At 71.3% G+C, this 102,019-nt stretch carries 87 protein-coding genes, 1 tRNA gene and 1 pseudogene; 51 read left to right on the top strand and 38 right to left on the bottom strand.

Going from position 1 to position 102,019, the window contains the following annotated elements:
• Positions 1-145 precede the first annotated feature (145 nt).
• Positions 146-364 (bottom strand): hypothetical protein, encoded by a 219-nt coding sequence (locus Vgi01_RS31270; protein WP_102656782.1) that lies wholly within the window; start codon positions 362-364, stop codon positions 146-148.
• A 392-nt stretch (positions 365-756) separates the two neighbouring features.
• Between Vgi01_RS31270 and Vgi01_RS24510 the strand changes: the two genes are divergently transcribed.
• The 6 genes from Vgi01_RS24510 (at position 757) to Vgi01_RS24485 (ending at position 5,558) form a co-directional block, all read left to right on the top strand.
• The gene (locus tag Vgi01_RS24510; protein WP_233196651.1) at positions 757-1,590 is read left to right on the top strand and encodes a helix-turn-helix domain-containing protein; all 834 of its coding nucleotides are present in this window, start codon (positions 757-759) and stop codon (positions 1,588-1,590) included.
• A gap of 11 nt (positions 1,591-1,601) precedes the next feature.
• Positions 1,602-1,796 (top strand): DUF397 domain-containing protein, encoded by a 195-nt coding sequence (locus Vgi01_RS24505; protein ID WP_102656785.1) that lies wholly within the window; start codon positions 1,602-1,604, stop codon positions 1,794-1,796.
• Positions 1,797-2,104: 308 nt separating this feature from the next.
• Positions 2,105-2,830: a molybdate ABC transporter substrate-binding protein gene (gene modA, locus Vgi01_RS24500; RefSeq protein ID WP_239089136.1), complete on the top strand. Its 726-nt coding sequence runs from the start codon at positions 2,105-2,107 to the stop codon at positions 2,828-2,830.
• 3 nt (positions 2,831-2,833) lie between these two features.
• Positions 2,834-3,661 (top strand): ABC transporter permease, encoded by an 828-nt coding sequence (locus tag Vgi01_RS24495; RefSeq protein ID WP_204292620.1) that lies wholly within the window; start codon positions 2,834-2,836, stop codon positions 3,659-3,661.
• Entirely contained in the window at positions 3,658-4,743 is a 1,086-nt protein-coding gene (locus Vgi01_RS24490) for an ABC transporter ATP-binding protein (RefSeq protein WP_204292613.1), read from the top strand. The genes Vgi01_RS24495 and Vgi01_RS24490 overlap by 4 nt, the downstream gene beginning before the upstream one ends.
• Positions 4,743-5,558, top strand: a complete 816-nt coding sequence (locus tag Vgi01_RS24485) for a helix-turn-helix transcriptional regulator (protein WP_204292611.1) — start codon at positions 4,743-4,745, stop codon at positions 5,556-5,558. The genes Vgi01_RS24490 and Vgi01_RS24485 overlap by 1 nt, the downstream gene beginning before the upstream one ends.
• On the opposite strand, the gene Vgi01_RS24480 is transcribed toward Vgi01_RS24485, so the two are convergent.
• The 4 genes from Vgi01_RS24480 to Vgi01_RS24465 all read right to left on the bottom strand — a co-directional run bounded on the left by Vgi01_RS24480 (position 5,533) and on the right by Vgi01_RS24465 (position 9,637).
• Positions 5,533-5,964, bottom strand: a complete 432-nt coding sequence (locus Vgi01_RS24480; protein ID WP_204292609.1) for a DUF2000 domain-containing protein — start codon at positions 5,962-5,964, stop codon at positions 5,533-5,535. The genes Vgi01_RS24485 and Vgi01_RS24480 overlap by 26 nt on opposite strands.
• 86 nt (positions 5,965-6,050) lie before the next feature.
• A complete protein-coding gene (locus Vgi01_RS24475) occupies positions 6,051-8,204 on the bottom strand; it encodes a heavy metal translocating P-type ATPase (RefSeq protein ID WP_204292606.1) in 2,154 nt (717 codons plus the stop codon).
• A gap of 123 nt (positions 8,205-8,327) precedes the next feature.
• On the bottom strand, positions 8,328-9,131 hold the full coding sequence (locus Vgi01_RS24470) for a hypothetical protein (RefSeq protein ID WP_204292604.1): 804 nt from the start codon (positions 9,129-9,131) through the stop codon (positions 8,328-8,330).
• Positions 9,132-9,133: 2 nt separating this feature from the next.
• Entirely contained in the window at positions 9,134-9,637 is a 504-nt protein-coding gene (locus tag Vgi01_RS24465) for a SigE family RNA polymerase sigma factor (protein ID WP_102656791.1), read from the bottom strand.
• A 118-nt stretch (positions 9,638-9,755) separates the two neighbouring features.
• Between Vgi01_RS24465 and Vgi01_RS24460 the strand changes: the two genes are divergently transcribed.
• Complete coding sequence (locus tag Vgi01_RS24460; protein ID WP_204292602.1) at positions 9,756-10,103, top strand: RNA polymerase sigma factor; 348 nt, start codon at positions 9,756-9,758, stop codon at positions 10,101-10,103.
• Complete coding sequence (locus Vgi01_RS24455; RefSeq protein ID WP_204292600.1) at positions 10,100-10,687, top strand: DUF6596 domain-containing protein; 588 nt, start codon at positions 10,100-10,102, stop codon at positions 10,685-10,687. Before Vgi01_RS24460 ends, Vgi01_RS24455 begins: the two co-directional genes overlap by 4 nt.
• Here the strand turns inward: Vgi01_RS24455 and Vgi01_RS24450 are convergent.
• Positions 10,621-11,403 carry a DUF427 domain-containing protein gene (locus Vgi01_RS24450; protein WP_204292598.1) on the bottom strand — a complete coding sequence of 261 codons (783 nt, stop codon included), beginning with the start codon at positions 11,401-11,403 and terminating at the stop codon, positions 10,621-10,623. The genes Vgi01_RS24455 and Vgi01_RS24450 overlap by 67 nt on opposite strands.
• A gap of 165 nt (positions 11,404-11,568) precedes the next feature.
• Between Vgi01_RS24450 and Vgi01_RS24445 the strand changes: the two genes are divergently transcribed.
• The gene (locus tag Vgi01_RS24445; RefSeq protein WP_204292596.1) at positions 11,569-12,102 is read left to right on the top strand and encodes a DUF4188 domain-containing protein; all 534 of its coding nucleotides are present in this window, start codon (positions 11,569-11,571) and stop codon (positions 12,100-12,102) included.
• Between the two features lie 123 nt (positions 12,103-12,225).
• On the opposite strand, the gene Vgi01_RS24440 is transcribed toward Vgi01_RS24445, so the two are convergent.
• Positions 12,226-13,920 carry an MFS transporter gene (locus Vgi01_RS24440; RefSeq protein WP_204292594.1) on the bottom strand — a complete coding sequence of 565 codons (1,695 nt, stop codon included), beginning with the start codon at positions 13,918-13,920 and terminating at the stop codon, positions 12,226-12,228.
• 216 nt (positions 13,921-14,136) lie between these two features.
• Between Vgi01_RS24440 and Vgi01_RS24435 the strand changes: the two genes are divergently transcribed.
• Together Vgi01_RS24435 and Vgi01_RS24430 are read left to right on the top strand one after the other, a co-directional pair.
• A complete protein-coding gene (locus tag Vgi01_RS24435; protein WP_204292592.1) occupies positions 14,137-15,600 on the top strand; it encodes an aldehyde dehydrogenase family protein in 1,464 nt (487 codons plus the stop codon).
• A 296-nt stretch (positions 15,601-15,896) separates the two neighbouring features.
• The gene (locus tag Vgi01_RS24430) at positions 15,897-16,328 is read left to right on the top strand and encodes a hypothetical protein (protein ID WP_233196654.1); all 432 of its coding nucleotides are present in this window, start codon (positions 15,897-15,899) and stop codon (positions 16,326-16,328) included.
• A gap of 16 nt (positions 16,329-16,344) precedes the next feature.
• Here Vgi01_RS24430 and Vgi01_RS24425 read toward each other — a convergent pair whose 3' ends face one another.
• The gene (locus tag Vgi01_RS24425; RefSeq protein WP_204292590.1) at positions 16,345-17,481 is read right to left on the bottom strand and encodes an acyl-CoA dehydrogenase family protein; all 1,137 of its coding nucleotides are present in this window, start codon (positions 17,479-17,481) and stop codon (positions 16,345-16,347) included.
• A 221-nt stretch (positions 17,482-17,702) separates the two neighbouring features.
• Between Vgi01_RS24425 and Vgi01_RS24420 the strand changes: the two genes are divergently transcribed.
• Entirely contained in the window at positions 17,703-18,755 is a 1,053-nt protein-coding gene (locus tag Vgi01_RS24420; protein WP_239089134.1) for a class I SAM-dependent methyltransferase, read from the top strand.
• Between the two features lie 86 nt (positions 18,756-18,841).
• On the opposite strand, the gene Vgi01_RS24415 is transcribed toward Vgi01_RS24420, so the two are convergent.
• The 4 genes from Vgi01_RS24415 to Vgi01_RS24400 form a co-directional block, all read right to left on the bottom strand.
• A complete protein-coding gene (locus Vgi01_RS24415; RefSeq protein ID WP_102656799.1) occupies positions 18,842-19,129 on the bottom strand; it encodes a phosphopantetheine-binding protein in 288 nt (95 codons plus the stop codon).
• A 45-nt stretch (positions 19,130-19,174) separates the two neighbouring features.
• Positions 19,175-19,789 (bottom strand): NADPH-dependent FMN reductase, encoded by a 615-nt coding sequence (locus Vgi01_RS24410; RefSeq protein WP_013731191.1) that lies wholly within the window; start codon positions 19,787-19,789, stop codon positions 19,175-19,177.
• On the bottom strand, positions 19,786-20,886 hold the full coding sequence (locus tag Vgi01_RS24405; protein WP_204292586.1) for an LLM class flavin-dependent oxidoreductase: 1,101 nt from the start codon (positions 20,884-20,886) through the stop codon (positions 19,786-19,788). The genes Vgi01_RS24410 and Vgi01_RS24405 overlap by 4 nt, the downstream gene beginning before the upstream one ends.
• A gap of 157 nt (positions 20,887-21,043) precedes the next feature.
• Positions 21,044-22,387, bottom strand: coding sequence for a condensation domain-containing protein (locus Vgi01_RS24400; RefSeq protein ID WP_275412577.1), 1,344 nt, complete (start codon positions 22,385-22,387; stop codon positions 21,044-21,046).
• Between the two features lie 60 nt (positions 22,388-22,447).
• Between Vgi01_RS24400 and Vgi01_RS24395 the strand changes: the two genes are divergently transcribed.
• Entirely contained in the window at positions 22,448-23,404 is a 957-nt protein-coding gene (locus Vgi01_RS24395) for a ferritin-like domain-containing protein (protein ID WP_102656803.1), read from the top strand.
• 28 nt (positions 23,405-23,432) lie between these two features.
• Positions 23,433-24,428 carry a methyltransferase gene (locus Vgi01_RS24390; protein ID WP_102656804.1) on the top strand — a complete coding sequence of 332 codons (996 nt, stop codon included), beginning with the start codon at positions 23,433-23,435 and terminating at the stop codon, positions 24,426-24,428.
• Positions 24,429-24,503: 75 nt separating this feature from the next.
• On the opposite strand, the gene Vgi01_RS24385 is transcribed toward Vgi01_RS24390, so the two are convergent.
• From Vgi01_RS24385 to Vgi01_RS24375, 3 genes are all read right to left on the bottom strand, one after another.
• Entirely contained in the window at positions 24,504-25,709 is a 1,206-nt protein-coding gene (locus tag Vgi01_RS24385; protein WP_204292584.1) for a cytochrome P450, read from the bottom strand.
• 63 nt (positions 25,710-25,772) lie between these two features.
• A complete protein-coding gene (locus Vgi01_RS24380; RefSeq protein ID WP_102656806.1) occupies positions 25,773-26,198 on the bottom strand; it encodes a VOC family protein in 426 nt (141 codons plus the stop codon).
• Between the two features lie 45 nt (positions 26,199-26,243).
• On the bottom strand, positions 26,244-26,972 hold the full coding sequence (locus Vgi01_RS24375) for a 4'-phosphopantetheinyl transferase family protein (protein ID WP_102656807.1): 729 nt from the start codon (positions 26,970-26,972) through the stop codon (positions 26,244-26,246).
• 153 nt (positions 26,973-27,125) lie between these two features.
• Between Vgi01_RS24375 and Vgi01_RS24370 the strand changes: the two genes are divergently transcribed.
• The 5 genes from Vgi01_RS24370 (at position 27,126) to Vgi01_RS24350 (ending at position 41,829) form a co-directional block, all read left to right on the top strand.
• Positions 27,126-33,620 (top strand): non-ribosomal peptide synthetase, encoded by a 6,495-nt coding sequence (locus Vgi01_RS24370; RefSeq protein ID WP_373307026.1) that lies wholly within the window; start codon positions 27,126-27,128, stop codon positions 33,618-33,620.
• Positions 33,617-38,722, top strand: a complete 5,106-nt coding sequence (locus tag Vgi01_RS24365; RefSeq protein ID WP_204292582.1) for a non-ribosomal peptide synthetase — start codon at positions 33,617-33,619, stop codon at positions 38,720-38,722. The genes Vgi01_RS24370 and Vgi01_RS24365 overlap by 4 nt, the downstream gene beginning before the upstream one ends.
• A 103-nt stretch (positions 38,723-38,825) precedes the next feature.
• Complete coding sequence (locus Vgi01_RS24360; RefSeq protein WP_204292579.1) at positions 38,826-39,935, top strand: saccharopine dehydrogenase NADP-binding domain-containing protein; 1,110 nt, start codon at positions 38,826-38,828, stop codon at positions 39,933-39,935.
• On the top strand, positions 39,932-41,065 hold the full coding sequence (locus tag Vgi01_RS24355; RefSeq protein WP_204292577.1) for a Gfo/Idh/MocA family oxidoreductase: 1,134 nt from the start codon (positions 39,932-39,934) through the stop codon (positions 41,063-41,065). Before Vgi01_RS24360 ends, Vgi01_RS24355 begins: the two co-directional genes overlap by 4 nt.
• Positions 41,062-41,829 carry a thioesterase II family protein gene (locus tag Vgi01_RS24350; RefSeq protein WP_204292576.1) on the top strand — a complete coding sequence of 256 codons (768 nt, stop codon included), beginning with the start codon at positions 41,062-41,064 and terminating at the stop codon, positions 41,827-41,829. The genes Vgi01_RS24355 and Vgi01_RS24350 overlap by 4 nt, the downstream gene beginning before the upstream one ends.
• Positions 41,830-41,887: 58 nt before the next feature.
• On the opposite strand, the gene Vgi01_RS24345 is transcribed toward Vgi01_RS24350, so the two are convergent.
• From Vgi01_RS24345 to Vgi01_RS24320, 6 genes are all read right to left on the bottom strand, one after another.
• The gene (locus Vgi01_RS24345; RefSeq protein ID WP_204292574.1) at positions 41,888-43,501 is read right to left on the bottom strand and encodes an AMP-binding protein; all 1,614 of its coding nucleotides are present in this window, start codon (positions 43,499-43,501) and stop codon (positions 41,888-41,890) included.
• The gene (locus Vgi01_RS24340) at positions 43,498-44,514 is read right to left on the bottom strand and encodes a methyltransferase (RefSeq protein WP_013731205.1); all 1,017 of its coding nucleotides are present in this window, start codon (positions 44,512-44,514) and stop codon (positions 43,498-43,500) included. The genes Vgi01_RS24345 and Vgi01_RS24340 overlap by 4 nt, the downstream gene beginning before the upstream one ends.
• A gap of 66 nt (positions 44,515-44,580) precedes the next feature.
• The gene (locus Vgi01_RS24335) at positions 44,581-44,925 is read right to left on the bottom strand and encodes an MmcQ/YjbR family DNA-binding protein (RefSeq protein WP_013731206.1); all 345 of its coding nucleotides are present in this window, start codon (positions 44,923-44,925) and stop codon (positions 44,581-44,583) included.
• Positions 44,926-44,960: 35 nt separating this feature from the next.
• A complete protein-coding gene (locus Vgi01_RS24330; protein WP_204292572.1) occupies positions 44,961-46,028 on the bottom strand; it encodes an acyl-CoA dehydrogenase family protein in 1,068 nt (355 codons plus the stop codon).
• A 30-nt stretch (positions 46,029-46,058) separates the two neighbouring features.
• On the bottom strand, positions 46,059-47,216 hold the full coding sequence (locus Vgi01_RS24325; protein ID WP_204292570.1) for an acyl-CoA dehydrogenase family protein: 1,158 nt from the start codon (positions 47,214-47,216) through the stop codon (positions 46,059-46,061).
• A 52-nt stretch (positions 47,217-47,268) separates the two neighbouring features.
• A complete protein-coding gene (locus Vgi01_RS24320) occupies positions 47,269-48,468 on the bottom strand; it encodes a cytochrome P450 (RefSeq protein WP_204292568.1) in 1,200 nt (399 codons plus the stop codon).
• A gap of 156 nt (positions 48,469-48,624) precedes the next feature.
• On the opposite strand from Vgi01_RS24320, the gene Vgi01_RS24315 reads away from it, so the two are divergent.
• On the top strand, positions 48,625-49,899 hold the full coding sequence (locus Vgi01_RS24315; protein WP_204292566.1) for a condensation domain-containing protein: 1,275 nt from the start codon (positions 48,625-48,627) through the stop codon (positions 49,897-49,899).
• 233 nt (positions 49,900-50,132) lie between these two features.
• Here the strand turns inward: Vgi01_RS24315 and Vgi01_RS24310 are convergent, their stop codons facing one another.
• Positions 50,133-50,486: a VOC family protein gene (locus Vgi01_RS24310; RefSeq protein WP_013731211.1), complete on the bottom strand. Its 354-nt coding sequence runs from the start codon at positions 50,484-50,486 to the stop codon at positions 50,133-50,135.
• Positions 50,487-50,692: 206 nt separating this feature from the next.
• Between Vgi01_RS24310 and Vgi01_RS24305 the strand changes: the two genes are divergently transcribed.
• Positions 50,693-51,718, top strand: coding sequence for an acyl-CoA dehydrogenase family protein (locus Vgi01_RS24305; protein WP_204292564.1), 1,026 nt, complete (start codon positions 50,693-50,695; stop codon positions 51,716-51,718).
• 129 nt (positions 51,719-51,847) lie between these two features.
• Here Vgi01_RS24305 and Vgi01_RS24300 read toward each other — a convergent pair whose 3' ends face one another.
• The 3 genes from Vgi01_RS24300 to Vgi01_RS24290 form a co-directional block, all read right to left on the bottom strand.
• Complete coding sequence (locus tag Vgi01_RS24300) at positions 51,848-55,765, bottom strand: non-ribosomal peptide synthetase (RefSeq protein ID WP_204292562.1); 3,918 nt, start codon at positions 55,763-55,765, stop codon at positions 51,848-51,850.
• A gap of 245 nt (positions 55,766-56,010) precedes the next feature.
• The gene (locus Vgi01_RS24295) at positions 56,011-56,244 is read right to left on the bottom strand and encodes an acyl carrier protein (RefSeq protein ID WP_126711769.1); all 234 of its coding nucleotides are present in this window, start codon (positions 56,242-56,244) and stop codon (positions 56,011-56,013) included.
• 44 nt (positions 56,245-56,288) lie between these two features.
• Positions 56,289-57,815 carry an aldehyde dehydrogenase family protein gene (locus Vgi01_RS24290; protein ID WP_050814522.1) on the bottom strand — a complete coding sequence of 509 codons (1,527 nt, stop codon included), beginning with the start codon at positions 57,813-57,815 and terminating at the stop codon, positions 56,289-56,291.
• 150 nt (positions 57,816-57,965) lie between these two features.
• Between Vgi01_RS24290 and Vgi01_RS24285 the strand changes: the two genes are divergently transcribed.
• On the top strand, positions 57,966-58,964 hold the full coding sequence (locus Vgi01_RS24285) for an MBL fold metallo-hydrolase (RefSeq protein ID WP_232510651.1): 999 nt from the start codon (positions 57,966-57,968) through the stop codon (positions 58,962-58,964).
• Between the two features lie 85 nt (positions 58,965-59,049).
• Here Vgi01_RS24285 and Vgi01_RS24280 read toward each other — a convergent pair whose 3' ends face one another.
• From Vgi01_RS24280 to Vgi01_RS24260, 5 genes are read right to left on the bottom strand one after another with little or no spacing between them, the layout of a single operon-like run.
• Positions 59,050-60,459, bottom strand: a complete 1,410-nt coding sequence (locus tag Vgi01_RS24280; protein ID WP_204292560.1) for an NAD(P)/FAD-dependent oxidoreductase — start codon at positions 60,457-60,459, stop codon at positions 59,050-59,052.
• Positions 60,460-60,497: 38 nt separating this feature from the next.
• Complete coding sequence (locus tag Vgi01_RS24275) at positions 60,498-61,706, bottom strand: cytochrome P450 (RefSeq protein ID WP_204292558.1); 1,209 nt, start codon at positions 61,704-61,706, stop codon at positions 60,498-60,500.
• Positions 61,703-62,194, bottom strand: coding sequence for a VOC family protein (locus tag Vgi01_RS24270; RefSeq protein WP_102656822.1), 492 nt, complete (start codon positions 62,192-62,194; stop codon positions 61,703-61,705). The genes Vgi01_RS24275 and Vgi01_RS24270 overlap by 4 nt, the downstream gene beginning before the upstream one ends.
• 22 nt (positions 62,195-62,216) lie before the next feature.
• Positions 62,217-63,602, bottom strand: a complete 1,386-nt coding sequence (locus tag Vgi01_RS24265; protein ID WP_204292556.1) for an NAD(P)/FAD-dependent oxidoreductase — start codon at positions 63,600-63,602, stop codon at positions 62,217-62,219.
• A gap of 12 nt (positions 63,603-63,614) precedes the next feature.
• Positions 63,615-65,291: a (2,3-dihydroxybenzoyl)adenylate synthase gene (locus Vgi01_RS24260; protein WP_239089133.1), complete on the bottom strand. Its 1,677-nt coding sequence runs from the start codon at positions 65,289-65,291 to the stop codon at positions 63,615-63,617.
• A 134-nt stretch (positions 65,292-65,425) separates the two neighbouring features.
• Between Vgi01_RS24260 and Vgi01_RS24255 the strand changes: the two genes are divergently transcribed.
• From Vgi01_RS24255 to Vgi01_RS24160, 20 genes are all read left to right on the top strand, one after another.
• Positions 65,426-65,620, top strand: coding sequence for a ferredoxin (locus Vgi01_RS24255; RefSeq protein ID WP_013731222.1), 195 nt, complete (start codon positions 65,426-65,428; stop codon positions 65,618-65,620).
• Positions 65,617-66,786, top strand: coding sequence for a steroid 3-ketoacyl-CoA thiolase (locus Vgi01_RS24250; RefSeq protein ID WP_204292554.1), 1,170 nt, complete (start codon positions 65,617-65,619; stop codon positions 66,784-66,786). Before Vgi01_RS24255 ends, Vgi01_RS24250 begins: the two co-directional genes overlap by 4 nt.
• A 1-nt stretch (position 66,787) precedes the next feature.
• Entirely contained in the window at positions 66,788-67,981 is a 1,194-nt protein-coding gene (locus Vgi01_RS24245) for a CaiB/BaiF CoA transferase family protein (RefSeq protein WP_204292553.1), read from the top strand.
• 150 nt (positions 67,982-68,131) lie between these two features.
• Positions 68,132-68,872: a 3-oxoacyl-ACP reductase FabG gene (gene fabG / locus Vgi01_RS24240; RefSeq protein ID WP_204292552.1), complete on the top strand. Its 741-nt coding sequence runs from the start codon at positions 68,132-68,134 to the stop codon at positions 68,870-68,872.
• Complete coding sequence (locus tag Vgi01_RS24235; RefSeq protein ID WP_102656827.1) at positions 68,869-69,303, top strand: ApeI family dehydratase; 435 nt, start codon at positions 68,869-68,871, stop codon at positions 69,301-69,303. Before fabG ends, Vgi01_RS24235 begins: the two co-directional genes overlap by 4 nt.
• Positions 69,300-69,851, top strand: a complete 552-nt coding sequence (locus tag Vgi01_RS24230; RefSeq protein ID WP_102656828.1) for a 3-hydroxyacyl-ACP dehydratase FabZ family protein — start codon at positions 69,300-69,302, stop codon at positions 69,849-69,851. The genes Vgi01_RS24235 and Vgi01_RS24230 overlap by 4 nt, the downstream gene beginning before the upstream one ends.
• On the top strand, positions 69,841-70,095 hold the full coding sequence (locus Vgi01_RS24225; protein WP_013731228.1) for an acyl carrier protein: 255 nt from the start codon (positions 69,841-69,843) through the stop codon (positions 70,093-70,095). The genes Vgi01_RS24230 and Vgi01_RS24225 overlap by 11 nt, the downstream gene beginning before the upstream one ends.
• A gap of 4 nt (positions 70,096-70,099) precedes the next feature.
• The gene (locus Vgi01_RS24220; RefSeq protein WP_013731229.1) at positions 70,100-71,305 is read left to right on the top strand and encodes a beta-ketoacyl-[acyl-carrier-protein] synthase family protein; all 1,206 of its coding nucleotides are present in this window, start codon (positions 70,100-70,102) and stop codon (positions 71,303-71,305) included.
• On the top strand, positions 71,302-72,369 hold the full coding sequence (locus tag Vgi01_RS24215) for a beta-ketoacyl synthase N-terminal-like domain-containing protein (protein WP_204292551.1): 1,068 nt from the start codon (positions 71,302-71,304) through the stop codon (positions 72,367-72,369). Before Vgi01_RS24220 ends, Vgi01_RS24215 begins: the two co-directional genes overlap by 4 nt.
• A 3-nt stretch (positions 72,370-72,372) precedes the next feature.
• The gene (locus Vgi01_RS24210; RefSeq protein WP_204292549.1) at positions 72,373-73,491 is read left to right on the top strand and encodes a beta-ketoacyl synthase N-terminal-like domain-containing protein; all 1,119 of its coding nucleotides are present in this window, start codon (positions 72,373-72,375) and stop codon (positions 73,489-73,491) included.
• Positions 73,492-73,496: 5 nt separating this feature from the next.
• Positions 73,497-74,393, top strand: coding sequence for a beta-ketoacyl synthase N-terminal-like domain-containing protein (locus tag Vgi01_RS24205; RefSeq protein WP_239089135.1), 897 nt, complete (start codon positions 73,497-73,499; stop codon positions 74,391-74,393).
• Positions 74,390-75,199, top strand: coding sequence for an alpha/beta fold hydrolase (locus Vgi01_RS24200; protein ID WP_204292547.1), 810 nt, complete (start codon positions 74,390-74,392; stop codon positions 75,197-75,199). Before Vgi01_RS24205 ends, Vgi01_RS24200 begins: the two co-directional genes overlap by 4 nt.
• A complete protein-coding gene (locus tag Vgi01_RS24195) occupies positions 75,196-76,134 on the top strand; it encodes a thioesterase family protein (protein ID WP_102656833.1) in 939 nt (312 codons plus the stop codon). The genes Vgi01_RS24200 and Vgi01_RS24195 overlap by 4 nt, the downstream gene beginning before the upstream one ends.
• Positions 76,131-76,874, top strand: a complete 744-nt coding sequence (locus tag Vgi01_RS24190) for a 2-hydroxychromene-2-carboxylate isomerase (RefSeq protein ID WP_204292546.1) — start codon at positions 76,131-76,133, stop codon at positions 76,872-76,874. The genes Vgi01_RS24195 and Vgi01_RS24190 overlap by 4 nt, the downstream gene beginning before the upstream one ends.
• The gene (locus Vgi01_RS24185; protein ID WP_102656866.1) at positions 76,871-77,608 is read left to right on the top strand and encodes a class II aldolase/adducin family protein; all 738 of its coding nucleotides are present in this window, start codon (positions 76,871-76,873) and stop codon (positions 77,606-77,608) included. The genes Vgi01_RS24190 and Vgi01_RS24185 overlap by 4 nt, the downstream gene beginning before the upstream one ends.
• Positions 77,609-77,610: 2 nt before the next feature.
• The gene (locus Vgi01_RS24180; RefSeq protein ID WP_204292545.1) at positions 77,611-79,173 is read left to right on the top strand and encodes an AMP-binding protein; all 1,563 of its coding nucleotides are present in this window, start codon (positions 77,611-77,613) and stop codon (positions 79,171-79,173) included.
• Entirely contained in the window at positions 79,170-80,435 is a 1,266-nt protein-coding gene (locus Vgi01_RS24175) for a cytochrome P450 (RefSeq protein WP_102656835.1), read from the top strand. Before Vgi01_RS24180 ends, Vgi01_RS24175 begins: the two co-directional genes overlap by 4 nt.
• 34 nt (positions 80,436-80,469) lie before the next feature.
• Positions 80,470-81,150, top strand: coding sequence for a peroxiredoxin-like family protein (locus Vgi01_RS24170; RefSeq protein ID WP_102656836.1), 681 nt, complete (start codon positions 80,470-80,472; stop codon positions 81,148-81,150).
• A 66-nt stretch (positions 81,151-81,216) separates the two neighbouring features.
• Positions 81,217-82,545, top strand: a complete 1,329-nt coding sequence (locus Vgi01_RS24165; RefSeq protein ID WP_204292544.1) for an LLM class flavin-dependent oxidoreductase — start codon at positions 81,217-81,219, stop codon at positions 82,543-82,545.
• A 120-nt stretch (positions 82,546-82,665) separates the two neighbouring features.
• Positions 82,666-83,262, top strand: a complete 597-nt coding sequence (locus tag Vgi01_RS24160) for a monooxygenase family protein (protein ID WP_233196661.1) — start codon at positions 82,666-82,668, stop codon at positions 83,260-83,262.
• 46 nt (positions 83,263-83,308) lie between these two features.
• Here Vgi01_RS24160 and Vgi01_RS24155 read toward each other — a convergent pair whose 3' ends face one another.
• Positions 83,309-84,349, bottom strand: coding sequence for an LLM class F420-dependent oxidoreductase (locus tag Vgi01_RS24155; RefSeq protein WP_204292543.1), 1,041 nt, complete (start codon positions 84,347-84,349; stop codon positions 83,309-83,311).
• 247 nt (positions 84,350-84,596) lie between these two features.
• Between Vgi01_RS24155 and Vgi01_RS24150 the strand changes: the two genes are divergently transcribed.
• A complete protein-coding gene (locus tag Vgi01_RS24150) occupies positions 84,597-85,274 on the top strand; it encodes a Crp/Fnr family transcriptional regulator (protein ID WP_102656840.1) in 678 nt (225 codons plus the stop codon).
• A 253-nt stretch (positions 85,275-85,527) separates the two neighbouring features.
• Positions 85,528-86,814: a hypothetical protein gene (locus Vgi01_RS24145; RefSeq protein ID WP_102656841.1), complete on the top strand. Its 1,287-nt coding sequence runs from the start codon at positions 85,528-85,530 to the stop codon at positions 86,812-86,814.
• A gap of 96 nt (positions 86,815-86,910) precedes the next feature.
• On the opposite strand, the gene Vgi01_RS24140 is transcribed toward Vgi01_RS24145, so the two are convergent.
• The 6 genes from Vgi01_RS24140 to Vgi01_RS24115 all read right to left on the bottom strand — a co-directional run bounded on the left by Vgi01_RS24140 (position 86,911) and on the right by Vgi01_RS24115 (position 93,222).
• Complete coding sequence (locus Vgi01_RS24140; RefSeq protein WP_102656842.1) at positions 86,911-87,717, bottom strand: ATP-binding cassette domain-containing protein; 807 nt, start codon at positions 87,715-87,717, stop codon at positions 86,911-86,913.
• The gene (locus Vgi01_RS24135) at positions 87,714-88,961 is read right to left on the bottom strand and encodes an alanine racemase (RefSeq protein ID WP_204292542.1); all 1,248 of its coding nucleotides are present in this window, start codon (positions 88,959-88,961) and stop codon (positions 87,714-87,716) included. Before Vgi01_RS24135 ends, Vgi01_RS24140 begins: the two co-directional genes overlap by 4 nt.
• Positions 88,962-88,980: 19 nt before the next feature.
• Positions 88,981-89,961, bottom strand: coding sequence for an ABC transporter permease (locus Vgi01_RS24130; RefSeq protein WP_102656844.1), 981 nt, complete (start codon positions 89,959-89,961; stop codon positions 88,981-88,983).
• Complete coding sequence (locus Vgi01_RS24125) at positions 89,962-90,990, bottom strand: ROK family protein (RefSeq protein ID WP_102656845.1); 1,029 nt, start codon at positions 90,988-90,990, stop codon at positions 89,962-89,964.
• Positions 90,990-91,982: a phosphotriesterase family protein gene (locus Vgi01_RS24120; protein WP_102656846.1), complete on the bottom strand. Its 993-nt coding sequence runs from the start codon at positions 91,980-91,982 to the stop codon at positions 90,990-90,992. Before Vgi01_RS24120 ends, Vgi01_RS24125 begins: the two co-directional genes overlap by 1 nt.
• Positions 91,983-92,103: 121 nt before the next feature.
• The gene (locus Vgi01_RS24115; RefSeq protein ID WP_013731250.1) at positions 92,104-93,222 is read right to left on the bottom strand and encodes a substrate-binding domain-containing protein; all 1,119 of its coding nucleotides are present in this window, start codon (positions 93,220-93,222) and stop codon (positions 92,104-92,106) included.
• 401 nt (positions 93,223-93,623) lie between these two features.
• On the opposite strand from Vgi01_RS24115, the gene Vgi01_RS24110 reads away from it, so the two are divergent.
• From Vgi01_RS24110 to Vgi01_RS24085, 6 genes are all read left to right on the top strand, one after another.
• Entirely contained in the window at positions 93,624-94,817 is a 1,194-nt protein-coding gene (locus tag Vgi01_RS24110) for an ROK family transcriptional regulator (protein ID WP_102656868.1), read from the top strand.
• A 316-nt stretch (positions 94,818-95,133) separates the two neighbouring features.
• The gene (locus Vgi01_RS24105; RefSeq protein WP_204292540.1) at positions 95,134-96,957 is read left to right on the top strand and encodes an alpha/beta hydrolase-fold protein; all 1,824 of its coding nucleotides are present in this window, start codon (positions 95,134-95,136) and stop codon (positions 96,955-96,957) included.
• A gap of 134 nt (positions 96,958-97,091) precedes the next feature.
• Positions 97,092-97,499 (top strand): DUF4260 family protein, encoded by a 408-nt coding sequence (locus Vgi01_RS24100; RefSeq protein ID WP_204292538.1) that lies wholly within the window; start codon positions 97,092-97,094, stop codon positions 97,497-97,499.
• 135 nt (positions 97,500-97,634) lie between these two features.
• A complete protein-coding gene (locus Vgi01_RS24095) occupies positions 97,635-98,006 on the top strand; it encodes a YciI family protein (protein ID WP_102656849.1) in 372 nt (123 codons plus the stop codon).
• Positions 98,003-99,256: an RNA polymerase sigma factor gene (locus Vgi01_RS24090; RefSeq protein WP_204292536.1), complete on the top strand. Its 1,254-nt coding sequence runs from the start codon at positions 98,003-98,005 to the stop codon at positions 99,254-99,256. Before Vgi01_RS24095 ends, Vgi01_RS24090 begins: the two co-directional genes overlap by 4 nt.
• Positions 99,257-99,472: 216 nt before the next feature.
• Complete coding sequence (locus Vgi01_RS24085) at positions 99,473-99,937, top strand: hypothetical protein (protein WP_146017457.1); 465 nt, start codon at positions 99,473-99,475, stop codon at positions 99,935-99,937.
• A gap of 21 nt (positions 99,938-99,958) precedes the next feature.
• Here Vgi01_RS24085 and Vgi01_RS24080 read toward each other — a convergent pair.
• Positions 99,959-100,034 (bottom strand) — tRNA-Arg (locus tag Vgi01_RS24080).
• Positions 100,035-100,666: 632 nt separating this feature from the next.
• Here Vgi01_RS24080 and Vgi01_RS24075 point away from each other — a divergent pair.
• Positions 100,667-102,019 (top strand): annotated as a pseudogene (locus Vgi01_RS24075) (hypothetical protein); the annotation flags it as partial.

The following is a 102,019-nucleotide window of genomic DNA, read 5'->3' as shown; positions in this document are numbered from 1 at the left end:
TGCCTTACCTTGCGCCAGGCCAAGACCCGGGCACGCGAGACCGCGACGCGCGGGCACCAGCCGTCCGGGTAGCACCGGTCGCAGCGTTTGACGGTGTGGTCATCGAGAACAACCCAGGCCACCTGGACGAAGTACGGAACCTCGGTCATGGCAGCCACCCGAGAAACCTGCGATGAAGAACGCCAGCGGGAGCCCAGCCCATGTCCTGTGCGGCGGACACCAGGTGCGTCCCCATGTAGAGGGCGAGGGACACCGGAGCGTTTTCGTACTCGATCAGCAGCTCGCGGCGTCGGGTGCGACAGGGCCAGGGCAATTCACATCCCGCGCACGTCCAGAACGGAAGGACAGGCCCATGTGTGGTCATCGAACCCCACCCGGCCAGTGGCCCCGGTTGATCGGCACGCGATGCTTGGCCCGGCAGGGTAATTCGCCCCCGCACCGGCAGACCCGCCGCCACTTCTCCCACGACCACACGGGCCGATGTCGTCGGGCCAGCGTGAGAGCTGCGGCGACCACGTACTGGTCGTAGCTGACATGCCTGCCCATCCAGCCTCCTCTCGTAAGCGGCATGGCGGCCAGGCCACTCACGGTCATCTGACCGCCACACCCGGCAACACCGTCCCACGCACAAAGGCAATCCGCAATATGCGGATAACAAGTTTGCGGAACGCGTGTCTGCGAAAGGAATTTTGGTTTTCCGCATGGCAGGATGACGACATGCCTCAACGTCAGAGCCCTACGGTCAGGCGCCGGCGCTTGGCGCTGACCCTCCGGCAACTCCGCGAGACGGCGGGAATCACGTCAGCCGACGCAGCAAGGCGCGTCGACCACGATGCGAGCTGGCTCAGTCGGATCGAGACGGCAGAGGTCCGGCCGCACCCAAACGACGTGCGAGCGCTTTTGGCGTTGTACGGCGTGGCTGGAGACCAGGCCGAGGCCGTGATTGCGGTGGCTCGCCAGGCGAAGCAGCGCGGATGGTGGCAGCGGTACAGCGACGTCCTGCCGGACTGGTTCGCAGCGTATGTCGGGATGGAGTCCGAGGCGTCTGTCATCCGCACCTACGAGTGCCAGATGGTTCCCGGCCTGTTGCAAACCGAGGAGTACGCGAGAGCGGCGTTCGAAGGCGCGCCCGTCCCGATGCAAGGTGACGAGGTAGACCGACAGGTAGCGCTGCGGATGGAGCGGCAAGCCATTCTGACCGGGGACGACCCGCCGATGCTGCGTGTGGTCATCGACGAGGGCGCGGCTCGCCGGATGGTCGGCGGTCCCGAGGTGCTGCAACGGCAGCTCGCGCGGCTTATCGAAGAATCGACACGGAGCAACGTCCAGATTCAGTTGCTGCCGTACTCGGCTGGAGTCGGGTTCGATGGCAGCTTCGTGATCCTCGACTTCCCGCCGATGCCCGACCCGTATCCGCACGCAGCCGAAGAGCGCATGGTGTACGTCGACACCCTGACCGGAGCGCTATACCTGGAGCGGCCCGGCGAGGTTGCCGCGTACGCGGCGGCACACGAGCAACTGCAAGCCCTTGCGCTGGCACCCAAGCCCACGCGAGATACGCTGCGTGCGATTGCGGCAGACCTCACCTAGGAGGGCACGGGATGGACCTGACTCGCGTCACCTGGCGCAAGAGCAGCAGGTCCGGATCGAGCGGCAACTGCGTCGAGGTCGCCACACCACCCCAGGCCGTTATGGTCCGCGACAGCAAGGACCGACAGGGGCCGGTGCTGTCCTTCAACGCCGACCGGTGGGCCGGCTTCGTGCAGGGCATCAAGGCGGGCAACTTCGACGCCTGAGCAACGGGCCAGAATGCAGAGCGCCCTCGGCGCGAGCGGACCTCAATCGCACGTTTGCTGTCCATACCGCCGGTCACGCTCCGTGTTGAGGGCCGTCAGGCCACTGGAGACGGCTCGCGAGGTCGGGTGGGGCGGGTAGCCCCCCGGACAGGGCCCGTCAAGATAGCAAGGTGACCGCGCTCGTGGACTGGCTCACCCGCCGACCAACCCTTCGGCTCACGGGTAGCGTGAACGTCGTCAGCACAGCAAAGTCCTGCACCCGGCTGCGTACGACCCTGGCCGCCGTCGGGGTGCTTGCGGTACTGCTCGTGACCGGCTGCGCCGACGATCGAGCCGAACCACCTGGAGCCGACGACGGGACCGGCGGCGAGTTGACCGTGTTCGCCGCTGCTTCGCTGACGGAGTCGTTCACCCGGATCGGTCAGGACTTCCAGGCCGCCCACGGGGTGCGGGTGACGTTCAGCTTCGCCGGTAGTTCCACGCTGGCCGCCCAGATCAACCAGGGTGCTCCCGCCGACGTCTTCGCCGCCGCCGCGCCGGCCCCCATGGCCACCGTCGTTGACGCCGGCAACGCCGCCGACGAGCCGGTCACCTTCGTACGCAATCAGCTTGTCATCGCCGTACCCAAGGGCAACCCGGACGGGGTGACCAGCCTGCGCGATCTCACCGGGCCGGACCGGAAGGTGGCGCTCTGCGCCGAGCAGGTGCCCTGCGGGGCGGCGGCGCGCGCCGCGCTGGACGCGGCCGGGGTCGCCCTCACCCCGGTCACCCTGGAGCAGGACGTGAGGGCCGCGCTGGCCAAGGTACGGCTGGGCGAGGTCGACGCCGCTCTGGTCTACCGCACCGACGCCCGGGCCGCTGCCGCCGAGATCGACGGCGTCGAGTTCCCCGAGTCGGTCGAGGCGATCAACGACTATCCGATCGTGGTGCTTACCGACGCCACCAACCCGGCCGCTGCCCGTGCCTTCGTCGAGTACGTCCGCTCCGATCCCGGTCGCGCGGTGCTCACCTCCGCCGGGTTCCAGGTGCCGTAGCCGGTGCGTCGAGTCGACAGCGGGACGGTGCCGGCCCGGCGCATCGGTCGCGCCCGCCGGGTTCCGGTCGCACTGCTGCTGCCCGCCGCGATCGGTCTGCTGTTCCTGCTGCTGCCGCTGGTCGGGCTGCTCGCCCGTACGCCCTGGGCCACGCTGCCGCAGCGGCTCACCGAGCCGGGCGTACTCACCGCGTTGCGGCTGTCGGTGCAGACCGCGACCCTCGCCACCCTGCTCTGCCTGGTCCTCGGCGTGCCCCTGGCCTGGCTGCTGGCTCGGGTGCCGTTCCCTGGCCGCCGGTTGGTGCGCGCCCTGGTCACCGTCCCGCTGGTGCTGCCACCCGTGGTCGGCGGCGTGGCGCTGCTGCTGGTCTTCGGCCGCCGTGGACTCGTCGGCTCCTGGCTGGACGAGACGTTCGGGATCACCGTGCCGTTCAGCACCACCGCGGTCGTGCTGGCCCAGACATTCGTCGCCATGCCGTTCCTGATCATCGCGGTGGAGGGTGCGCTGCGCGGTGCCGACACCCGGTACGAGGAGGCCGCCGCCACCCTCGGTGCCGGGCGCTGGGTCACCTTCACCCACGTCACGCTGCCGATGGTCGCGCCGGGGGTGGCCGCCGGGGCGGTGCTGGGCTGGGCCCGCGCGCTCGGTGAGTTCGGCGCGACCATCACCTTCGCCGGCAACTATCCCGGCCGTACCCAGACCATGCCGGTGGCCGTCTACCTCGCCCTGGAGACCGACCTGGAGGCCGCCATCGTGCTCAGCCTCGTCCTGCTCGCCGTCTCCGTGGTGATCCTGGCCAGCCTGCGGGACCGCTGGGTGAGCGCACCATGACCCGGCTGCTCGACGCGCATCTGGTGGTCGACCGGGGCGGCTTCCGGCTCGACCTGCCGCTGACCGTCGCCCCCGGCGAGGTCGTGGCCCTGCTCGGGCCCAACGGCGCCGGCAAGACCACCGCCCTGCGGGCCCTCGCCGGTCTGCACCCGCTCTGCGCCGGGCACCTCACCCTCGCCGGCCGCGACCTGGACCGCCCCGGACACCGGATCTGGGTCCCCACCGAGCGGCGACCGATCGGCGTGGTCTTCCAGGACTACCTGCTCTTTCCCCACCTCAGCGCGCTGGACAACGTCGCCTTCGGGCCGCGCCGGCACGGCCTGGACCGGCAGCAGGCCCGGCAGCGGGCGGCCGGTTGGCTGGCCCGGATGGGTCTGACCGAGCAGGCTCGACGCAAACCCCGCGAACTCTCCGGTGGTCAGGCCCAACGGGTCGCGTTGGCCCGTGCTCTGGCCGTCGAGCCGGCGCTGCTGCTGCTCGACGAGCCGTTGGCCGCCCTCGACGCCCGCACCCGACTCGACACCCGAGCCCAGCTGCACAAGCACCTCGCCGCCCATCCGGGAGCCACCCTGCTGGTCACCCACGATCCGCTGGACGCCCTGGTGCTCGCCGACCGGCTGGTGATCATCGAGGACGGTCGGGTGGTCCAGGAAGGCGACGCGACCACCATCACCGCCGAACCCCGTACCGAGTACGTGGCCCGCCTGGTGGGGCTCAACCTCTACCGGGGACACGCCACCGGCCACCGGGTCCGGCTCGCCGACGGGCATGTGCTGACCATCGGCGACCGGCATGACGGGGAGGTCTTCGTGGCCTTCGCACCCGCGGCCGTGGCGCTGCATCCGCACCGACCGGACGGCAGCCCTCGCAACACCTGGCCGGCGACCATCACCGGCATCCAGCGGCACGGCGACAACCTGCGGATCCAACTCACCGGCCCGATCGAGGTCGCCGCCGACGTCACCCCGGCCGCCGCCGCCCACCTCGAACTGGTTCCGGGCCAACCGGTCTGGGTCGCCGTCAAGGCCACCGAGACCCGCGCCTACCCCGCCGCGACCGCAACGGACGCTACCGTCGACTGATGTCCACCGGGCAGCAGGTACGGGTCTGGTCGCCGCCGGTCAGCGGGATAACCGAGGTGCTGCACGCCCGGTTCACCGAGCACGCGTACCCCATGCACACCCACGGCAGCTGGACGTTGCTGGTGGTCGACGACGGGATCGTCCGCTACGACCTCGACCGTCACGAACACGGCGCGTTCCGTCAGGTGGTCACCCTGCTGCCGCCGGGGGTCGCGCACAACGGCAGCCCGGCCACCCCGGGCGGATTCCGCAAACGGGTCCTCTACCTCGACGCCGAGCAGCTCGGCGACCGGCTGGTGGGCCGCGCCGTGGACCAGCCGTCGTTCGACGACACGGCGCTGCGGCGGCGGATCGACCTGCTGCATGCGCTGGTGGCGGCACCCGGTGACGAGTTCGCCGCCGAGGTGCAACTCGCCGTCGTCCGCGACCGGCTCCGGGCCCACCTCACCCGACGTACGCCGGAGGCACCGGCGGTGCGCGACACCCGGATCGCGCGTCGCCTACGCGAACTGCTCGACGAACACGTCGTCGCCGGGCTGAGCCTGCGGAACGCCGCCGAAGCCCTGCACGTCCACCCCACCTATCTGGTGCGCGCCTTCTCCACCGCGTACGGACTCGGGCCGCACCAGTACGTGATCTCACGTCGGGTGGACCTGGCCCGACAGTTGCTCCGGGAGGGTCGGCCCGCCGTAGAGGTCGCGGTCGCGGCCGGCTTCTACGACCAGGCACACCTGAGTCGACACTTCAAACGGGTCCTCGGCTTCACGCCCGGCCGGTACCGCTCCTGTGCTACGGGTGCATCCGGGCACCCTTGATGACCTTGTCCACCCCGTTGCGGGGGCCGTACACCGCCAGGCCGGTCAGGTCCAGGTCGGCGCGGCCGACCGCGCGTACCGCTGCCCGGTTGTCCCGGTCGTTCCCGGTGCTGAACAGGTCCAAGGTGAAGACCGCCAGCGGCAGGCTCCGCCCGACGGCACACTGGTGGGCGGCGGTCAGCACCTCCTTCGACCCGGCGAAGACCAGCACCGGCTGCCGGAACATCGGCAGGTAGGGCGTGTCGTCGGCGTCGGCGTACGGCTCGCCGATCACCTCGGGCGCTGCCCGGGAGATGCCGCTGACCAGGAACGCCGTCATGTTCAGCCGCTGCCAGACCGGCAGGTCGTCGCGGAGCAGCACCGCGATCTTGGTGTCGAAGCGTACGGGCTCGGTGCCGGTTTCCATGGCGTCGAGTGTGATCGCCGTATTCGGGCCGGGTCTTGTACGAATCTTCCCTCTGCGGCGTCACCACCGGGCTCCGCGACGCGGCGTCAGTCCGGTGTGCGTAGCCGGACCCGGCGCAGCAACTGGGCGTTGAGCGCCACCACGATCGTCGAGGCGGACATCAACACCGCCGCGACCGCCGGGCTCAGCGCCACCCCGGCCCAGGCCAGGACCCCGGCGGCCAGCGGCAGCGCGACCACGTTGTAGCCCGCCGCCCAGGCCAGATTCTGGACCATCTTCCGGTACGCGGCCTGCGACAGTCGGATCACTCCGGTCACGCCGCGCGGGTCGGAGGAGGCGAGCACCACCCCGGCGGACTCGATCGCCACGTCGGTGCCGGCCCCGATCGCGATGCCGACGTTCGCGCGGGCCAGCGCCGGGGCGTCGTTGACCCCGTCGCCCACCATCGCCACCCGCAGACCCCGGCGTTGCAGGTCGACCACCGCGTCGTCCTTCTCCGCCGGCAGCACCTCCGCGAACACCTCGTCCGCACCGGCCCGGAACCCCAGGTCGGCGGCGACGGCCTCGGCAACCGGACGGGCGTCCCCGGTGATCATGACGACCTTCCGGATTCCCTGCCGGCGTAGGTCGGCGATGGCCTGCCGCGCCTCCGGCCGTACCTCGTCCTCCAACGCGAGCGCACCGAGCACCTCCGCCCGGCCGTCGGATGCCCGGCCGTCCGATCCCCGGCCCTCGGATGTCTGGCTGGCGGACAGGCGCAGCAGGTGCAGCACGGCCGCACCCCGGCGGGACCACTCCTCCTGCCGTCGGGCCAGTGCATCGGGGACGGTGACGCCGAACTCCCGCAGCAGCGCCGGTCCGCCCACGGCGTAGCTCACCCCGTCGACCTCGGCGCGTACGCCCCGACCGGCCAGCGCCTGGAAACCCGTCGCCGTCCCTCGGAGCCCCTGCGCCTCGGCAGCGGTTACGATCGCCCGGGCCAGCGGATGCTCGCTGTCGGCCTCCACCGCCGCCGCGATCGCCAGCACCTCCCGCTGCCCGGCCGTCTCCTGCCCGTTGCTGTGCTGGGCTAGGGGGTCGGCGGTGGCGGCGATGCCGGTCACGGTGTGTGCGCCTCGGGTCAGCGTTCCGGTCTTGTCGAACAGCACCGTGTCGACAGTGCGCATCCGCTCCAGCGCCAGCCGGTCCTTGACCAGGATTCCGCCCTTGGCGGCGACCGCCGTGGACAGGGCGATCACCAGGGGGATGGCCAGGCCGAGCGCGTGCGGGCAGGCGATGACCAGCACGGTGACCGTACGGACCACCGCCTCGCCCAGGTTGCCGAGCACGGTCCACACCAGCAGGGTGACCAGGGCGGTGGCGGTGGCGATGTAGAACAACCAGGCGGCGAAGCGGTCGGCCAGCACCTGTGCCCGGCCACTGGACTGCTGCGCCTGTGCCACCAGCCGCTGAATGCCGGCGAGTGCGGTGTCGTCGCCGACCGCGTCGACGCGTACCCGAAGGGATGCGTCGGTGGCGACGGTGCCGGCCACCACCCGATCACCTGTCGCCCGCGCCACCGGCCGGGACTCGCCGGTGATCATCGACTCGTCCATCTCGGCCTGGCCGTCGACGACCTGACCGTCCGCCGGTACCCGTGCACCGGGCCGTACCAGCACGGTGTCGCCCACGCGCAGGTCTGCCACCGGCACCCGCTCGGTCCGACCGTCGTGGGCCAGCCGTTCCGCGTCGTCGGGCAGCAACGCGGCCAGCGCCGACAGGGCACCCTGGGCCTGGCCGATCGCCTTCATCTCCTGCCAGTGCCCGAGCAGCATGATGGTGACCAGCGCCGCCAGTTCCCACCAGAAGTCCAGGTCGAACGCGCCGAGCGCGGTGGCCAGCGACGCCAGGTAGGCGACGGAGATCGCCATCGCGATCAGCAGCATCATGCCGGGAGCCCGGTCGCGGATCTCCCGCACCGCCCCCTGGAGGAAGGGCCAGCCGCCGTACGCGAAAACCACAGTGCCCAGCACCGGCCCCACCAGGTCGATCCCGGGGAAGTCCAGTTCGTAGCCGAACCAGTCCATCACCATGTGGCTGGTGACCACGATCGGCACGGTCAGCGCCAGACTCAGCCAGAACGTACGCCGAAACGCCTCCGGATCATGCCCCCCATGCCCCCCATGCCCCCCATGCCCCCCATGCCCGCCATGCCCGCCGTGCTGCCCCCCATGCCCCCCGTGCCCGCTGTCCCGCGCCATCCCATCCCTCCCTCCCCGCTCACGATATACCCCCGAGGGGTATATCAGCCCTAGATCTTGGTACGAAATCGCCCTTACGGGGGCGCGTTCGTACCAAGATCTAAGCCGGGATCGGGGATCGGCTTACTGGAAGTGGAAGCGTTTGTTGGTGGCCAGGGACGCCAGTTGCGGGACGGAGAAGGGCATGCGGCTCTGGAGGGTGCCGTCGCGGTCGGTGGACTGCGCGACGAAGACCACCACGCCGTCCGGGTGCCGGTAGGCGGCCCACTGGTCGAACCGGTCGTCGTCGCCGGGGCTGACCACCACGCCCACCTGCGCCGCTGACACGGTGACCAGTTCGCAGGTGCCCTGCATGCCCCAGAACTGGCGGGCCAGCGCGCACGGCTCGGTCGGCAGTTGATTGCCTGCGGTGTGGACCTCGACCATCAGGCGGCCCGTCCACTCACCCTTGGCGAGGGTGACCGAGGACGAGTAGCTCCACACGTCGAGTCCGTCGACCGTCTGCTCGTACTGCGCCTGGTGTGACGGGGCCTCCGGGGACTCCGGCACGGTGTAGCTGGCCGGCACGACGGCGCGGAGCTGGTCGAGAAGCTCGGCTCCCCGGTCGTACCTGGTGCCGGCACGCGCGGTGCGGTCCTCCTGCGGGAGGCCGTCCGGCCCGGTCGGCCATGGTGAGGCGGTGTCGTCCTCGGACGAGGGCGCCCCGATCATCGCGGGGCTCCAGCCGCCGGCACCCGGGACGGCGAAGGTGCCGAAGAATGCCACGGCCACGACAGCCGCCGCCGATCCGACGCAGGCGCGGACGGTACGACGCCGGGTGCGGGCCCGGCGGGCGCTGCCCAGCATGGTCTGCGTGTCCAGCGGCGGTGGCGAGGAGACGCTCGCCATCTCGTCGCGCAATGCCTCGCGCAACTGCTGTCCGTCCATCGTTACCCTCTCTCGGTGCCGCTGTACGTGGGTGACAGGAGGCCGCGCAGCGTGTCCAGGCCGCGGGCGGCCTGACTCTTCACCGTCCCCGGTGAGCAGCGCAGCAGGTGGGCGACCTCGTCGACGGGCAGGTCCTCCCAGTAGCGCAGGACCAGCACGGCCCGTTGGCGGGGCGGTACGGCGGCCAGGGCCTGGAGCATCACCAGCCGGTTCTCCGGTGCGTCGGTGGGTGCCGGCTGCTCAGGGTCGGCATCGTCCAACTGCTCCCGCCGCCACCAGCCGCGCCGTCGCTCGTCGAGGAAGGTGCGGACGATGATCTGGCGCAGGTAGGCGTCGAGCACCTCGTGCCGGGAGACCCGGTGCCAGGCCAGGTACAGCTTGGTGAAGGCGGTCTGGACCAGGTCCTCCGCCCGGTGCCAGTCACCGCAGAGCAGGTACGCCGTGCCGCGCATCGCGCTGGACCTCGCCGCGAAGTACTCCGCGAACGCCGTGTCGCGATCGCCCATCCAGGCCTCCGATCCCCGATTCGAGTTAGTCACGCCAGGTGTGGCTCGCGGGGTTGCATCACATGGTGAGCCGAGCCGGGTCGACGACGACGCACTCCGGGTGTTGCACCCTGGTCGGGTGGGTGACGTGGCAGAACTTGTGGAGCGGATCTGGCGGACGGACGCGGCCGGCATGCTCGGGGTGCTCAGCCGTCGGCTCGGCGATTTCGACCGGGCCGAGGAGGCGTTGTCCGGCGCGCTGGCCGAGGCGCTCGCCCGCTGGCCGGGTGAGGGGGTGCCGGAGCGCCCCGCCGGTTGGCTGGTCACCACGGGTTGGCGAAGGGCGCTGGACCGGCTGCGCCGCGACGCGGTCGGCCGCGAGAAGCTGGCCCGACTGGCCACCGAGCCGCCGCCGGAACCGGGCGTGGACGACCGGCTCGCCAGCCGCACGAGTATCCCGACCGGCTGCCGGCCGTACTCTCGGTGATCTACCTCGTCTTCAACGAGGGGTACCTGTCCAGCAGCCGGTCCGCCCAGCGGCGCGAGCTGGCCCGCGAGGGGGTCGAGTTGGCGCGCCAACTGGCCGAGTTGCTGCCGGGCGAGCCGGAGGCGGACGGTCTGGCGGCGTTGTTGGAGTTGCACCAGGCCCGCGCTGCCGCGCGGTTCGACTCGTGGGGACGCATCGTGCTGCTCGACAAGCAGGACCGACGGCGGTGGGACAGGCCGGCGATCGAACGGGCGGCGCTGCGGCTACGCGCGGCGGTGCGCCCGGGCCGGACCGGGCCGTACCAGTTGCAGGCCGGCATCGCCGCACTCCAGCCGGACGATGCCGCCGATGACCTCCTTGAGTTCCAGGTACGGCCCGTCGGTGACGACCGGCTGGCCGTCCGCGCCGGCGCGGACGGTCCGCGCCGTGTCGCGGGTATCCAACTCGGCACCGCCGGTGACGACCTTGCCGGTCGGCTGCCACCGGATTTCTGCCGAGGCAGGTTGGCGGAGCGGTCCTACCGGGGTGGCGTGGGCGGGCTGACCGACTCGCCGTCCACCAGGATCGTCACGCGCTCCGGGTAGAACGCGGTAAACCCGGCGATGTTGGCGACGCTGGGCAGCGGGTCGGGGTAGTACCAGGCGATGTTCCGCCCGGCGGCTCCGGGCACCTGACTCAGCGACCAGTACGAGGCGACCCCCTTGTACGGGCAGCGGGTGTGGTGCTCGGACGGCAGCAGCAACTCCTGGACCAGGTCGTCGGCGGGAATGTAGTAGCGGGTGGGCAGCCCGGTCTCGAAGAGCAGTACCGGACGTCGGGTGTCGGCGAGCACGACTCCCTCGTGGGTCACCACCACATGCCGGGTGCTGGGCAGCGAGTCGACACGGGAGAACGGGTCACGTGGGTGTACGAATACTTCCTCGTCTTCCTCGTACCATCGCTCGATGCCCTGGCCGAACCACTCCCGCCAGGCGAGGCACACGGTCTGCGCGAAGACGTCGCCGGGGTAGGTCCAGGCGGCGTTGGGCAGGGTGACTCCGTCGACGGTCAGGTCGTGGAAGCTGCTGCCGGCCCGGCTGCCGGGCTCCGGTGGCTGTTCGGCGGGCCGCAGGGTCCCGCCGACCAGGTCGGCCAGCGGGAAGGCGTAGAACGGCACGGGCATCCCGGGTTCCCAGACCAGCAGCGGTCGCCGACTGTCCACGACGACGGTGGCACCGATGCGGCCGCGGACCCACCGTTCGCTGTGGTGGTAGGTGAGCCGATCCTCCGGCGGGGCGAAACGTGGTGCGGGTGCAAGCATGGGCAATCCCCTCGGCAACACGTGTCTGTCGCATGTGTTGCACAGTCAATGCTTGTATTTCAAAGTATCTACTGCTCTCTTGGAATCCTACATACGTGTGCTGTGCGATGGCACCCGACGAGGGAGTGACCCGCTATGGGCAATGAGCCGAAGCAGCGGCCTCGGATGACCGCTGAGATCGAAGGTGACTTCGCTGTCTTCATCACGGGCATGCGGATCAACCGGTACTGGAAGATCCACAAGTGGTACCCGAACTTCCGCGACATGCGCAAGATCCTGATGGCGCTGTTCAGCGACCCGGAGAACGGCGCACTCTGCGCCCACCACGCCTGGACTCCCCGGGGGCCGATCCTGATCGGCTACTTCCGTAGCGTCGAGCAGTTGGAGCGGTTCGCCAACGACCCGCAGCAGCCGCACGCGGAGGTCTGGGCGCGCTACTTCAAGCGGATGAAGAACAACGGCGACGTCGGGGTCTGGCACGAGACCTTCGTGGTCCGGTCCGGCGAGTACGAGGCCGTCTACGACTACATGCCGTCGCCCACCGGCCTGGCGATGGGTACGTCCCACGTACCGGTCGAGCGCCGTGGCGATCTCGCTGTGGACCGTCGCGCCACGGGCGCCCGACTGGCGAAGGAGCGGACGGCCGCGCCGGCGGCCGGGGACGGGAAGGCCGCCGCCGGTCGTACGGCCTCGGAGTGAGGCCGTACGACCGACGACGGCGTTCTGGTTCGGCCCTCGTTGAGGGTCGCCACCGGGCCACCTGACACCCGTCGGGTCCGCCGGCTGGCGGCGGACCCGACTCGGGCATCCGACGAGCGTGGCTCAGCCCTGATGCTCGACGCGGCGGGGGAGCAGGAAGCTGGCGGCGATGGCCAGCGCGAACACGACGATCTGGTAGACGAGTGCCCGTACGGTGGTCTGCTGGTAGGCGGTGCGGTTCGCGATGAACTGCAACTCGTCGTGCCGGTCCGCGACGTCCGCGCCGGACTGCGACGCCACTGCGCGGCAGGCAGCCACGTCGGCTTCCGGGTTGGCGGCCTTGATCCGCTCGTCGAAGCAGGCGCGGGCGCTGTCGGCCGCGGCGTCGACGGCCGCCACCGGTACGCCACGGGCGGTCAGTTCCTCCCGGACCGTGTTCCGGAGGTCGTCGCCGACAGCGGGGGACTGCACGGCCAGGGCGATGAAGAAGACCATGCTGCTCAGCGCGATGCCGATGGCGGCGCCCATCTGCTGCACGGTGTTGAACACCCCGGAGGCGGCACCCGCGCTGTCCAGTGGCACGTCGTTGAGCGTGTAGGTGAGCAACGGCGCGAAGGTCATGCCCATGCCCGCGCCACCGAGGATCAGCCCGGGGGCGAGCGCCCAGGGGGTGATCGTGTCGAACTGGTTGATCACGGTGATCAGGATGGCCATCGCCGCGATCAGCATGACCAACCCGAGTTGCAGGCCGAGCCGCCCGAGCTTCGGCGTGATGTGTCGAGCGGAGATGGCGGTGAACAGCGGAACCGCGAAGCCCCACAGGACGCCGATCAGGCCGGCCTTGATCACCGAGAAGCCCTGCCCGAACTGCAGGTAGAGGGTGTTGACCAGGAAGAACGGCATGACACCGCTCATGAACAGCAGGGAGACGGCGAGACCACCCCGGAAGGAGCGGTGGGAGAACAGCGATATCGGGATCAGCGGCGACTCCGTCTGGCGGCGCTGTACCGCGACGAGTGCGGCGAAGGCCAGCAACGAGGCGACGAGGCTGATGAGGGTCCACGCCGGCCAACCCTGCTCCGGTCCCTGGATGAGCGGGAACACCAGCAGCAGCATGCCGAGACCCACCAGGATGGCGCCCTTGACGTCCAGTCGTTGGGCCGACTCGCCCTTCGACTCGGGAACCAGCTTCGCGGTGATGAAGAGACACACCGCAGCGATGGGCAGGTTCACCAGGAAGATCGTGCGCCAGGTGAGGCCGGCGATGTCGACGGCGGTGAGCAGGGCGCCCACGATGGGACCGGCCACCGTACCGACGGCGAAGACGACGCTCAGCGCGGAGAAGGCGCGGCCCCGCTCCTGAGGCGGGTACATGACCTGGAGGATCGACAGCACCTGCGGGACCATGAGCGCGCCCATGCCGCCCTGCACGAAGCGGGCCACGATCAGCTGTTCCGGGTTCGCTGCGATCCCGGCGACGAGCGAGGCGGCGGCGAAGCCGACCATGCCGATGATGAAGATCTTCTTGCGGCCGTAGATGTCGCCGAGCCGGCCACCGGTCACCAGCATGGTGGCGAAGGCGAGGGTGTACCCACCCACCATCCACTGCATGTCCGAGCTGGTGGCGCCGATCTCCTCCTGGATGGTCGGCAGCGCGACATTGACGATCACGATGTCGAGCAGGTCGAGCAGCAGGCCGACCAGAACGGCGACGAGGGCGATGGTGCGCGCCCGGCCGGCGATCGGCGCCGGCTTGGCGGGCGGCTCTGCAGGCGTCTCCGCGGGGCTGGGGGACGGTCGCGTCCTCGATGGTGTCATTCGCGTACCTTCCATGATCGTTTTTACGCGTCTCTGCCGGCTGGGAAGGCGGTACGACCAGCGCGGACACCGCTGCTGCCTCGTATGCTGCAAGACAGGCTATCTACGGTGTGTGAGAGTGTCTATCAAAGATGCCTCTGGTTTCCTACGAGGCTTTGATGGGATTCTGAAAAGACGCGTACGACCGGTTACCCGCCCCGACGTGAGGAGCGCGCGATGGGAATGAGCCAGCCACCCACGCACCTGTTGCCCGAGCCTGCGCTGTGGATCGGCGAGGAGCGGGTGGTGGAGTCCTCCGGCGGGCGGACGGAGCACGTCTACGCCGCGACCGGGCAGCCGACGACACAGGTCGTGCTCGCCGGAGCGGCCGAGATCGACCGGGCCGTGACACTGGCGCGGGAGAGTCTGCCCCGGTGGCGGGACAGCTCGGTCGAGGTCCGGCGCGACGCGTTGCTGCGGCTGGCCGACCTGTTGGTGGTGCATGCCGAATCGCTCTCCGCGCTGCAGAGCCTGGAGATCGGTCTGCCGATCCAGCTCGCGCGGCGGCTGCCGGTGTTGGCGGCCGACCACCTGCGGTACTACGCCGGGTGGTGCGACAAGATCGGCGGCGAGGTGCTGCCCACCTGGCCCGGGCGCAGCCTGGACTACACCCTCGACGAGCCGTACGGCGTGGTGGCCGGGATCATCCCGTGGAACGGCTCGCTGATGTCGATGGCGCAACTGCTCGGTCCGGCGCTCGCGGCCGGCAACGCCGTCGTGGTCAAGCCGTCGGAGCTGGCACCCTTCGTCGGCCCGCGCTTCGCCGAGCTGACGGTGGAGGCGGGGGTGCCGCAGGGTGTGGTCGTGGTCGTGCCCGGCGGGCCGGCCGCCGGGGCGGCCCTGGCGGGGCACCCCGGCGTCGACAAGGTCCACTTCACCGGCAGCGGGGCGACCGGCCGGCAGGTGCTCGCCGAGGCGGCCCGGAACCTGACACCTGTGGCGTTGGAACTGGGTGGCAAGTCCCCGCACCTCATCTTCGACGACGCCGACCTGCGATCGGCGGCCCGGTTCGCGATGAGCGGAGTGGTGGCCCTGTCGGGGCAGGGCTGCGCGAACGGCACCCGCCTGCTGGTGCACTCCGCGGTCCGGGACCAGGTGCTCCAGACGTTGACCGCACGACTGCGCCGGGTGCGGGTGGGTGACCCGGCCGACGAGACCACCGTGATGGGTCCCGTGGTCTCCGGGCAGGCGTGCGACCGGATCATCGGGGTGATCGACCGGGCCCGCGCAGCCGGCGCGCAGCTGCTGGTGGGCGGCGGGCGTTGCGGCGGCGACCTCGCCGACGGCTTCTTCGTGGAACCCACCGTCTTCGTCGACGCCGACCGCGACACCGAACTCGTGCAGGAGGAGATCTTCGGCCCGGTGCTGGCGGTGTCGACCTTCGACACCGAGGAGGAGGCTGTGGAGTTGGCAAACGCCACCCGGTACGGCCTGGGGGCGTACGTGCACACCAACGACCTGCGCCGGGCTCACCGGGTCAGCCGGGCGGTGGCTGCCGGCAGCGTGTGGGTCAACGGCGCACCGGGTCTGATGCCGTCGGCACCGTTCGGCGGGGTGAAGCAGAGTGGTTCCGCGCGGATCGGCGGTCTCGCCGGTCTGCGCGAGTTCCTCCGGCCGAAGAACGTGTGGATACCGGTCTGAGCGCCCACCGACCTCAGGTGATCTTGCTAACACCAGGAGGCTTCGAGATGCTCTTCTCGCGTTTGTTTAATACGCGAAGTGGTCTTTCGGCAACCATGGGCATCGATGTTGTACCGGAGAGTGGCTTTCCGTTATGCTGGCGTTACTCAGGGTGTCGAGGGTCTGCTGGATGCGTCCGGAAGGGCCAACCAAATCTACGCAACGTATGAGATTGTGTCCTAGCGTCTCGCGGGCACCGGCTGTCGGTAGGAAGAAGGGCAGAGACAATGGCTCAATACATCGTCACGATCACACCGGTGCTCGGTGAGAAAGACGCGGGAGAAGACTCCTCGCGCACCACCATGCGCGTGTTCGCCGAGGACGGCCAGGTCTACATCAAGGAGTTGACCGTCCGCGTCGCGGATGACGTCAAGCTCGGTGCCGCCGACCTGCTCCAGGTCGACCTGGACCTGCTCATGCAGGCATTCGCGGCGAAGCGTCCCGCGGTCGCCGCCGCAACCGCCGAAGGCTCGGACGCGGTCCGGCCCTACCGCGCCGTGACGCCGAGCCGGGTGGCGAAGTCAGACCGCGCCTATCGGCGTATGCCGGACCCGAGCGAGCTCAAGGACATCTACCTCAAGAACCGCACCGTCACCGGTGTCGCCAAACACTACGGCGTGCCCACCCACACCGCTCAGGGGTGGATCACCCGCCTGCGACGCAAGGGTGTCATCCCCAGCGTGAAGTGACATCGGGGCCCGCCGGTCACAGTGGGCCGCCGTCACCGCCCTCGCCGACCAGGTGCGCACCGAAGGCCGTGTACGAGTTGCGACTGGCCACGAAGTGCTGACGCGCGGTGTTGGCGTCGCGGAGCCGCCGGGACAGGGGAGACGAGTCGTACACCGCCGTCCCGCCGGCCAGTTCGAAGGCCGCGTCGGTCGCCCGGACCGCCAGCGCGGTCGCCTGCGCGGACGCGGCGCGGACCTGCGCTCGCCGCAACGCCGCATCCGGACCCGAGTACCCGCCCCACTCGTCGCCGGCCTGGTCGTAGAGCAGCGCCCGACCTGCCTGCACCACCATCCGAGCCTCGCCCAGCCGCTCCTGGAAGGCGGTCGAGGAGGCCAGCCGGGTTGCGCTCAGCGCCGGCCGCTTGCCGCCCGCCGCGAGCTCGACGACGTCCCGCAGGGCCGCCTCGGCGATGCCCAGCGCCGCCGCCGCGATGATGAGGCTGGACTGCGCGATGCTCATCGCCGCCCTGGCCGCCTCCGCCGACCCGGGCACCAGCTCGACGGCCCGCTCGGCGGGGCAGTAGCGGCCGGAGACGGCCAGGTCGTGGCTGCCCGTGCCACGCAGGCCCAGGGTGTGCCAGGTGTCGACAACTGTGACGTCGGCAGCGGGCAGCAGCATGATCCGGGTGGCGGGCCGGCCCTCGTCCATGGCGACCGTGCGGCCGCGTACCAGGACGCAGTTGAGGTAGACCCAGGCGGCGCGTTCGCAGCCGGTGACGAACGGCCACTGGCCGGAGATCCGCCATCCCCCGTCCACCTCGGTGGCCCGCCCCTTGGGCGCCACCGCGCCGGCGGCGTAGACGTCCGGACCGTCGACGAAGATCTCCGCGACGGTCTCCTTCGGCGCGCAGCCGATGATGAGCTGGGAGAGCGCGACCTGGCCCACCAGCCAGGCCACCGAGGCGTCCGCCGTGCCCAACGTCTCGATGACCCGCAGCGTGTCCGGCACGTTCAGGCCGGTGCCGCCGTACGCCTCGGGGGCGAGCATGCGCAGGCAGCCTGCCGCTCGCAACCCGTCGAGCAGATGGTCCGGGAGGCCCCGGACCCGCTCGACCTCGTCAGCGTGTGCGGCGATCTCCGGAAGGAGATCACGGACCAGTTGCAGAGTCGTCATGCCGATCCTCGCCCTCCGGTCTGGCGTGCCGGTCCGAGTGCCGGGCCGCGCCTGCTGCAACACCGCAGGCGGCTCGGAAACGACCGATGACCATTCTACTGTCTACATGTATCGTGCAACAGGCAAGGGAGTGTTGTGTGTAAACACTTCGTAAGCACAGTTGGGCTGCCCCGGGGAGGTGTCTCATGACGGCGTCTGACGCGCAGACACACGTGTTTGCGATGAGGATGTGGAAGTCGCTTCTCGCCACGCAGGAGCTGCTGTCGGCGTACCTGGGGGTCAAGCTCGGGTTGTACGAGGCGCTGGCTGCCGCACCGGGACCGATGCGCCCGGACGAGCTTGCCCAGGCCGCCGGCGTCGCCCCCCGGTACGCGCGGGAATGGCTGGAACACCAGGCCGTCTGTGGCGTCGTCGAGACCGATGACGTACGCCTGCCGGCCGAACGCCGCGCGTACCGGCTTCCCGCCGGGCACGCCGCCGTCCTGACGGTGTCGGACGACCCGATGTCGCTGGCCTCCCTCGCCGTACTCCCGCTCGGTGGCATCGCCGCGGCCCTGCCGGAGCTGGTGGCGGCCTACCGCAGCGGTGCGGGCGTGCCCGACGACGTGTTCGGCGTGGACTGGCGGGACGGGCACTCGGGCGCCAACCGTGCCCTGTTCGCCCACCAGCTCTCCGGCTGGATCGCCCAGCAGTTGCCCGACGTGCACGCCCGCCTCGACGCTCCCGGGCGGCGCATCGCCGACGTGGCCTGCGGGACCGGCTGGTCGAGCATCGCGTTGGCGCGGGCGTACCCGCAGGCCGAAGTGACCGGACTGGACCTCGACGGGGCGGCCCTTCAGCAGGCCGAGCGCAACGCCGCCGAGGCGGGCGTCGCCGACCGGGTCCGCTTCGCCTGCCGCGACGCGGCCGACCCACAGCTGGCGGGCGAGTACGACCTGGTGTGCCTCTTCGACGCGCTGCACGAGGTGTCCCAACCGGTCGCCGTGCTCCAGGCGTGCCGGCAGTTGCGTGCCGCCGACGGCGCAGTGCTGCTGATGGACGCGAAGGTCGCGCCGGCCTTCACCGCACCGGGCGACGACGTCGAGCGGTTCCAGTACGGCACGAGCGTGCTGCACTGCCTGCCGGCGAGTCTCACCGGGACGGATTCGACGGGCACCGGCACCGTGTTGCGCCCCGGAAAGGTGCGCGAGCTGGCGTTGCAGGCTGGCTTCTCGGGAATGACGATCCTGGCCGTCAACGACCGCTTCCACCGGCTCTACCGGCTGACCGGCTGACCGGCTGACCGGCCTGCGTGGGTCGGTGCGGGGCGGTGCGGGGGCACGAAAACGGGTCCGGGTAACCCCCGGACCCGGATCCGTACTCAGGCGCCGTCACGCTCCTCGAGCCGCTTGACCACCAGGTCCTGCACGGCGCCGACCGTGGTGATCTTGCGGGCGGTGTCCTCGTCGATGGGGTCGAGGTCGAACTCGTCCTCGATGGCGAACGCCACCTCCATCAGGGCCAGCGAGTGGTAGCCCAGGTCCTTGATGAGGTGGGACTCCGCCGTCACTTCGACGCCGTCCTTCGGCGCCATGTCGGAGATGACCGCCGCCACGGTAGCGCGGATCTCCTCCTCGGTACGGCGGGCGGGAGCGGTCTGCTCGGTCATGGTCGATCTCCTCTGTGCTGCTGGCGTGACGGTGGGATGGGTCGCTCAGGAGGCCCGAGCGCCGGTCAGCGGGGGAACACGGGGGGCGGAGAAGCAGTGACGCTGATGGCGTACCACCGCCCCGAGCGTGGGCGCCCAACGGCGCGACCACGTCGCGACGACCTCTGGCACGTCCTCGAACTCGTCTTCGAGGATCGACAGGCACGGCACCGGCGCGGTCGCGCCGAGTTCGGTGAGCAGCGGGCGCAGGTACTGGTCCCCGGCGCCGCGGTGCTTGGCCCAGCCGGCGGTCATCGCGCCGACGGCGACGCAGTCGGCCAGCCCGTCCATCGGAAGCATGTCCAGGAACAGCTTCAGCAGGCCGGTGTAGGTGCCCTTGAAGGTGGGGCTGACGACCACCAGCAGGCCGGGACGGCGGACCAGGCCCAGCGCCCGTTCGATCTCCGGCCCCAACGGCACGCTGCGGCTGGCCCGCTGCGGCAGCGCGGCGCCGATGTCGGCGAGGTCGACGATGTCCGGACCGGCGGTCTCCACGCCTTCGGTGCCGAGGGCGAGCGCCAGCTCCTCCATCAGCCGCAGGGCGATACCGCTGGTACGGGAGCCCGCGCGGGGACTGCCCAGCAACAGTGTCGTCTCCACAAGCGAACTGCGGTCCGTCACGACGCCTCCTGCCCGAGCAGCCCCTGGCGCCGCAGCAGCGGCAGCACACCCTCGGCGAAGTTGTACGCCTCCTCCAGGTGGGGCTGCCCGGAGAGGATGAGATGGTTCATGCCCAGCGCGTGGTACTCCGCGATCCGCTCGGCCACCTGCTCGTGGCTGCCGACCAGAGCGGCACCGGCACCCGGGCGGACCAGGCCGTAACCCGCCCACACGTTCGGATACACCTCCAGGTCGTCGGTACGCCCGCCGTGCAGGGCGGCCATCCGGCGTTGCCCCTCCGACTCGGTGCGGCGGAACCGTCGCTGGGCGTCGGCGATCCGGCTGGCGTCCATGCCGTCGAGCAGCCGACGGGTCACCGCCCACGCCTCCTGCGCGGTGTCCCGGCTGATGACGTGGAACCGGGTACCGAACTCGACCCGGCGACCCCGCTCGGCGGCGAGTTCGCCGACCCGGCTGGTGAGACTGGTGAGCCCGTCCGGACGCTCGCCCCAGGCCAGGTAGACGTCGGCGTGCGCGGCGGCCACCTGCTGCGCCGCGGCGGACGAGCCACCCAGCAGGATCGTCGGCCGGACGTCGTGCGGTCGGCTCAGCAGCCCGGCCTTGATCTGGTAGTGCTTGCCGTGGAAGTCGAAGGGTTCGCCGCGCCAGGCCTGGTGGAAGACGTCGAGGAACTCCTCGGTGCGGGCGTACCGCTCGTCGTGGTCGAGCCAGTCGCCGTAGCGCCGCTGTTCGTCGGCGTCCCCGCCGGTGACGATGTTGAGCATCAGCCGGCTGCCCGAGAGCCGCTGGAACGTGGCGGCCGACTGGGCGCACACCATCGGCGGCAGCGAACTGGGCCGGCAGGCGATCATGAAGTGCATGTTGCGGGTCTGCTGCGACAACGCTGCGGACACCAGCCAGGGGTCCTCACAGAACAGACCGGTCGGCACCAGGGCACCGGCGAAGCCGAGGCCGTCGACGGCCTGGGCGACCTGACCGAGGTAGTTCAACTCCGGCTCACGCCGGATGTTCCTGGCCTCGGCCACCCCGTCCGCGCTCTTGGCCACCTCGCGGCCGTCGCCGTGCAATGGCAGGAACCAGTGCAGTCGCAGTGTCATCAACGGTCCCTTCCGCCTCGGGCCGGTCGACCGGCCCCGGATTGACCTGCCATCCCCGTGCGCACTCGTCTTTCCTGCTATCCACGTGCATTTACGAGTATGTTCTGGAAGGTTCTCAGGATGCCTGTGACGCTGTCAATACCGTTGCCCTGACCGGTCACTGTCCCGGCGTCGGCAGCGCCGCCTCCGGACGGTGCGCCGCCGTGGCCGCGACGTCGAGGTAGCCGGCCAGGAAGTCCTGCCCGAGTGCGGGGTCGGCCCATCCGCCGGCCCGGAACAACACCGCCTGCACCCGGTGCTCGCCCACCGGGGCCAGGGCCAGCTCGAACGGGAAGCGGCTGCCGATCTCGGTGGGAACCACCAGTTCGAAGCGGGCGCCGCCACCGGTCAGGTCATGCCGCATCGGCGACATCACGTTGAACATCACATCGTCGGCCCGGCCGCCGCCGGTGTCGACCAGGCCCGTCGGCAGCAGGTGGAAGGGCAGATCCTGGTACGCGAACGCGCTGATCACCGCGCCGTGCACGTGGCGTACCAGGTCGGCGAAGTTGGGTTGACGGGCGACCTGGGCGCGCAGCAGCACCATGCCGGCGAGCAGGCCGACGGTGTCGCGTACCTCGGGTCGGGACCGGTTGGCGAACATCGAGGCGACCGCCAGGTCCGGTTGCCCGGTCAGGCGGTACAGCTGGGCGTGGAAGGCGGCCAGCAGCACCGTGAACAGGGTGGTCTTCTCCCGCCTCGCCAGCTCACGCAACCCGGCCACGGTCGCCGCGGGAAGCTCCGCCGCGACGGACCGGACCGCCTGGACCGGTGCCCCGGTAGCCGGTGCATTGGTGGCTGCGGCGTCGGTGGCTGCGGCGTGGGAGGCGTCCGCGGCCGGGTAGAGCGCGTCGAGTCGGGGGATCTGGCTGCCCTCCAACTGGCGTCGCCAGTACCGCTGGTAGCGGGCGAGTCGGTCCGAGGCCAGCAGTTCCTGCTGTGCCTGGGCGAAGCGGGACGGCTGCCAGCCGGTGGGTGCTTCGACGCCGGGCCCACCGCAGGCGGCGGCGTAGCAGGCGACCAGGTCGCGCAGCAGGATGCCGGTGGACCACGCGTCGGTCACCAGGTGGTGCAGGTTGAGGCAGAGCAGGTGCTCGGTCGGGCCGACCCGCCAGACGCCGGCCCGCGCCGGCCATTGCTCCGGGTCGATCGGCGTCTGTAGCTCCCGGGCCAGGGCCGCCTGCGGCGACTCGCCTGTCGGTACGTCGGCCCAGGTCAGCGGCAGTGATCTCGGGGGGTGTACGCGCTGCACGAGACGCGCTCCCCGACCGTGGAAGGTGGTCCGCAGCGCCTCGTGTCGGACCACCAGATGGTCGACCGCCTCCTGCAACGCCCGCTCGTCCAGGTCTCCCACGATGCGGCAGACGACCGGGCAGTTCAGCGCACCGAAGTCCGACCGGTAGTGCTTGATCATCCACAGTAGTCGCTGGGAGACCGAGGCTGGTGTGTCGCGTGCTTCCACAGACAGCAGGATAGCTTTTGTCGTTGGCTTTGCGTGTCTGGCGAACTAGTCTTTGCTGCTATGAGCGAGTTGGTGGTGCGTTCGACGCAGGACGCTCGACTCAACTGGAACTACGAGTCTTCCGACAGCCGTACGGAATCGCTCTACCAGCGTGCCAAGCAGGCGCAGTGGAGCGTCGACGAGATCGACTGGCACCTCGACGTACCGTTCGGGGCGCCGTTGCCCGACGACTCCGCCTTCGCCATGGCCGGGTTCGCCGCCTCCCCGCTGGCCGCGCGGGGTCGACCGGCCTGGGACGAGTTCCGCTGGGAACTCCAGGCCTGGATGGTCAGCCAGTTCCTGCACGGCGAACAGGCGGCCATGGTGGTCGCGGCCCGACTGGTGGAGATCGTCTCGGGGCTGGACAGCAAGCTGTACGCCTCGACCCAGGCGGTCGACGAGGCGCGGCATGTGGAGGTCTTCTCCCGCTACCTGGGCGAGAAGATCCAGCAGCCGTACCCGATCTCCGAACCGCTGGAACTGCTGCTCACCGACATCCTCGAGGACAACCGCTGGGACGTCATCTCGCTGGGCATGCAGATCATGGTCGAGGCGCTGGCGATGGCCGCGTTCCGGCTGGCGCACAGCACCTTCCACGACCCGCTGATCAAGCAGATCACCGGCCTCGTGGCGCGGGACGAGGCCCGGCACGTGTCGTTCGGAGTGCTCTCCCTACGCGGCCTGTACGACCAGATGACCTCCCGCGAGCGCACCGAGCGGGAGGAGCTGGTGCTGGAGTCCGCGGCCCTGATCCGCCGCCGGTTCCTGCTTGGCGACATCTGGGAACGCATGGAGGTCCCGATGGCCGACGGACTCGACTTCGCCGCCCGCAACGAGCTGATGGTCGCCTACCGGCAGGCCATCTTCTCCCGGGTTGGCCGGGCACTGGACCAGATCGGACTGATGACCCCCCGGGTACGGGACGGGCTGGTCGGGCTGGACCTGATCCAATTCGTGGAGGGTAGGCGCGGTGGCTGAGCGAACGGGCGTCCGGCAACGGCCGCAGATGGACCTGGCGTCGGTGATGCGGCTGGCGGAGCTGACCGATCTGATCGTGCCGATGACCGTGCGGGCGGTGAGCGACCTGGGCGTCGCCGACCTGCTCGTCGACGGGCCCCGGCCGGTGGCCGAACTCGCCGCCGAGGTCGGTGCGCACGAGCGGTCGCTGTGCCGGGCGCTGCGGGCGTTGGCGGCCAGGGGCATCTTCACGGAGCCGGAGCCGGAGGTGTTCGCGCTGACTCCGCTGGCCCAGCCGCTGCGCAGCGACCACCCGATGTCGATGCGGGCCGTCTACACCCTGCTCGCCTCCGACGTGCAGGCGTGGGCGATGCTGCCGCACAGCCTGCGTACCGGTGAGGCCGCCTTCGACCACGCGCACGGTACGGACTACTGGAGCCACCTGGCCGCGAACCCGGACGAGAGCCGGCGGGTGGACCGCTGGATGCACGCGATCACCCGACTGCACCTGCGTACCGTGCTGCCCTGTCATCCGTGGGGAGAGCTGTCGCACGTGGTCGACGTGGGTGGTGGGGACGGCGGATTCCTCGCCGGCCTGCTCGGGCGGTATCCCGCGATGCGCGGCACGCTGCTGGACCTGCCGCACGTCGTCGCGGCGGCGGACCGGGTGCTCACCGAGGCCGGGGTGCGCGACCGGTGCGAGATCGTGCCCGGCAGCTTCTTCGACGCGCTGCCCGCCGGTGCGGACGCGTACCTGCTCAAGACGGTGCTGCCCGGGTTCGGTGACGACCAGGTGGTGGCGGTGCTGCGCCGGGTCCGCGAGGCGATGCGGCCGGACAGCCGCCTGCTGCTGTTGGAGGCCGTCCTGCCGCCCGGGGACACCTTCGACGTGGCGAAGCTGTACGACGTGCACACGCTTGTGCTCACCGGCGGCACCCACCGCACGGCCGAGGAGACCGCCGCCCTGCTCGACCGGGCCGGGCTGCGGCTGGACACCGTACGACCGACGGCCACGCTCACCATCCTGACCGCGACCCCGGCCTGATCCGCCTTCGCCGGGCCGGACCGTTCTGAACCGGCATCCCGCCGGGCCGTCCGGTCCGGCGGGATGCCAGCAGCGTCAGGCGGGCTTGATGGCCAGTGGCACGTGGGCGAAGGCACGGAACGGGGTGTCGCTCTCCCGGACCAGGTCGCCCGCCTGCTCCACCGAGCGGGTGCGGCGCAGCACCCAGTCGAAGACGACCTGCGCCTCCGTACGGGCCAGGAAGGCGCCCAGGCACAGGTGACCGCCGCCGCCGAAGGTGACGTGCGGGTTCGGGTTGCGGGTGACGTCGAGCGTGCCGGGGTCGTGGAAGACCGCCTCGTCGTGGTTTGCCGAGCCGAGCATCAGCACCAGCACCCGCCCGGCCCGTACGGTGCGCGAGCCGATCGTCACCGGCTCCCGCACCAGCCGGGCGGTGCCCTGGATGGGGGCCTCGAAGCGGAGGAACTCCTCCACCGCACCGGGCACCAGGCCGGGGTCGGCGCGCAGGAGGGCGAACTGGTCCGGTGCCCGCAGCAGCGCGGCGAACCCGTTGGTGATCAGGTGCACGGTCGTCTCGAAGCCGGCGAAGAACGAGAAGACGGTGTTGTCCACGATCTCGTCGTGGCTGAGCCGGTCCCCGTCGTCCTCGGCCTGCAACAGGGTGGAGAGCAGGTCGTCGCCGGGGGCCTTGCGACGCTCGTCGAGCAGCCCGCCGATGTACGCGCGCAGCCACTGGACCGACTCGTGTGCCGCACCTCGGGCCTCGGCGGGGACGATCGCGCTGAACGCGCGTCCGAGTCGCATGGCGTGCAGCCGGACGTCGTCGTGGGCCTCGGGCGGGATGCCCATCAGGGTGGACACCACAAGCACCGGCAACGGGTACGCCAACTCGCGCACCACGTCGCAGCTGCCGCTCTCCAGCGCCGGGGCCAGCAGCTCGTCCACGGTCTGCTCGATGTAGCCGCGCATCCGCCGCACCACGGCCGGGGTGAACGCGCCACTCATCAGCCGCCGCAGCCGGACGTGGTCCGGCGGGTCGCGGTAGAGCATGATGCGCTGGAAGAAGTGGCTGGCCGGTCCCGCGCCCACCGACAGATGGTGGTATGCCTCGGGGAACTCGCTGCCGAGCCGGGGGTCGCGCTGCAACGCCACGACATCGGCGTGGCGGGTGACGCCCCAGCTACCGGGGCCGAACCGGCACAGCGGTCCGGCCGCGCGCAGTCGGGCGTAGGTCGGATAGGGATCTTCCAGGACGGCGGGGTCGAGCGCGTCGAACCTGGGCGGCAGACCGGAGGCATCCATGTCTGCCAGTCTTGGCCCGAACCCGCCGCCTGGGCAAGTGTTTACACGTGTTTTTGGTAAACCCTATGCGGAGGCTTCACGAGGCAGGTAGCTGCCGAAGCTCCAGACGTGACCCTCCAGGTCGTACGCCCCGTAGTCGCGCGAGCCGTACGAGGTGTCGTGCAGCTCGTAGACGAGCTTGGCGCCGGCCTGCACCGTCCGCTCGTAGTGCTTGTCGACGTCCGCCGCGTCACCGACGCAGATGTAGATGCCGCCGCTGGTGGCGGGCAGCTCGCGCGGGCTGACCATGCCCAGCGTGTCGTGCGGTCCGCCGCCGCCGAGCTGGATCGTGGAGTTGCCCCAGCTCAACTCGGCGTGCACCACCTTGCCGTCAACCTCGGTGACGTCGAAACGCTCCAGACCGAACGCGTTGACGAGCCAGTCGACGGCAGCCGTCGGGTCCTGGTAGCGGAGGAAGGGGATGACCGGAGAGAACGATCGTTCCGACATGAAGCCTCTTCTCGCGTATGGGGCAGATCCGTGCGGTGTTGTCCATCATAGGTGACTCGCCTCTGCAAGAGGGTCAACGTCACGCTCGACAATCGACAGTGGGCGGCCGAGGGTGGCCAGTGCGGCCCGGTATTCGTCGCCGACGGCCAGGTCGCTCAGATGCACGCTGAGGTGCGGCGGTGGCCGATTTTCCCAGCTCAGCAGGCGTGCGGAGACATCCGGGGCGCTGACCGTGAGGTCGGCCGGTGACAGCACCAGGCCGTCCCCGGTGGCCTTGAGGATCGCCTCCTTGCGGGCCCAGTACCGGATGAACGCGGCGAGTCGCCGCGGCTGCGGCAGGTCGGCAAGCACCCGACGCTCGGCGGGCGAGAGTGCCGAGACGGGAATCCGGTCACCCCGCAGGGCCACCCGTTCGATGTCCACTCCGCAGACCGTGTCGCGGGCGATCGCCACCAGGATCCGTTCGGCCGAGTGCGACACCGACAGGTGCAGCACGCCTGCGTCGGTGTGCACCTCCAGTCGGCCGTGCGGGCCGGTGCAGTGGCGGCACGTCGAGGTGAAGACGACCTGGCCGGGCGTGGTGTCGGCGTACCGGGCGGCCAGCAACCGTGCCATCACGCGGCCGGTCACGAAGCGGGTGCGGGCCGCGTCGTGACCCAGGTGCCGCGCCCGCGCCTGTTCGGCGTCGTCGAGCAGGGTGTGCAGCGGCGCGGGGAGTGGCCCGGCAGGGCAGCGCCAGACCAGGCACTCGCCGCTGTCGAGCCGCTCGCCCACGCCGCTCCCCTCGTTCGCCGGCGCTTTTTGCTCGCCTTCGTGGCGAGCCTTTCCGAGTATTACCGACTATCTCTAGACCCGAGTCGTGAGTCGCTGATAGCTTAGCGCCAGCCGACCGGAGACGTGGTAGAGGCTTACTGAGGAGACGCGACATTGGACGTTGCCGTCGACACCGATCCGACCCTGACCCTCGACCGGATGCGGGAGGACGTCGCGGAGGCCCTCGGCTGCCCGCCGTCGTTGGTGGGGGACGACGACGACCTGCTGATGCTCGGCCTCGACTCGATCGCACTCATGCGGTTGGCCAGCCGCTGGCACAGTCAGGGCGTCCCGGTCACCTTCAGTGAGCTCATCGAGTGGCGCACCCTCGCGCAGTGGTGGGCGCTCATCGAGCAGCGTCACGCCGAGGCCCGCCCGGCACCGCTGCCACCGGTGGAGGTGGACGAGTCCGCGCCGTTCGGCCTGGCCACCATGCAGCACGCGTACTGGATCGGTCGGGCCGACGGGCAGCCCCTCGGTGGTGTGGGCGCCCACTTCTACAACGAGTTCGACGGGTCCGGCGTCGACCCGCAGCGGCTCGACGCCGCCGTCCGCGCGGTGCTGCGCCGCCACGGCATGCTCCGGGCCGAGTTCCACGCCGACGGCACCCAGCAGATCCGGCCGGAGAGCCCGTGGCCGGGCCTGACCGTGCACGACCTGCGCGACCTGCCCCCGCAGCGGTGCGAGGAGGAGTTGGCGGCGCTGCGGCACCGGCTGTCCCACCGGCGGTTGCGGGTGGAGGAGGCGGAGACCTTCGACATCCAACTCTCTCTGCTGCCCGGCGGCGCCACCCGGGTGCACGTGCACGTCGAGATGCTTGTCGCCGACGCGCACAGCTTCCGGCTCGTCCTGTCCGACCTGGCGGCCTGCTACCGGGATCCGGACCGACAACTGCCCCCCGTGAACCTCAGCTACCCCGCCTACCTGGCCACCGTCGCCGCCCGCCCCGACGAGGCGCGCGAGCGGGCCCGCGAGTACTGGCGCGAACGGCTGGACACCCTGCCCGGCCCGCCGCAGCTGCCCACCGCCGTGGACCCGGCCACCGTGGCCGGCCACCAGGTGGTCCGCCGCTACCACTGGCTGACCCCGCAGCAGCAGGCGGAGCTGGAACGGCGCTCGGCGGCGGCCGGAGTCACCCTGTCGATGGTGTTCCTCGCCGCGTTCGCCGAGGTGCTGGCCGCGTGGAGCAGCAGCGGCCGATTCGTGCTGAACCTGCCGATGTACGACCGCCGCCCCGTCCATCCCGAGGTCGGCGAGGTCGTCGGCGACTTCACCAACCTGATCCTGCTGGAGCTCGACACCACCGGGCCGGTCGGCTTCGTCGACCTGGTCCGCCGGCATCAGGACCGGCTGCGCAGCGACGCCGCAAACGCCGCGTACAGCGGCGTCGACGTGCTGCGCGACCTGTCCCGCGCCCGCAGCGGCCAACCCGTCGGTGCGCCTGTCGTCTTCACAAGCGCGTTGAGCCTCGGCGAACTGTTCGACGCCGAGGTCCGCAACTGCTTCGGCCGGCCCGGCTGGACCATGTCCCAGACCCCGCAGGTGTGGCTGGACTACCAGATCACCGAGCGCGAGGACGGGCTCTACCTCAACTGGGACGTCGTGGACGAACTGTTCCCCGACGGGTTCGTCGACGACATGTTCGCCGCGTACCTGGGGATCGTCGACTGGCTGCTCGACCCGGCCACGGACTGGTCCGGGCGCGCCCCGATCGCACTGCCCGAACGTACCCGGGCCGCGCGGGCGGCGGCCAACGACACCACCGGCCCGGTCGACGATCGGCCGCTGCACCACGACGTGTTCGCCCGCGCGGTCCGCGAGCCGGACCGCCCGGCGGTGCTGTCCGCCACCGGCGTGCTCACGTACGCCGAACTCGCGGGCCGGGCGCAGGCGCTGGCCGACGAACTGACCACCCGCGGCCTGGCCCCCGGGGAGGCCGTCGCCGTCACCCTGCCCAAGGGCCCCGACCAGATCGTCGCGGTGCTCGGCGTGCTGCGGGCCGGCGGTGTGTACGTGCCGATCGGCGTCGACCAGCCCCAGGCCCGGCGCGACCTGATCCGGGCCACCGCCGACGCCCGCTTCACCGTCACCACCGCCGACGCCGCGCACGACGCCACGACGCTTACCGTCCCCGCCACCGGCGTGCCGGTACGCGCCGACGCACCGACGGTCGACGGCGAGCAGGACGCGTACCTGTTGTTCACCTCCGGCTCGACCGGTACGCCGAAGGGGGTGCGGGTGCCCCACCGGGCGGCCCGCAACACCCTCGACGACCTGGTCGAGCGCTTCGACATCGGCCCGGACGACCGGGTCCTGGCGGTCTCGGCGCTCGACTTCGACCTGTCGGTGTTCGACATGTTCGCACTGCTCGGCACGGGCGGCGCGGTGGTCACCGTCGACGAGGACACCCGCCGTGACCCGGCCGCCTGGTTGCGTCTGGTGCACGAGCACCGGGTGACGATCTGGCAGTCCGTACCGGCCCTGCTCGACCTGCTGCTGACCCAGGCCGAGGCGGCGGGCGACCGCTCGGTGCCGCTGCGACTGGCGGTGCTCGGCGGTGACCGGGTCGGCCTCGACCTGGCCGGTCGGCTGGCCCGGCTGGCCCCGGACAGCCGGCTGTACGGTCTCGGCGGCACCACCGAGACGGCGATCCACTCCACCGTGCAGGCCGCCCCGGTCGACCCGCCGCCGCACTGGCGGTCGGTGCCCTACGGCGTGCCGCTGCGCAACCAGCTCATGCGGGTCGTCGACGAGCACGGCCGGGACCGGCCGGACTGGGTGCCCGGTGAGCTGTGGATCGGTGGCCGGTCGGTGGCCGCCGGCTACGCGGGCGACCCGCAGCGCACCGCCGACCGGTTCGTCGAGTACGACGGGCAGCGCTGGTACCGCACCGGTGACCTGGCCCGGTACTGGCCCGACGGCACTGTGGACTTCCTGGGGCGTACCGACTTCCAGGTCAAGATCAGGGGACACCGGATCGAGCTGGGCGAGATCGAGGCCGCGCTGGAGCGCGACCCCGACGTCTCCCGCGCGGTGGCCCAGGTGGTCGACGGGAGCAGTCTCGCCGCCGCCGTCACCGTCACCCGGGCCGACGCCGACCCGCAGGCGATCCGGCAGCGCGCCGCCGAACAGCTGCCGCCGTACATGGTGCCGGCCGTGGTGGTGGTCCTCGACGCCTTCCCGCTGTCGGCGAACGGCAAGATCGACCGTTCCCGGCTGCCCGAACTGGTCGCCACCCGGCCCACCGCCGCGGGCACCCCGCCGCGCGGCGAGGTGGAGATCGCCGTCGCCGCCCTCTGGTCGGAGCTGCTCGGTGTGCCCGAGGTGCACCGGGAGGACAACTTCTTCGCCCTCGGCGGCGACAGCCTGGTCGCCACCCGGCTGCTGGCCCGGCTGCGCGAGACCGGCATCACCGGCGCCGAACTGCGCCACCTGTTCCACGCCCGCGACCTGGCCGAATTCGCGGTACGGCTACACAGCAGGGGAACCACCGCCCAGCGGCGCGAGCTGAGCGCCGACCTGGTGCACCGGCACGACCCGTTCCCGCCGACCGACGTGCAGCGCGCGTACTGGATGGGGCGTACCGACGACTTCGCGCTCGGCGGGGTCGGCTCCCACTGGTACTGGGAGTTCGACGGCGGGGACGTCGACCTCGACCGGCTGAACCGAGCGGTAAACATGCTCATCGCGCGGCACGAGATGCTCCGCGCCGTCTTCGACGACAACGGCGACCAGCGCATCCTGCCCGAGGTGCCGCCGTTCACCATCACCGTCCACGAGGGACCGGAGCACCTGGAGACGCTGCGCGAACAGCTGTCCCACCGTATCCCGGACCCATCCCGGTGGCCGCTCATCGACATCCAGGCCGTACGGCACCCCGGCGGCACCCGCGTCGCGTTCAGCTTCGACTACATCGTGCTTGACGCGCTGAGCATCGTCATCTTCTTCTCCGAGCTGTCCACCCTCTACCGCGACCCGGCCACCGAGCTGCGCCCGCTCGGGGTGTCGTTCCGCGACTACGTGCTCGGCGCGACACCGCCGCCGGAGGCGATCGAGCGGGCCGGAGCGTACTGGCGTGGACGGCTTGACGACATTGCGCCGGCCCCCGCGCTGCCGCTGGCCGTCGACCCGGAAACCCTTGTCGCTCCGAGGTTCGTCCGCCGCGAGCGCAGCCTCACCCCGCAGCAGTGGACGGCGATCACCCACTGGGCCCGCGAGCACCGGCTCACCCCGGCCGCCGTGCTCGCCACCGCGTACGCCGAGGTGCTCAGCGCGTACAGCGGGCAGGACGCGCTGACGCTGAACCTGACCATGTTCCAGCGCCACGACGTGCACCCAGACATCGGCGCGATCCTCGGCGACTTCACCTCGCTGGTGCTCGTCGGCTACCGGGGTGCGGCGCAGCAGCCGTGGCGGGAGACCGCGCAGCAGCTCCAGCAGGACATGTGGGACGGGCTGGAGCACAACGACGTCTCCGCGCTGTGGGTGCTGCGGGAGTTGGCGCGCCGACGCAACAGCGGCACGGTCAGCATGCCGATCGTGTTCACCAGCGCCCTCGGTGTGGCCGCCGACCTGGTCAACATGCGGTTCCCGTTCGGCGAGTTGACCTGGGGCATCTCGCAGACCCCGCAGGTGTGGCTGGACAACCAGGTGATGGAACGCGACGGCGGGCTGACCTTCAACTGGGACAGTGTCGACGAACTGTTCCCCGACGGGCTGCTCGACGCCATGTTCGACGCGTACCACCGGTTGTTGTGCTGGCTCGCCGACGGCGAGTGGGACCGGCCGCTGCCGGACCTGCTGCCGCCGGGGCAGCGCGCGATCCGGGCCGCCGTCAACGCCACCGAGGCCCCGGCACCCGACCACACCCTGCACGGGCCGTTCTTCGCCCGGGCCGCCCGCGACCCCGACCGGCTCGCGGTCGCCCACGGCGAGACCTCGATCAGCTACGGCGAGCTGGCCACCCAGGCGCTGCGGATCGCCGGTGCGTTGCTGCGCGCCGGGGTGGAACCGGGTGATGCGGTGGCCGTCACCGTGCCACGCGGCCCGGACCAGGTCGCCGCGGTGCTCGGTGTGCTGGCCGCCGGCGCGTCGTACGTGCCGGTCAGCGTCGACCAGCCCGCCGCCCGCCGCGACCGGATCTACACCAAGGCGCAGGTGACCGCCGTGGTCGGCCGGCCCGGCGCGCATCACCTGCCGACGGTCGCCGCCGACGTGGACACGCCGCCGCTGCGGGGGCCGGTGACGGTCGCCGCGGACGCGCTGGCGTACACGATCTTCACCTCCGGCTCGACCGGCGAGCCCAAGGGAGTGGAGATCACCCACCGGGCCGCTGTCAACACGGTGACCGACATCAACTCCCGGTACGACGTCGGACCGGACGACCGGGTGCTGGCGGTCTCCGCGCTGGACTTCGACCTGTCCGTCTACGACATCTTCGGGCTGCTGACCGCCGGTGGGGCGCTCGTCGTGCTGGCCGAGGAGGAGCGCCGGGAGGCGCGCCGCTGGGCGCAACTGGCCCACCGCTGGGGCGTGACGGTCTGGAACTCGGTGCCCGCGCTGCTGGACATGCTGCTGGTGGCGGCGGGCGACCACCCGCCGGCCGGCCTGCGACTGGCCCTGCTCTCCGGTGACTGGATCGGGCTGGACCTGCCGGGTCGACTGGCGCAGGTCGCGCCGCACGCCCGGTTCGTCGCCCTCGGCGGGGCCACCGAGGCCGCGATCTGGTCGAACGCCTGCGAGGTCGAGGCGGTGCCGGAGCACTGGCGTTCCATCCCGTACGGCCGTCCGCTGCGCAATCAGCGTTACCGGGTGACCGACCCGCGTGGTCGGGACTGCCCGGACTGGGTGCCGGGGGAGCTGCGGATCGGCGGCGCCGGGGTGGCGTTGGGCTACCGCAACGCCCCCGACCTGACCGCCCGGCAGTTCTCCGTCGACGACGAGGGCTGCCGCTGGTACCGCACCGGGGACCTGGGCCGGTACTGGCCGGACGGGACGCTTGAGTTCCTCGGCCGGGTCGACTTCCAGGTCAAGGTGCGTGGGCACCGCATCGAACTGGGCGAGATCGAGGCCGCCGCCGAAGCCCACCCGCAGGTCGGGCGGGCGGTGGCGATGGTCGTCGGCCAGGCACCGAGCCAGCACATCGGCCTCGCCGTCGTACCCGCCACCGGGGGTACCGAACCGGACCTGGCCGGCTGGCTGACCGAGCGGCTGCCCGCGTACATGGTGCCCGAGTACGTCGTGACGGTGGACCAGTTGCCGTTGACCGCCAACGGCAAGGTCGACCGTCAACGGCTCGGAACGCTGCTGCGCGCCGATCCGCTGGACGACGCGGCCGAGCCGCCCAAGGGGCCCACCGAGGAGAGCCTCGCCGCGCTCTGGTCGCAGCTGCTCGACCAGCCGGTGGACGACCGCCGGCACAGCTTCTTCGCCCTGGGCGGGGACAGCCTGCTGGCCACCCGCCTGCTGGAGGCACTGCGCCAACGGTTCGGCGTGGACATGACATTGCGACAACTGTTCGCCGTACCCGTGCTCGCCCAGCTCGCGGCCGCTGTCGACGAGCAGCTCCGCGCGTCGGCCGACGACGACGTCGAGGAAGGTGTCATATGAGCAACGACCCCCGCATCCCCGTCGAGCGGCTGGTCACCGACCTCGAACAGGCCGGACTGCGGCTGTGGGCCGAGGACGGCGCGCTGAAGTTCCGCGCGCCCGCCGGCTTCATGACCGACGAGCGGCGCGCCCTGCTGCGGGCCCGCCGGGACGAGATCCTCGACCACCTGGCCAACGGCCGGATGCCGCGCGTCGTACCGGACACCGACCACCGCCACGACCCGTTCCCGGTCACCGAGGTGCAGTCGGCGTACCTGCTGGGTCGCGGTTCCACATTCGCCTACGGCGGCGTCGCCTGCCACGGCTACGGCGAGCTGCACTACCCGGACCTGGACCCGGAGCGGATGACCCGCGCCTGGCAGACGCTCATCGCCCGACACGACATGCTCCGCGCGGTGATCGACATCGACGGCTCGCAGCGGGTGCTGCCGCAGGTCGAGGAGTACCAGGTCGGGGTCCGCGATGTGCGCGGGCACGACCGCGACGAGTTCGACCGGGCGGTGGCGCAGGTACGCGCCGAGATGGACCACCGGGTGTTCCGGCCCGACGTCTGGCCGCTGTTCGAGGCGCGGGTGACCCGTGGTGACGACGAGGCCGTCCTGCACGTCTCGGTGGACTTCCTCATCGCCGACTTCGTCAGCATCCAGATCATCCTCAACGAGCTGCACCACCTCTACCACGACGCCGGGCCGCTGCCCGAGCTGGAGATCGGCTTCCGGGACTACCTGCTGGCCGAGCGGAACTGGACGGCGAGCCGCCGGGAGGCCGACCGCGACTACTGGCTGCGCCGGGTGGACGAACTGCCACCCGGCCCGGAGCTGCCGCTGACCAGCCGCGCCCGGCAGACCGAGGGCCGGTTCCGTCGGCTGGCCACCACCCTGGAACCCGAGCTGTGGGAAGGGCTGCGCAAGCACGCCGGCCAGCACGACGTCAGCCCGTCCGGCGCGGTACTCGCCGCGTACGCGCACGTCATCGCCGCGTGGAGCCGCCGTCCCACGTTCACCCTGAACGTCACGCTGCTCAACCGGCTGCCGCTGCACCCGCAGGTGCCCGCCGTGGTCGGTGACTTCACCGGCGTGGAGCTGCTCGCCGTCGACCAGAGCGGGGCGGACAGCTTCGACCGCTGGGCGCGGGGCGTGCAGGCCCAGCTCTGGCAGGACATGGACCACCGGGCGTTCTCCGGCATCGAGGTGATGCGGGAGATCACCCGCCGTCGCGGTGCCGACGCGGCACTGTTCCCGGTCGTCTTCACAAGCGCGATCGGTCTCGGCGAGGCAGGTGCCACCGAGTCGGTGTCCCAGGGGCGGCTCGGTTACGGCATCAGCCAGACCCCGCAGGTCGTCATCGACTGCCAGAACTCCGAGCGTGACGGTGGACTGTCGACCAACTGGGACGTCCGCGAGGGAGTCCTGCCCGACGGGGTGGCCGACGACATGTTCGCCGCCTTCGAGGAGCTGTTGCGGGAACTCGCCACCGACGACCAGGCGTGGCAGCGGCCCCCGTCGAGCCTGCTGCCGCAGCGGCAGCGCGAACGCCGCGAGCAGGTCAACGCCACCGACGCCCCGCTGGCCCGGGCTCGGCTGCACGACGCGGTCTTCGCCCAGGCCCGGCGTACGCCGGACGCTCCGGCTGTCATCCACGGCACCACCACGCTCAGCTACGCCGACCTGGTCGCCCGGGCCACCGGCGTCGCCAACCGGCTCGTCGAGTCCGGCTGCGCACCCGGCGATCTCGTCGGGGTGACCCTGGAACGCGGCCCGGAGCAGGTCGTGGCCGTCCTCGGCGCGCTGCTCGCGGGCACGGTGTACGTGCCGGTGGACACCGTGCAGCCCGCCGCCCGCCGCGAGACCATCCTCACCGGTGCGGGTGTCCGGCACGTGCTGACCTCGCGGGAACTGGCCGCCGGCTCCTGGCCGGTCGAGGTGATGGCCGTGGCGTTGGACGACGTGCCGCCGGCCGATCCGCCCGCCGAACCGGGCGGGGCGCGGCCCGAGGACCTGGCGTACGTCATCCACACCTCGGGCTCCACCGGCACGCCGAAGGGCGTGATGATCACTCACGAGGCGGCGTTGAACACCGTCCTCGACATCAACTCCCGGTTCGCCGTCGGCGCGCAGGACCGGGTGCTGGGCCTGTCCCAGCTCGGTTTCGACCTGTCGGTGTACGACATCTTCGGCCCCCTCTCCGTCGGCGGTGCCCTGGTCATCCCGGACGCCGAGCGGCGCGCGGACCCGTCGCACTGGGCCGACCTGGTGGCCGCCCACGGGGTGACGGTGTGGAACTCCGTCCCCGCCCAGCTCCAGATGCTCTCCGGTTACCTCGGGGTGGCCGGCACCGCGCTGCCCACCCTGCGGCTGGCGATGCTCTCCGGCGACTGGATCCCGGTGGCCCTGCCCGACCAGATCCGTGCCCAGGTGCCCGGTCTGCAGGTGATGAGCCTGGGTGGGGCGACCGAGGCGTCCATCTGGTCGATCCACTACCCGATCGGCACGGTCGGCGAGGACTGGGCCAGCATCCCGTACGGTCGGCCGCTGGCCAACCAGACCTTCCACGTTCTCGACCCGCTGCTGCGGCCCTGCCCCGACTGGGTCACCGGCGAGCTGTACATCGGCGGGTTCGGCCTGGCGCGTGGTTACCTGAACGACCCGGAGCGCACGGCGGAACGGTTCATCGTGCACCCGGTCACCGGGGAACGGCTCTACCGCACCGGCGACCTGGGCCGGTACCTGCCCGACGGCGACATCGAGTTCCTCGGCCGGGAGGACCACCAGGTCAAGATCCGCGGTCACCGGATCGAGCTGGCCGAGATCGAGACGGCCCTGCAGAGCCACCCCGACGTCGCCGCGGCGGCGGTGCTTGTCGCGGGCGATCAGCCGTTGGAGCGTACGCTCGTCGCCTTCGCGCAGCCCGCCACCGCGACGCCGCCCGCCGAGGACGTGGCCGAGCTGGCCACGGTCGCGGCCCGGGCCGGCGACGCCGCGCTCGACGGCGTCGACCCGGACCGTTACCTGGAGTACGCCCACCGCCTCGACCAGGTGGCCCTGCCGGCCATGGTGGACACCTTCCGCCGCGCGGGACTCTTCGCCACCCTCGACGACCGGCACACCGCCGCCGAGATCGTGGCCGCCACCGAGGCCGCGCCCCGGCACCACCGGCTGCTGCGTCGCTGGCTCGCCGCCCTGGTCACCGAGGGCCTGCTGGCCGTCGACGGCGATCACTACCGGCTGACCGCCGAGGTGGCACCGGACGCGCTCGACGTGGCGTGGGCGGCCGTGGACGCGGCGGCGCTGCCCGGCGAGGAACGCCTGCTCGACTACTTCCGGGGCAGCATCCGGCATCTGCCCGCGCTGCTGCGCGGCGACGAGGACCCGCTCAAGCTGCTCTTCCCCGAGGGCCGGCTGGACGTCTCCCAGCAGCTCTACGAGGAGGCGGTCTTCAACCGCTGGGCCAACCGGGCCGCCGGTGCCGTGGTGGCCGAACTCGGCAGCCGTCGCCGGCACCCCGGCCCGCTGCGCGTGCTGGAGGTCGGCGCGGGTGGTGGCGGCACCACCGCGGCGGTGCTCGACGCGCTCGCCGGGCAGGAGATCGACTACCTCTGCACCGACCTGTCGCCCTACTTCGTGGGGCAGTCGCAGGCCCGTTTCGCCGAGGTGCCCGGTGTCCGGTTCGGCCTGTACGACCTGGACGCCGACCCGACCGAGCAGGGTCTCGCGCCCAACTCCTTCGACCTGGTCGTCGCCGGGGACGTGCTGCACGCCACCGCCGACGTCGACCGGGTCCTGGACCAGCTGCGCGGGCTGCTCGCTCCCGGCGGCTGGCTGGTCGCCCTGGAGATGACCCGGGACCACTACCAGATCATGACGTCGCTGGAGCTGCTGGTCCGGCTCGACGACGCCACCGGCGACTTCACCGACGACCGCGCCGGAACCGGGACCGTCTTCCTGGCCCGCGACCGGTGGCGGGACATCCTCGACCGGGCCGGTGCCGACCTCGACGTCTGCCTGCCGGCCGAGGACACCTTCGTCGGGCGGATGGGCATGTGTGTGCTCGCCGCCCGGTTCAAGGCCGACCGCGCGCCCGTGCACCCCCGTGGGCTCACCGATCACCTGCGCGCCCGGCTGCCCGAGTACATGGTGCCCGGCACCCTGGAGATCCTCGACGAGCTGCCGGTCACCGACAACGGCAAGATCGACCGCCGGTCCCTCGCCGGGCGGCTGGGCCGCCGGCAGAGCGGGACGCAGGCCGGGCTGCCCGGCGCGGCACCCGAGACCGACCTCGAACGGGATCTCGTCGCGATGTGGAGCGAGGCCCTGGGCACTCCCGTCGGCCGCGACGGCAACCTCTTCGAGCTGGGCGGGGACTCGCTGGTCGCCGCCCAACTGGCCGGACGGATCATCGAGGAACTGCCGCTGGCCCGTACCCTCTTCTTCGACGAGGTGCTGCGCAACCTGCTCGAACTGGCCACCGTCGCCCGGCTCGCGCAGTGGCTGACCACCGCCGCCGAGGCTGGCGAACAGCTGCCGGAGGCGGGCCGGCAGGGGCCGACCGAGCTGCTCGTCGCCGTGCACGCCGAGGGTGCCGGCGTACCCCGGATCTTCCTGCCCGACGAGTCGGGATCGACCGACGGGGTGGCCTCGCTCGCGTCGGCGCTGCGGCCGGCCGCACCCGCCTGGGCACTCACCGGCGCGGGGCTGGCACTGCTGCCCTCGGTGGACAACGCCGCCGCCGCGTACGCCCAGGCGGTCGTCGACGCCGACCTGGCCCAGGTGGAACTGCTCGCCCACGGAGCGATGGCGGTCCTCGCCGTCGAGGTGGCCCGCAACCTCACCGAACGCGGGGTGCTCGTCGAAGGGCTGCGGCTGCTGGCGGGTCACCGGCCCGCACCCGGGGACGACCCGGTGCGCGACGCCCTCGCCCGGCACGAGCCGTCCATCTACGCCGGGGACATCACGCTCGTACAGCCGGCGCAGGACGCGGAGATCGAGTTCTGGGAGGACCTCTGCCTCGGCAGCCTCGACGTGGTCGACACGGACCTGTCGGCCGACCAACTGCGCTGGTCGGCCGAGCCCGCCGTACTGACCGCCGTGCTGGGTCCGGCGTGATGGGCTGCCCGCTCTGGTCCGGACCAGGACGAATCCCGGTCGTCGCCCGGTCCGGGTCGCCGGAGGTCTCCCCCGCCCGGGCCGGGTCGCCGGAGGTCTTCCGGTGACCGGGACGGCGCCGGTGGTGGGTGTCGTCGGCGCGGCCGGCGCGGTCGGTTCCGTCGCGGTGACCGAGTTGCACCGGCGGGGCCGGCACACGCTGCGCCTCGCCGGTCGCCGCCGCGCACCCCTCGACGCGCTGGCCGACGGGCTCACCGCCACCGGATCCCCGCCCACCGTCGAGGTGGTCGACCTCGACGACGCCGAGGCGTTGCACCGCTTCTGTGCCGGCTGCGACGTCGTGCTCAACTGCGCCGGCCCGGCCTACCTGGTGGAGGACCGGGTGGCGCGGGTGGCGCTCGCCGCCGGTGCCGACTACGTCGACGCCGCAGGTGACGACGTCCTGTGGGAGCAGGTGCGGGCCTTGTTGGCGGGAGCGCCGGAGCGGACCGCGGTGATCTCCGCCGGCATGATGCCCGGCCTGAGCGCACTGCTGCCCCGTCATCTCGCCGCCGTCCTGCCGCAGCCGCCGCGCGCCCTGCTGGGCTACCTCGGTGGTCGGGACCGGTTCACCGCCACCGCCGCAGCGGACTATCTGCGGGTGGGGGAGGGGTTCGGTCAGGCCGGGACGGCGCTGACCGCAGGCGTACGACAGCCGCTGTCCACCCGTACCGACGTGGAGTTGCCGTTCTTCCCGGAACCGGCGACGGCGGTGCCGTACCTGAGCACCGAACTGGAACGGGTCGCCCGGGACCTGGGCGTCACCGACGCCACCTGGCACTCGGTCTTCGCCGGGCCGCACGTGGCGCAGGTGCTGCGGCAGCCCCCGGCCGGCGGGGACGCCGCCGAGGCGTTGCGCCGCGCCGCCGAACTGGACGCCTTCGGGCAGGCGACCTACCAGCTGTTCGTGGTGGAGCTGACCACAGCCGCCGGTGACGCCCGGACCCTCGTGCTGCGCGGTGCCAGCGCCAGCGCGCTCACCGGCGCGTTCGCGGCCGTCGCCGTGGCGGCGCTCACCGGGGGGAACCTGGCTGCCGGCCTGCATCTCGCGGGGGAGGCGCTCGACCCGCAGCTCGCCGTGGACCTGCTCGGCGGCTCTGCCGCCGTGAGCGACCTGAGCGTGTTCGACGGTGAAGCCGCCCACGTCGGCGGCCACGTGGAGGAGGCACTGTGAGGCAACGTCCCCGGGTCGTCGTCTGTGGCGCCCGATTCGGTCAGGTCTACCTGGAGGCGTTCCGCAACCCGGAGCTGCCCTTCGAGTTGGCCGGTGTGATCGCTGCCGGCAGCGAACGCTCCCGCGCCTGCGCCCGCCGCTACGACGCGCCGCTGTACACCGACCCGGACCAGCTGCCCGACGACATCGACATGGCGTGTGTGGTGATCCGTGGTGGCCTGCTCGGCGGACGGGGCTCGGAGCTGGCCCGCGCGCTGATGGCCCGCGGCATCCACGTGCTCCAGGAGCACCCCCTGCACCACGACGAGCTGGCGGAGAATCTGCGTACCGCCCGCCGACACGGCGTCGTCTACCACCTGAACCCGTTCTACACGCACGTCGCCCCGGTACGCCGGTTCGTGGCGGCGGCGCAGGAGTTGCTGCGGCGGCAGCGTCCGCTCTACATCGACGCGGCGGCCGGGTTCCAGCTGGCGTACTCGCTGCTGGACATCCTCGGACAGTCGCTCGGCGGGGTACGGCCGTTCGCCTTCGGCGACCTGCCCGCGACGACGCCGACGGTCGCCGCCGCGACCAGCCTGGACATCCCCTTCCGCAGCCTCGACGGGGTGCTGGCCGGGGTGCCCACCACGCTGCGGATCCAGAACCAGATGGACCCCGCCGACCCGGACAACTACGCCCACCTGATGCACCGCATCAGCATCGGCACCGAGGCCGGGAACCTGACCCTGGTCAACACCCACGGGCCGGTCGTCTGGTCGGCCCGCCCCGACTTCCCCCGCGAGGTCGCCGACCCGAACGCCGACCCCCACTACGCCACCATGCCGGACGACGCGCAGGCCCCCAGCGCCGTCGTGCTCGGCCCGGCCACCGTGCCGTCGTACCGGCACATCTTCCGCAGCCTGTGGCCGGCCGGCATCGCGCACGCCCTCACCGAGCTGCACCAGGCCGCCGAGGAACGGCAGGATCCGTTGCGCCGGGGGCAGTACCACCTGTCGCTGTGCAAGCTGTGGCAGGACCTGACGCTGCGGCTCGGCCCACCGGAGCTGCTCTCCTCCACCCCGCCCGAGCCGTTGACCGACGACGACCTCAAGGCCATCGCCGCCGCCGGTGACGAGGCGGCCCGACCGTGAGGGGGACCGCGCAGGCCACGTCCTGGTTGCGCCGCTACCGGCCGCGTCCGGCCGCGACCTGGCGCCTGGTCTGCTTCCCGTACGCCAGCGGCAACGCGACCTTCTACCGGCAGTGGGCCGTACGGCTGCCCGCCGAGGTGGAGGTCGTGGCGGTGCAGTACCCCGGTCGGCTGGACCGCATCCACGAGCCGTGCGTACGGGACATGGCCACGATGGTCGACGGGATCGTCGCCGCGCTGCAACCGTTGCTGCACACCGACTTCGCGCTGTTTGGGCACAGCATGGGTGCCGCCGTCGCGTACGAGGTGGCGCACCGGCTCGAACACGGTCTCGGCGCTCCGCCGCGCCGGCTGATCGTCTCCGGTCGGCCGGCCCCGCAGCACCACCGGCCGGGCGTCAAGCACCTCGGCAGCGACGAGGATCTCTGGGACGAGCTGCGTCGCCTCGGTGGCACCACCGACGAGGCGCTGGCCCACCCGGAGCTGCGCAGCGCGTTGATGCCCACACTGCGGGCCGACTACCGGCTCGTCGAGACCTACCGGCCCACCTTCGGTGCGCCGCTGTCGGTGCCGGTCACCGCGATCACCGGCGACGACGACCCGGAGGCACACGTGCCCGAGGTCGCCGACTGGCGGCGCTGCACCACCGGGGACTTCCAGCTCCGGGTGCTGCCCGGGCACCACTTCTACCTGATCGACCGGCAGGCCGAGGTGCTCGACCACCTCCGCGAGGCGCTCGGCCTGCCCGCCGGTCAGCCGCACTGACCGTCGAACGCCGTCGGCCCGCTGCCCTGCCGGCCCGGCTCCGGCCCGGAGCGGGCGGTCAGGGCGTTGCGGGCGGTCCGGCCGGTACCGGCTCGGCGGAGCGGAGTCGGCCGGCCAGGTAGTCCTGCCACATCAGGCGACGGCGGGGTTTGCCGCTGCTGGTGCGGGCCACCGCGCCGGCCGGCACGACCACCGCCTCCACCGGTACCCCCTCCGCGGCGACCTCGGCCGCGGCACAGGCCGCCGTCAGCCAGTCCGGCTCGGGCCGGACCAGCAGCAGGACCACCCGGGGTGCGTCACCGACCTGCCCGAGCAGGGCGGTGATCCGCCCGACCGGCGCACCGCAGGCCGAGACGACCGCCGCCTCGACGTCCTCGGCGAGGAGCATCCGCCCGCGCACCTTCACACCGTCACCGAGGCGGCCCAGCACGAACAGTTCCCCGTCGACGAGGAAACCCGCGTCGCCGGTGTGCACCTCCCCGTCGACCAGTCGGGTGCCGCTGGCTGTGCCGTCGGCGTTCGCCGGCAGATAACCCGCCGCCACGGACGGGCCACGCACCACGATCTCGCCGACCGTGCCGTCGTCGACGACCCGGCCGTCGTCGTCCACCACCGTCACCTGCGCACCGGCGAGTGGACGCCCGCAACCCACCACCTCACCCTGCTCGACGGTGGCGGTACGCCAGCCGGTGTCCAGCGGTACGCCGGTCACCGACAGCGTCGCCTCGGCCAGCCCGTACGCGGGCAGCAGCGCCTCGCGGCGCAGCCCGTGCGGTGCGGCGAAGCGGACGAACTCGGTCAGCAGGGCGGGCTGGATCCGCTCCGCGCCGACGATCACCGCCCGCCACGCCGAGAAGTCCATGCCGGCGAGGGCGTTGCGGGGCACCCGCCGGATGATGTGGTCCAGCCCGAAGGCCGGCATCGCGGTCAGTCGGGCACCGTGGCGGCCGAAGCACTCCAGGTAGCGCAGCGGTCGGCGGACGAAGTCGCCCGGCGACATCAGCCACAGGTCCGACCCGGTGGCCACCGGTGCCAGCAGACAGCCCACCAGGCCCATGTCGTGGTGCACGGGCAGCCAGGAGGCGGTGGGGTCGTCGGGGGTCATCCGCAGCCACCGCTGGATGCCGGCGACGGTGGCGGCAAGCGCCGGACGGGGCACCCGGACCCCGCGTACCCGACCGCTGCTGCCCGAGGTGAACTGCACAAGCGCCGGCCCATCCGGCGTCGGTGCCGCCGCCCATCGGCCGTCGGCGCCGGCGAGCAGCCCCTCACCGTCGTACGCGGGCACGCCCGCCCCGGCGCAGACCTCGGCCACCAGGGGCAGCGCCGGGTCGTGCACGACCAGCCGGGGCGTACTGGCCCGCAGCACGCCACGCAGGTGCTCGGCCCAGCGTTCCCGGTCACCGAAAGGTGGTGGCGGTGCCACAGGTGAGGCGGCGGCACCGGCAAGCATGCTGCCGAACAGCAGCCCCACGAACCGTGGACCGGTCGTTTCCACTATCGACACCACGTCGCCCGCGTCCACCCCGGCGTCGCGCAGCGCCGTCGCGTACCGGCGCACCAGGTCGGCCAGTTCCGCGTACGACCAGAGCCGCCACGATCCGTCGGGTTCGGCGAACCGGATGCCGCGCCGCTCGTCGGGCCGGTCCAGCCAGGCGAGCGGGCCGGTCACGCGGGCGCCGCCTCGATGATCGGGAACATCGGGGTGGAGATGCTGCGCACCAACTCCAGGCCGGCGCGGTTCAGCAGCTCGCTCTGCTGGTCGAGGGTCCGCGCGCCGCCGGCGGTGAGGGTGTGCATGAGCAGGTCCATGCGGCGTGCCAACGCCGGCACCTCAGCCTCCTGCCGTCCGGCCTCCATGATGAACAGCCGGCTGTGCGGCTTCATCGCGGCCCGGACCCGGCCCAGGATGCCCACCACCTCGTCGTCGCTCCAGCTGTAGAGGATGCGCTTGAGCACGTACGCGTCGCCGCCGGGCGGGATCGGCCCCTCCAGGAAGCTGCCCGGCACCACCTCCACCCGGTCGGCCACTCCGGCGGCGGCCAGCACGGCGGGGGCGTTCGCCACCACACCCGGCAGGTCGAACAGCACCCCACTGGCACCGCGAACCCGGCGCAGCAGGCTGGCCAGGAACCCACCGTTGCCGCCGCCGACGTCGACGATGCTGTCGAAGCGCTGCCAGTCGCAGGCCCGCAGCACCGCCAGCAACTCCATGCTGGTGACCCCGCTCATCACCTTGTCGAAGGCCTCGCCGTCCTCGGGCTGGTCGCGCAGGTGTTCCCACATGGACCGGCCGTGCACCACGTCGAACGCGGGCCCACCGGTGCGGATCGACTCGGGCAGCCCCTCCATCGCCCGGGTGCACGCCACCGGGGAGAGGAAGATGTCGCGGGCCGAGTAGGGGTGCTCCTCGCGCAGCAGATCCGACAGCGGGGTCAACGCCACGCTGTCCGGTTCCACCAGCTCGAACACCTCCCGGGTCGCGAGGTACTCCAGGGTCTTGCGGAGGGTGGGCTCGTGGGTCCCGGTCGCCTGGGCCAGCCGGGACATCGGCATCGGCCCGTCCACCAGGTGGTCGGCCACGCCGAGCAGGCAGACCGCCCGGATGGTGTACGGCAGGAGGTAGTCGCCGAGCTCAAGAAGCTTGAAGATCGAATCGGCGTCGATGGTGCGCCTGGTGCCCACGGGTGTCTCCGTCCCTTCGCGTGAGGCTCCGACGGCCGACGGCCGCCGGAGTCGCGTGGCGGGGCGTCAGGAATCGGCCTCGTCCAACTCGGCCTGCAACTTCCTGGACGCGAGCCGGCGCCACGCATCGGTGATCAGCTCTCGCAGCTGTGTCGGGTCGACCGTCGCCAGCTCGACGAAGGTCCAACCGCTCTGCCCGTACTTGTTGTTCGGCGCCGAGAAGGTCGCCGGGTCCTGGCTGATGAGCGCCGCCTGCTCGGCGACGTCGATCCGCAACCCCATCACTCCGGGCCGGGGCAGGGTGCAGAAGATCTTGTTGCTGACCCGGAAGTCGGTCACGTCGAAGTGCGCCGACTGGTGCGCTCCGGGGAGCGACAGGGCGATGCTGCTGACGGTTTCGGGGCTGACCACTGCGGCCTCCTCGGTTGTCGACGGACGGCGTCACGCTAACGTCCGTCGGGTGCGGTCGGGGTGATCTCGTCCGGGTCGGCACGCCGCAGCAGCCGCTCGGCCACCCGGTCGTGCGGGTCGTCACCGAAGCCGGGGTAGGCCTCCAACCACAGCGCCCGGCGCAGCCACCGGTGCAGCGGGTACTCCCAGGTCACTCCCATTCCGCCGGTGATCTGGATGGCCGTTTCGCAGGTGCGTACCGCCGCGCTGCGCGCCACCAGCACCGCCTCGTCGACCGCCTGCGCGCCCGCCTCGGGCTCGTGCTGCACCAGCCAGGCGGCGCGGTAGGCCAGCGAACGGGCCGACTCGGTGTCGACGTACGCCTCGGTCAGCTGGTGTGCCACGGCCTGGAAGCTGCCGATCGGCCGCCCGAACTGCTCCCGCTGGCGGGCGTGCGCCACGGCCATGTCCAGCGCACCCGCCGCGACCCCGACCGCCTCGGCGGCCAGCAGCACCCCGCCGCGCAACCGGGCGGTACGCGCCGCCTCCGCCGCGCGGTCCGGCCCGACGAGCAGCCGGGCCGGCGTGCCGTCGCACCGGACCCGGGCCATCCGGCGCAACGTGTCCAGCGTGGACAGCTCCGCCACGACCAGTCCGGCGGAGCCGGTGTCGCAGGCGAAAACGGCAGGCCCCTGATCGGTGTCGGCGCGTACCACGAGACAGCGCACCGCGCCGGCCTGCGGGACCGCCGCGACCTGCCCGGTGAGGGTCCACCCCTGCGGCGAGCGGGCGGGCCGCACCGTGCCGCCGCCGTCGGCGAAGGTGGCCGGGACGGTCAGCTGCTCCCCGGCGGCCCGGGCGTACGGTGCGGCAAGCGCGACAGTCGTCCACCACGGTGTGGGGTGCAGGCAGCGGCCGCTCTCCTCAGCCAACAGTGTCAGCTCGACCATGCCCAGGTCGTCGTCGAGCCAGCCCTGCCGGATCAGCTCGGGCCAGGCACCGGCCTCGCTCCCGCCGGGACCCTCCGCCAGGGCACACACCCGCAGCGGCGGATAGTGTCGCTCCAGGTGGTCCCGGGCGGCCTGCCGGATCTCCCGCTGCTCATCGGTGAGGGCAAAGTCCATGGTCATCTCCGTGTCGTCGCGGGCCGGTGGTCACTGGCGGGACCTGGGCAGGCCCAGCACGCGCTCGGCGACGATCCCGCGGAGGATCTCGGAGGTGCCGCCCTCGATCGTGTTGGCCCGGCTCCGCAGCCGCTGCCGCTGCCAGTACCCGTGCCAGGCGGCGTCACCGCCGTCGAGCAGCGCCGCCGGCCCCTGCAGGCGCAGCGCGAGCGCGCAGACCCGCTGGTGCAGCAGCGACCATTCGAGCTTGAGGATTGAGGATTCCGCGCCGGGCTCGCCGGAGCGGCGCAGCGCGGCGAGCGACCGGTAACCGGTGTACCGCAGCCCCTGCAACCGGGCGTGCAGCACGGCCAGCTCGCGGCGGACGGCCGGGTCGTCCTCGGCACCGACCTCGCGTACCAGCCGCAGCAGCCGGTCGAACTGCGCGACCAACCGGGCGGTGAGGGTGATGCCGAACGTGCCCCGCTCGTGGGCCAGCGTGGACAACGCCACCGACCAGCCCTTGCCGACCTCGCCCACGACGTCTGCGTCGTCGACCCGCGCGTCGGTCAGGATGATCTGGTTGAAATCGGTGTCGCCGTTGAGCTGCCGCAGCGGCGACACCTTCACACCCGGTGCCCGCATGTCCAGCAGGAAGCAGGTCAACCCCTGGTGCTTCGGCTCGGCAGGGCCGGTGCGGGCCAGCAGCAGGCAGTGGTCGGCCAGGTGGGCGTAGGAGGACCAGACCTTCTCGCCGTCGAGCAGGTAGCCGTCCGGCTCCGCCCGCCGCGCCGAGGTGCGCACCGCCGCCAGGTCCGAGCCGGCCTCCGGCTCGGAGAACCCCTGGCAGAACAGGGTACGACCGGACAGGATGCCGGGCAGGTAGCGCGCCTTCTGCTCGTCGGTGCCGTGCGCGATGAGCGTCGGACCGACCATGTTCATGCCGATGATGTTGATGTGATCCGGCGCGCCCGCGCGGGCCGTCTCCTCGACGAAGATGGCCTGGTAGGCGGCGCTGAGCCCACGTCCGCCGTACTCCCTGGGCCAGGTGATGCCCGCGTAGCCGGCCGCGGAGAGATCGCGGCTCCACTCGCGCAGCTCGGCGGTGCTCCAGGTACGGGACGGGTCGTCGTCCGGCAGGCGGGACCGCAGCCAGTCGCGCAGCTCGGCGCGGAACGCGGCCTCGGCCGGGTCGTCGTGCAGGTTCAACGCCGTCCTCGCTTCCTGGCGGCCGGTTCCGGGCGCCGCATGCTGGTCACCGTCACGCCGGCCGCACCGCGAGCGGCACCTGGTCGTACGTGCGGAAGTTGAAGCGCGGCCGGCGCACCGGCTCGCCGTCGAGTTCGATGGCACGGGTACGACCCAGCAACCGATCGAAGACGGCGACGCCCTCGGCGCGGGCCAGCGCCGCACCCAGGCAGTGGTACACGCCGGCACCGAAGCTGAGGTGCTGGTTGGGTCGCCGGCCGACGTCGAAGCGGTCCGGCTCGTCGAACTGCTCCGGATCCCGGTTGGCCGACCCGACCAGCAGATACAGGACGCGGCCGGGCCGGATGACCCGGTCGGCGACCTCCACCGGCTCCAGCGGGCTGCGCATGGTCACCTGGATCGGCGCCTCGTAGCGCAGCATCTCCTCGATCGCGGTGGCGGTGCCGGCGGTCCCGGTCCGCAGCCGGGCAAGCTGGTCGGGATGCTCCAGCAGGGCGACCATGCCGTTGGTGATCATGCCCATCGACGTCTCGAAGCCGGCGTAGAAGACGGTGATGGCGTTGTCGACGATCTCCTCGCGGCGCAGCCGCTGCCCGTCCGACTCGGTGGTCGCCATCCGGGTCAGCAGGTTGTCGCCGGCCGGACCGTTCTCGACCAGGTCGCCGAGGTATTCGCGCAGCCAGCGCAGCGACCGGACCGCCTCGTCGATGTCCCGGTCGTTGCCGAACGCCACGTCGCTGAAGGCCCGGACCAGCTGCGCCGCGTGCGGCCACAGCAGCGACCGGTCGGCGGCCGGCACCCCGAGCAGATCGCAGATCACCATCAGCGGGAAGGGCAGCGCCAGGTCGGCGACCAGGTCCATCCGGCCGGTCGCCAGCACGGGTTCGAGCAGATCGTCCACGAGGGAGGTCATGCGTTCGCCGAGCCGCCGGACCAGGCCAGGGCTGAACGAGCTGACCAGTACCCGGCTGGCGAGCCGGTTGCGCTGGCCGAGGTTCTGCCCGGACAGGAAGCCGCTCAGCTCCGGGTCACCGACGGTGAAGCGGTAGTACTGCTCCGGCAGGGTCTTGGTCAGCCGCTGGTCCTTCAGCAGGGCGGCCACCTCGCGGTAGCCCGGCACCACCCACTGCCCCGGCCCGTTGCTGAGCACGGCGCCGGTGCGGCGCAGCTGCTCGTACGTGGGGAACGGATCGGCCAGCAGCCGAGGATCCGAGACGTCGAAGCTGACCCGTGGCGCGCGAACGGCTGTCATAGGGGCCTCCCGACGGACCGGTACGGCGTGCACGCCCCGCGTCCGCCGCCGATTATTCGGGCTCCGTGAAACTCGTGTCAAGGAGTGTTTGCGGAGACTGTTCGAGTATCTTCGAAACCCTCGTAACCACACGCGTACTGCGGTAGCGTCGCGGCCATGCGAGAGGAACCGGCTTCGGTGGGTCAACGCCTTCTGTGGCTGATGGACCACTATCGAGGGCAGCAGCACTCCCTCAACGAGCAGGTCGTGTGGCACCTGCGCGGAGACTGCGACGTCGCCGCCCTGCAGCGCGCGGTCGACCTGCTGCACGAGCGACACGAGTCGCTGCGGACGACGTTCGTCGCCCGGAAACGCCAACTCGTCCAGGTGATCAACCCGCCGCGTCCGGTCGAGCTGCTCCGGGTGGACACCTCCGGGTACGCCAATCCCCGTCAGGCCGCCCGCGAACACATCGCCACCGAGCTGTCCACCGCCGTGGACTTCGGGGTGTGGCCCACCCGCCCCACCCTGATCACCGTCGGCCCCGAGCACCACATCTTCGTGCTGACCATGCACCACTACGTCAGCGACGACTGGTCCAACGCGCTGCTCTCCCGCGACATCCGGGCGCTCTACCAGGGCGAGGAACTGCCGGAGATCGGCTGGCAGTACGCCACCTGGGCGGACTGGCAGCGGGAGCGGATCTCCGGGTCGGACTCGGCAGCGCTGTTCGACCACTGGCGCGGTCAGCTCGACGGGGCACGGCTGGTGCGCCTGCCCGAGCGTGCCGACGTCCCCCGCGGCCCGGACGAGCCGGCCTGGGTGTCGGTGGAGCTGACCATCGACGCGCACGTCGTGCAGGGGCTGCACCAGCTCGCCCGCCGGCAGCGCACCACCCTCTTCCCGGTGATGCTCTCCCTGTTCTACCTGGTGCTGCACCGCGCCACCGGCCAGTCGGACCTGACGGTGGCGTCGCTGTTCGCCAACCGCAGCCGGCCGGAGGTCCGCGACACCGTCGGCTTCTTCGTCTCCATGGTGCTGCTGCGCGGTCGGGTGGACGACGCCGAGCCCTTCACCGACCTGCTGCGACAGGTACGAAACGTGGTGATGGAGGGCCTGCGCCACCAGGAGTTGCCGGCGCAGCTGCTGCCGCCCGGCACGGTCACCGGCGAGGGCCGTACCGACGACGTCATGTTCCAGCTGCTCGGGTCGTTCGTGCCGCGCGCCGACATGAGCGGCGACGAGCTGGACGACCTGGAGGCGCAGCTGGAGCGCAGCCGCTTCGCGCTGGAGTTCGTCGTCGTACCGCAGGACGAGACGCTCACCGCCGTCCTGATGTGCGACCGCGACCGGTTCACCCCGGACTGGGCGCAACAACTGGTCAAGGACTACGTGCAGCTGGCCGCCGCCGTGGTCGCCGACCCGCACCGCCTACCGGACTCCCCGTCCTGAGCCCCCGCATCGCTCTGGCCGTCGGCCGCCGCCGCAGCGGTCCGGCCGCACGCCGCAGCGGTCTGGCGGCCGCCGTTACGGCGTTGTGGCGGTGTCCCGGGCGGCCGGTACCCGCCGTTTCGCCGTAACGGAGTCGATCAGTTGGGCGGCCCGGGTGGTGGGTGGCCCGAATTCCTACCCAGACGAACGGTGGTGGTCGGCGATGCGCGCCGACCACCACTGCTCGCATCGGGTCAGCTGGCCTTGGGGAGCTCCCGCAGGCCGAAGGCGACGCCCTGGTTGTCGCGGCACTCGGCGAACGCGCCGTAGTCCGGGCTCGGCGGACGCAGCGGGCCCACCTCTCCGCCCAGCTCCTTGACCCGCTCGACGGCCGCGGCCAGGTCGTCGACCGCGAAGTAGACGATGATGTGCGGCGGGTCGGTGTCCGGGTGGGAGCCGGCCTCCAGGCCCGCGGGCGCGCCCGGCATCTCGATGTACGACCCGTGGGTGAGCATCGTGAACTTCCAGCCGAACAGCGCCTCGTAGAAGTCCCGGGTGCGTTCGGGAACCGGGACTGCAAACTCGATGAACGAAGGTTCTCCTGCCACGGCGCCCTCCGGTGCGTGATCTGTCAGGAAAGATGTCCTAGCATCATAACGGGCATTGACTCGTCTTTTGCAGACACACAAGGATGCTAGTAAAGACGAGTTCTGGTGGTTGGCGGGTCAGCCACCGCGGCAGCCGACGCGGCCACCGGGCTCATGGGCCCGCACCACCGGCCCCTCTCGGGGCCCCGTTAACGGAGGGCACTGCTGTGACTGTCTCCATCGACGAGTCCACGAGCCTGCGACAGGCGCGCGAGATCGCCGACGAGGTGTTCTTTCCGGCCGCGCTGGCGGTCGACGCCGCTGACCGCGTACCCATCTCCCACCTGGACCTGCTCGCCGAGCAGGGCTTCTACGGGCTGGCCGCGCCCCCGGACTTCAACCGCCTCGACCTGCCGAGCTTCCCCGCGGTGTGCCGGGTCATCGAGACCCTCGCCAGTGGCTGTCTCACCACCACGTTCCTCTGGGCCCAGCACCACAACGCGGTGATGGCGGCGGCCAACACCGGCAACGCCGAGCTGCGGGCGGCCTGGTTGGAACCGTTGGCGACCGGGCAGCGCCGGGCGGGGCTGGCGATCGGCGCGGCGGTACGGCCCGGTCCGGCGGCGCTGTCGGCCACGCCGGTCGACGGGGGATTCCTGTTCTCCGGCGCCGCGCCGTGGGTGAGCGGCTGGGGCCTTGTCGACACGATCTACGTGGCCGCCCGGCTCTCCGACGACACGCTGGTCTTCGCGCTTGTCGACGCCGCGACGAGTGACACCCTGACCACCGAGCCGCTGCGCATGTCGGCGGTGAACGCCAGCAGCACGGTGACTGTCACCTTCGACAACCACTTCGTACCTGCCGACCGGGTCGCCAACCAGATGCCGCTGGAGGCGTGGCGACAGCGGGACCCGGCGACGCTGCGCTTCAACGGTTCGCTCGCGCTCGGCGTGGCGGACCGGGCGATCGAGCTTGCGGACGAGCCGCGCCTGCGCTCGCAGCTCGACGCCGTCCGGGACCGCCTCGACAGCGCCGACCCGGAGACCATGCCCGCCGCCCGGGCCGCCGCCTCGGAGTTGGCGCTGCGGGCCAGCGCGAACCTGGCCGTGGCCGCCGGCAGCCGGGCCGTCCTGCGCGACCAGCATGCCCAGCGACTGGTGCGCGAGGCGACGTTCCTGCTGGTCTTCGGCTCCCGCCCGGGCATCCGCGACGCCCTGCACACCACGCTCACCACGTCCCCGGGCGTCGCCTGACACCCCGGCGACGGAGCAACACCGGCGACGGAGCAACGGCCGGCGGGCGATCTTCCGGCACCACGGTTGCCCGCCGCCGTATCGGCACGGGCCCGCGACGTGAAGAACGTCGTCGCGGGCCCGTGCCGGTTATCGCATCTCGTCGACCAACCGGGCGACGGCGTCGGCGTGCTCGCCGTCGACCACTGTGAAGTGATCGGCCTCCAGCATGTGGAAGCGGGCTGGGAGTTCGGCCGCGGCGTGCCGCAGCGGCGACAGGTAGCCGGCCGCCGGGCCGACGAGCCCTCGCGACGCCTCCACCACGTCCAGTTCCAGGCCGTCTTCGGGGACGAGCGAGTACCGCAGCAGCGCCCGGGTGTTGGCCTCGAAGACGTCGTACATCGCCTGCACCTCCGCGTACGTCACCGATTTCAGCTCTTTGAGCTGCGCGGGCGGGGCCGCCCAGATGCGGCGGAGCGTCTCCTGGGCGACGTTCGGGGCGCACGGGTCGATGGGCACCTCCACCGGCGTACCGGCGAGGTTGTGCAGGAACGCCTTCACGAGCGTGGTGTCGTCGACCGTCGGGTGGGCGCCGCAGCCGACCCACGGGTCGATGAGCAGTACGGCGCACTCGCGGCCCTGCCGCCGCAACTGCCGGGCCATCTCGTACGCCACCACGCCGCCCAGCGACCAGCCGGCGAGCCGGATCGGCCGGTCCGGCGGCTCGTTCGCGAGCGTGGGCGCGAGTTCGGCCAGGTAACCGGCGGCCAGCTCCTCGATTGTCACTCCCGGCTGCGCCGGGTTCGGCGCGGCCAGGCCCAGCACCCGGTGCCGGGCGCCCAACTCGGCGAGCAGTGGGCGGTAGCAGAGCAGGTCGCCGCCGACCGGGTGCACCAGGATCAGCGGGCGATGCCCGTTGTCGGAGAGCGCGACCAGGTTGCCCGCCGGCTCGGCGTGACAGGCCGGGTCGAGCAGGGCGGCGATCTCCGCGATGGTGCCCGAGGTGTAGAGCGTGGCCAGCGGCAGCCGTCGCCCGAACTGCTGCTCGATGCGGTTCATCAGCCGTGCCGCCAGCAGCGAGCTGCCGCCGTAGGCGAAGAAGTCGACCGAGCGGCCGACCTCCGGCACCTCCAGCAGCTCCTGCCACAGCGCGGCAAGCGTCCGCTCGGTGCTGGTACGGGGAGCGTCGTCGCCGACCTGCCGGGTCGCCCCCACGCCGGCGGCCTGCTCGGCCAGCTGCCGCCGGTCGACCTTGCCGTTGGCGGTCAGCGGCAGCCGCTGCCGTACGTCGATGCTGCGCGGCACCATGTATTCCGGCAACCGGGACGCCAGGTGGTCCTTCAGCTGGGTGACCAGCTGCTCGGCCGGGGTCTGCGAGGCGACGAAGGCGACAAGCGACACGGCCCGCCCGTCGGTGCGGGTGACCACGGCGGCGTCGGTGACCGCCGGGTGGGCCAGCAGCGCCGCCTCGATCTCGCCGAGTTCCACCCGGAAGCCGTTGACCTTGACCTGCGGGTCCTCCCGGCCGAGGAACTCCAGCGTGCCGTCGGGCCAGTAGCGGGCCCAGTCGCCGGTGCGGTAGATCCGTTCCTGCTGCCGTGGGTGCACCAGGAACGAGGCGGCGGTCAGTTCGTCGTCGCCCAGGTAGCCCAGGGCCAGGCCGCGTCCGCCGATGAACAGCTCACCCGGCACCCAGTCCGGGCGGTCCCGCAGGCCGGCGTCGAGCACCTGGAAGCGCTGGTTGCGCAGCGGATGACCGTACGGGATCGAGATCCAGTGCGGCGGTACGCGTACCGGCACCGGGTGGTAGTTGGACCATATCGACGCCTCCGTCGCGCCGCCGAGGCTCACGCAGGCCGCATGCGGCGCGATCTCCGCCAGCTCCGCGCCGAGGTTGATCGGCACCCAGTCGCCGCTGACCATGGCCAGCCGCAGCTCGGTGAGCGTACGCCGACCGCTGGTGCGGACGAACTCCACGAACATCGCCAGGTACGCCGGCACGCTGTTCCACACCGTGACGCCGGTGGCCTGACACAACTCGTAGAGGTGGGTGACCTCGCGCTCCTGCCCGGCGGTCGGTACGACCACCGTCCCGCCGGCGGCGAGCATCCCGAACACGTCCCACACCGACAGGTCGAACGTGTAGTCGGAGACGGCGAGCACCCGGTCGCGGGGACTGAGCCCGAACCGCTCGTTGATGTCGACGAGCGTGTTGACCACGCTGCCGTGCGAGATCATCACGCCCTTCGGCGTGCCGGAGGTGCCGGAGGTGAAGATGACGTACGCCAACGACTCCGGGCTGGTCTGCACCGCCGGCCGCGCCGCACCGTCCTGCCGGGCGATGGCGTTGGCGATGTCGATGCTGCGCCCACCGGCGTACGGCTCCTCGTCCTGGATGCTGCGGTCGGCCAGCAGCACCCGCAGTCCACAGATCTCGGCCACCTGCTCGCGTCGACGGCGCGGCCACTGTGGCGAGACCGGCACGTACGCGGCCCCGGCCATCAGCACCCCGAGCAACGCGACGATCTGGTGTGCCCCGCGCAGCGCCTGCACGCCGACCACCTCGCCCGGCCGTACGCCTGCCTCGACCAGTTCCGCCGCGACCGCGTTTGCCTGGTCGCGCAGCTGGGCGTAGGTGATCTCCCGGCCGTCGGCGATCACCGCGAGCCGGTCCGGCTGCCGCTCGGCCTGCTCCTCGAAGAGCTGGTGCATGGTGGCCACCCGGGCCGGTGCGGCGGTGTCGTTGACCTGCTCGCGGACCTTGAGCTGAGCTGCCGGGGTGAGATCGAACGACTCCATCCCCCAGGCGTCGTCCTCGGTGGCCAGCCGGATCAGCAGGGACCGGTAGGCGGCGAACATGTCGTCGATCATGCCCGCCGGGTAGAGGTCGTCGGCGCTGTCCCAGGTGGTGACCAGGGCGCCGCCGGCCACGAAGACCTGGTGGTCCAACGCGACCTGCGGCGTACGGACCTTGCCCTCCAGCCGCTGCCAGCCGAGATGCTCCAGGAAGACGCCGGTGTCCGGATCCCCGACGCCGAGCATGCTCGTGAACACCACAGGCATCAGCGCGTTGCGGGCGTTGCCCGTGCGCTGGTTGAGCTGACGGATGACGGAGACTCCGCCGAAGGAGGAGTGTTCCATGTCCTGGAGCAGTTGCCGGCGCCAGGCGCGGGCCCGGTCGAGGAAGGTGCTGCCCGGGCCGACCTGGCGGCACTCCATCAGCAGAGTGCTGCTGAAGTTGCCGATGATCTTGTCGACCTCCGGGTGGAACGGCAGCCGGTCGCCGTACATGATGTTGATGGTGAAGTCGGGGTTCTTCGACCAGTGCCGCAGCACCTCGCAGAACGCCGCGCCCAGCACCATCGTGCCGGTGAGTCGACTCTTCCGGATCCGCGCGGCCAGGCTGGTCCACTGCTCGGCGGTGAGCTTGAAGACCCGGCGTACCAGGCGTGGGCTGGGGTCGCCGGTCATCCGGCGGCGCGGCAGCTCCGGTGCCGCGGGCAGGGTGTCCAGCCGGTCGAGCCAGTAGCGGCGGGCCCGCTCGTGCTCGTCGCTGTCCTTGCGTCGCTCGACCTCGTTGCGGTACTCGCGGAAGGTGTACCGCAACGGGGGCAGCGACTCGCCGTCGAGCAGGGCCCGCAGCTCCTGGGCGAAGATCTCACCCGAGAACCCGTCGATGGCCAGCAGCCGCGCGCAGACCTGCACCACGATGTGGGTGTCCAGGGCGAAGACGAAGACCTCGAACGGCGCGTGCCGGCCGCGTGGCGGCCCCTCGTCGTAACAGCGCTCCCGGTTACGGGTGAGCAGCCGCCGACAGACGTGTTCCGGCTGCCCGCGCAGCGACCGGTAGGTCAGCGGTACGGGCAGCTCGTCCTGGACGTGCAGCAGGCCCGTCTCGTCGAACGACGCGCGGAGCATCTCGTGCCGGCGCATGAGCTGGTGCAGGGCCGAGCTGAAGGCCCGGATGTCCAGCTCCTGGCAGGCGTATTCCTCGAAGAAGAGGGCAGGACCACCGAGCTGGAAATCGCCCAGCTCGCCGAGCAGGTACGCGTACTGCAGATCGCTCAACGGTGCCGAGTGTGCCCCCGAAGCGTCCGCGCGCGACGGTGCCGGCGGCGGGGCCTGGGGGACGCTGGCTGACGAAGGGTGGTGCTCCGATCTGGCGATGTCCATGACGTTCCCTCGGGATGGCCGGTTGACAACGAAGTGGTACGAATGCCCCCGCCGGAGGTGTGCCCCGGACGGGTTCTTGAGCTGCGGTCGACCGGTGACTGCTGGCGACCGGTGAGGGAGAGGTGCGAGCCGGGCGACGGCTACCGGGCAGCGGCCCGTAGTTCGTCCACCGCACCGGTCAGTTCCGACGGAGTGGGCCGGTCGAAAACCTCGATCATCGGTAGCTGTACGCCGAAGACGATGTTCACCCAGTGCACGATGGCCGCTGCCGCCATCGAATCGCCTTCGAGGTCGTCGAAGAAGTCGGTGTCCGGCCCTACCTGGCGGCCGAAAATGTTCTTCCAGATGTCAAGCATCTGCTCTTCGCTTGTCACGATGCCTCCCCACGACGTGCCCGGTCGCCGAGCGCGACCGGTACTCACTTCGAAGCAGGTGTCGGCCCCCACGACCGGTTGCCGAGATCATTTATCAGTGTTTTCGTTTCGAGAAAGGCGTCGACGCCCGCCTTGCCCATTTCCCGCCCCCAACCCGAGCCCCGCATCCCGCCGAAGGGCAGCGCCGGATCGAGCACGTGCCAGCTGTTGATCCACACGGTGCCGGCGCGCAGTCGACGGCCGACCTGGTGCGCCAGACCCAGGTCGCGGGTGAACACGCCGGCGGCGAGCCCGTACGGGCTGTCGTTGGCCAGCGCCACCGCCTCCTGCACCGTGTCGAAGGGTTGGGCCACCAGCACCGGGCCGAACACCTCCTCGCGGACCACCGGCGCCTGCGGGTCGGCGTCGGTCACCACGGCCGGAGTGCAGAAGAAGCCCGGCGAGTCCGGCACCTGACCGCCGGTGACCCGGGCCCCGTCGGCCCGGGCGGAGTCCAGGTAGGACAGCACCCGGGTGCGGTGCTCCGCGGAGATCAGCGGCCCCATCTCGGTGTCCCGGTCCAGACCGTCGCCGATCCTGATCGCCGCGGCCCGCTCCCGGATCCCGGCGACCACCTCGTCGAAGACCTGCCGTTGCACGTACAGCCGGGAACCGGCCACGCAGGTCTCACCCTGGTTGTAGAAGATCGCGTGGGCCGCCCCGTCGATCGCCTGCCGCAGGTCGGCGTCGCCGAACACGATGTTCGGTGACTTGCCGCCGAGTTCCAGGGTCACCCGGCGGAAGTCGACGGCCGCGCCCCGGACGATGCTGCGCCCGACCTCCGTCGACCCGGTGAAGGTCACCTTGTCGACGCCCGGATGCGCGGCGAGCGCCGCACCCGTGGCGGCGTCGCCGGTGAGGACGTTGAGCACGCCCGGCGGCAGACCGGCCTCCTGGGCCAGTTGCGCGAGGGCCAGGGCGGACAGCGGCGTCTGCTCGGCGGGCTTGAGCACCACGGTGCAGCCGGCCGCCAGGGCGGGGGCCACCTTCGCCGCCGCCATGTAGAGCGGGAAGTTCCACGGAATGATGGCGGCCACCACACCCACCGGTTCCGGTACGGTCAGCGCCAGGTGCCGCTCCGGGCTGCCGGTGTAGATCGAGGCGTTCTCGCCGTTCAACCGGCCGGGCCAGCCGGCCATGTAGTGGAACACCGCGGCGGCGGCCGGTACGTCGCCGGCCCGGGCCACCCGCAGCGGCTTGCCGTTGTCGAGACAGTCGAGCAGGGCCAGCCGGTCGGCGTTCTCGAGGATCAGGTCGCCGATCCGATGCAACATCCGGGACCGGGCCGCCGGCGACATCCGGTGCCAGCGGGATCCAGGTCGGCCGGCGGCACCGGCCGCGGCGACGGACCTGGCCACATCGGTGACGCCCGCATGCGCGACCGTCGTGAGTGTCTCTGCCGTGGATGGACGCAAAGACACCAATTGGCGATGGTCGTCCGCAGCAGACCACTTGCCTGCGATGAACAACCCTCGCGGCAAATCGTCCAGACAGGACAAAGATAGCCTGTCGGTGTGTGTGGTCGCCGACATGCGAGAGACGCTAGCGCAAATACCAGGCTCGGCATACCCTCGATTGGGCCTAGCTGACGGCGCAAATGTTGCAGGTGCAGGGGTCTGCCGGCGAGAGCATCGAGGTACGTGATGAGATATCCGCGAAGTGTTTATCGCGTCTTTGACAGGATGCTTTCCGGAAGGCACGGTAAACGCAGTTGGCCGACCAGCTTCGCCGACCGGCTGACCCACCCGGTGCCCGGCTCCCGGGCGGTCCGCAAGCTGATCGCCGAGGGCGGGATGAAGCCCGATCTCAGCGAGGTCGACCAGATCCCCGTCCAACCGGCCGCTGAGCTACCGCACGCCGGCGCGGGCGAGGTGGTGGCCACCTGGGTCGGTCACGCCTCGTTCGTGCTCCAGATCGGCGGGCTCGTGGTGCTCACCGATCCGGTGTGGTCACGGCGCATCCCCGGCGTACGGCCCCGATTCACCCCACCCGGCCTGCCCTGGGAGGCACTGCCACCGGTGGATGCCGTGGTCATCAGCCACAACCACTTCGACCACCTCGACGCGCCCACCATCCGCCGGCTGCCACGCGACGTGCTGATGCTCGTGCCGGGCGGGCTGGGCTGGTGGTTCCGCCGGCTGGGCTTCACCGCCGTGGAGGAACTGGACTGGTGGGAGAGCGTCCGTCTGGGCGCGGTGCAGTTCCAGTTCGTACCGGTGCACCACTGGAGCCGCCGGACCCTCTTCGACGGCTGCCAGAGCCTCTGGGGCGGTTGGCTGCTGGAGGCCGACGCCGACCCTGCCACCGCCGCCCCGGTACGTCGGGTCTTCTTCGCCGGGGATTCCGCCTACGGGCCGTACTTCACCGAGATCGGGCAACGCTGCGGTCCGGTGGACCTCGCCCTGATGCCGGTCGGCGCGTACCTGCCCCGCTGGTTCATGAAGCCGCTGCACATGAATCCGGCGGAGGCCGTACGCGCCTGCGGTGACCTGGGCGCCCAGCGGATGGCCACCATGCACTGGGGGACCTTCGCGCTCTCCGCCGAGGCGCCGCTGGAGCCGCTGCGGCAGGCCCGGCAGGCGTGGCAGGCCAGCGGGCGGGCCGCCGAGGACCTGTGGGACCTGGCGGTGGGCCAGAGCCGCACCCTGCACGCCGACCTCACCGCGCCGGTCACCGACTGACCGACACGTCCGCGCCGGCCACCGACTGACGAGCGCGGACGGACCGCGACACCGACCGCCGAGCGGGCGGTGTCGCGGTCGTGGGTCAGTCGCTGCTGCGGCCCGCGGTGGCCCGTTCGGGGGAGCCCGTCCGGCGGGCGAAGAACCGGTTCGGCGCCAGCGCCGACTTGTACGGCAGCAGCAGCGGCAGCCGATCGCCCACCCGCTGCCGCCAGATGAAGAACTCGCCGCCCTTGTCGCCGAACGGGGCGGGCAGGAACTTGGGCTGGTTGACAGTCACGAACGCCAGCTCGGTGAACTCCGTCTTACGCCGCAGCACCAGGTCCCGCAGAATCTTCCCGCCGGTGTGGCTCGCCGCGATCCCGCTGCCGGTGTACCCGTGGCCGTAGACCATGCCGGAGTCGGTACGGCCGAACTGCGGGATGAAGCTGTGGCTCCAACTGATCAGCCCGCCGTTGCCGTGGCTGAACCGTACGTCGCGCCACTGTGGGAAGAACTCCCGGAACGACGCGCCCAGCTTGTCGAAGGCGTCGTCGTTGCGACGGTGACGGGGATCGGTGTCCCGGTTGCCGAACATGTACCACAGGCCGCCGGCCCAGAGCACCCGGTTGTCGGCGGTCAGCCGGGCCGCGGTGGAGAACGACAAGGAGTTCGCCACCCCTTCCCGCCCCGGCCAGGCCACCCGGCCCAACTGCTCGTCGGTAAGCGGTTCGGTGACCATCAGGTAGTTCCACACCGGCATCTGGCGCGCGTACAGCTCGGGGAACGCGCCCTGCATGGCCTCGGTGGCCACGATCACCTCGTTGGCGGTGATCGTGCCGTGCGGCGTGGTGATCCGCCACTTCCCGTCGACCTTCTCGATGGTCTGCGCCGGGGTCTGCTCGTGCAGCAGCACACCCTGCTCCTGCACCACCCGCGCCAACCCGCGCACCAGCCGGTACGGGTTGAGCAGTGCGCCGCTGACCTTCAGCGCGCCGAGGACCGTCGGTGAGCCGATCCGCTCCTGCGCCTGTTCCCGGTCGAGCAGCCGGAACGAGGTCACCCCGGCCCGCTGCGCCCGCTTGATCTGCAGCTCAAGTCGGGCCAGCTGCTTGGTGTCGGTGGCCACCTGGAGGATGCCGGTGTTCTCGTACTGGGCGTCGATGCCGTTCTGCCGGCAGAACCGGCCGATCTCCAGGATCGACCGGGCGACCGCCCGGTACACCCCACCCGCCTTCTCCGCGCCGTAGTACCAGAGCATCCGACGCAGCACCTTGCCGGCGGTCATCTGCACGAACCCGGCGTTCATGCCCGAGGCGCCCTCGCCGGCGAACTTCGCCTCCACCACCCGCACCGACATGCCCGGCTCGGCCTGCTTGAGGAAGTGCGCCGCCCACAGCCCGGTGTAGCCCGCGCCGACGATGCACACGTCGCAGGAGGCGTCACCGTCCAGCGGCGGGCCGACCTCGGTGGGTTCGGTGGAATGCCAGTAAACGTCTGTGGACAACTGCGCCATGCGGGTCTCTCCTTAACGACGGGGGGTGGGCAGCGGCCTCACGCGGAGCGGACGGCCAGCGGAAGGCGCTCGAAGGAGCGCAGGCTCCCGTGCTGGCGGCGCAGGGCGTCGCCGTCGGGCGCGATGTCCCGGAAACCGGTGGCGAGCGCGGTGAACGTCAGCTCGCCCATCAGCCGGGCCAGTGCGGTGCCCAGGCAGTGGTGCAGGCCGCCACCGAAGCCCAGGTGCGGGTTCGGGGCGCGGGACAGGTCCAGTTCCGCCGGCCGGTCGAAGACCGCGGGGTCGCGGTTGGCCGCGCCGAGCAGCAGCATCACCGACCGACCGGTCCTGATCTTGTGACCGCCGATCTCGATCGGCTCCCGGGCCACCCGGATCGCGTTCTGGATCGGCGAGTCGAACCGGAGGAACTCGTCGATCGCCGGCCGGACCAGGGTCGGGTCCCGGCGCAGCCGGTCCAACTGGTCGGGGTTGCGCAGCAGCGCCACGCATCCGTTGGAGACCAGCCCCATTGTCGTCTCGAACCCGGCATGGAACAGGAACAGCAGGTTGTCGACGATCGCGGCGACGTCCCCACGCTCCTCGGGCGTGGCCGCCGCGAACATGCCGGCCAGGGTGGAGTCGCCGGGGGTGGCGTCCCGCAGCAGGGCGGTGACGTACTCGCGGAGCCAGGCGACGGCGGCGTCCACACCGTCGCGCTCGTCGGGTTTGAGGTTGGCCGCGTCGAAGACCTGGGCCAGCTCGATCACCCGGGGCAGCACCTGGTCGCGGTCGGCGTCGGGGATGCCGATCAGCCGGCAGATCACCGTGACCGGCAGCGGCACGGCCAGGTCGGTGACCAGGTCGAGACGACCGGCGTCGCGGGCCGGGGCGAGCAGCTCCTCGACCAGCGCGGCCACCGCCGGGGTCATCGCCCTGACCCGGGGCGTACCGAACGCCTGGCCGAGGAACCGGCGGGCGTGGGTGTGCTCCGGTGGGTCCTGGGTGAGCACGATGCGGGTGGGGAACTCGGCCGCGGGACCGTGGCCGAGGGTCAGCCGGATGAACTCCCGGGGGAAGTGGCTGGCCAACCGGCCGTCGCGGAGCAGGGCACTGACCGCGCCGTGGTGGACCACCAGCCACTGCCCGAACTCGCCCCGCACGACCGGGCCCTGGGCGCGCAGCCGCTCGTACTCCGGGTAGGGGTCGTCGGAGCAGGCCAGGTCGACGGCGGCGATCCGGGGCCGGGCGACGGCGTCGGGCAGCGTCACTGCTGCCCGCCGACGCGCTCGGCCCGCCGCGCCCGGTGGTGCTCCCGCATCCGCTGCATGAAGTAGTCGGCGTTGAGCCAGTACAGCTCCAGCCAGATGTTGTCCGGATCGCGCAGCCACACGCCGTGTCCGGCCTCCAGGAACAACTCCTGCACCCCGCCGTGTTCGACGCCCACCGCGTCGAGGTGGGCGACCCAGGTGTGCAGGTCCTCCCGTTCGGGGACGTGGAAGGCCAGGTGGTGCAGCCCCACCCGGTGCTCGTCGAAGGGCTCCTCGACCGGCCGGTCGGCCTGCCCGAGGACGATGGAGGTCAGCGCCCGGGAGTGCAGCAGCGTCCGGAAGGTGAACCCCGACTCGACCGGCCGGGCGTCGCGGACCACGGTGAAGCCCAGGGCCCGGCAGTACCAGTCGGTGCTGCGGTCGAGATCGCGGACCGTCAGGTTGATGTGGGTGCCACCGTTGAGCGGGGGTACGGAGTCGTCGGCCACGGAGTTCCTCTCGAAAAGACGGTCACAGGACGGTTCGCATGACGGCGCCGGCCAGGGGCGCCGTACGCCGGAACCGGTCCTCGTACCGGTCCGCGGCGGTGGCCAGCGCGCTGACCCCGCGTACGCCGATGGTCCGCAGCGGTTCCGGCTCCCAGCGGCGCGACAGGTGCCCGGTCCAGAACAGCCGGGTCTCCGGCCGCTTCACCCCGGTCACCAGCGCGGCCAGCGTGCGACCGGCGAGGTTGCTCAGCGCGATGCCCTCGCCGCCGTAGCCGCCGGCATGACCCAGGCCGCTGTCGCGGTCGTACACCACGCCCGGCTCGCCGTCGCGGTGCATCCCGTACGCCCCGCTCCAGCGGTGACTCACGGGCGCGTCGGCCAGGGCGGGGAAGCTCTCGGCCAGGGACTCGCGCAGCCGGGCGTAGACCCGTTCGCCGGAGCGGTCGGCCGCCTGCGGTCGGGACCCGGTGCGGTATCCTGAACCGCGACCGCCCACCAGCAGCCGGTCGTCGGCGGTGCGCTGGAAGTAGGCGAACTGGTGGCGGGAGTCGGCGACGGTGACCCGGTCCCGCCAACCGACCTCGCGCCACAGCTGTTCCGGCAACGGTTCGGTGGCCAGCGCCCGGGAGATCACCGGCAACACCCGGCGGGCGTGCCCGGGCAGACCGGCCGTGTACGCCTCGGTGGTGCACAGCACGCTGCGGGCGCGGATCGTGCCCCGGTCGGTGACCACCACGCCGGGTCGCAACTCGATCGCCCGGGTGCCCTCGACCACTGTCACCCCGCGCCGCTCCACCGCCTGCGCCAGCCCGGCGGCGATGGCCGCGGGCTGCACCGCGGCGCACTGCGGGGTGAATCCGCTCAGCAGCGCACCGGCGATGCCGACCCGCTCGCTGGTCTCGGCGGCCGACAGCAGCGTCATGTCGGTGATGCCGAGCTTGAGGCGCATGTCCTGCCAGGCCCGCAGTCGGGCGACCTGCGGCGGGGTACGGGCGACGTAGAGCGACCCGTCGCGCCGCCACCCGCAGTCGATGTCCTCGGCGGCGAGGACCCGTTCGATCTCGTCGAGCGTGCGTTGGCCCGCCCGGAAGAAACGCATCGCGTCCATCGGGCCGTAGCGCTGCACCAGGTTGGCCAGCAGGGCGGGCATCTCCGTGGTGCACCAACCACCGTTGCGGCCACTGGCCCCGTACGCTACGTGCTCCGCCTCGATGACCAGCACGGAGGTCTGTGGCGCCAGTTCGGTCAGGTAGTAGGCGGTCCACAGGCCGGTGAAGCCGGCGCCGATCACCACCACGTCGGCCCGGGTGTCGCCGGACAGCGCCGGTCGCCGCGTCCGCAGGGACGCGGGCAGCGTGTCCAGCCACAGGCTCGCCGGTCGCCCGGGCGCGTCGAGGGAGGCCGTCATGGCGTGCTGCCGCTACCGGCTGGCGGCGGTGGTCAGGTCGCCGAGGACGGCCGCGGCCAGGGCCCGCTTGTCGACCTTGCCGACGTTCGTCAGCGGCAACGCCTCGACGACCTCCAACCGGTCCGGCAGCTTGTAGTCGGCCAGGCCCCGGTCCCGCAGCAGCTTGCGTAGCTCCACCAGGCTGGGCGCCGGGTCGTCGGCGACGATGACCGCGCAGGTCTTCTCGCCGAGCCGCCGGTCGGGGAACGGGACGACCGCCGCCGCCCGGACCCGCTCGTGGGCCAGCAGGTGCCCCTCGACCTCGTCGGCCATCACCTTCTCGCCACCCCGGTTGATGACGTCCTTGATCCGCCCGGAGATGACCAGGCGACCCTCGGCGTCGAACCGGGCCAGGTCGCCGGTGCGCAGGAAGCCGTCGGGGGTGAAGACCGTCCGGTTGTGCTCGGGTACGGCGTAGTAGCCGCGCAGCACACACGGCCCGCGGGCCAGCAACTCGCCGACCTCACCGGGCGTGACGGGCTCGCCGGCCTCGTCGACGATGAGCAGTTCGTCGTCGGCACACATCGGCGTGCCCTGGGTGGTGGCCGCGGCCTCGTCGCCGTCGCCGGGGCGGGTGAAGCAGAGCATCCCCTCGGCCATGCCGAACCAGTGGGTGAGCGTGGCACCCAGGGCCGGACGGACCGCGCGGGCCAGGTCGGGTTGCAGCACCGCCCCGCCGACCTCGATGACCAGATCGGACAGGTTCACGTCGAACATGTCGGCGGTCTCGACCCACAGCGACAGCACGGCCGGCATGACCGTGGTGAGGGTGACCCGCTCCTGGGTGATCAGCGGGAAGACCTCGTCCGGGCTGGGGCTGGCGGCCAGCACCGCCCGGCCGCCGACGCGCAGCGCGCCGAGCACGCCGGGGCAGCCGAGGGCGGCGTTGTGTGCGACAGGTACCGCGGCGAGGTAGGCGTGCCGGTGGTCGAACGACATCGCCTCGGCGGTGGCGCGCAGCTGGAAGGCGTAGTCGTCGTGGGTCCGGGGGATCAGCTTCGGCAACCCGGTCGTACCGCCGGAGAGCAGGAAGAACGCCACGTCCTGCGGGTCGGGGCGGGGCAGCTCCCGGGCCGGGGCGCGCACCTGCGACCAGGCCAGGAACGGCCCGGGATCGCCGACCACAAGTACGTGTTGCAGGGTGGGGCAGGCGTCGCGTACCTCCTGCGCCACCGTGCGGTGGTCCACGCCGGGCGTCCGGTCGCTGGTCACCAGGGCGACGGCTCCGACGTACTGGGTCAGGTAGGTCAGCTCGGCCCGACGGTGGGCCGGCAGGGCCAGCACCGGCAGCGCGCCCAGGCGGAACAGCGCCACGCAGGTGACCAGGAACTCGACGGTGTTGGGCAGCTGCACGACCACCCCGTCGCCGGGGCGTACGCCCAGCTCGAACAGGCCCGCGGCCAACTCGTCGGCGCGGGCGTCGAGTTCGCCGTAGGTGTGCCGGCCCTGGCGGGTGACCACGGCGGTACGCCCCGGGTCACGAGCCTCGTCGGCCCAGTCGGCCCAGGGGCGGAGCAGGTCACCGAGCACCTCACCGCGCCAGTAACCGGCCTCGCGGTATCGGGCGGCGAACTCCGCCGGCCAGGGGGTGAAGCCTTCACGAACAGCCACGGGGCCTCCCGTACGCCGATCACCGGCGGAGCCGGCCATGGGTATCCGTACGCACCGTATCGACGCTCCAGAAGACACACAAGGGTCTGTGCAAAGACGATGCTTGTATTTCCGAGATACGAGTACTCCACTACCGTGGAACACGAGTGCGGGACCGAGAGAGGACGGCCACGATGCGGGTACGTGTGGACTTTGACAGCTGTGACAGCAACGGCCTCTGCGCGCTCGCCGCGCCGACGGTCTTCGAGGTACGCGACGACGACTACCTCTACGTGCTCCAGGAGAACCCGCCGCAGGAGCTGTGGGACGAGGTGACGCAGGCCGCCACCGCCTGTCCGAAGCTCGCCATCACGCTGGAGGACCAGTGACGGCGCAGGACCGCGAACCGGTAGTCGTCGCGGCGGTCCGTACCCCCATCGGCAAGCGCGGCGGCGCGCTGGCCGGGCTGAAGGGTGTCGAGCTGCTCCGGCACGTGCTGGCCGCGGTCATCGACGCCGCAGGCGTCACGCCCGACGTGGTGGAGCAGGTGGTGGGCGGCTGCGTCACCCAGGCGGGCGAGCAGAGTCTGAACGTCACCCGCAACGCGTGGCTGAGCACCGGCTGGGATCCTGCGGTCGGGTGCACGACCGTGGACGTCTCCTGCGGCTCGGCCCAGCAGGCCAACCACCTGGTCGCCGCGCTGATCGGCAGTGGCGCGATCGACGTGGGCATCGCCTGCGGGGTGGAGTCGATGAGCCGGGTGCCGATCGGCGTCAACCTCTACAACGGACCGGGTCACTACAAGACCGCCGACTATCCGTGGGACGACCCGCCGAAGGCGCAGTTCGGCGGTGCCGAGCGGATCGCCACCCGACAGGGGCTCACCCGCGCCGACGTCGACGCGTACGGGGTGCTCTCCCAGCAGCGCGCGGCGGCGGCCTGGGCGGCCGGGCACTTCGACCGTGAGGTGGTCGGCATCGACGCGCCGGGCGACGGCGAGGACGCCGGCAGTCGCCGGGTCGACCGGGACGAGGGGCTGCGCGAAACCACCCTGGAGGGGCTGGCCAAGCTCGCGCCGAACGTGCCCGACGGGGTGCACACCGCCGGCACCACCTCCCAGGTCTCCGACGGCGCGTCGGCGATCCTGTGGATGTCCCGCGCCCGAGCCCGGGCGCTGGGACTGCGGCCCCGGGCGCGGCTGGTCGCCCAGGTGGTCACCGGAGCCGACCCCTACTACCTGCTCGACGGGCCGGTGGTGGCGACCGGCCGGGCGCTGGAGCGGGCCGGCATGACACTTGCCGACCTCGACCTGGTCGAGGTCAACGAGGCGTTCGCGGGGGTGGTGCTCAACTGGGCCCAGCAGTACGACAGCGACCTGGAGCGGGTCAACGTCAACGGCGGGGCGATCGCGCTGGGCCATCCGCTCGGCTCCAGCGGCACCCGACTGCTGGTCACCGCGCTGCACGAGTTGGAACGCCGGGACGCGCAGACCGCGCTTGTCACCATGTGCTGCGGGGGCTCGCTGGGCACCGCGACGATCCTGGCCCGGGTGTGACGTGCGGCGCGAAGAGTTCTACCGGGAGGCCCGCGACGACCTCGACGGCCCCCTGCACGGCCTGACCGTGCTGGACGTGACGAAGGTGTGGTCCGGCCCGCTGGCCACCGGTCTGCTGGCCGACATGGGTGCGGACGTGATCCGGGTCGAGTTGCCCTACGGACGCGACGGCGAGGTGCCGCCGGAGATTCCCGGCACGGGCCTGTCCTGGTTCCGCGAGACGGTGAACCGCAACAAGCGCAGTGTCGGGCTGGACCTGCGCCAACCCGACGGCCGGGAGGCGTTCCTGCGGCTGGTCCGCGAGGCGGACCTGGTGGTGGAGAACTACAAGCCCGGCACCCTCGACGAGTGGGGTGTCGGCTACCCCGACTGCCGCAGGGTCCGGCCGGACATCGTGTTCGTCTCCATCACCGGCTGGGGGCAGTACGGCCCGGACATCGACCGCCCGGCGTACGACCCGGTGGTGCAGGCGGCGAGCGGCTGGATGGCACTCAACGGCGACCCGGCGGGACGCCCGGTCCGCGCGCCCACCTTCCTCGCCGACGAACTGGCCGGCCTGCACGCGGCCGTCGGCGCGCTGGCCGCCCTGGCGCACCGGGACCGCACCGGCGAGGGTCAGCACGTCGACGTGGCCATGCTCGACAGCCTGCTGGCCAGCAGTTGTGGCCTGTTGACGCTTGCCGCGACCGGCGCGCCGCCGGCCCGGTGGGGCAACCAGACCGACTTCGCGGTCCCGTCGAACGTCTACCGCTGCCTCGACGGGGAGGTCTATCTCTCCGTCGCCCTCGACAAACACTGGCGGGCGTTGGCCGAGACGCTGGGCCGTCCGGAGCTGGCCCGGGCGCCCGGCTACGGGCGGGGCGCCCAGCGCCGCGAGAACCGGGTCGAGGTCGACGGCCTGGTGGCGCAGTGGTGCGGCAGCCGTACGGTCGACGAGGTCATGGCGGCGTTCCGCGCCGCACACCTGGTCGCCGAGCGGGTACGCACGTTCAGCGAGGTCGCGGCCGACCCGCAGGTGTCGGCGCGGGACATGCTCCAGCCCACGGTGCTGCACAACGGCACCGTCGCGCCGCTGACCGGTCCGGCGGTGAAGTTCTCCCGCACCCCGACCCGGATCCGCCGGGGTGCCCCGGCGGCCGGCGCGGACAGCCGTGACGTGCTGCGGGACGCCGCTCCACAGCCCGACGGCGCATAGGGTCCCATAGTATCTGCGTGCGTTTTGCGTGTGTCCTGCTGCTTCTATTGATGTCAGGCGCAAGATGCTTCAACATAGGAGTACGAGATACGAGTTCCCGTCGCCGATCGGGGGCACCCGGCGTGGGTGCGACGGGCAGAGGAGGCGTCTGTGAGCGAGCGACCGCTGGCACTGGTGACCGGCGCCTCACGAGGCATCGGCCGCGCGGTGGCCGTCCGGCTCGCCGAGCAGGGCTACGGTGTCGCCTGCTGCTACAGCAGGCCGAGCGAAGCCGCCGAGAAGACCGAGGCTGCGGTCGCCGCGACCGGGGTGCCGAGCTACTTCGCCCCCTGCGACGTCGCCGACGACGCGGCGGTGGACGCGTTCATCGCCGAGGCCGAAGGGCGACTGGGCCCGATCGGCCGGCTGGTCAACAACGCCGGCATCACCCGGGACAGCCCGCTGGTGCTGGCCCGCCGCCCCGACTGGGAGGCGGTCCTCGACATCAACCTCGGTGGCACCTGGAACTTCTGCCGGGCCATGTCCTTCCGGTTCATGAAGCGGCGCGCCGGTGTCATCGTCAACCTCTCCTCGATCGCCGGCATCCGCGGCAACGTCGGCCAGACCGCGTACGCGGCCAGCAAGGCGGGCATCATCGGGCTGAGCCGTTCGCTGGCCAAGGAGCTGGCCCCCTACGGCGTACGGGTCAACGTGGTCGCCCCCGGGTTCATCGAGACCGACATGACCGACGCGCTGGACGCCAAGGCCCGGGAGCGGGCCCTGGGCATGATCGGCCTGCGCCGCTTCGGTCGCCCCGAGGACGTCGCGGCGATCGTCGACTTCCTCCTCTCCGACCAGGCCGGCTACGTCACCGGCCAGGTGTTCCAGGTGGACGGGGGGATGACCCTGTGACCACGGCGACGCCCACGCCCCTCTGGCGTCCCGCTGCCCCGGTCGGCTTCGCCGCCCCGCTGCCCGCCGTCGACCTGATCCAGGTGGCGGCGGTCGACGACGGCTGGACGGTAAGCGCCCGGGTGGTGGTCGACTCCGAGTCCCCGAACCTCGCCGGTCACTTCCCCGGTCAGCCGATCTACCCGGGGGTGTTCGTGGTCGAGACCCTGTGCCAGGCGATGGCGCAGGCCGTCCCCGGCGCGCCCCGGCTGCGTACGGTCACCTCGGTCCGGTTCCTCGCGGCGCTGCTCGGCGGCGACGAGATGACGCTCGACCTCGACGTGCGACCGACGACCCCGGCCGGCTGGGCGGTACGCGGCACCGCTCGGCGCCTCGACGGCACGGTCACCGCCCAGCTCCGCGCCGTCTTCGACGCCGGAGCCGACGCGTGAACGCCGCCGAGATCCGGGCCGTCCTGCCCCAGCGCCACCCGCTGCTGCTCGTCGACCGGGTGACAAGCATGAAACCCGGTGACGTCATCGAGACGGTGAAGGCGATCACCGCCACCGAGCCGTGCTACGCCCATCTCGGCGACGACGCCACCGCCGAGGACTACGCCTATCCGGCCTCACTGCTGATCGAGTCCTTCGGGCAGAGTGCCGCGCTGCTGTGGCTGGCCGGCGCCACCGGGTCGGATCGACTCACCGATGACGCCCTGCTGCTGTTCGTGGGCGCTCGGGAGTACACAGTCGAGGGCCGGGCGTACCCGGGCGACGTCGTCCGGCACGTCGTACGCCTGGAACGGGTCGTCGCCGACACCGCCTTCGCCACCGGCGAGAGCTGGGTCGGCCAGCGGCGCATCGCCACCGTCGGCTCGCTCATGGCCGCCCGCCGCCCTCGCTCCGCAGTCGCCGAACCGGCGGCCGGCCCGACCGGCGCGGGCGTCGACCGCACCATCCCCGCTAACACCAGTGCCCAAGGAGGCCGACATGTCCGGTGAAAACGAGCGGTACGAGCAGCTCCGGGAGATCATCGCCGAGGTGTTGGAGATCGAGACCGACGAGCTGACCGACACCGGGGACTTCGCCGAGGAGTACCAGGCGGACTCGCTGCGGGCCATCGAGATCCTGGCCCGCATCGACAAGGAGTTCAAGGTGGAGATCCCGCAGTCGGAGCTGCCCGAGCTGCGCAACCTCAAGGCCACCTACGAGGCCGTCGCCCGGCACGCCGGCTGGCAGGACTGACACCGTGCGGCGTGTGGTCGTGACCGGCCTCGGCCCGGTGTCGAGCATCGGAACGGGGGTGACGGCGTTCGGTGCGGCTCTGCGGGCGGGCCGCTCCGGCATCTCCCAGATCACCAGCTTCGACCCGTCCGGGTTCCCGTACCGCAACGGCGGTGAGGTCCGCGACTTCGACCCCGCCGCCTGGCTGCACCGGCTGCCCACCGATCGGTGGGGCCGGTCCAGCCAGTTCGCGGCCGCCGCCGCACGGCTCGCCGCGGAGGACGCCAAACTGGACCTCGACGCGGTGGACCGGACCCGGGCGCATGCCGTGATCGGCACCACCAGCGGCGAGTCCGTCGTCCTGGAGGCGCTCACGGCGCGTCTGGTCGAGGCGGGCTTCGACGCGGTACCGCCGCAGCTCGTGGAGCAACTGCCCGCCGGGCGGTTGGCGCACGCGGTCAGCGAGGAGTTGGGCCTGCGCGGCGACTCGCTGACCCTCGCCACCGCCTGCTCCGCCAGCAACTACGCCATCGGGTACGCCTACGACCTGCTCGTCTCCGGCGAGTCGGACGTGGTGTTCGCCGGTGGGGCCGACTCCGTCTGCCGGTGGGCGCACGCCGGGTTCTACCGGCTGGGCGCGCTCACCGAGCACGCCTGTGCACCGTTCGACCGGGACCGCTCCGGCATCATCACCGGCGAGGGCGGCGCGGTGCTGGCGCTGGAGACGTGGGAGCACGCCGAGGCGCGTGGCGCGCACGTCTACGCGGAGGTGCTCGGCTACGGGCTGAACTGCGACGCCAACCATCCGGTGGCCCCGGACCGGGACAGCATCGCCGAGTGCATCCGCATCGCCCACCGCAACGCCGGAGTCACCCCGGAGCAGGTCGACTACATCTGCGCCCACGGCACCGGCACCCCGGCCAACGACCTGGTCGAGGCGCAGGCCGTGCTTGAGGTGTTCGGCGCGAACCCGCCGCCCATCAGCTCGATCAAGTCGATGATCGGGCACACCATGGGGGCGGCCAGCGGGTTCGGTGCGATCGCCTCCGCGCTCGCCATCGAACAGGGCTTCCTGCCACCCACCATCAACTGGTCGCACCCCGACCCGCAGTTGACCGGCATCGACCCGGTGCCGAACGAGGCGCGGCCGGCCACCGTCCGGCTGGTGCAGAACAACGGGTTCGCCTTCGGCGGGAACAACGCGATCGTGCTGCTGGGAGCTGCCCGATGACCGCACTGACAATCAACGGCCTCGCGGCGCTGAGCGCCGCCGGTGACCGGCCGGAGGCGCTTGCGGAGCGGGCCACCGCCCTCGCCGGGGAGCGCCACCCGGGCGTATCCGTCGGCGGGATCGTCACCGAGGACCTGCCGCGCCCCGAGGGCCACGCTCTGCTCGACTTCGACGTACGGGCCCGGCTCGGCCGGCGCGGCACCAGCTTCTACGACCGGGCCACCGCCCTGGCCGTGGTGGCCTGCGGCGACGCCCTCACCGACAGCGGGCTGACGGTGGACGACACCAACCGGGCGCGGGTCGGCGTGGTGCTGGGCACCACCGTGGGCAGCCTGAAATCCACAAGCGACTACACCCGCGAAACCCTGGTGCAGGAGAAGCCGTATCTGGTCAACCCGATGCTGTTTCCCAACACCGTGATGAACTGCGCGGCCGGCCAGGCCGCCATCCGACACAAGCTCAAGGGCATCAACGCCACGGTCACCGGCGGGCCGCTGGCCTTCTTCAACGCGCTGCGGTACGCCGGCAACGCCATCCGTCGCGGCTACGTCGACACCATGCTCGTCGGCGCGGTGGAGGAGTTCTCGGCACACCGGGCCTGGGCGTCCGCGTCCGGCCCGGCCGGTGGCGAGGTCCCGGCCGGCGAGGGTGCCGCGGTGTTCGTGATCGGCGGCGGGGCCGACTCGGCCGGGCGCGCCACGATCTGCGCCGTGACCACCGGTTACGGCCCCGACGGTACGGCGGAGCAGGCCCTCACCGACTGCGTCGCGCGGGCCCTGCACGTGGCCGGTGCCGCACCGACCGACGTCACACTCCTGGCCACCAGCGAAACCAGCACGGCGGGCACCCGCCCGCAGCGTGCCGCCGCCCTGCGGGCGCTCGACGGGCACGTACCGGCCGAGTTCGTCCTCAGCCGGGTGGCGGGGGACTGTGGAGCCGCGACCCCCGCACTGGCCCTGGCGGCCGCGCTGCGCCTGCCCGCCGACGGCGACCGCTCCGGCCTGATCCTGCTCACCGCCCACGGCACCGACGGCGGCGTTGGTGCCGCCCTGGTCCGGCGGTAGCCCATGGCCACGCTGATCGCGGCGAGCAGCCTGCGTACGTGTCTCGGTGACGGCGCGGGCACCTTCGCCGCGTTGCTGGACGGACGCAGCGGGGTGGGCCCGCTGCGGCACCCGCTGACCGGGCAGCTCAACGTGACGGCCGGCTACCAGATCGACCGACCCGCCCCGGACGCCGCGCTGCGGGCCGGCACCTGGCTGCGCGAGTGCGTCGAGGAGGCACTGACCCGGGCCGCAATCGACCCGACGCGGAGCCGGGTGGTGGCGCTCGTCGGCACCGGATTGCGGGAACTCGCCGCGGTGGAGGAGTTGGCCTTCACCGGGGCCGCCACCGCCCCGTCCCGCCTGCACTTCGGGCCGGCCGTCCGGGACGCCGCGCCCGGCCTGGCCGAAGTGGTGACCATCGCCAACGCGTGCAGCGCGGGCGGGCACGCCCTCGCGCTCGCCCAGGATCTGATCGAGACCGGCGAAGCCGACGCGGTCGTCGTCGGCGCGGCCGACACGATGACGGCCTCCATGCTCGCGATGATCGGCAAGGTCACCCCGGAACCGACCACCCAGGTCCGTCCCTTCGACCGCGACCGCACCGGCGTGCTGCTCGGCGAGGGCGCCGCCGCGCTCGTCCTGGTCGGCGAGGACTGGACCGGACCGGCCGTCGGCCGCCTGCTCGCCACCGGACTGTCCTGCGACGCCGTGCACGAGACCGCCCCCGATGTGGACGGCATCAGCCGGGCGATGCACGACGCCTGGTCGCGGGCCGGACGCGACCCGGACGAGGTGGACCTGGTGGTGGCCCACGGCACCGGTACGGCCCTGAACGACCCCACGGAGTGCACCGCGTTGCGACGCTGTCTGCCCCGACCCGCAGGGCCGCTGGTCACCGCCGTCAAGGGCGCCATCGGCCACCTGTCGGGTGCCGCCGCGCTGGCCAACCTCGACGTGGCGCTGCGCTGCCTGGCCAGCGGCACGGTCCCGCCGGTCGTCGGGCTGGCGAACCCCCTGCCGGAGGGGGACGGGCTCGCCTTCGTCCGGGACGCCCGCGCACACCGGGACGTCACCCTGGCCCAGGTCAACGCCTTCGGCTTCGGCGGCGTCAACGCGGTGACCCTGGTGGAAGCGCCGTGACCAGCATGCCGGCCCCGCCGGTCACCACCGTGGCCGTCACCTCGTACAGCGTCCACCTGCCCGCCGACGAACGTTTCGGCGCGGCCGTCGCCGACCTGCCGCCGGTGGAGCCCGGCTGCCCGGCCGACCGCGCGCACACCCTGCTCGGCCGCAAAGGGCTGCTGTACAAGGAACCCGCCACCCGACTCGCGCTGTGTGCCGTGCACCGTGCCCTGGGCCTGCCCGACGGCGTACGCCCCGACACCGCCCTCGATCCCCGTACCGCGGTCGTGGCCGCCAGCAACCTCGGCAACGTCGCCACCGTGGTCGACGTGACCCGCGCCGTTGCCAAGGAGGGCAGCCGGGGAGTCAGCCCGATGGCGGCGCCGAACGCCTCCAGCAACGTCATCGCCAGCAGCATCGCGTTGTGGTTCCGCCTCGGCGGCCCGAACCTGATGGTCTGCTCCGGTGAGACCGCCGGGCTGGACGCGCTGGCCCTGGGTGCCCTGCTGCTGCGGGCCCGCCGGGCCGACCGGGTGCTTGTCGTCGGTGCGGAACCGGACGACGAGACCGCGGTCGCGGTACGCCGTGGCCCCGCCGCCGACCCCACCGCGCCGCCGCTGCGCGCCGGTGCCGCCTGCGTGGTGCTGGAGCCCGTCACCCGGGCCGCCGCCCCGCTGGCCACCGTGACGGTCGGGCCGACGCTGAGCCGACGCGTACCCCCGCCGACCCGGATCGTGGTCGGTCCCGGCCACCTGGACCCCGCTGCGGCCTGGGGCGACTGCTACGGCGCCCAGGGAGTGCTGCAGACCGCGCTCGCCGCGCGGCTCGTCGCCGAGGGCGCGGACAGCGTCGCGGTGCTCTGCGGCGGTGACGACGACGGTTGGCGTACCGCCCTGCTGACCCCCGGGAGGCGGCCGTGACCACACCGGCCGTGACCATCCCGGCCGTACGCCAGCTGCGCCCACCCACGCCGGACGGCCCGCTCGTGGCCTTCGTGCACGGGCTGGAGGACTCCTGGGAGAGTTGGCTGCCGCTGAGCAACGTGCTGCCCGAATGGTCCCCGGTCGCCCTCGACCTGCCGTGGCGGCCCGGTAACGACTACCTGTGGCGTCGTCGCCCCTCGCCCGCCTGGCTCGCCGACGGCTTCGACCTGCTGGGTCGGCGTCCCGACCTCGTCGTGGCCCACTCGTTCGGTGCCAACGCCCTGCTCGAACTGCTCTGCGCCGGCGACCGGCGGGTGCCGGAGACCGTCATCCTGATCTGCCCGCTGTACCGCCCTCCGGACGTCGCCGTGACCTGGCGGGTCTTCGAACGCGCGCGGCGCTCCTTCGAGCAGCACATCCACGACTCGCTGCGCAGCCGCCTCGGCCCGCGGTTGCGGAACATGGACGCCGAGGTGGTGGAGCGGATGATCGCCAAGGCGGTCGACCGGGTCGGCCCCTCCGGATTCCTGGCCGTGTTCGACCAGTTCTGCGCCAGCGCATCACTGCGGCTGGACCAGGTGACGGCCCGGGTGCTGGTGCTCGCCGGCGGCTCCGATCCGACCCTGTCCCCGGCCGCCGCGCGGATCCTCGCCGACGGCATGCCGAACGCGGTGCTGTCGGTCGGCGACAGCTACGACCACTTCTGCTACGCCCGCCAGCCGGAGGATGTCGCGTCCCGCCTGCGGGCCTTCGTCGACGTGGCATCCGTCGTCAGCGGTCATCCCGAAGGAGTAGCCACGTGACCACCCTCGTCCCGCCCACGCCCGTCCCGAGCGTCCTGGTCAGCCGACCGCGCTACGAAGGCGCCAACATCCGCACCTGGATCGGGTTCAAACACTTCATGTACCTGGTGGAGGAGGCGGTCCTGCAGTGGCTGCGCGACCAGGGCCACGGTGCTCGTGAGCTGTTCCACAAGTACGGCCTCGGCACCGAGATCGTCGACTGCTCGGTGCAGCTGCCCGCGGTGCTGGAGGTCGACGACGAGGTACGCGCAGAGGTGGTCGCCGGCACCGGGAAGCGGCTGCGGGTGCAGCTGTCGGTGCACCGTGACGGACAGGACGTCGTGGTGCTGCGCGGACACGTCACGGTCGCCCTGCTCCCGGAGACCGACGCGCCGACGCACCGGCCCGCCCCGGACGCCCTCGCCGCCTGGGAGGCCGCCGAACTCGGCGCGGCGACCGGCCTGCGTTCGGAGCTTGCGCTGCCGGCCGGTGCCGACCCCGCGTCCATGTTGGCACCGGCCGGCTCGGGGGCCTTCCTGTGGTCCTGGCGGGCACCGTACTTCTACTGCCACTTCTCCGACCGGGTGCAGCATTCCGGCTACGTGCGCGCCCTGGAGGAGGTCGTCGACCGGTTCCTCGCCGACCGGGGCATCTCCGTGGGGCGCATGCTGCGCGAACGCGCCTGGATCCCGGTGGTCTCCCGGGCTCGGGTCCGCCTGGCCGAACCGGCCCACATGGAGGAGACGGTGCACACCGTCTTCCAGGTCGACGACGTGCTGCGGGAGATGATGTTCAGCGGCCGGATGGACTGCTGGGTCCACCGGGGCGACCGGCTGATCCAGGTGGCGTCGGCGACCATCCTGCACGGCTATGCGATCAGCCGGGGACCGGACGCGGGTCAGCTCGCCCGGCTCGACCCGGAGGTCTGCGCGATCCTCACCGGGAGCCCGTCGTGACCCGCGCGCCCACCCGCCCCCGGCTGTTCTTCTCCTTCCGCAGCCCGTACAGCTGGTTGACGATCCGGCGGTTGCGCGCCGCGGTGCCGACGGCGTTCGCGGAGCTGGACTGGTTCCCCTACTGGGATCCGGACGCGCAGACCGGCGAGGCGCTCGCCGCGCGCGGCGCGGAGTTCCACTACGTGCAGATGAGCCGGGCCAAGCACCTCTACCTGCTGATGGACACCAAACGACTGGTGCAGCACGAGGGTGTGCCGATGGCCTGGCCGATCGACATCGACCCGCACTGGGAGGTGCCGCACCTGGGCTGGCTGGCGGCCCGTCGCGCCGGTCGGGCGGAGCTGTTCTACGACGAGGTGGTCGCCGCCCGCTGGGAACGCGGCGAGAACATCTGCGACCCCGAGGTGGTGGCCGGTTGCGCCGAGCGGGCCGGCCTGGACCCGGCCGTGATCCTCGGTGCGGTCGACGATCCGCAGCTACGGGCCGAGGGGGTGGACTGCCTCGAACGCGCCTACCTCGACGACGTCTTCGGAATTCCGTACCTGAAATGGGGCCGGCACCGGTTCTGGGGGCTGGACCGGCTGGACGGCTTTCTGGAGTTGTGGCGGCCGGACGCCGCCGCCACCGTTCCGGCCACCGTCGCGGTGCCGGCGCTGGCTCCCGTGGGGCTTCCCGACCGGGCGGAGGCGATCGTGGCCGCCGGCGGATACGACACCGACACGACGGGTGGATGCGGATGATGTTTCCTCCTGACACAGCGGCGCTGCGGCGACAGCGGATGGAGCAGTTGGCCGCCACGCTGCGGCTGTTCGCGGAACTCGGCTACGACGAGGGAGCGGGTGGGCACATCACCGCCCGCGACCCCGAGCAGCCCGACTGCTTCTGGATCAACCCGTTCGGCATGTACTTCGGCCACGTACGGGTCAGCGACCTGCTGCTTGTCGACGCCGACGGCAAGGTGCTGGGCGGCAAGGGCCGGATCAACCCGGCCGGCTTCGTCATCCACTCGGCGGTGCACGCCGCCCGCCCCGACGTCATCTGCGCCGTGCACACCCATTCGGTGTACGGGCGGGCGTTCTCCACCCTGGGTCGGCTGCTCGACCCGATCACGCAGGACGCCTGCGCCTTCTACGGCGACCACTCCCTCTTCGACGACTACACGGGCGTGGTGCTCGACTCCGAGGAGGGCAAGCGGATCGCCACCGCGCTGGGCGCTGGCAAGGCCGCCATCCTGCAGAACCACGGCCTGTTGACCGTCGGCGGGTCGGTGGCGGAGGCGGCCTGGTGGTTCGTCGCCATGGAACGGTCCTGCCAGGTGCAACTCGCCGCCGAGGCGGCCGGCAAGCCGATCCTCATCGACCACGAGGACGCCGAGCGGACCCGCGAGGTGATCGGCTCGCCCGGCATCGGCAGGTACAACTTCAAGCCGCTGTACGAGGGTGTCCTGCGCCGCCACCCGGATCTGCTGGACTGACGATGCCGCCTCATCACGACCCGCCCGCGCTGCTCGCCGCCCGGATCACCGCCACCCCGGACGCGCCGGCGCTGGCCGACGAGGGCGGGGTGCTCACCTGGGCGCACCTGGGGGAGCGGGTGAACCGGTGGCGGGCGCTGCTGACCAGCTCCGGCGTCAGCTCCGGCGACGCGGTGGCGCTGATGCTCGGCAACCGCCGGGAGGCGCTGGAGGCGCTGCTGGCCTGCCTGCACGCCGGGATCACCGTGGTGCCGGTGAACTGGCACCTCACCGCGCCGGAGGTCGCCTACCTGTTGGCCGACGCCGACGCCCGGCTGCTCGTCGTCGACCCGCCGCGCGCCGAGGTGGGTGCCAAGGCGGCGGCCGAGGCGGGCACGGTCACCGCCCTGGTCACCGGCGACGAGGTCGCGTACGGCCTGGCGGCGGTCGAGCCGCTGCTCGCTGCGACCGACCCGTCCGCCGCCCCCGCCGAGCAGGAGTGCGGGCAGCTGATGATCTACACGTCGGGCACGACCGGTCGGCCCAAGGGCGTGCTCAACGGCCTGTTCGTCACCGGGGCACCGTGGGCCCGGGCCACCCGCCTGCTGGCGTACGCCACCGGGACGCTCGGCGTACCCACCGACGGGCGGGTGCTGCTGGTCGGGCCGTGGTACCACTCCGCGCAACTGTTCTTCGCGCTGCTGCCCCTGCTCAACGGCGCGACCCTGGTCGTACGGGAGCGTTTCGACCCCGCCGGGACGTTGTCCACGATGGACGCCGAGCGGATCACCGAGTGCCATCTCGTGCCGACCCAGTTCGTCCGTCTGCTCCGCCTCGACCCGGCCGTCCGGGCCGGATTCTCCGGGGCCAGCCTGCGTCGGATCTGGCACGGCGGCGGCCCGTGCCCGCCGGACGTCAAGCGCCGCATGATCGAGTGGTGGGGCCCGGTGCTCGTCGAGTACTACGCGGCCACGGAGGGGGGAGTGGTCACCCTCATCGACTCGGCCGACTGGCTCAACCACCCGGGCAGCGTGGGCCGGCCGGTGCCACCGAACCAGATCCTCGTCGTCGACGACGACGGCCGTGAACTCGGCCCGTACCAGCCGGGTCGGATCTTCATCCGTCGGCCCGGCCGAGGTTTCCGCTACCACAACGCCGCCGAGAAGACCCGCGCCGCGCACCTCGCGCCCGGCGTCTTCACCTACGGCGAGGTGGGTCACCTCGACGACGACGGCTACCTGTACCTCACCGGCCGCGCCCAGAACATGATCGTTTCGGGGGGCGTGAACGTCTACCCGGCCGAGATCGAGCAGGTGCTGCTGCAACACCCGGACGTACGCGACGCCGTCGTGCTCGGCGTGCCCGACGAGGAGTACGGCGAGCGGGTGGCCGCTGTCGTGGAGTGGGAACCGGGCGGCCGGCAGCTGCCCTGGTCGGCGCTTGACGCCCACTGCCGCCAGCACCTGGCTGGCTTCAAGGTGCCGCGCTGCTGGCGGACGGTCGGCGCCGTCCCACGCGAGCCGACCGGCAAGCTCCGCCTCGACCAGTTGCGCACGCTCTGCGGAGACGACCGATGGGAGCGATGAGCCAGATGCCCGTGACGCGTACGACCCCCACCGCGGACATCGCCCACCCGGCGACCTACGCCCTCGGCGTACCGCACGCCGAGTTCGAGCGGCGTCGCCGCGAGGAGCCGGTCGGGTGGGTGCCCGAGCCGGCACTGTGGCGGCACAGCTCGGCCGGCCGGATCCAGCAGCAGGGCTCCGGATTCTGGGCGGTGACGACCCACGACGCGGTCATGGAGGTGTCCCGGCAACCCCAGGTGTTCTCCTCCGCGCTGCGCGGGGCGTTCCTGCACGACCCGCGTACCCCCGCCGACCTGGACTTCATGCGCCAGCTGCTGGTGAACATGGACGCCCCGCAGCACGTACGGATCCGCCGCATCGTCAGCTCGGTGTTCACCCCGCGCGCCGTACGCTCGCTCGCCGACACCGTCGTCCGGCACGCCCAGGACCTCGTCGAGGCGGTACGTCAGCGGGACAGCTTCGACGCGGTCACCGACCTGGCGGCGGAACTGCCCCTGCTGGTGCTCGCCGACCTGCTGGGCCTGCCGCACGGCGACCGGCACCTGCTGTACCGCTGGAGCAACAACCTGGTCGGCTTCGACGACCCGGAGTACGGCGGCGGTGACGTCGAGGTCTACCGGCAGACGTTCGCGGAGGCGTTCCAGTACGCCCTGGCCGTGGCCGTACGGCGACGGGCCGCCCCCCGCGACGACCTGATCAGCCTGCTCGCCACCGCGGAGGTCGACGGGCGGCGGCTGACCGACCGGGAGTTCTGCCAGTTCTGGCTGCTGCTGGTGGTCGCCGGCAACGAGACCACCCGCCATCTGATCTCCAACTCCCTGCACCTGCTGCTGCACGACGAGCAGCTGCGTGGCCGCTGGCTGGGCGGCCCGCTGCCCACCGCCACCGCCGTCGACGAGTTCCTGCGCGTGGTCACCCCGATCATGCAGTTCCGCCGGACCGCCACCCAGGACACGACCCTGGCCGGTACGAGGATCGCCGAGGGCGACAAGGTCGTCATGTTCTACGTCTCCGCCAACCGGGACGCCGCGGTCTTCGCCGACCCCCACCGGGTGGACCTGGAGCGGGCCCCCAATCCGCATCTCAGCTTCGGGGTGGGCCCGCACTTCTGCCTGGGCGCCCACCTCGCGCGGATGGAGATGGCCGCGTTGCTCGACGCCATCGCCCCGCACCTACCCCGACTTGCCGCCACGGGCCCGGTCGTCCGACTGGAGTCCAACTTTGTCAATGGCATCAAGTCGATGCCTGTGGGCTGGACCTGAGACCCAGGACCAGGCCGCCGGAAAGGAGAAAGCGATGTCCCTCAACGAACGGCTGCAGGAGTACAAGGCCCGTCAGGAGGCGGGTGAGGTACCCCCCATCACGTCGGCCCACCTTGAGGTGATCTACCGGGAGGCGGAGGCCCTGGCCGCCTCGGGTGCCGAGGACCGGGTGCTGAAGGTGGGAGATCCGTTCCCGTCCTTCGAGCTGCCGGACGAGAACGGCGACGTCGTCTCCTCCGCCGACCTGCTGTCCCGGGGACCGCTCGCGGTCGTCTTCTACCGGGGCATCTGGTGCGACTACTGCAACTTCGAGCTGGAGGCGTTGGAGGAGGTCTACCCGCAGATCCAGGCGCTCGGCGCGGAGCTGGTGGCGGTCTCACCGGTCACCATGCCCAACCTGCGGGCGGCCATCCGGCGCAACAAGATCTCGTACCGGATCCTCAGCGACCGGGGCAACGCCTACGCCGCGCGGTTCAACCTGACCTACACGATGAACCAGGACCTGCTCGACGTGTGGGGCAGCTTCGGCATGGACTTCTCGCAGATCAACGGCGATGACAGCAACAGCATGACGATGCCCGGGGTGTTCCTCGCCGACCGCGACGGCGTGCTGCGCTTCGCCTCGGCGTACGCGCGCCACTGGCAGCGGACGGAGCCGGCCGACCTGATCGCGGCCATCGAGCGGCTGAGCCTGGATCACGCGGCCCAGTCCTGACCAACGGCACCGGTCGCGTCGCCACCCGTCGCCGGTGGCGACGCGACCGGGTGTGGAGGGGGAGACATGCATCTGAACGTGTTCACCGAATGCTCGCCGTCGCCCCAGTTCGTCGGCATGTGGCGGGCACCCGGCGACGCCACCGGCACCGGCTACCGGTCGTTGGACTACTGGGCCGCGATCGCCCGACGGCTTGAGGCGGCCTGCGTCGACGCCCTGTTCTTCGCCGACATCCACGGCACCTACGACGTGTACCAGGGGTCGTGGGCGACGGCGGTACGGCACGCGGTGCAGATCCCCTCGATCGACCCGGTGCCGGTCGTCGCCGCCGCGGCGATGGCGACCACCGACCTGGGCTTCGCGGTCACCTACTCCACCACCTACCACCAGCCGTACGAGTGCGCCCGGCTGTTCTCCACGCTCGACCACCTCACCCGGGGTCGGATCGGGTGGAACATCGTCACCTCGTACCTGCGCTCGGCCACCGACAACGGGCTCGGTGAGTATCTGGACCACGACCTGCGCTACGACCGGGCCGACGAGTACATGGAGGTGGTCCGCGCACTCTGGGAGCGCAGTTGGGACGACGGCGCGGTGGTCCGCGACGTCGCCGGGGACGTCTTCACCGACCCGTCCCGGGTGCGTGCCATCGACCACCAGGGTGAATGGTTCACCGTGCGCGGCCCGCACCAGTGCGAGCCGTCGCCGCAGCGCACGCCGGTGCTGTACCAGGCGGGCGCGTCGGGTCGGGGGATGGCGTTCGCCGCCCGGCACGCCGAGGTGATCTTCCTGACCATGGCCGATCCGCAGAGCGGAGCCGAGACCGTGGGGCGTCTGCGTCAGCGGGTGGCCGAGGCGGGGCGTGACCCGCGCAGTGTGCGCGCACTCCAGGGCACCATGGTGATGGTCGGCGCCGACCGTGCCGACGCGAAGCGCAAGGCCGCGCAGTACCACGAGCTGTGGAGCCCGGAGGGGCAGCTGGCGAAGTGGTGCGGCTGGATGGACATCGATCTGGCCGCGTACCCGGACGACACTCCGGTCGACGAGGTGAAGAACCAGGGCAGTCAGTCGTTCCTGGGCTTCCTGCGCGGGCTGAGCCCGGAGCGGTCGTGGACCATCGGCGACGTGCGGTACCTGGTGTCCCGCCCGCGCCGGGCCCGCCGGGACGCGCCGATGACGCTGTTCGGCACGGCTGAGGAGATCGCCGACCGGATGGAGCAGTGGCTTGAGGTCGCCGACGTCGACGGCTTCAACCTGATCCCGTGCAGCCCTTCGGACGGCCTCGGCGACATCTGCGATCTGCTGATCCCGGAGCTGCAACGGCGTGGCATGTTCCGCACCGCCTACCGCAAGGGCGAGACGCTGCGGCAGCGGTACTTCGGACCGGACGCCTGATCGCCGACGCCGGACGGCGCAGTGACGCTTTACGCGTATGTTGAAGCGTCTTGTTGGGTGGCGAGTGTCATTGCTAGTGTTCCGAAGTGTTCGACCCTTCGCTGAAAAGGATGTCCGGGCATGGGTAGGAAGCCAGTCGTGGGCCCACGGATGACAGCCGAGATCGAAGGCGATTTCGCCGTCTTCATGACCGGCATGCGGATCAACAACTTCTTCAAGGTCAACCGCTGGCTGCCGACCTTCTGGTCGATGGGTGGCGTGTTGAAGGCCATGTTCGCCGATCAGGAGGCGACCGGCGCCCTGCACGCGCACGCCTACTGGGGCAACCGGGGCGCGGTCATGATCGCCTACTTCCGTAGCATCGAGCACCTCGAACGGTTCGCCAACAACCGCGAACTGGCGCACTCCAAGGCCCTTCAGGACTACTTCCGGCGGATGAAGGACAACAACGTCGTCGGCATCTGGCACGAGTCCTACGTGGTCCGCAACGGCGAGTACGAGGCCGTCTACAACCACATGCCGGAGGCGACGGGTCTCGCCGCGGCCGGTGAGTGCGTGCCGGTCAACCGCCGGGGCAACAGCGCGTCCGCCCGCCGGGCCACCGGAGCGCGGACCGCTGCCGAGGCAGCTGCCGGTTCGGGTCGCGACGTGGAGCCGGTGGAACCGGTGGTGGACGAGATCTTCCCCGCGGTCGCCCCCGACCGCAGCATCGCCTGACGCCCCCGGTCCGGCCGGTACGCCGGCCGGACCCGGCGCGGGCCGCTCAGTCGAGCAGGTCGCGCAGCTGTTCGACGAGTCGCAGCCGGTCCCGGTGCGCGCGGGCCAGCGGAGTCACGTTGAGGGTGGTCACCCCCGCCTCCCGGTACGCGGCCAGCCGCTCGGCCACCCAGGACGCGGGCCCGATCAGGCAGGTGCCCTCCACCAGTTCCTCGGGCACCGCCTCGGCCGCCGCGTCCCGACGCCCGGCCAGGTACAACTCCTGCACGGTGCGGGCGGCCTCGCCGAACCCGTACCGCTGGGCGAGGGTGTTGTAGAAGTTGGCGCCCACCGCGCCCATGCCACCGAGGTAGAGCGCCAACTCCTGCCGGGCCAGCCGGCGCAGCCCGGTGACGTCGTCGCCGATCGCCAACAGGGCGTTGACGCTCACGTCCAGCGGCCCGAGCGAGGGGTCCCGCCGCTGGGCGCCACGGGCCAGGCTCTCGCCCCACACCGCGGCGGACCGCTCGGGATGGAAGAAGGCCGGCTGCCAGCCCTCCGCCAACTCCGCGGCCAGTTCGACGTTGCGTGGTCCGATGGCGGCGAGGGTGATCGGGATCCGTTCCCGGACCGGCTTGTTGATCAGCTTGAGTGGGCGCCCCAGGCCGGTGCCCTGCCCTTCGGGCAGCGGAATGCGGTAGTGGGTGCCCTGGTGGACCAGCTTCTCCCGGCGCCACACCCGCCGGCAGACCTCGATCACCTCGCGGGTACGGGCCAGCGGCGCATCGAACGGTACGCCGTGGAACCCCTCGATGACCTGCGGGCCGGAGGCGCCGAGGCCGAGCGTGAACCGCCCCGACGAGACGTGGTCGAGCCCGGCGGCGGTGGTGGCGATAAGCGTCGGGGTACGCGTGTACAGCTGCATCACCCCGGAGGCGATGCCCAACCGCCGGGTCCGCCCGGCGATGAAGCCCAACTGGCTGACGGCGTCGAACGTGTACAGCTCGGCCACCAGCACCAGGTCCAGGCCGGCCTGTTCGAAGTCGACCAGCTCGTCGGCGATGTCGACGATGCCGGCGCGATAGTTGAGGGGCATGCCCAGCCGCATCGGCGACGCTCCAGTGATCGTATGTGGACGTATCCGCAAGTCTTCTTACGCCATCCCGCCGGTCCTCCACAAGGCGCAACCACCCTGACCAGAGCCGGGAGCAGCCCAGCTGCCCGGCGACCGCGGGGTACGACACCTGGCCGACTGCTTCCTCGTCTTTACGGGTATTTGTGAGCCTTCTCTAGTGTCTGCGGCGGGGATGTGGTTTCCTCAACGAGTGCTCTGCCCGCGCGGAAGGTAGGCCGACGTGACGCAAGCCAAATCCCTGTCGAGGCTCCACATCCCGGATTTCCGGGCGCTGGCGGGACGGGTGCCCGGGACCTCGCTGATCGAGGTCTCCCGTAACAGCCATGTCTATCGGTGCGGAACACGCGACGACCACGTCTACGTGGTGGAGCGTGGACAGGTCAAAACGCAGATGGTGGCCGCGAGCGGCAAACGCTGCCTGCTCTCGGTGCACGTGATGGGTGACATGTTCGGCGAGATCGCCCTGCTCGGACAGGGGCGGCTGGAATCGGCGATCGCGTTGACCCGGACGGTGCTGCTGCGCATCCCGGCAGCACGGGCCGCCGCCGTGCTGGCCGCCGAAGGCTCAGGCGACATCCTCGCCCGTCACCTCGGCAACCGACTGCGCCATCAGCAGCAGGTGGTGACGGAGATGGTGACGTTGCCGAGCGAGCTGCGTCTGGCGTACCGGCTGCTGGACCTGGCCGAGCGCTTCGGTCTGCGCGGTCCGGACGGCACCCGCGTGGACATCGCCTTCACCCAGGAGGACCTGTCCGAGATGGTCGGCACCACGCGTACCCGGATCGGTCAGTTCCTGAAACGGTTCCGTGAACTGGAATTGGTCGAGTTCACCCCTCGATCGCATCTGACCGTGCACGAGGAGCGCCTTTCCTCATGGGTTTCCACACAAACACATTGACTGCTCATTAGTGAGCAGACCGCAGAGCCGGCAACAGTAGAGGATGCCTCTCAAGGAACCCCACTTCTGAGGGAGGTCAGTATGAAGAAGCTTGTCGTTCGCAAGCTGGAGCCGATCAAGACCAGCGCCAACGCGGACTGCGTGCCCGCGATCGCCTGACACAAGGGTTCATGATCGGCGGGGATCGGTGTGAGTGATCGCTCCGGTCCCCGCCGAGCGCCGTTCGCACGCGGAAGTGGAAGGGAATCGCCCCATGGCCGTCAACACGGCTGAGTCCGTCGTCACCGTCCGCCCGTTCGTCTCGACAGTCGACGGCTCGGACGTCATCATCGGCGACACCGACCGCAAGGTCTATCTCGCCATTCCGGCCGAGGGGCTGGACATCCTGAACGCGCTCGCCGAGGGTCGGACCATCGCCGAGACCGCCCGCATCTACGAGCGCAAGCACGGCGAGCCTGTGGACGTCGAGGACTTCGTCGCCGTACTGGCCGACGAGGGTTTCGTCACCCGAGGCGGCGAGCCGGAAGCCGCCACCGAACCGGCCCACCAGCACGCGCACCGCACGGTCAAGCGGTGGAGCTTCGACTGGATCCCGCCGGCCACCGCGCGCCGGCTCACCGGTCCCGCCGTGATCCTGCCCGGCCTCGCGGTCATCCTCACCGCCGTGGCGCTGGTGATCGCCGAGCCGGGTCTGATTCCGGGCCCGCGGGTGCTGCTGTTCGAAGGCGGGAACTTCGCGATCCTCACCGTGGTCAGCGTGACGCTGGCGATGATCGGGCTGTCGTTGCACGAACTCGCGCACGCACTGGCGGCCCGCTCGGTGGGTGTGTCGGCGACTCTCGGTATCAGCAACCTCATGTACGTCCTGGTCGCGCAGACGGATATCAGCGGCATCTGGATGGCCTCCAAGCGCGCGCGGTACAAGGCATTCCTCGCCGGTTTCTTCGTCGACGCGTTCTTCGGCTCCCTGCTCGTCGCATTCCTTTTCGCCACCCGACGCAACCTCATCGACGTACCGAACTGGGCGAGTCTGCTCGCCAGCGCGGCACTGCTCACCTTCCTGGTGCGCATCGGCTTCCAGTTCTTCTTCTACCTGCGCACCGACGTCTACTACGTGATCGCGACCGCGCTGAACTGTCGCAACCTGATGTCGGACACCGAGCGGTTCCTGTCCAACGGGATCAAGCGGCTGACCTTCCGTCGGCACAAGGTGATCTCGCAGGCCGGCATTCCGCGCCGCGAAATGCGCAAGATCCGGGCGTACGCGGCGGTGTGGGTGTTCGGTCGGGTCTTCGGGCTGGTCGCCCTGATCTTCACCATCCTGCCCATGCTGTGGGTCTACCTGGAGCAGTTCGTGCTGCTGGCAATGGGTGAGCCGACCCGCTTCTCGTCGGCCGACTTCGCCACGGTCGCGGTGCTGGCCGCGCTGCTCAACGGTGGCGGACTGGCGATGTGGGGCCGCAACCTGTGGCGCGGCTGGCGCCGTCGGCGGGTGGAGGATGCTCGGACGCTCGCCCGGCAGGCCGCAGCTGCCGGCTGAACGTCCCGACGGACGCCGGGCCCCCACGCGGGGGCCCGGCGTTCCGGCGTTCGGGCTCAGAGCGGGCGTTCGGGCCCAAGGACGAGCGTTTGTGCCCTAGGACGAGGACGACTCGTCCGGTGCCGACGCGCCGGTGATCATCGAGACGATCTCGTTGCGGCTGGTGTCCTCGATGGACCTGACCCCGACCTGGCGGCCACGGCGCAGCACCGCGACCCGGTCGGCGATCCGGAACACCTGATCGAGGTTGTGGCTGACCACCAGGACGGCGGCACCACGCTCCCGCAGCTTGAGGATCAACTCCTCCACCTTGGCGGTCTCCGCCACGCCCAGCGCGGCGGTCGGCTCGTCCATCAGCACCAGTCCGCTGGCCCAGTGGGTGGCGCGGCAGATCGCCACCGCCTGCCGCTGCCCACCGGAGAGATCGCGGATGATCGCCTTGGCGCTGGGAATGCGGACGTCCAGGGCGTCCACCAGGGCCTGGGTCTCCCGGGCCATCCGGCGTCGGTCGAGCAGCCGCAGCGGGCCACGGGTCAGTTCCCGGCCGAGGAACATGTTCATGTAGACCGGCTGCGAGTCGGCCAGCGCCAGGTCCTGGTAGACCACCTCGACGCCCTGCCGTCGGGCGTCGGAGGCGTCCCGGAAGGAGACCGGGCGGCCGTGCATCCGCAGTTCACCCTCGGTCGGCTGGTACACCCCGGAGATGATCTTCACGAGGGTGGACTTACCCGCGCCGTTGTCGCCGACCAGCGCGGTGATCTCCCCGGCGGCCAGTTCCAGGTCGAAGCGCTCGATCGCGACGACCCCGCCGAACTGCTTGCGGATCCCGCGCAGTTGCAGCGGCGGCGCGTTCGTACCGGTCGCGCTGCCGGTCGTGCCGGCGTTCTGGGTTGCCGCGCTCATGATGCCCTCCCGGTGCTGCCAACGGCGTGGGTGCGGGTGTCGAGGTCGTCCAACCGGAGCGGCGTCGAACCGTCGGCGGCCCAGATGCCGGGGACGGCCGGGGCACCGGACCGGACGCCTGTCACGCCCGCGGTCAGGGCCCGGGTGACGAACGCCTGCGGCCGGAACCCGAACAGGACGGTGTCGCCGGGCGCGACCGCCGGTGCGTCGCTGACATCGGCCATCGCGTAGTAGTCGATCGCCTCCGGCGCGGGCATCTCCACGTCGACCAGGTACGCGTCGTCGAGTCCGCCGCCGGCGGGCACGATCAGGGCGCGGGTGTCGCCCAGACCGAGCACCGGGTCGACGTAGAGCCCTCCGCCGAAGACGTAGGCCCGACCGCCCCACAGGTGCGAGACCTCGCTGACGTAGAGCACGGCCGGTTCCTCGACCAGGTCGGTGACGGCGTGCCAGGGCGTGGTGCCGGTCAGCCCGTGACCGGGCTCGACCTGCGTCGCGCCGGCCTCGGCGAGCATGCCCAGCACCGCGACGGACGTCGTACCGGGGGCGTTGATCTCGATCTGCCCACGTCCGGCCGCACGAAGCGCGGCGGCGGCCTGGCGCAGGGTGTCGAGGTTGGGTGTCGGCACGACGCGTCCGGAGGCCGAGTCGAACAGTTGGGTCGGGAAGCTGGTGACACCCGCGAACCGTGCGCCGGGCAGGGCGTCGAGCCGGTCGGCGACCGCGACGATCTCCTCGGCCGCAAAGCCGCCCTCGTGCCCGCGGTAGAAGCGGTCGCCCGGGGCCATGATCCGGGCGAGCAGCGCCTGCTCCCGGCCGGCCGCGGCACTCGCGGCGGCCGCTTCGGCGGCCTTGGTGTCGTTGAAGACGGTCCAGTAGGCCGGGGCGAGCGCGGCGGCGGTGGCTGCCTCGTGCCGGGGGATCTGCACCAGGTGGCCGATGTGGCCGATGCCGAGCCCACCGTGCCAGTCGGCCAGCGCGCACTGCAGGTCGACACCGACCGCCTCGGTGATTCCCGCGGCGCGGATCGTCCGGCAGAAGTCGGGATTGCGCCCGACCTGCTTGGTCATGGCGTAGACGGACAGGCCGTGCCGGTCGGCCTCGCGCCGGATGGCCGTGGCGTTGGCGGCGACGGTGTCCAGGTCCAGCGCGTAGCAGTTGGCCGGCAGGTCACCGTTGCGGTGCAGGTCCGCCGCGGCGGCCAGGAAGGCCGGGTTGCGGCGTCGAAGCAGATCGAGAAACATGCGTGTGCTTCCTTCCTGGTCAGCTGCGCCGCTCGCGCAGCGACAGGGAGACGGCGACGAGGATGATCGCGCCGCGCGCCATCATCTGCTGGGAGACGGAGAGCCCGGCCAGGATCAGGCCGTTGTTGAGCATGCCCATCAGCAGGCTGCCCAGCAGGGCACCGACGATGGAGCCCTTGCCGCCGAACAGGCTGGTACCGCCGACGATCACCGCGGCGATGACGGACATCAGGTCGGCCTCGCCGAGGGTGTACCGGGCGCCCTGGAGGCGGCCCGCGTACAGCAGTCCGGCGATGGCGGCGCACATCGCGCTGCCCATCAGCACCATGATCTTGACGCGGATCACCTTGATGCCGCTGACCCGGGCCGCGGCCACGTTGTCGCCGATGGCGAGGGTGTGTGCCCCGTACCGGGTCTGACGCAGCACGAGGTAACCGATGACCGTCGCGGCCACCGACCAGAGCACCAGGTTGGGGATGCCGAAGACCTCGCCCTGGCCGAACAGGGACAGGAACGCGTCGTTGCTGACCGGCACCGACTGCAGGCCGGTGACCTCGCGGGCCAGGCCGGCCACCGCCCCCATGGTGGCGAGGGTGACCAGGAAGGAAGGCAGCCGTACGAGGGTGACGAAGAGCCCGTTGACCAGGCCGACCGCCGCGCCGGCGGCCAACCCGGCAGCCGCGCCGAGCAGCATGTTGTCGGTCTCCCGCAACGTCACCGCGCCGACCAGCGCGGAGAGCGCGACGACCGAGCCGATCGACAGGTCGATCTCACCGGCTGCCAGGACGAAGACCAACCCGATCGCCATCACGGTGATCGGCGCGGTCTGGATGACGATGTTCGTGAGGTTGCTTGTGGTCAGGAAGCCGTTGCTGCCCTGGGTGATGGCGAAGAACAGGAACACGACGACGAAGCCGATGTAGACGACGTAGTCGCGCCAGTTGACCCTGCGCCAGGCCGGTCTGCTGCTGGCCTTGACCGCCGTCTGGGTCTGGGTCATCTATCGTCCCTCCGCTGACTCGAAAGAGGTGTTCCGGCGAAGCTCGGCCGTGACGGGCGACGCCGCTGGATCGGGGTGGGCCGGCAGGCCGGGATGGGCTCCGGCCTGCTGCCGGGCGACCGCGATCGCGCCGAGCAGGCCGGCCCGGTCGCCGAGTTGGCTGGTCTTGATCAGCGGCACGTCCGCGCTCAGCGCGGCGACCCACCGCCGGACCGGCTCGACCAGCTCGACCCGGGCACCGATGCCGCCGCCGAGTACGACCGCCTCCGGGTCGAGTACGGCGGTGACAGCGGCGATGGCCAGGGCGATGAGGCGGGCCTCCTCGTCGATGGCGGCCCGGGCGGCCTGATCGCCGGCCGCCGCGCGATCGAAGATCACCGGCACGCCGACCTGCTCGCCGGTGGCCGTCCGGTACCGGGCGGCGAGCGCGGAACCGGCCACCGCCTCCTCCAGCGCGCCCCGGATCTGGTTCGCCGGGTCGAACGGATCGGTGCCCAGCGGCAGGTAGGAGATTTCCCCCGCCGCGCCACGGGCGCCGCGGACCAACTCGCCGTCCAGCACGATGCCCATGCCGATGCCGGTGCCGACCGCCACGAACACGAAGTGCCGATGGGTACGTCCGCTGCCGAGCCACCGTTCCCCGGCGGCTGCCATGTTGACGTCGTTGTCCAGCACCACCGGGTGTCCCAGGCGGCGGGTCAGTTCGGTGCGCACGTCGAAGGCGCCGAGTTCGGAGACGTTGGGGGACAGGCCCACGGTGCCGGTCTCCGGGTCCGGTGCGCCGGGCAGACCGACAGCGGTGGCCCGTACCTGCGACCAGTCGACGCCGCCCCGCCTGGCCAACTCGCGCAGCAGGGTGTCGATCTGGGCTGCGACCGCGGTTCCGCCACGGGGGTCGGTGGCCAGCACGTCCTCGGCCACGATGTGGCCGGTGAGATCGGCGAGCGCGGCCAGGACCTTCGTGCCACCGAGGTCGACCCCGGTGACGTACCCGGCCGGAGCGGACGATGTGTGCGGGTGCCCGGCCATCAGCCGACCGTCAGCAGTCGGGCCGGGTTGGCCACCAGCATCTGGTCGATCGCCTCCGGCGGCACACCGAGCCGGGCGAGCCCCGGCACGATCTCCTGACCGAGGTACGAGTAACCGAGGCGGCCGTGGGTGCGCGGGTTCAGGTACGCCTCGGCCCCGGTCAGGTCCATCGAGAGCAGGATCCGGTCGGCGTACCCGTCCCGGACCAGTCCGGCGAGCATCTCCAGTCGGGCCCGGTCCGGCCGGTGGTACGCCCGCTTGGCGAACTCGCCCTCCGGCGGGTTCTCCGGCAGTGGCGCCAGGACGAAGTCCCAGAACTGCTTGCCGATCGTGTCGAAGGCGATGTTGACGCCGGTCGCCAGGACCGCCCGCAGGTAGTCGGGGTCCGGGTTGATGTCCAGGTGGCCGATGACGATCCGGGAGAGGTCGGCCTTCTCCTCGCGGAGGATCTCGACCTGCTCCAACGCCATCGTGCCGTGGGTGGTGTGGGTGTTCACCGCCAGCCCGGTGGCCACGTGGGCGCGGGCGGCGGCCCGCAGGCACTTCTCCTCGTGCGGGGTGATCTCGTTGAGCCCGGTGGCCTGCTCCCCGAAGATGCCGACCTTGATGCCGGTGTCTCCCACGCCGATGGTGGCGTCGGCGATGAACCGCTCCCGCATCTCGTCCACGCCGGCGGTCAACGCCCAGCTCGGCGAGTACGGCTCCAGGTAGATCGCCGATCCGGCCACGATGTGCAGCCCGGTACGCTGCGCCACCTCGCGGAGCAGGGTCACGTCATGACCCACCACCTCGTACGGGGACAGGTCCACCACCGTGCCGAAGCCCAGCTCCGGCAGGCCGCGTACGGCGTCGACGGCGAGGTCCGCGCGGTCGTCACCGGCACCGCCGGCCAGCCATGGACCGGGCACCAGCGCGCCGAGGTGCTCGTGACTCAGCACCCGGCCGAGCGACTCGGGTGGCACCGGCCCGAGGACTGTCTGGACGTACCCCATCTGATCTTCTCCTTGCCGATCGACGCACCGGCGTCACGGTCGAGGGCTGCCGTGTCGCGCGGCCGGGGTGAGGTCCGGGGCCGTCCGCCAGAAAAGGCCCCGGACCTCACGTCATCTGCGGTCAGTTGCCGAGCACCTCGGCCGGCGGCTCCTGGCCGTAGTCGTCGCGCCAGGCCTCGGCGATGTTCTCCTTGGTGGCTGCCATCGGCGCGCTCACGACCAGCTCCGGCGCCTGCTTGCCGAGCAGCCCGTAGGCGGCGACGATGCCCAGGTTCTGGCCGAGCCGGGTGGAGCCGTTGCCGATGACGCCGACGACGTTGCCGCCCTTGACCAGGTCGGCGGCGAGGTTCGCCTCCAGGTCATTGGTGACGATCTTGACGTCGGTACGACCCTGCTGCCGGGTCGCGGCGAGCACGCCCTCCGCGGCGGTGGCCCAGGCGACGTAGACGCCGTTGAGGTCGGCGTGGCGGGTCAGCATCGCGGTGGCGATGTCCTCGGTACGCGCCGGGTCGGAGAAGCCGGTCTCCTCGACGATCTCGATGTCCGGGTAGAGGTAGCCGAGCCAGTCCTTGAACGCCTTGTCCCGCTGGTTGGTGAACCAGAAGTCGGCGTCGTGGTAGACGTAGCCGACCTTGCCCTTGCCGCCGAGGGCCTTGCCGAGCAGTTCCGCGTTGGCCTTACCGAACGCGGTCAGGTCGACGGTGACGATCCCGACGATCTGCTCCCCGGCCTTGAAGTCCTTCGGCGGGGTGGTCATCACGACCAGCTTGACGCCGGCGTCCACGGCGGGCTTGAAGGCCGCCGCCGCGGCGGTCGGGTCGACCGCGATGGTGACGATCAGGTCCGGCTTGAGGGCCAGGACGGTCTGCACGTTGTTGGCCTGCCGGGCCGGGTCGAACTCGGCGCTGGTGCTGGCCAGCACCTTGATGCCGAGTTCGTCGAACTCCTTGCGGACCCCGGACTCCACCGCCTGGGTCAGCGCGGAGCCCTCGTGCCAGACGAAGGCGGCCGAGTAGTTGCCGTCCTTGACCTTCTGCCGCTCCTCGGGGGTGAGCGAGAGCTGGTCGGCGGCGGTCGGGGTCTCCCCGCCGGGGCCCACGAACGACAGGCTCGGTTCGGTACGGGGGCCGCTCGACGCGCCGCCGTTGCCGCCGGACGTCTCGTTCGAGCAGGCGCCGACCATGAGCGCCAGGGCGCAGAGCGCGCCCAGGGCGGCCCCACGTCTACGGCTGAGTTTCATTGCTCTTACCTCCAGCAACGGGGGTCCGGGACCGGGTGGTGCCGGACTGACACGGGGTTCCGACGCGACCGGCGCGGCACGTGACGGGGGCACGCGCCGCAGCCCCGGGGGTACCGATGGGGGCCGGCGACCTCTATTTCCGTTCAGACTGAAAGTATTATCGCGATCGTCACACTCCGTCAAGAGTCCTGGTCGGAGATCCCTAGCACTAGCTTCGACCCGTACGATCCGCATTTCGGCTACCTCGCACCGCCTCGCGCGGGCGGCCCGAGGGTGGTCCAACGCTCAGAGGCGATCACTCTCGGTGGTGTCGGTACGCCAGGAGGCTCGGATATTGGTTGTTGCCTACCATCGGCGCGGCCCTTAGCATTCGGGTGGAAAAAAAATAGGTGGAGGTGGACGTGGAAGCCCGAGCACCGCGGCGCGCCAACCGCTCGACCGTGCTCGCCCACGTCCTGACGCACGGGCCGGTCACCCGCACGGCCATCGGTCAGGAGACAGACCTTTCCCCGGCCACCGTCTCGCGCATCGTCGAGCAACTGCTCGACGAGGGACTGCTTGTCGAGACGGACGGCACCCCGACCGCGACCCGGGGCCGGCGCGCGACGCGGGTGGCGATCGCCGCCGGACGCGGCGTCGTCTGCGGAGTCGACGTCGGCGGATCAAACGTCCGGATGGTGGTGGCCGATCTGGCCGCCACGCCGCTGGTGAGCCGGACCGTCCCCACGCCGGCCCAGTACGACGCCCCCCGGCTGGCCCAGTGGCTCGCCGACCTGATCCGGCAGACCGTCGGCGACAACCTGGACCGGCTCGACTGCGTGGCGGTGGGGCTGCCCGGTGCGGTCCGCGAACACGACCGCGCGGTGTCCAACGCGCCGAACCTTCCCCAGGTGGAGGACCCGGAGTTCCTGCGGTTGCTGGAGAAACGTCTGTCCACCGGGGTCGAGGTGGACAACGACTCCAACTACGCGCTCCTCGGCGAGCTGCGCTTCGGTGCCGCCCGCAACGCGCAGACCGCGGTGATGTTCACCATCGGCGCCGGGCTCGGTGCCGGTGTCGCCATCGACCGGCGGCTGTTCCGTGGCCGTAGCGGCATGGTCGGCGAGTTCGGACACCTGCCGGCCGGTCCGCTGGGCACCTCGCTCGAACAGATCATCAGCGGGCCCGGCATCCTCGCCCGCGCCCGTGATCTCGGCCTGCCGTTCGACAATCCGGCCGACGTGTTCCGCTCCACCGACTCTCGCCTGGTGCCGGTCAAGCAGTACGTCGAGCAGGCGTTGCTGATCATCCTCACCGCTGCGGTGGTGGCCTACGAGCCCGAGGTGATCGTCCTCGGTGGCGGCATCTCCCACGCGCTCAAGCCCGACCTCGGCCGGCTGGGGGGTCGGCTGCGGGAGATCGTGCCGGTCACCGCGGCGGCCGTGCAGAGCGCCGAACTCGGGGACCTCTCCGGTGCGCTGGGCGCCGTGGTGGCGGCGTTGCACACCGCGTACGGGCGACTCGGGCTCGCCGAACCCGACCTCGCGCACGTTCCCCAGCCGGATGCGCTCGCCGGCTGCGACCTGCACGCGTTGTCCGCCAACGCGATCGCCTGACCGTTCGCGCCGATCAGCTCCACTGTGGAGTTGGGTGGTGGCTGCCTGCTGTGTGGTCCCGTCGAGGCCGTGAGCAGGAGCGATCGACGGCCCGCGGAGCCCGCAACCCTTGACATCGAAACGTGTGCGCCGCCACACTGTGGCCTGCTAATTCGATTTAGCGCACGGCGGGTTCCCGGCAGAAGGCAGCCGGGCTCATCGCCCTGACCGGACACCACACCGACAAGCCGCCAACGAGACTGCAAGGGAGCGTGCTCAGATGAAGAGAGCGATCGGAAGGGGCCCGGTCAGACGGGCGATCACCATGCTCGCGTTCATGTCACTCGGTGTCGGCGCGGTCGTCTCCGCGCCGGCTGCCGCCGCCACACCCACCACAGTGGAGGGTGCCACCGTACGGGCGGACAACGGTTCCCCGACCGGATACACAGTCGACTTCGTCTACCGCAATCCGCACGCCACCCAGGTCCGCCTCGCCGGAGACCTGACGCTGCTCGACGTCAGCACCGGCAACACGCGCTACCAGCCGGAAGCGTGGCAGACCGGCCGGTACCACGCCGGCGGTACCGAGTTCCTGCGGGACATGACCAGGGACGCCGACGGAAACTGGTCGGTCTCGGTGCCCCTGCACGCGGGCAGCCTCAGCTACTGGTACCGCGTCTGGGACCCGACCCAGGGCTGGGAGAACAAGCGCATCTGGGATCCCGCCTCGACGAACCCACGTCCCCCGGGCCAGTCATCGTTCCGGGTCCGGAACAACGACGTGCTCGACGCCGTCTACGTGCCGTACGCCGACAAGCAGAACGACCCCGTGCTCAAGGAGCGCGCGGAATACGAACTGCCCGCGGCCGACCCCGCACACCGGGGCACCGTCCAGTACGTCCCGTACACCACGATCCTCGGCGACAGCGGCCACTACCTCGGCGTCTACCTGCCGGCCGGCTACGACGCCAACCGCCCCGAGCCGTACAAGGTCGCCTACCTCGCGCACGGCATCTTCGGCGACGAGACCGACTTCATGGTCCCCGCGAACGTCCCCAACATCCTGGACAACATGACGGCCAAGGGTGAGATCGAGCCGACGGTCGTGGTCACCATGGGCAACCACTTCACCGGCACCAGCCTCGGCTTCGCCTCGTACAACCAGACCAACGCCGCCAACAACCTGGTCCAGACGATCCTCCCGTTCATCGAGGAGCGCTACCACGTCTCGACCGAGCGCGAAGGCCGCGCGTACGCCGGATTCTCGTACGGCGGGATGACCGGTGCGCACGTCATCCGGGGCTACCCGACCACCTTCGCCTTCTACGGGCACTTCTCCGGCAACCCGTCGCTGACCGCGCAGGACTACGACAACGTCGCCGCCGCGGTCGGCGACGACGACCTGTTCGTGTTCCTCGGCAACGGGGTCTTCGAGGGCAACCTGAACGCCCAGAACACCATCGCGAACAACTTCCGGGCCCGGGGCTACCGCGCCGCGACGACCCAGGTCCCCGGCGCGCACGACGGCATGACCGCGAGCCAACTGTTCACCATCTTCGCCCGGGACCACCTCTGGACCGGCGTCGACTCGGTGTCGGTGTCGCCCGCGACCGAGGAGCTGACCAAGGGCTGGAACTGGCGCACGCAGTTCACCGCCGACGTGAGCACCAACGAGGGCGTCAGCCCGGCGGTGACCTGGTCGGTCGAGGGCGCCGCCTCGGCGGCAACGACCATCTCCGCCGACGGTCTGCTCTCGGTGGCCGCGAACGAGACCGCGTCGACGCTCACCGTCGTGGCGACGTCCGTGGTCGACCCGACCAAGTCCGGCTCGGCCACGGTCAGCCTGACCGCGCCGGGCACGACCCGCGTCGTGGTCAAGGCGAAGGCCGCGCCCGCATCAATCGTCCGGGGCGGCACCTTCACGCTCAGCGTCGACCTGCGGGCCCAGAACCAGCACAAGAAGGCGCCGACGGTGACCGGTGAGATCGCCGTGACCTTCGGCGGCACCACCCAACTGGTGGCGCTGACCAACGGCTCGGCCGTGGTCGACCTGCCGACCAGCGGCCTGCCGGCCGGGGGATACCCGGTCCACGTCGCCTACTCCGGTGACCCGACCTACGCCCCCACCGCCGCAGTCCACCAGCAGTTGCGAGTGCGGTAACCAGCACACGTGAGTGGGCCGGCGACGCCAGGTCGCCGGCCCACCCGCGCGCGGGGGCCACGCTCGTCGAACGCCAGGTCGGCGTAGATTCAGACTGCCGCCCGACCCGGCAGACGACGAGAGGGGTACCGGAGATGAAACCGGTCACGACACAGCGCATCGAGTCCGCTGCCGTCGCCGTCCTCGCCGTCGTCGTCACCCTCGCCGTCGGGTACGCGTGGTGGTGGCTGCTCGCCCTGTTCCTCCTCTTCGACCTCTCCATGCTCGGCTACCTGCGCGGTCCGCACCTCGGCGCCGCCTGCTACAACCTGGTGCACTCGTACACCCTGCCGGCCCTGCTCGGCGCGGTGGCGGTGGCCGCCGCGGCGGCCGGCGAACCGATCGACTGGCTCGGCATCCTCGCCGTCGCCTGGGTGTTCCACGTCGCCCTCGACCGCGCCCTCGGCTACGGACTCAAGACCACCGAGGGTTTCGAACACACCCACCTCGGTCTGATCGGACAGGCCCGGCGCGCCCACCAGGTCACGACCCGCGAACGATGAGCAGCGCAGAATCGACCGCTGCGCGGGGTCTCCGACAGATGATTGAGCCGCAGGCCTGACGATTCCGGCCCGCGCCGATCGTCATCTCCGTGCCGGTGCCGAGGCGGCACCGCACCGAGAGCGGAGGAGAAGCCGATGCGCTACGCACTGATGATCCACTACCCCGAGCCGGGCGAGGGCGAACTCACCGACGAGGTCATCGCGGAGGCGAAAACCGCATTCGACGCGTACGGCCGGGCGCTGAGCGCCGCCGGGGTCCTCCTGGCGGCCGACATCCTGCAACCCGCCGCCGCCACGACCACCGTCACCCGCAGAGACGGCAACCTGCGGGTGCAGGACGGGCCCTTCGCCGAGACCAGGGAGGCCCTGGCCGGGGTGTTCCTCCTCGACGTACCCGACCTCGACGCCGCCATCGGCTGGGCGGAGAAGTGCCCGGCCGCGCAGTGGGGCGTCATCGAGGTACGGCCCACCGCGACGGCGTTCGTCGACGGATCCTGGACGAGTTGACCACCAGCGACGAGGGGCGGGCGGCCGCAGCTGTCGCGGCGCGCGACAGTTACGGTCGGCTGCTCGCCCTGCTGTCCACCTCCACAAGCGACATCGTCTGGGCCGAGGACGCCCTGGCCGACGCGTTCGAGCGGGCCCTGCGCAGCTGGCCCGACCAGGGCGTGCCGGACAACCCCACCGGATGGCTGCTGACCGTCGCGCGTAACCGGCTCCGGGACCACTGGAAGTCGGCACAGTGGCAGCGCAACGTCCCGCTCGACGTCGAGCGGGACGCCCCCGTACACCTCGACGCGCTCGACCTCGACGCCATCCCCGACCGGCGACTGGAACTGATGCTCGTCTGCGCGCACCCGGCGATCGAACGCACCGCACACACCCCCCTGATGCTCAACACCGTGCTCGGCTTCACCGCCGAGCAGGTCGGCCGAGCCTTCTCCACACCCACCTCGACGATGGCGACCCGCCTGGTACGCGCGAAGCGACGCATCAAGGCCACCGGCATCCCGTTCCGCATCCCCGACCGCAGCGACCTGCCGGGCCGGATGGCCGCGGTCCTCGAGGCCATCTACGGGGCGTACGTCATCGACTGGGCGACGACCGGCCCGCAGGCCCGCCCGGTGCCCACCGAGGCGCTGCACCTCGCCGAGGTACTCACCACGCTGGTCCCCGACGACCCCGAGGCGCACGGGCTGGCCGCCCTCGTCCAGCTCTCGGCCGCACGCCTACCCGCCCGCCTCGACGAACACGGACGATTCGTGCCGCTGGCCGAGCAGGACCCGACCCGCTGGAACGAACGCCTGATCCACCGGGCACACCAGCACCTACGCACCGCCCACGCCCGCCGACACCTCGGACGCTTCCAACTCGAAGCCGCAGTCCAAGCGGTGCACTGCGCCCGAAGACACACCGGCACCACCGACTGGCCGGCCCTGCTGGACCTGCACCGCGCGCTCCACACGCTCGCACCGTCCCTCGGCGGTGCCGTCGCCCTCGCGGTCGCCACCGCCGAAGTCGAGGGCCCGGCAGCCGGGCTGACCCGACTCGACGCACTGCTGAACCCGACGGACGACCGGGCCCGACGGTTCCAGCCCGCCAAGGCCGCCCGGGCCCACCTGCTCGAACGGCTCGGCCGCCACGCCGAGGCCGCCGCCGCGTACGACAGCGCCATCGCCCTCACCCACGACCCCGCCGAACGCGGGTACCTCGAGCATCGCCGCGCTCTAATGCGCTCGGCACCTGACCGGCCCTGAGCGGCATCGGGAATCTCGGAGGCCGCGAACTGTGCATCCCAACGGGCATGTAACGGGCACGGCGGGACCAAGCCGATTGCGCTCGCACCTTCAGTTCGTAAGATCGAAGATCACGGCCGACAACGACCTGTTGGGGCAGGCCAGCGGCAGGACGGTGGGGACCGTTCGTGCCCGCTGATGACCGCCGGGTGTACGGGCTACTGGCACGTGGATGGCATGGATGCCCTCTTCATTGCGAGGATCGAACTGGCTTCTGCCACATCGATGCACCGAGCGAGGCTCACCATGGAAATCGCCCAAGACGGACCCTTCCTTGTCGTCGAACGCGAGCGGTTCGTTGCACGCTTTCCCGCCGACCCGAGCAGTGACCTGGAGCAACTTCAGGACCAAGACATCTACGTGACCGTCACCGGAGGCCCCACCTACTACGCGACCGTCATGACCCTCCAAGCGATCGATGCCGTACTCCGCCGGTGGACACAGACCGGGGAAGCCGCTGGCGGAAGGTACTTCTGGTCCACGGACCTGGTCATCACGCCCCGGCCAGGCGTCACCGCGATGATCGAAGCGATCGACGGACTTGTCCGCGAAGGAGAGATCGCTCAGGCGTGCCAGGTCATCCCCGACCCGATGGGCAGCCACGGTGCCCCAGATTCCAGCGCCCAGAAGGCGGATCAGTGATCGGCGATCATGGCTGTGAGCTGGTGCCCCCGGCAGGATTCGAACCTGCGACACACGGTTTAGGAAACCGATGCTCTATCCCCTGAGCTACGAGGGCGCGAGGGCCTAGTCTAGCGACCTGGGGGTTCACCTGGGGTGGCAGGGAGTGGCCCACGTTCACCTACGTCGTCGGAAACCCTGTTCCCGCAGCCCATGACCACCGCCCGATCACATCAACCCCGGTTTGCGACCGGCGGTGGGCCGCGGTGACCCAGATTGGTACGGGTTGACCCAGGGTGGTACCGGCTGGAGAGCACACGCCGCACACATCAGGGAAGATCATCATGGCTCTGGCTTGGTCCGGATCGAGACTGGTTCCGGCGGGTGTCTGGCAAGAGGTCGCGTGAGCTTCGGGCACCGCGTTGTTCTGGCCGACAGGCCTTGAGGTCACGGCGAGCTGCTCGTCAGCCTATGGGCGTTCTGTCGCATACTCCTGATTGCAGATGGCCTGCGTAGTAGGTCGGAGGCTGCCTCCGACCGTAACCCCTTCTTGCTGAGAATTTTCTGAAGATCGCGTTGCGTGAAGGTGTTGGCTTGGCTGGCGGAGAACTGGGCCCCTGTTGGGTGCTTTGTGGCGGTACTCGGCGGCAGGTGTGGTCGGATGGCGCGCCTGATGAGTGCGGTTGGTGACCGTCCTTGTTGGACGGTTGCCGATCATGCTCTTGTGTAGGCGTCGATGGGGTGTCTAGCGTGTCGATCAATTTTCTTGGATCGACGGGGGGCGTTGTGATGCTTGCTGGCGGCCGTGGGGGCACTGCGTTTGACCGTTTCGGTGCGCGGGGGAGGGTCAGGGCGGGAGCCTTGGCGGTCGCGGTGTTGCTGGGGTTGTTGCCGGTGGTGCAGTTGCGTGGGCCGGCGGTTGCGGCGGGGCCGGTGTTGGAGCCGGGTGATTCCCGGTCGGTGGCGAGTGTGGCGGTGCGGCAGCAGGCGCAGGATCCGGATCCGGATGACGAGGTCACGGTGACTGATCCCCTTCCGGCGGGCACGTTTCCTGAGGGTGGTGAGGCGGTCCTCGACCTTCAGGGTGATGCCGGGGATCGGCAGGCGTTCGGGTTGACGGTCGAACCGGCCGGTGAGGCGCCCGAGGGTGAGGGTGTGGCAGGGCGTGGCCTGGCCGGTGGTGAGGTCGGGTCGGTGCGGGTGCGGTCGTTCGATCGGGCGACGTCGGTGGCGTTGGGTAACGCGGGCCCGTTGTATGCGCTTGACCGTGCGGATGGTTCGGCGGCGGCGGGTGCGGTGCAGGTCGTCGTCGACTATGCGGATTTCGCGCAGGCGTATGGGGGTTCGTTCGCGGATCGGTTGACGTTGGTGCGGTTGCCGGGGTGTGCGGCGACGACGCCTGAGGTGCCGGAGTGTTCGGCGGATCCGGTGTGGGTGTCGGCTACCAATGATCCGTATGCGGAGACGTTGACGGCGGTGGTGGAGGTCGGTGGCGACGCGACGGCCGGTAGTCGGACGGGTGTGTTCGAGGGTTTCGGTCCGGAGTCGGCGGTCGAGTCGACGGGTGTGTATGCGTTGGCGTCGTCGGCGTCGGGTGGGTCGACGGGTTCGTACACGGCCACGGATTTGAAGCCGTCGGGGTCGTGGCAGGTGGGGGAGAGCGCGGGGTCGTTCTCGTATTCGTATCCGTTGCCGGAGCCGCCGTTGCCGTACGGGCAGACCCTGGGCTTGGAGTTGTCGTACAGCTCGTCTGTGGTGGATGGGATGACGCACGGGACGAACAACCAGTCGGGTCCGGCGGGGTTGGGGTGGTCGTACTCGCCGGGTTATGTGGAGCGGACGTACAAGCCGTGTCGGACGCATCGGACGGAGATGTGTTGGGAGTCTCCGGATGGTGAGGACGGGGAGGCGGCGACGAATGATGCGGGGGCGTCGCATATCACGATCTCGTTGCAGGGGCAGTCGACGCAGATCGTGAAGACCACGGCGGGGGTGTGGAAGCCGGTCGACGACTTCGGGTGGCGGGTGGAGTTCCTGGCGGGTGGGGCTGAGGACGACGGTTATTGGAAGGTGTGGACGCCCGACGGTACGGAGTACCGGTTT

The sequence above is a fragment of the Micromonospora gifhornensis genome (genome assembly GCF_016863515.1).
GTDB lineage: Bacteria > Actinomycetota > Actinomycetes > Mycobacteriales > Micromonosporaceae > Micromonospora > Micromonospora gifhornensis.
This window is presented reverse-complemented; position numbering and strand designations above follow the sequence as displayed.

Coding starts and splice junctions, on each gene's coding strand:
- Vgi01_RS24210 (WP_204292549.1), top strand. CDS start 72,373: ATGGCCACGCTGATCGCGGCGAGCAGCCTGCGTACGTGTCTCGGTGAC.
- Vgi01_RS24265 (WP_204292556.1), bottom strand. CDS start 63,602: ATGACGGCCTCCCTCGACGCGCCCGGGCGACCGGCGAGCCTGTGGCTG.
- Vgi01_RS24425 (WP_204292590.1), bottom strand. CDS start 17,481: ATGACGACTCTGCAACTGGTCCGTGATCTCCTTCCGGAGATCGCCGCA.
- Vgi01_RS24115 (WP_013731250.1), bottom strand. CDS start 93,222: ATGAAACTCAGCCGTAGACGTGGGGCCGCCCTGGGCGCGCTCTGCGCC.
- Vgi01_RS24420 (WP_239089134.1), top strand. CDS start 17,703: ATGAGGATGTGGAAGTCGCTTCTCGCCACGCAGGAGCTGCTGTCGGCG.
- Vgi01_RS24440 (WP_204292594.1), bottom strand. CDS start 13,920: ATGACACCATCGAGGACGCGACCGTCCCCCAGCCCCGCGGAGACGCCT.
- Vgi01_RS24215 (WP_204292551.1), top strand. CDS start 71,302: ATGACCGCACTGACAATCAACGGCCTCGCGGCGCTGAGCGCCGCCGGT.
- Vgi01_RS24330 (WP_204292572.1), bottom strand. CDS start 46,028: ATGGACTTTGCCCTCACCGATGAGCAGCGGGAGATCCGGCAGGCCGCC.
- Vgi01_RS24185 (WP_102656866.1), top strand. CDS start 76,871: ATGATGTTTCCTCCTGACACAGCGGCGCTGCGGCGACAGCGGATGGAG.
- Vgi01_RS24135 (WP_204292542.1), bottom strand. CDS start 88,961: ATGTTTCTCGATCTGCTTCGACGCCGCAACCCGGCCTTCCTGGCCGCC.
- Vgi01_RS24155 (WP_204292543.1), bottom strand. CDS start 84,349: ATGCGGCTGGGCATGCCCCTCAACTATCGCGCCGGCATCGTCGACATC.
- Vgi01_RS24145 (WP_102656841.1), top strand. CDS start 85,528: ATGGCCGTCAACACGGCTGAGTCCGTCGTCACCGTCCGCCCGTTCGTC.
- Vgi01_RS24450 (WP_204292598.1), bottom strand. CDS start 11,403: ATGCTTGCACCCGCACCACGTTTCGCCCCGCCGGAGGATCGGCTCACC.
- Vgi01_RS24505 (WP_102656785.1), top strand. CDS start 1,602: ATGGACCTGACTCGCGTCACCTGGCGCAAGAGCAGCAGGTCCGGATCG.
- Vgi01_RS24320 (WP_204292568.1), bottom strand. CDS start 48,468: ATGACAGCCGTTCGCGCGCCACGGGTCAGCTTCGACGTCTCGGATCCT.
- Vgi01_RS24485 (WP_204292611.1), top strand. CDS start 4,743: ATGTCCACCGGGCAGCAGGTACGGGTCTGGTCGCCGCCGGTCAGCGGG.
- Vgi01_RS24380 (WP_102656806.1), bottom strand. CDS start 26,198: ATGTCGGAACGATCGTTCTCTCCGGTCATCCCCTTCCTCCGCTACCAG.
- Vgi01_RS24125 (WP_102656845.1), bottom strand. CDS start 90,990: ATGGCCGGGCACCCGCACACATCGTCCGCTCCGGCCGGGTACGTCACC.
- Vgi01_RS24225 (WP_013731228.1), top strand. CDS start 69,841: ATGTCCGGTGAAAACGAGCGGTACGAGCAGCTCCGGGAGATCATCGCC.
- Vgi01_RS24395 (WP_102656803.1), top strand. CDS start 22,448: ATGAGCGAGTTGGTGGTGCGTTCGACGCAGGACGCTCGACTCAACTGG.
- Vgi01_RS24285 (WP_232510651.1), top strand. CDS start 57,966: ATGCTTTCCGGAAGGCACGGTAAACGCAGTTGGCCGACCAGCTTCGCC.
- Vgi01_RS24465 (WP_102656791.1), bottom strand. CDS start 9,637: ATGGGCGATCGCGACACGGCGTTCGCGGAGTACTTCGCGGCGAGGTCC.
- Vgi01_RS24105 (WP_204292540.1), top strand. CDS start 95,134: ATGTCACTCGGTGTCGGCGCGGTCGTCTCCGCGCCGGCTGCCGCCGCC.
- Vgi01_RS24170 (WP_102656836.1), top strand. CDS start 80,470: ATGTCCCTCAACGAACGGCTGCAGGAGTACAAGGCCCGTCAGGAGGCG.
- Vgi01_RS24490 (WP_204292613.1), top strand. CDS start 3,658: ATGACCCGGCTGCTCGACGCGCATCTGGTGGTCGACCGGGGCGGCTTC.
- Vgi01_RS31270 (WP_102656782.1), bottom strand. CDS start 364: ATGACCACACATGGGCCTGTCCTTCCGTTCTGGACGTGCGCGGGATGT.
- Vgi01_RS24095 (WP_102656849.1), top strand. CDS start 97,635: ATGCGCTACGCACTGATGATCCACTACCCCGAGCCGGGCGAGGGCGAA.
- Vgi01_RS24385 (WP_204292584.1), bottom strand. CDS start 25,709: ATGGATGCCTCCGGTCTGCCGCCCAGGTTCGACGCGCTCGACCCCGCC.
- Vgi01_RS24365 (WP_204292582.1), top strand. CDS start 33,617: ATGAGCAACGACCCCCGCATCCCCGTCGAGCGGCTGGTCACCGACCTC.
- Vgi01_RS24290 (WP_050814522.1), bottom strand. CDS start 57,815: ATGTCGGCGACCACACACACCGACAGGCTATCTTTGTCCTGTCTGGAC.
- Vgi01_RS24165 (WP_204292544.1), top strand. CDS start 81,217: ATGCATCTGAACGTGTTCACCGAATGCTCGCCGTCGCCCCAGTTCGTC.
- Vgi01_RS24415 (WP_102656799.1), bottom strand. CDS start 19,129: ATGACCGAGCAGACCGCTCCCGCCCGCCGTACCGAGGAGGAGATCCGC.
- Vgi01_RS24100 (WP_204292538.1), top strand. CDS start 97,092: ATGAAACCGGTCACGACACAGCGCATCGAGTCCGCTGCCGTCGCCGTC.
- Vgi01_RS24390 (WP_102656804.1), top strand. CDS start 23,433: ATGGACCTGGCGTCGGTGATGCGGCTGGCGGAGCTGACCGATCTGATC.
- Vgi01_RS24180 (WP_204292545.1), top strand. CDS start 77,611: ATGCCGCCTCATCACGACCCGCCCGCGCTGCTCGCCGCCCGGATCACC.
- Vgi01_RS24120 (WP_102656846.1), bottom strand. CDS start 91,982: ATGGGGTACGTCCAGACAGTCCTCGGGCCGGTGCCACCCGAGTCGCTC.
- Vgi01_RS24315 (WP_204292566.1), top strand. CDS start 48,625: ATGCGAGAGGAACCGGCTTCGGTGGGTCAACGCCTTCTGTGGCTGATG.
- Vgi01_RS24205 (WP_239089135.1), top strand. CDS start 73,497: ATGCCGGCCCCGCCGGTCACCACCGTGGCCGTCACCTCGTACAGCGTC.
- Vgi01_RS24280 (WP_204292560.1), bottom strand. CDS start 60,459: ATGGCGCAGTTGTCCACAGACGTTTACTGGCATTCCACCGAACCCACC.
- Vgi01_RS24130 (WP_102656844.1), bottom strand. CDS start 89,961: ATGACCCAGACCCAGACGGCGGTCAAGGCCAGCAGCAGACCGGCCTGG.
- Vgi01_RS24175 (WP_102656835.1), top strand. CDS start 79,170: ATGAGCCAGATGCCCGTGACGCGTACGACCCCCACCGCGGACATCGCC.
- Vgi01_RS24260 (WP_239089133.1), bottom strand. CDS start 65,291: ATGGCCGGCTCCGCCGGTGATCGGCGTACGGGAGGCCCCGTGGCTGTT.
- Vgi01_RS24085 (WP_146017457.1), top strand. CDS start 99,473: ATGGATGCCCTCTTCATTGCGAGGATCGAACTGGCTTCTGCCACATCG.
- Vgi01_RS24435 (WP_204292592.1), top strand. CDS start 14,137: ATGGGAATGAGCCAGCCACCCACGCACCTGTTGCCCGAGCCTGCGCTG.
- Vgi01_RS24160 (WP_233196661.1), top strand. CDS start 82,666: ATGGGTAGGAAGCCAGTCGTGGGCCCACGGATGACAGCCGAGATCGAA.
- Vgi01_RS24470 (WP_204292604.1), bottom strand. CDS start 9,131: ATGGACGGACAGCAGTTGCGCGAGGCATTGCGCGACGAGATGGCGAGC.
- Vgi01_RS24140 (WP_102656842.1), bottom strand. CDS start 87,717: ATGAGCGCGGCAACCCAGAACGCCGGCACGACCGGCAGCGCGACCGGT.
- Vgi01_RS24405 (WP_204292586.1), bottom strand. CDS start 20,886: ATGACACTGCGACTGCACTGGTTCCTGCCATTGCACGGCGACGGCCGC.
- Vgi01_RS24480 (WP_204292609.1), bottom strand. CDS start 5,964: ATGGAAACCGGCACCGAGCCCGTACGCTTCGACACCAAGATCGCGGTG.
- Vgi01_RS24445 (WP_204292596.1), top strand. CDS start 11,569: ATGACCGCTGAGATCGAAGGTGACTTCGCTGTCTTCATCACGGGCATG.
- Vgi01_RS24255 (WP_013731222.1), top strand. CDS start 65,426: ATGCGGGTACGTGTGGACTTTGACAGCTGTGACAGCAACGGCCTCTGC.
- Vgi01_RS24475 (WP_204292606.1), bottom strand. CDS start 8,204: ATGGCGCGGGACAGCGGGCACGGGGGGCATGGGGGGCAGCACGGCGGG.